The following is a 115,343-nucleotide window of genomic DNA, read 5'->3' on the forward strand; positions in this document are numbered from 1 at the left end:
CTGCATAAAAGTCCAATATTGAAAAACTATGTGGTAATAAAAATGCAACGAAATGATGTAACAGCAACCGCCCTACCTAGGCGGTTGCTGTTACATATCGTGAACCATGCGAATGATAATCCTATGCTGCTGTCTTTTGATCGTTTCTACTCTCGTCTTCTTCAGCTTGCTTGCGAAGCTTGTTTACGATCGTCCGGCGCACGTCAAGGCGGCTTAAGATGCCGAGTAAGTGGCCGCCCTGCATAACGAGCAGGCGCCGGTCATCCTTGGCGTCGAGCTTTGATAATGCTTCGGACAGCTCCATATCCGGCGTGGCGACGATATCGGTCGAAATTGGAATCATAACGTCGCGCACCAGTTTTCTGCCCCAACTTCTGGGCGGCAAACCCTTGATATTGCTTATTGTAATAATGCCCTTGACCGAATTATTCTCGACAACCGGGTATGCAACCCAGTTGTGCTGCATAAAGTGCTCTTTGACCATCGACTCGATGTTGATATCGGGGGCGACCGTTTCCGGGTTTTGCGTCATTGCGTGGGCGACTTTGAGCCCCTCCATCGCTTCTTCGATAATAACCTGTTGGTAGCCGGTTTCGGCAGCGCGCAGCAAGTACCATCCGATCAGTAGGAACCACGTCAAGTTGTAGTTAAGCGTCGCAATACCGAACACACCAACCAAGATCATCAAGTACGATAATCCCTTACCGAAGTTCGAGGCAATGCTGGTTGCCCGCTTCAGGTTCCCTGTAAAGTGCCAGATAGCCGAGCGCAGCACACGCCCGCCATCGAGCGGGAAGCCCGGCAGCAGATTGAATACGCCGAGCAGTAAGTTGATGTAACCGAGCCAAAACGTCGGCACCAAAAACATGACTGCAAGGTGCATCTGCCTGCCAATAAAGAACAATCCCATAAATATGCCACCTAAGATTATGCTGGTCAATGGGCCTGCGAGTGCCATCTTAAATTCTACGCCCGCCGAATGCGGCTCGTCGCTGAGCTGCGAGACGCCGCCAAAGATCATGAGCCGAATTCCTTCGATCTTCATCCCATAGCGCTTTGCCACCAGAGAGTGCATGATCTCGTGCAGCAGCACCGATGCAAAAAACAGCACCGAGGTGATAAGCCCCAGTATAACGTAGGTCGTCGAATTCAAATCCGGTGCAAGCTGTGGGAACAACGCGAATGCGAGCCCGAATGTAATGAGCGCAAATATTACGAACCAGCTATAATCCAAGCTGATATCTATACCAAGAATCTTTCCTATCCGTATCCCGCTTTCCATTTTGAACCCTCCAATCTGTAGGAATTCAAATCTAGTTTACCCACGGTCCTGGATGTGAAACGCAAAGAACGGCTTATGGTACATTTGAGAAACCGGTATACAGTTGTGCGTGCAGCTTAATCAGTTGACATGGCGCCTTACGCAGCATAAACTGTTTTAGTCTGGTACTACATGAAGCGCAATATGAGCAAAGGTCACGGTTTATTAGGCATATCAAGCGGCTTGAGCTTCATGTAAAGTTTCAAAATATTTGAAGGAAATTCGACCTTGATTGCGGAGGAAATTGAATGAGACACCCTGTTGTAGACCGTGAAGAGTGCATCGGCTGCGGCCAATGCGAACAGATTTGCCCGGAAGCATTTGAACTCGGCGAGGATGGGCTCGCACAAGTCATTAATAAAGAGCCGGGCGCGGAACTTGAAGCGCGTATCGACGAAGCAATTGAAGATTGCCCGACCGCGGCGATTAGCTGGGAAGACTAACTGGCGATTTGTAGGCCAGCTTGCTTTGCTTTTAGCATGAAATCGTGGGCGTTGTTTGACATGGCAACCGCATCTTCAAGCGCTACCAACCCTTGCATAACAAGCGTGAGCAAACTCTGATCAAAACTTTGCATCCCGTAATATTCACCTTGCTCGATTGCATCTTTAATCTTCGATGTCTGATCGTCGTTAACGATATAATCTTTAATGGTGCCGGTCGAAATCATTACCTCGACCGCCGGTATGCGCCCTCCCCCAACTTTCGGCAGCAAGCGCAGCGATACAATTCCCTTAAGCGTCGAGGTGAGCATTAAACGGATTTGGCGTTGCTGGTACGGTGGAAAGAAATCTATAATGCGGTTGATCGTTTCAGCCGCATCGATTGTATGCAGCGAACTTAATACCAGGTTGCCCATTTCCGCTGCGCTGATGGCTGCCTTCGCGGTTTCCATGTCGCGCATCTCACCAATCATAATAACGTCGGGATCTTGGCGGACAACGTGTTTGAGCGCGTCTGCGTACGTCTCGGTATCGATACCGATCTCGCGTTGATTTATAATGCTTTGCTTGTCCTCGTGGAGCATCTCGATTGGGTCTTCGATGGTTACGATATTGCAGCGTCGCATGCGGTTGATGTGATCGACGAGCGCGCCCAGTGTAGTCGACTTTCCGCTTCCCGCAGTACCGGTTACAAGTACGAGCCCGCGTCTTTCCTCGGCAAGTTTTTCTAAAACCGGCGGAAGGTTAAGGCTTGCGATGCTTAAATCACCGCTGCGAATGCGGCGAAGAACCGCGCCGACATGGCCCCGCTCCCAAAAAACGTTGACGCGAAACCGCCCCACACCGGGCATGCTGTAGGCGAAATCGACTTCCTTTTTGGCGGCCAGCAGTGCTTTCTGGCGTTCGGTCATGATGGCTGAGACAAATCGCTCTGCGGCATCGGGATCGAGCGGCGGCATATCGATCGGCAATAGCGTCCCGTCGATACGGATGTATGGAGCGTTGTTTGCTTTTATGTGGGCGTCCGAGCCGTCTTTGTCGGCCAAAAGCCGTAATATATCGTGCATTTCCATAATAGATACTTCGGATGCAGCGGGGCAAAACTTTACAGCTAGCGTCCGATAACCTTGACGATAACCGTGCGATGGCTCCTGGGCCCATCGAGCTCAACGAGAAAAATGTTTTGCCAGGTTCCGCGCTCAAGCTGCCCGCTGGTGACGGGCATGGTCAGGCTGCACCCGAGAAGCGCGCTCGCGAGGTGCGCTGCGGCGTTGTTGTCGATGCGGTCATGCCGGTATGAGCCGGTGCGTGGGACAAGGGTTTTCACCATCTCGGTCATATCGGTGATAAGGCCGGCTTCATGCTCGTTAATTAAGATGGCCGCTGTGGCGTGCGGCACGTAGATGAGCGCAAGCCCATCGGTAACACCACTAGATTGCACTTGCCGACTAACCTGCTTCGTAATATCTATCAGCTCTACCTCAGCCGATGTTGAAATTGAAAAGCTCATACGCGCCCCCTATGAAACCGTGCCGGCTGTAAACACCCGGCGACTTGCCGTTGTTTGATATCGTATATTCCCTTTTTCATCATACAACAGGGTTGAAGCGCATGTGTAGGCATGAACAAGCCACGAGAGATTTCTCAAGGTATGGTGACTATCGCGGGCAACAATGTATTTGAGATGAACGGATTAATTGACGAGATCGTGGCCCCGGTAGCCCTTTTTTGAGTCAAGACGGAACGTGTAAGGCTGAAACGGGGTATCGGATGCTCGTACGGAATTCGATTGCTCAAAGAAGCTGATGAGCTCGAAAAGCTCCCCGGCCCCTTCGAAATCGCTTTCGTTGAGCTTGGCGTTAAAAGACCTAACGAGGTTTTTATAATGTTTGTTCCATGATGCTGCCATGATTATCATCCTTGCTACAACTTGAGTGCGTTTAGTGCTTCTAATGTCTCTTTCGGTTAATTCCGTGCACGCCTCAAGCAAATTATCTGAAAAGCCTCAAGTATTGTATAACATGCCCTAATACCACACAATGGGTTTCAAGCATTACGCAAAATTATTATATGAAAAATCGCCTCAAGAGCGGTTTTCATGCAAAATTAAGGCGGACGAAGCTGTCCGCCTTGTTGAGACTCTTCAGTAAGGTTATAGTTTGCTGCTTACGGGCGCACCGCGCCAACATAACCGCCGTGATTGGCAATATTGCTGACCTTCACGACGTCACCGGTTTGCGGCGCGTGAATGAAATTGCCGCCGCCAACGTAAATACCAACGTGTGAAATAGAGCCGCCGTGTGAGAAGAACACTAGATCACCCGCTTGTAGCTGGTCCATACTGACGTGCTGACCGCACCCGTACTGGGCCCTGCTTGAGTGCGGCAAAGAAACGCCAAGCTGTCCATAGACATACCGCGTGAGGCCCGAACAATCATACGAACTTGGACCTTCGGCCCCCCAGACATATGGTTTGCCTAGCTCATTCATAGCAACGCTCACAACACCGCGGTTTGCGCCTCGCGAAACAGTTGAGTGGCGGGGATCGCTCCCCACTTTAATCACGCGGGCGACCATATTACCATAACGTTGTTTCAGGCTTCGCTGCAGACACGCCTGCCGCAAAGCTTCCGCCTTAGCATACTGCGCAAGCTCGCCTTTCACTTTCGAAAGCAGTGTATTTCGCTGCTTAAGCTGGGAAGCAATCGTGCCTTTCTTGGTCGCGACCTGAGCGAGAAGCGCTTCTTGCTTTTGCTCTTTTGCAACCAACAGGGCGCTATCTTTCTCTATTTCTATTTTACTTGCTTTATATTGTGCGATTATTCGTGCATCTTGTTCGGATTGCCGTTGAATGAGTTCCAAATAATAGAGGAACTGGTCGAGGCTCTTGGTATTGAGCAGTATCTCAAGATATGAGTAACTGCCCTGGCGATATACAAAACGGAAGCGTTTGTTAATCGCCGTCTGCCGGACCTCCATATTATATTGTGCTTCTTGGAGCTGCTCGGTTGTTTCCTGAAGTTCTCTGCGGGTTTTTTGCAGATTCAGCGCTGATTCATTGTATTGCTCGACTACCACATCGAGCTCATTGTCGATACGGCTAACTTGCTGCTGTATCCGGTTAAACTCGGCTTGCTTGCTAGCTTTTGATGGGTTTGCCAATGCGGTTGGCGCTATAACGCCCGTGAGTAGGGCTGCTAAGGATACTACTGAAATTGATCTAATTATGCTGCTTAGAATGTTGCTACGTAAAATACTGAATCTCCTCCTATTTTCAGCGCTAACCTAGGTTTCGGCAGATACTTTTAAAAACTTTAACTATAGAAGTGATCAGCCAAAAATAATGAGGCTTCGTTAGTTTAGCATAACCTAACATTTAAGGGCAAACGGAGCGAGCAATAGAAAATTTAGGAAAACTGCAGGTAGTTCTTTATGCCGTCGAATACCGCAACAGCGATTTTTTGCCGGTTTACTTCTTCGTTGAGCAGGTTTTTCTCGGCGGGATTGGTAATAAAAAAAGGTTTTACGAAAATTGCGGGCACCAATATTCCGTCTATCGTGACATCGGTAGGTTGTATCCCTAGGTTCCGCGAGCCGAACGAGCGCACGATCTCCTCTTGAACGGCGAGCGCTAAACGCCGGCACTCCGGCTCTTCACCATCAGTGCCGATGCAGTAGAGCACAATACTGCCTCTTTCCTCGATATCTTCCGAGGCGTTCAGGCGGAAGCCTATATAGAGTTCTACATCGCTAAGATCGTCACTTCTATTTTCGCCGGTATAGATAACATTAGCCCCGAGAAGCTCAAGGAGATTGCCGAGGCGCATACCGAGATCTTGGGCTACATCTATTTCACTGTCGAGTTCGCTCTCGTACGTGTATAAGCCGACTTCATCGTAGAGCGTTCCGAGATCAATCACGATTCTGCGGTTGCTGAACACTGAGATCGCCGAATGCTGGTTGCGATACGGGTCGGGAAAAATCTGGCTTGCTTTGCTGGAGAGCAAGTGTTTTAGATTGCGGATTGCCGTAAGTGAAGACGGGCCGAAGATCCCGTCGCTGGGGAGGCCGAAATTGAGTTGAAAATCACGCACCGCGCGCTCGGTCGTTTCACCGAAGATCCCGTCTACTATGCCGGTATTAAACCCAAGCGTATTTAACGATAATTGCAACTCGCGTACGTCATCACCCCGAAAGAACGGGGAGCGCAGGTACAAAAGCCTGCCGCCGAACTTATATGTCGCTTCAACCAGCGCGCGCCAGGTCGCTTCATCGACTATGCCGGTCGACTTCAAGTGCCGGCTGCGTTGAAACTCGACAACCGCTTCTTCAGTTGTATCACCAAAGCTACCATCCGCCCCATCGGAGCCCAGCGTGTACCCAAGAGCCGATAGCTTTACTTGTATATCAACGACCTCGTCGCCGTGATTGCCCTTCGCAAAAGATTGCATGCATCCCTCATTCGTGTATGAAACCTTACACCACCAAAGGTTTTGCTAAATATATACTATAAACGGTTGAGGTTAATTTTCAAACGTAAGTTTGCTCAAATACGGCGGCTCTTAAAGCTGTAGTTATGACGATTGGGGCGGGGTCTAAAGCATAGACCTACGATAATGCCGCTACGCCGATTAGTTGATATACAACTAAGAGTGCCAAAAAAATATTAGTTCCTAAAACAAGCGAACGCATACTTGCAACCTGATCTTTAAGGCGCATAACGATCGTAATAAAAACGACTGAGACCAGAACCTTAAACAAAAGAGCCCACACAAAGTTAACCGTTAAGAGATAATTGATTATAGGGTTTAGCTCTACCGCTCCCCTGCTTGTTAGATGCCTGGTCAGCACGATGTCGGTCATATTCAGCGCGAATAGAAGCTTAAGGGAATTATCCATACATTACACCAGTTGTATGGTTCCCGTAACACACTGTGCTTTAAACGCCCTGGCAGAGGCGTTGCTTGGAGAGAGAGCTTGCAATAACTGATTTCTGACAACGAAAAAGGCTCAGGAGGTTTATGTCCAACCCCTTTAGGGGGCCTCTATGGAGTCAATCTACATAAAGTAGTAACTCCTCAATGTTGACAAAACCCGACGTCGTGGCATGACCCTGAGCCCTAAACTAATCAAAGTTCCTAAGTTCATAATACAACAACGGCTGGCAAATTACCAACCGTTGTTTCGTCTAATTATTAAATTTTTCCAGAGGCGCCACGCCTTTGTATGGCTTTTGACTGTTCGTTTTCTACCCTTTTATGGGAAGCGCCGTAACTTTTTCATGTGTTTCCGCCGGGCGAAGCGCCAGGTCGAGTACCTCGTCCATATGGCTGACGAAGAAGAACTTCAGCTCTTCTTTTACCTCTTTGGCAACGAGTTCGAGATCTTTCTCGTTTTCTTCCGGCAGGATTATCTCTTTAACGCCGGCCCGGTGAGCGGCCAGTACCTTCTCTTTTACTCCGCCGATCGGAAGCACACGGCCCCGCAGCGTTATCTCACCGGTCATCGCGAGCTCGCGCTTTACCGGGCGCTTCGTCAGCTCCGATGCGAGCGCGGTTGCCATCGTGATACCGGCAGACGGCCCATCTTTCGGAATGCCGCCCGACGGCACGTGGATGTGAATATCGAACTTGCTGTAGAAATCAACATCGATATCGAGCGCTGCGGCACGCGAGCGGATATAGCTGACCGCCGCCTGCGCGCTCTCCTGCATAACGTCTCCCAGGCTCCCGGTTAAGATAAGATTGCCTTTGCCGGGTAACGTTGTCGCCTCTACCGAGAGGACGTCGCCGCCGACTTCCGTCCAGGCAAGCCCGGTCGAGACACCGATCTCATCGGCCTCTTCGGCAAGCCCATAGTGGAATTGGCTCGGCCCTAGGTAATCGTGCAGGTTTTTCTCGCCGACCTTAAGCTGCTTCTTTTCGCCTTCGACAACTTTTCGCGCAACCTGGCGGCACACACCCGCGATCTTGCGCTCGAGATTTCGCACACCGGCTTCCCGGGTATATTCGCGAATGATCATACGAAGCGCTGTTTCTTCGAGTTTGATCTGCTTTGATGTTAAGCCGTTTGCTTCGATCTGCTTCGGGATGAGGTATTTGGTTGCAATCTGCACCTTCTCATCCTCGGTATAACCGGCGTAAGGGATGACCTCCATGCGGTCGCGCAGCGCCGGCGGAATGGTCTCTAACATGTTCGCTGTGGCAATAAAGACCACATCGGATAGATTAAACGGAACCTCCAGGTAGTGGTCGGAAAATGCAAAGTTCTGCTCCGGATCGAGTACCTCGAGCAGCGCTGCCGTCGGGTCGCCGCGGAAGTCTGCGCCGACTTTATCGATTTCATCGAGCATAAAGACCGGGTTTCTCGTACCCGCCTGGTTGATCGCCTGCATAATACGGCCCGGAAGCGCGCCGACGTAGGTGCGGCGGTGCCCGCGGATTTCCGCCTCATCGTGAACGCCGCCTAAGGATATGCGCACGAATTTTCTTCCCAGTGCTCGCGCGATTGACTTTCCTATCGAGGTCTTACCGGTTCCCGGAGGGCCGGCGAAGCATAGGATCGGGCCTTTTACTTGTTCGGTTAACTGGTGCACCGCCAAATACTCGAGCACGCGCTTTTTCACGTGTTCAAGACCGTAATGGTCGTCATCGAGTATCTGCTCGGCATCTTTTATATCAAGCGATTGCTTGCTCTTCTTCTGCCATGGAAGGCCGATAAGCCAATCGAGATAGGTGCGAATAACACTCGCTTCAGCGGCCGACGACGGCATCTTCGAGAGCCTGTCGAGCTCTTTTGATGCCTTCTCGTTGACTTCCTTCGGCATCTTCGCCGCTCTGATTTTACCTTTGAGCTCCTCGATTTCAGCCGTTTGTTCGTCGACTTGCCCGAGCTCCTGCTGGATGGCTTTTAACTGCTCGCGCAGAAAGTATTCCTTCTGCGTCTTGGTGAGCTGGTCTTTGACCCGCGACTGTATTTTGCTGCCGATCTCAAGAATCTCAAGCTCGCGATTTAAAAAGATGCTGACCTTTTCAAGCCTATCGCGTGCGGCGGTCGCCTCGATGATCTGCTGTTTTTCGTCAATCTTGAGATTCAAGTGGAATGCGATAAAATCGGCCAGACGGCCGGGCTCATCGATATTCGCCGTGGCAAGCAGTACCTCTTGCGGGATCGGCTTGCCTAAGCCGGCCGAGCGCTCAAATTGCGAGACGAGATTGCGCATGAGCGCCTCGATCTCGATGTTTTTATCTTCCTCTTCCGGGAGAACTCTGACGCGCGCCTTAAAGTAGGGCTCGGTCTGAGTAAACTCGATGATCTCGATACGCGAGAGCCCTTCAACCAGAGCTTTTGCCGTACCATCCGGAATCTTAAGCTCTTGCATAATCACTGCGGCAGAACCGATTTGATAGAGGTCTCCGGGCTCGGGATCTTGCAGCTCGGCCACCTTCTGAGTTACGAGAGCAACGATATGGCTCTCCTTCATAGCGGCCTCAAGCGCCGAAATAGAGCGCTCTCTGCCGACAAATAGCGGCACTACCAAGTTCGGAAAAATAATTATATCTCTAAGCGGAATCAGCGGTATTTCATCCGGTATTATGATTTCTTCTCTATCTAATTCGTGCATATACTTCTCCTTCTAAGCTCGTTCGCTGCTTCAGTCATTGTCACTTCTTGGTTACTATATCTTAGCCGGGAATGCGTGAGAAACACAATTTAAAAGACGTAAGAATTATCGGATAACAATGCCGCCCCCTTAACACTCACGCGACAATTCGTAGGATCTTCAAGACATAATTTGACCGAGCGCGGTATTGTTGTTATAGTTAACCCCCGGCTGACCCGGTACCGGGTCATTAATGCAGTATATATGGTACTATCTGCGATATATGTGGGTTTTGTGAATTTGCTACCAGTTGCACCGCAGAGCGTTTATAATAAGGGATATAATGTCATCTAAAATAAATAAGAAACGGCCCATCTACATATTGGATACGAATGTGCTCTTGTATAACCCGAGGGCCGTGTACGCGTTTCCGAACGCGGACGTCGTTATCCCTGATATCGTACTTGGTGAGCTTGATAAAATCAAGACATCACGGGCCGATCGCGAACTGCGCTACCGAAGCCGCGAGATATCGAGAATCCTCTTTGGGCTATCTGAGAACGGCAAACTTATCGATGGTGTTCCCTTTGGCAAAAACTCGGTCATGCGCGTAATGAGCTTCGACCCGTCCAAAGGCAAACCGGCCGATCTCTTTGGCACCAAGAATTCCGACGACCGTATCCTTTCCGTTGTATACCAGATAAACCAAGAGAGTAACGGCCGCCCGGTCACAATCGTAACAAACGACCTTAACATGCTTCTGAAGGCACAGACGCTCGGCATCAAGGTCGAGCATCCCGGCGAGGAGTTTGCCTACAGCGGCGTTAAACGCGCGCTCTTTAAAGTAAAAGCGCAGCGAAAGACCATCTGGACCACGCTCGGCATTGCCGCCGTTATTGCACTCGTTATCTTCCAATCCAACATAAAATCATATTTTGGCATCAATGCAACTCAGGAAATACAGGGGCCGCCGACGCTCGTCAACGAGCTTAAACAGAGCCAGGCCAAGATGAACGCCATTAAGGCACAACAAGACACCTACCAGGGAATTATCAAGAATAACCCGAAGGATGTCCAGGCGCTGGTCGGTATGGGAAACAGTTATTTTGATATGGCGTCGATAACCGAAAATCCGGACGACTACCGCAAAGCTGTTGATTTCTACAGGAAAGCGTTAGACATCGACCCGAATAAGCCGAGCGTGCGCACCGATATGGCTGCAGCGTATGATTTCTTAGGTGCAACCGATATGGCTAAGCAAGAACTCAATAAGGTTATCAAGGATAACCCGGAGTTCTACCAGGCTTACTTTAATATGGGCGTCATTATATTTAAGACCGAAGGTAATTTACCAAGCGCTAAAACGTATTTCGAGAAGACCGTCGAATTGGCGCCACCATCAAGCGGTTTTGCGACAACGGCGAAGACCTATCTCGACCAGATAAACAATGCGCAGCTGAAAACGCCGGCGCAAGATCCAGCACAAGTGAAAGGTGGATAAGTATACGTGGCGAACGAGTACGATGTAGTAATTATCGGCGGTGGTCCGGCGGGGCTTTCAGCCGGTATCTATGCAGCCCGCTCGATGCTTCGAGTGAAGCTGTTTGAAAAGGAAGTCGTTGGCGGACAAGCATCCATAACAGACATTATTGAGAATTACCCTGGTTTTACCGAGGGTATTTCGGGGTTAGAGCTCACCGATATGATGCGCGAACAAGCGCAAAAATTCGGTCTTGAAATCGGCTTAGCCGATGTGACATCGGTCGATTTCAGTAATCCGGAGAAAAAAATAACAACAACCGATGGCGAGCACAGCGCCAAGGCGATCATCGTTGCGAGCGGGCTTCGCCCCAGCAAGCTTGATGTGCCCGGTGCAGCCGAGTTGACCGGCCGCGGCATCTCATACTGCGCAACATGTGACGGCCCGTTTTTCCGGAACAAGCGTGTTATCGTAATCGGCGGCGGAAATTCCGCCGTTGAGGAAGCGCTCTATCTTACAAAGTTTACAAGTAAGGTGACCATAGTTCACCGGCGCGACCAGCTTCGGGCTGACAAAATCGTGCAAGACCGCGCGTTTAAGAACGAAAAGGTAGATTTCCTATGGGATTCGATAATCAGCGCAGTCCACGGGGATAACGTTGTAACCGGAGTAACGGTGAAAAACGTAAAAACAGGTCAAGAATCCGAGGTCGAGACCGATGGTATATTTGTATTCGTCGGTAACCTCCCCAATACGGAAATCGTCGACGGCCACATTGATCTTGACGAAAAAGGATACATACTTACTGATGATTTACTGACGACATCGAACCCGGGCGTTTTTGCTGCGGGCGACGTCAGACATAACCAACTTAAGCAAGTTGTATGGGCAGCAGCGGAAGGCGCCCTGGCCGCCGTATCCGCGGAAAAATACCTAGAAGGCCAGCAATAGAAAGGAGTGCTGTCATATGGCAGGTAACGTACTAGAAGTAAGTGAACAGTCGTGGGGCACAGAGGTTATCAACGCAGGCAAACCCGTTCTGGTAGATTTTTGGGCAGCCTGGTGTGGACCGTGCCGCATGGTAGCGCCTGTTATCGAAGAGCTGGCGAGCGAATACGCTGACAAGATCAAAGTCGTTAAGCTTAATGTCGATGACAATCAAGCTATTTCAACCCAGTATCAAGTAATGAGCATACCAACGTTTGCCGTGTTTCAAAACGGTGCGCTTAAGAAGCGCTTTGTGGGCGCGATGCCGAAGGAAGGCTTCGTCAAAGAACTCGCAGAGTGGCTCTAGCTTAAGCATATGAAAGTACTTGTTGTTGACGGCGCCGGCGGGAGTATCGGTCAGCAAATCATCGCTCGCCTGCGAGAAAGTCTTCCTGACAGCATAGAGATATTGGCGCTCGGAACGAACGCGATTGCGGCAAGTAACATGATGCGCGCCGGGGCGAACCGCGGTGCGAGCGGCGAGAACGCCTTCCGTGTTACCGCGCCGGAAGCCGATGTCATTGTCGGTCCCATCTCAATCCTTATTCCTAATGCGTTTATGGGTGAGCTGACACCGGCCATGGCGGAATACCTCTCGTTATCGAAAGCGAGAAAAGTGCTGCTACCCCTGGCGCAAAACATCGATCTCGTGGGCACAAGCAACCTGCCGCTCCCCCATCTCATGGACGAAACAATACGCCTGGTAAGGGCGGCGCTTGGGAGCACGAAAAGCGCAGGGTAGCGCAAAAAGCGCTTGGGAGCGCAAAATCAAACCACAAAGCGGAGGTGCAAGATAATGTGTGAGACTAACGTTTTCGTTGAAAAAGACGGCAAGCAAGAAGTGCTTATGAAAGATGTCGTTTCGATCACACCGGTCGGCGATAAACTAGTGCTTGTCGATCTCTTTGGCGAGCAAAAGCAAATAAAAGCCGCGTTCAAAGAGCTTAAGCTGCTCGATCACATGGTCGTTCTGACGCCGCTGGAGTAAATTTTTTAGGCTCAATCTGATAAAATCTGATATAATATTGTAGTAACTGAATATATACTAACCAGGCCACGAAGGTCATGCGGAGCGAACTCCGCCCTGTTCGTGGTTTTCTTTTTCACTGGAGGTGGAGTTGTATGTGTCAAAACGGCTTTAACAGCGCCGATTATAAACTGGCGATCCATCAACTAACGGAACAAACAAAGGTCATAAAGACGAGTAGCGAGCAGTGGGCTCGTCTCTCCGGAAGCGTGCATCAAGACGAGCTGTCGGCAAAGCTCGGCGAGGCCGGCGCAAAGCTGGCGGAAGCAATCGCTATGCTCGATGCGGCTATGGATGCGGCGCACGACCACGGCCACGATCACGTTCATATTTCGTAAAATCGTCGCTCCGTGGGCGCTTTGTTTGGCGCCCCATCTTAGCCTCTGGCGCGTGAGCGAAAACACGCTTCGAGGTTCCGTTAGTTTGTTGGTTCGAACCCTCAAACTAACGTTAGCCGGAATGCCTAGGATATATCTTCTAGCCGGACACCGAAGTGTCTAAGAAGTGTAAATGCTTTTTAGCGAAAGGAATTGTAATGCATATTCCAGACGGTTTCTTAGACACAAAAACGTTGGTAACCGCTGCTGCCGCCTCGGGTGCGACGATTGCCTACGCGGTGCGCAAGGCAAACAAAGAATTTGAAGAAAAAGACGCGCCTCTGATGGGCGTACTTGCGGCGTTTATCTTTGCCGCCCAGATGCTCAACTTCCCCGTCGCAGGCGGGACAAGCGGCCATTTTGTCGGCGGCGCACTCGCGGCAATTCTTCTTGGCCCCTGGAAAGCGATTCTTGTCATGCTGTCGGTTATAAGCGTACAGGCGCTTCTCTTCGGAGACGGCGGTATCAGCGCGCTCGGGGCTAATATTTTAAATATGGCGATCCTCTCCCCGCTTGCGGGTTATTGGGTCTACCGGTTAATCTCGCGCAAGAGTGTGACGGGCGGCGCATTTACCGCGGGCCTCGTTTCAACAATAGTTGCTGCCCTGGCATGCGCCCTTGAGCTCACGGCATCGGGTACCGCGCCGTTTGCAATCGTTGTGCCGCTGATGACGGGCTGGCACGTCTTGATCGGGCTCGGCGAAGGAGCCATAACCATGGCTACGATTACCTACCTGTTGAAAGTACGCCCTGACCTGGTTAATCGTACCGCGACACCTGATAAAGCGAGCCTGGTTGCATTCGGGGGTGTGGCTGCATTTCTCGCGCTCGTGATCTCGCCGTTCGCATCTTCATTCCCAGACGGGCTCGAGCACATAGCCGAAACGACCGGTTTTATCAACAAAGGCACCAGTCTTTTTTCAGCCTTCATCCCGGGCTACACGATGCCGGGCCTCGGTGAAGGCGGTCTTGCAACCGGTGTCGCCGGGCTTGTCGGTGTTCTTATTACCATCGGAATCGGCTATGTAATAGCGAAAGCTGTGCGCCGCCGTTCGTCGGTGAGGAGTTAATTCTTGCGCGAAGAGCATGATGCCTTAGACAACAACGATCAACATATGGAGCATGAGACAAACGCTGCAGAGCATGCCGCTCATGAGAACCATGATGCCGGTATTCACCTGCACGAGCACCAACACGATGGCATCACGCATAAACACGTGCATTACCACCCGGCGCCGCACGAGCCGCAGGAGCCGGAAACGGTTCACGGGCACACGCATACCTATGCGTTCGAGCTCTATGCGTATGCGGATTCGATATTGCACCGCCTGGACGCACGCACAAAAATGATCGCTTTCATCGTGTTTATCTTGGCAATCGTCATGACACCGATGGCTTCTACGTGGCGGTTCGGGCTGTTCTTGACCTTTATTATCGTCTTATACCGGCTTTCCCGGGTGCCGTTTATCAAATTTGGTTTGAAACGCTCGCTTGTGGTCGAGCCGGTCGTAATCATAGCCACGCTGTTTCTGGCGTTTATGCCGAATAAACCGCACCCGGCTGCATACGACTTAGGTTTTACAACGCTGGCGATCTCAAACGGCGGCTTCTATATCTTTGTAAATGCCATCATAAAATCATGGCTATCAGTGCTGGTTGCGATACTCCTGTACTCGACAACGCCTTTCCCGAAGTTCATCAAAGGGCTTGAGCTGATGCGCATGCCTCAGATCCTTACCATGCTCTTTTCGTTTCTCTACCGTTTCATGTGGGTGTTAACCGATGAGATCAAACGGATGATGCGTGCCCGCGATGCGCGCGCTTTTGGCGGCGGGCGGCTCTGGCATGTGCACATTATCGGGCAGATGGTCGGCAGCCTCTTTATCCGAAGTTACGAGCGGGCCGAGCGCATTTATGCAGCGATGGCCGCCCGCGGCTACGATGGGACGATTAAGAGCTTTGATACCCCGGCTCTCACCGTTCGCGACGCTGCGTTTTCGCTCTTCTTTTTTACGGCGCTCTTCGCTATTCTTATCTGGAGGTTTTGAGTGACAGCAGTAATTGATGCGAAACAAATTGCATACACCTACCCCGACGGCACGACCGCGCTCAAGGGCATCGATATCACCATTGGATCGGGTGCGCGCGTCGCCTTGCTGGGGCCAAACGGTGCCGGTAAATCAACGTTTCTCATGCACTTAAACGGGACCCTTCGCGGCGAAGGCACGCTTCTAATCGACGGCCTCGAGTCGACCAAGGCAAACTTGAAGAAAATTCGCTCGGCACTGGGTTTGGTTTTTCAAGATCCGGACGACCAGCTATTTCTCACAACTGTTTTTGATGACGTCGCTTTCGGGCCGATCAATCAGGGATTATCACAGAACGAAGTGCTCAAACATGTCGAGGATGCTCTGACATCGGTAGACATGCTGTGGGCGATCAATAAGAGCGCGCACCACTTAAGCTTTGGGCAGAAAAAACGCGTGGCACTCGCCACGGTGCTCGCAATGCATCCGAAGGTATTAGTGCTCGATGAGCCGACCAGCAACCTCGACCCGAGAACACGAAAACGCCTGGAAGAGCTGCTCCTAAATCTACAGCACACCATGCTGGTTGCAACGCATAACCTCGATTTCGCCTGGCGGGTATGTGAGCGGGCGCTTATTCTCTCGGGCGGCAGAATTGTGGCCGACGGGCCGACCCGCGAGCTTCTAACCGACGGGCCGCTTTTAGAAGAGCACGGGCTCGAGCTGCCGATGAGCGCAATGCTGTATGGTAGCAGGGTTGATATGTAGCCAGCGAATAGCCATGCACGTTCAAATCCAGTACAATAACGCGTATTATATTGATTAACCTTATGTTTATTCAGGTGTTTTATAATGCAACCTAAATATACAATCATAATTGTCGGCGCAGGCAAAGTCGGTACCGCTATCGGCACTTTGCTCCACCAAAAAGACCACCGGATCGTGGCTGCTGCAGCCGCGCATCAAGCATCGCTTGAAACGACCGGGCGCTACCTGCCGGCAGCATATTTATCGGTTGATCTTCGCGAGATCGCCCGTTACGGTGCGAAAGCGGATATCATCCTGCTCACGACGCAAGACGACCAGATCCAGCCGACCTGCGAAACGCTTGCCGCCTACGGTACGTTTACGCCGCGGCACACCGTCATGCACATGAGCGGTGCGAGCACGCTCGACGTGCTTGCTTCGGCATGTGTTGCGGGGGCCGGTGTTGCGAGTATTCATCCAATTCAATCCTTTGCTTCAGCCGAACTGGCGATTGAGAAGATACCCGGCTCATATTTCGGGGTAACCGCCGATGACGGGGCGCGCGACGTTGCGCTGGCCGTTGTACGCGATCTGGGTGGTGTTCCCATCGACATACAAGACGAAGACAAGGCAATGTACCACGCGGCGGCCTGCATTACATCGAATTATCTCGTGACGCTACTTCACATGGCGGAAAAGGTATATAATGCCGCAGGACTACGGGCGGATATCGCGCTTGACGCAATGATGACGCTAATTTCCGGTACGCTCTCAAATATTGAAAAAGTCGGTACAATCGAGGCGCTTACTGGCCCGATTGCCCGGGGCGATGTTACAATCATTAAACAGCATTTGCAGAGCTTGCGACGCCTCGATGCCAATATCGAGCGTGCTTACCGGGTGCTTGGCTTACAAACAGTAGATGTTGCGGTTAAGAAAGGTACGCTAAGTGCAGAGAACGCGGCGGAGCTGATCGCTGTTTTAGAGGATAGGAGCTGTTGATAATGGATAGAGTCACTGTTCAATCACTGAGAGACATGAAGAAAACCGGCACAAGAATTGCCATGCTTACCTGCTATGATTATTCGTTCGCGCGGATTCTCGATGATGCGGGTGTCGACGTTCTCCTCGTCGGTGACTCACTCGGGATGGTAACGCTTGGCCTCGACGATACGTTGCCGGTCACCGTTGAAGACATGGCGCACCACACCAAGGCGGTCGTTCGCGGGACAAGACGTGCAATGGTAGTTACCGATATGCCGTTTATGTCATACCAGATATCCGACGAGAAAGCGCTGGAAAATGCGGCCTACATTATGAAGACAACCGGCACGCACGCGCTTAAGCTCGAAGGCGGAAAACGTATCGCCTCACTGGTTAAAAAGATGACCGACGCCGGGATTCCGGTAATGGGCCACTTAGGCCTGACACCCCAGTCGGTCCTGCAATTCAGCGGCTACGGATTACAAGCGAGCGGTGTTGACGACGCTAAAGAACTCCTCGAAGATTCAATTGCGCTGCAGGAGGCGGGCGCGTTTGCCATCGTCCTCGAGAAAATCCCTGCCGAGCTTGCCGAGCTCGTCACCGCCGGGCTCTCGATACCCACAATCGGTATCGGCGCCGGGCCGGCGTGCGACGGTCAAGTGCTGGTCACTAATGACATGCTGGGTATGTATGACAAATTCCTGCCAAAGTTTGTTAAGAAGTTTGCCAACCTTAAGGCGACTATCGATGAGGCGGTTAAGGACTATATTACTGAGGTTCGCGCTGATGCCTTCCCGGCAAGCGAGCATTCATATCATATGGATCAGAACACTCTCAACCGGTTTATGGATGAGATCGACCGGAATTTAAAAGAAGTATAAGACAATAAGGCACTTAATATGAGTACTGAAGTTTAGCTTTAGGTGGTAGATACAAATAATATGCTTACGATAACGACGGTGCGAGAAGTGTGCGAGGCAATCAACGCTGAACGGGCACGCGGGAAAACAATCGGGTTGGTGCCGACAATGGGATACTTGCATGAAGGGCACCTGACCTTGATGCGTGAGGCAAAACGGCAGGCTGATATTGTGGTGGCCAGTATTTTTGTAAACCCAACGCAATTCGGCCCGACTGAGGACCTTGATGCCTACCCACGAGACCTTGCCCGAGACGGTACGCTTGCTCAAGACGCCGGTGTCGATGTGCTGTTTGTGCCGGCGGTGCGAGAGATGTATCCGACGGGCTACTCGACCTATGTCGATGTTGAGGACATAACCGTTGTCTTATGCGGACAGAGCCGGCCCGGGCACTTTCGCGGCGTTGCAACCGTTGTCACCAAGCTCTTAAATATTGTAGCGCCGGATATCGCCTTTTTCGGCGAGAAAGACTGGCAGCAGCTCGCCGTCATCAAACGGATGGTGGCTGATCTTAACATGAGCACTGAGATTGTCGGTGTGCCGATAGTGCGCGAACCCGATGGGCTTGCGATGTCGTCCCGCAATACTTATCTCTCGCCCGGCGAGAGACGTGCCGCCCTTGCGCTCTCCAAATCGCTTGAGCTTGCGCGGGTTTTGGTTGCGGATGGTGTGCGCGATACGGAAATAATCGTAGATAAGATGCGTGCGATGCTTGCTAATGAATCGCTCACCAACATCGAGTATGTGGAAATTGTAGATCCGGACCGGCTCTCCTCGATCGAGATACTCAGCGGACCGGCTCTCGTTGCGCTGGCCGTGCGTGTGGGCACAACCAGGTTGATCGATAATGCTCTCATCGGTCAGGACCTTGAAAAAACAGGCGATTTCGTTTAAATTGTGAATAGGTGAAATCTATGCAACGCTTTATGCTAAAAAGCAAAATACACAGAGCAACCATAACCGAGGCCAATGTCGATTACATCGGCTCTGTTACTATCGATGCCGAACTTATGGCGCTCGCAAATATGCTGGAGTATGAGAAAGTTCACGTGGTCAACGTGGATAATGGCGTGCGCCTGGAGACCTACGTAATTGAGGGCGAGCCCGGCTCGGGGGTTATCTGTTTGAACGGCGCGGCGGCGCGGCTCATGAACCCGGGTGAGCTTATCATCATTCTCTCCTACGCAAATGTCGATGAAGGCGAGCTTAGCGGCTGGGAGCCGAAGGTGGTCTTCGTCGATGAGAACAACCACCCCTTCCCGTCAGCGGAAGCACTCAAGATTGAATCACCAGACCACGCCTAATCTGGGCTTTCCTGCTAGGCGATGTTATGCGACACTGCTTTTAACTGTAAGATCAACGATTAACGTGCGAGGTGCTTTGGCTCGTAGCGAACACGTGAGACCTGTGGTCGAACAGCTCGCGCAAGCACGATATCACGCGAAACTATCAATATACCTATCGCTACAAGAATATCGCCGAGGCTAATACCGGTTGCCCCCGGGTAAGCTTGAGGGAGCGAGAACACATCCCCGAGGAACCATAGCGGTGCCAGGGTTTGAGAACTTGTCGGAGTCCCCGCAAATGCAACCGCCGCCGGCGTAGACCCGTCTGTGATAAGCGCGATCAGATTGAGCAATAAGCCCGTAGCTATAAGCCCCATAAAACGAATCTGACGGTTTAGCAGCATAAAACCGATAACCATAAGATACGAAACAGCCTGCGCGACATTGTTTACTGTTGCCGGCAAGTTGAAAGTAAACCCGATTGCACACAAAACAATCTGAATACAACACGCTATAACGACCAGGAATCCAAATTTGATATAGAGAAGGGAGAATGAATTGCTATTGCCCCCTTGAATGTAGCCGATGATAACGCCGAGCACTGCGCATACTAATACCAACATGCTGCTTCCCTCCTTGGTAATTCTCGATTTGTCCCCTTAATTTTTATTTCGACATAATACGTACCAGGTTTAGTAAAAGACAGTGTTAATTTCAAATATTTGTTCTTTTTAATGCCGATGCCGGTGTGGCCCCAATATCCACAGCGCTCACCAAGACTTTTTAAGTCGTGCGCTCATGCAAATATGCGGTAGAATTATAACCGTTACCCCCGACGCCGTAGCACATATGCTAGGCGTGTCAGGAATCCGGGAATATACCGGTACTTCGAAATTTTAGGAGCAGGATGAGCGGCTATGTCAGAATCGCGATTGCGGCCGTAATTTGGGGATCGATTGGGGTTATCGCCCGCACGATTAACTTACCGGTCCCGATTCTCACCCTGTACAGGGTGTTTTTTGCGGCGGTTGCAATCTTTATTTATATAATAGCAAAGCGCAAGCTCGGTACTCTAGCGGTCGGTAAAAATATCTACCGTATTGTTTTCATGGGGGCCCTACTTGCTGTTAACTGGCTGGCGTTTTTCTACAGCATCAAACTTACATCAGTCGCAAATACGGTTCTCTTAACGTATACGGCACCGATTTATGTCGCGATTTTGGCACCGCTCTTCCTGAAAGAGCGGTTGGAAAGGATCACGATTATTACGCTTATCATCTCGCTGATCGGCGCGGTCTGTATCGCATCGCCATCGTTGTTTCATTTCGGCGTCAGCGATATCCCCGGTATCATGTGGGCATTCATCTCTTCAATTACCTATGCGGTCCTCGTTATCTTAGCAAAACCGCTTACAGAGCGTCTCAGCGTTCTCCCGATACTGTTTTACGAAGAATTAACATGCACTGTTGTGCTGACACCATCGCTTTTTCTCTATCACGACTACACGATAAGCGGGGCCACCTTGGCGCTGCTTGCTCTCCTCGGCGTCGTTCATACAGCGCTTGCGGCAGCCTTCTATTTGACCGGATTGCGCGACGTAAAAGCGCAGCACGTAGGCATCTTTACGTATCTTGATCCGGTAAGCGCCGTTATTTTCGCTGCGGCTTTTCTCGGTGAGATTCCGCCAATAACAACATTAATCGGTGGGGCTCTCATTATTATCTCGGGTGTACTGCTGATATGGGTGACCAGCCAGCGCATTAATGCTGAGATTGTTGCAGAATAAGCAAAAAGGCTGATCCGCATCCGGCAATCTGTGATATTTTACGGCCGCTGTAAGCCTGACCGTTGTCGCCTGCGGCAATAAAAATGAGGGCTCATGATAGAGCCCTCATTTATTTAAACACCGCATAGCTATTGCTATGGCTGGTGTGGCGCTTGCGCCATATTATCTAAAGTGACTTAATCTTGTTTGCAAGCTCGGCGGCTTTCGCCTTATCCATCACAAGACCGGCCGATATCTCAACCCACTTCGCAAGCTCGGGGAGATGAGCTGGCGTAATATTATCGATAGCTAAACCATTCATGTGTGAACTTGTCTGGCGCTCGATAAAACGGCGTGCTGCCGGGCCCATGTATCTGCTTGCAACAGCGACTACTTTTTCTCCAATGTCTGACATTGTGTGACCATCCTCCAAGCTTTGCTTAAGCTGATTTATCGACGTCTTCTGAAGACATCAGGAACTTGATACTAATGACCATGCGATCGAACGCTTTTGCGAGAACGCCGATCTCGTCGTTCGAATCGACATCAACTGTGACGTTTGTATCGCCCATGCTGATTTTTTCAGCAACTTCGGTTAAGTGCTTTACCGGTTTTGTGATCTGTGAGCTTATCCACAGCGCGGCGACCGTTACGATAACGATACTGATGAGAACGAGCATCCAGAAGTTATTGTACAGGCTGGCAACCGATGAACTTATACCGGTGCTTACCGTGTTAGCCGATTGCATAATCTCGGCCGTCGGCAAAGCGGAAACGACATACCACTCTTGACCCGGAACCGGCACCTTTGTGTACGCCGCAGTCCACTCCTGGCCGCGATCGTTAAAGGTGACAAAACCGTGATCACCGGTAAGCTGATTATCAGGGATAACCGTACCCGGATGTTTCTCGTCGCACACCATGTATTTTGGATGGTAGAGATAGACGCCTTTAGGAAGAACCGTTCCGTCTGTCTCCTGGTATTTTTTATCAATCATAAAGGCATAGCCCGACTTACCGAACTTGGTATCGGCAACAACTTTGGTGATTGCGTTGCCCATGAAATTGATCTGTGTCAATCCAACACGCTGGCCGTTAATTGTTACCGGCATGCTATAACGAATCTCAGCCTCACCGGTCGAGCCGCTGATATTAAGCGCTGAGATGTAGATCGAGTTGTCCGGGACTAATTTTGCGTTCATTGGGGTCATAAACCAAACGGTGTCACCCTTAAACGTGTTGCCTTCTTGGCTGGCTTTGCCGCCCTCAATCTTTGTGATGTTAAAGCCGTCTTTGTAGAAGAACCTTACCATGCTCATGTCGGGGCGCCAGAACTTCTCGAAGTATTTCTCGGCGGTTGTCTTTGCAGGCGATGTCTTCCAGTTGCCGCCTGCCATCCTTGCTGCAAATACGGCTTCTTTGCCCGGGAAGTTGTTCAGAGTACTGATGTCGTTCTTGTACTGCTCGTGAAGCAACTTTACCTGGTCGGTTGTGTTTTTCGATTCGCTAAGCAGCTGAGATTTTGCCTGTGTGGCAACCTCATTGGAAACCTGTTTCGAGACCTGGTTTCCCATGCCCTTAACGTTCGCTGTGCCGGTAAGACCAAGGATTGCGAGTGGTACGAGCGATAGAACAATAGATGCGATCAAGAGCTTAGTTCTGATACTGTAAGTGCGTTTTTCTTTCATTTCTTCTCCTCCGTTTTGTATACACCGGGTGTATTGTCGAGGGCACTTCTCTGATTAGTGGCTAACCGCAGCATCATAATTTCCTCGCAAGTCCTAAAAGCTACTAATCCTTTGTTGTCATTTCTATCGTCATTTGCAAATAAGACTTAATATCCCTCGGGGGCATTTATAAAAGAATTTTAAACGAGGAGGTCGTACCGGCCGTAAAAGCGCCGGTGAGTTATTCGAAAGCGCTTTTACGGCCTGTTGTTAATAGGATTATTCTATGTTATAGACAATATATTTGCTTGCTATATGTCTACAATATTTATCGCTAGACATCTTAGTATTGTGGCCTACGCCCGTTCAAGCAGCACCGCCGCTACCTTTAGTTCAGGAATCTTAGCGATTGGATCGAGCGCGGTATTGGTAAGCTCGTTCGCCGCCGATTCCGCGTAGTGAAATGGCATAAAGACAACACCGCGTTTAATGCCTTCGGTAACGACCGCGGTTGTTTCAACCCGTCCCCGACGGCTTGCTACCGTTACCTTATCACCGCTGGTTACGCCAAGCTCATTGGCATCAGCCGGGTTGATCTCAACCCAACTCTGTGGCGCGAGCGTCTCCAGTGCACTTGAGCGCCGCGTCATTGTGCCGGTATGGTACTGCCACAAGCTGCGGCCTGTAGTAAGAATAAGCGGGTACTCGCCGTCCGTCTCTTCGGCGGCGGCTTTAAACTCGACCGGACTAAAGAGCCCTTTGCCGCTGGCAAAGCCCTGGGTATGAAGAATCGGCGTACCCGGGTGATCTTCCTTCGGGCACGGCCATTGCAGGCCCCGTTCTTCGAGGCGCGCGTAGGTGATACCGGCATAACTTGGGGTTAAGCGCCGGATCTCCGCCCAAACATCCTCAACTTTACCGTACTTCATCGGGTAACGAAGCGTTTGCGCGATGTCTGCGATAATCTGCCAATCCGCTTTAGCCTTACCCGGAGCTTGGCTGGCTTGTCGAACGCGCTGTACCCGCCGCTCGGTGTTGGTAAACGTGCCGTCTTTTTCCGCAAAAGCGGCGCCGGGAAGCACAACATCGGCAAGCCGTGCGGTCTCGGTTAGGAAGATATCCTGTACCACAAGAAAGTCGAGCTTGCCCAGTGCATCTTTGACGTGGCCGGTATTGGGGTCGGAGACGATCGGGTTCTCACCCATAATATACAGCGCGTGGATGGTACCGTCCCCGGCACCGTCCATTATCTCCGAGAGCGTCAGGCCGACTTTACTTGAGAGATCGACCCCCCACTCGGTCTCGAACTTAGCGCGAGTCGATGCGTCGTCAACCCGTTGATAGCCGGTATAGACGTTCGGCAGGCCGCCCATATCGCAAGCGCCCTGCACATTATTCTGCCCTCTCAGCGGATTCACGCCGGCACCGCGCTTGCCGATATTGCCGGTCATCATTGCCAGGTTGGCGATTGCAAGCACGTTATCGGTGCCTGTCGTGTGCTGCGTGATACCCATTGTATAGCAAATTGCCGCGCGCTCCGCTTTCGCGTAGAGGCACGCCGCTTCTGTTAGCTCGGCTGCCGGCACGCCGGTAATCTTCTCGACCACTTCGGGCGTGTACTTCTGCACGATTTTCTCGAGCGCGTTAAACCCTTCGGTGCGCTCGGCGATAAAGGCACGATCGACCAACCCCTCAGAGATGATCACATTCATAAGCCCGTTTAAGAGCGCTACGTTCGTGCCCGGCGTCAAGTTCAGCCAGACGTCGGCGTAATCGACCAAGCGAATCCGGCGCGGGTCGGCGACGATAAGTTTGGCACCGTTTTCACGTACCGCCTTTTTCATCTGGTAGCCGATGATCGGATGCGCTTCGGTCGTATTCGAGCCGAGAACGAGAATTACCTCGGCTTCAGCAAGATCGTCGATAGAATTGGTCATCGCACCGCTTCCAAACGCTGTGGCCAGACCGGCCACCGTGGAAGCGTGTCACAACCGGGCGCAGTGATCGACGTTGTTCGTGCCGATGACCGCACGCAGGAGCTTTTGGAACAAGTAGTTTTCTTCGTTGGTGCACCGCGCGGACGTGAGGCCGGCAATTGCACTCGCCCCATGCGCCCCTTTTATGTCATAGAGCTTGGTGGCTACCAGGCCGACCGCCTCGTCCCAGCTCGCTTCAACAAAGCTACCGTTTTTCTTAATCAGCGGTACGGTCAAGCGGTCGGGACTGCTAATGAAGGTGTAGCCGAAGCGCCCTTTGCCGCAAAGGTTGCCCTTATTAACGGATGTACCGTTCTCCCCTTCGATCTTTTGCGTGACTCTAAAAACTTCGCCAGCATGGTCGGTATTAAGCTCGAGCGAGCATCCCACACCGCAGTAGCCGCACGTCGTTGGGGTAACCTTTGGCGGCCATAAAAACTCGCGAGCGAATTTCGGCCGGTTCTCAACGAGCGCCGCTGTCGGGCACGCACTGATACACTGGCCGCACGCCTCACACGTGGTTTCCAAGAGCGCAACATTACCGGTTGGAACAATATCGTTTTCTGTCGCGCGATACTCGAATGCCGATATGCCGACTACGGAATCGCAGATAGCGACGCATTTCCGGCATCGAATACATTTATTCTGGTTGCGCAGCACCGCCGGATGACTCTTATCTATACTATAGTGGCGCATCGCAGCGTAATTATCATTCGGTTCAATTTTGTGTTCGATTGCAGCGTCTCTCAGGTTGCAATCGTTCTGTTTGATACAGCCGCATTCCAGACAGCGCTGCACCTCAGCAGCTGCGTCCTCGTCGGTATAGCCGAGTTCAACTTCGTTAAAGTTGCCTTTACCTAAGCGCTCCCTATTGTCGTGTAGCGCCGGCATGGGCACGCGCGGGGCCTCAGCTACACCCAAATTTTCTTTGGTAACCCCGCCGCGGATAGCGGAAAACGGCTTTGCAAGGCCGAGATCGATTTCCTGCCCGTTTAGGTACTGGTGAATCGCAAACGCAGCATCGCGCCCACCGGCGACCGCCTGGATCGCCGCGTTCGGGCCGGTTACGGCGTCCCCTGCGGCAAACACGCCGGGTATGGCAGTTTGCATCGTTTGAGGGTCGGCTTTCATATATCTGCCGTCCATCGCGCCTTCCAGGCCGCTGCCGTCGATGGCTTGGCCGATAGCGGCGATAAGGTTATCGATTTCTAGAATAAATTCGGAACCCGGCTGCGGCTCGGGGCGACGGCGCCCCGATGCATCGGGCTCACCGAGCGCCATGCGGATACACTCAACGCCTTCGACCTGTTCGGTATCGACGACCCGGGTCGGGTTGGCCAACAGCACCAATTCCACGCCTTCATGCTCGGCCTCTTCAATCTCGATATCGTGCGCCGGCATCTCGGCGCGGCCGCGACGATAGATTATATATACTTTCTCGGCGCCGAGCCTGAGCGCGCTTCTCGCGCAATCGATAGCGACGTTTCCGCCGCCCACAACGGCAACTCGTTTGCCGATAGCAAGCGGCTTATCTAAACCGATCGAGCGCAGAAAATCAACGCCGCTCATGACTCCGGGGGTCTCTTCCCCGTCGCAGCCGAGGCGTGTACCTTTTTGCGCACCGATGCCTAGAAAAACCGCGTCGTAGTCGCGCTGTAACTCTTCCAGGGTAAAATCGGTGCCGAGCCGCTTGTTGGTGTATATCTTGGCGCCAAGCGCTTTGATCTCATCGGCTTCGTCATCGATGATGTCTTTTGGCAGGCGATATGCCGGGATACCGTAGCGAAGCATGCCGCCAACGGCGGGCATCGCCTCAAATATTACCGGTTTGTGGCCTTCTACGGCAAGGTAATAGGCGCACGAGAGACCGGCGGGGCCGGCGCCTACGATAGCGATCTTTTTACCGGTCGGCGCTTTAGTGGTCGGCCTGAAACGCCCGCGCGTGGCCGCATCTTTATCATACGCATAGCGCTTGAGAAAACAGATGCCCACTCGCTCATCGACGATGTTGCGGCGGCAGGAATCCTCACATGGGCGTGTACAAACGCGCCCGATAATCCCCGGAAAAGGGTTGGTCTGTTTGATCAGCTCGACCGCATCGCGATACCGCTTTTGCGCGATCAGACCGATATAGCCTTGCGCATCGGTGCCAGCCGGGCACGCCAGACGGCACGGCGCAATGCAGTCCGCCCAGTGATCGGCAAACATCTCGTTGAGGCGCTCTTTTCGTGCGGTAATAAGAGCATCGGTATGCGTGTGAACGACCATGCCGTCGTTAACCGGCGTCTCGCACGCTTTAACCGTGCCGGTACCCTCCACTTCGACGACGCACATAGCGCACTGCGCGTTGGGCATGAGCCGCGAGTCGTGGCATAAACGCGGGATATCTATGTCGTTCGCCAGCGCAACATCAAGTATTGTCTGCCCCGATAGGGCTGTTAGTGCTATGTCGTTAATCTCAATATCAAGTTCCCTTTGGACTAGCACGTCTGCCATATTTCCTCCTAGGATCGAACAACCCGATCCGTTTATGCTTCAGCTTTCGCTCCGAGGATATCATCAAGGTAAGAAGCAGCATAGAGCATTTCATTTTTCAAAACCTCTACGGTCTTAACTGCCGCCATAAGATCTTTATCTAATGAATCCGCAATCGCATGGGTAAGGCCTGCGGCCGCGAGCATCGTCATATAGGTGTAGCCGAAACGCGCATGCAACTCTTTTGGCGTACCGTTGTAGATATTGGATAGACCGACGACCGATTTCATCGGCGGGTCGTTAAGCTGCTGGAACTGGCGAATCGTCTCGACAACTTCCATCGCGTCCTGCTGAGCGACGCCGATTGGCAGAACGAGCGGGTCGAGAATGATTCTCTCCATACCGACGCCGTGCTCCATGGCTTTTCCCATGATGTTGGCCGCGTTCATGAGGCGCTCGTTGGCATCGCGCGGAATCCCGGCGGATGTCATCGCGAGTGCAATAATATCGGCATCGAATTTGGCCGCCATCGGCATGTACGCATCGAGCTTGTCATCGTCGGCGTTCGTGGAGTTGATCATCGGTTTGTGTTTACTGACAACCTGCAAACCGGCCTCCATCGCCTCGATGTTTTTCGTATCGAGGCAGAGTTGGATCGAATCGTCTACAGCTTCCTCAACTGTTTTAACCAACCACTGCATCATGGCCGGGCCGTCTTTTGTTGCCGGGCCAAGGTTGAGATCGAGACATTTTGCGCCGCCCTCAACCTGTGCGACCGCCAAGTCCTGGATCGGCTTGGCTTCGCGCCCGCGCATCGCCGGGCCGATTGTCTTTGACATGATGTTGATCTTCTCGGCAATAATTATCATGCTGCTTCTCCTTCCGTCTGTAGAATCCTCGTTTACAAAACTTCTATTTAAGCAAGAGCTTTAGCATTTATGCATATTTCAATGTATGTGTTCGCTTTGCTCTTACGCTGACTTCGACTTTCCTGCAGCTGCCTTTCTTACATTCAGCTCTTAGCTAAAGTAAGAGTCTTACTGCTTATCCGAAGCTCCTTACGTAAACCAGAGCTTTACTATTTGAAGTTTCAACCTATGCAAGAGCTTTGCGCTCTTTCGGTTTACACCGCTGGCATATTTAAATCTCGAGCGGCTCACCGATTTCGGTTTGCAGGTGCTCTTTTATCCTCGCAATATCGGCAACGTATGCCACGTCTACGTCAAACGGTGATTTGCCTTCAAGATCTGCTTTGCGAATCGACTCGCGCTCGAGCACGGTTCCTATTACCGGCAAGTCCGGCAGATATGTGCGAAGAGTATCCTCTTCTTCACGGTCGTGTACCTTGTTGAGCACTAAAAATATGCGAGGGATATGCAAGTCCTTGGCAAGCTTTTCGATTTGGCGGGCGGTTTGTATGCTTCGCTGACCGGGTTCGATAACGACGAGCATCGCGTCGACCGATTCGCTGGTACCGCGCCCCAGATGTTCGATGCCCGCTTCCATATCCATAATGACCGCTTCGTTGCGGCGAACGATTATGTGCTTGAGAAGCGCCTTGAGCATTGTCGACTCAGGACAAATACAGCCCGAACCACCGGTCTCAACAGTGCCGAGCACGAGCAGTTTGACGCCGTTCGCTGTTACGCTTAGGCCGTCCGGGATATCGTCGACTTTAGGATTGAGCTTAAAAAAGCCGCCCATTGTCCCTGGGGTACCGCCGGTGCGCTCGGCAATCAAATCTTTCATCTTCGCGATCGGCACGATGTTTGCCGCATCATCCTGGTCGATACCGAGGGCTGCAGCCAGATTCGCATCCGGGTCGGCATCGATGGCGATCACGTTATAGCCGTCTCGCGCAAGAAGACGCGCAAGACCAGCTGCAACCGTAGTTTTACCCACACCGCCTTTGCCGGTTATCGCTATTTTCAACAAATATCATCCTGTTCCATACAAATTCAGCTTCACCACACCAAGAGATTGTATTGTTTCTCAGTGCGTGAGCTGACCAACTACAATTCTAGTGCTCCGCATGCACCGCGTCTGCGGCGTGCAAGGGCTTAGATTTACAGCCCGGCCGCCCCTAAAATCTCGGGCACGCGGTCTTCGGCACCGATCGCCATAACATGCACGCCGGCACAGATATCTTTCAGCTGAGCGATTTGCCTACCGGCGATCTCTATGCCCTTCTTGAGCGCATCTTCGCCTTTAAGCGGCGCCAGTTCGTCGATGAGTTCCTGCGGCACCGACACACCCGCGACAAATTTATTTAAATACTTGGCCATACCGGCGCTCTTAAGTAATAAAATGCCGGCCAGAATCGGCACGTTGAATTGTTTTGCATAATCCACGAAGTTTAAGAACTTCGGCATGTCGTAAATCGCCTGCGTCTGAAAAAACTTCGCTCCCGCTTTGACCTTCTTCTCAAACTTGGCAAGCTGCGGCTCTACCGGATTCGCCTCCGGTGTAACAATCGCTCCGGCAAAGAAATCGGTTTTACCCTGGAGTTCGAGCCCGGCCATATCAAAGCCATTATTAAGACCATTGATTACCTCGAGTAGCTGTACGCTCTCGATATCGAAAACCGGTTTGGCCTCTTTGTGGTCGCCAAGCACCGGGTGATCACCGGTTAAGGCGAGCACGTTGGTAATCCCCATAATCGAGGCGCCGAGTAAGTCCGACTGCAACCCTAAGCGATTGCGGTCACGACAAGTCATCTGGTATATAGGCTCGACACCTAAATCCATTATTTCTTTGGCGATTGCCAGCGTACAGATTCGCATGACCGCGCTCTGGTTATCAGTCACATTAAGCGCGGTGACCTTACCCTTTAGCCCGGCGATGTGATGCTTCATCTCAGCTATATCGGTGCCTTTCGGAGGGCCGACTTCAGCGGTGACGACAAACTGTCCTTGCGCTAGATCTTCTTTAAATCCCACTTGAATCTCCCCTCCTACTTTCTCAAATCCATATACCGAAGGTTATTTGCCTTCTGGTAATTCTTCGGGCCGTTATACGCCAAGAATTTCTCGCGCTCGCCCGTATCGTTCATCTTATTATAGATAAGGACCCAACCGCAGTCGCGGGTCGAGTCGATCTCACACTTGCCGTTGTTCGTGCCGCCGCATGGGCCGTTGAGCAAGCTTTTCGCACAACGCGCAACCGGGCAGATGCCGCCGGTTTTATCCAGCACGCATTCCCCGCAGCCTTTGCACATCTCGGTGTAGTAGCCGTACTCCTCGTTAAAGCCCATAAACGTCGTATTCACGCCGGGCAGCACCGGTATATTGGGGAATTTTCGCGCCATGCCCTGAATCCCGACACCGCAGGCCAGCGATATTATCGCTTGGTACTTGTCGGCATCGCGAATTTGATCGAGGTATTCGAAATCACATTGGCGAATAACTGTTTGCTCGCCAATCTCGATATCACGACCTTCGACTTTGCGCGACAGGCGCAGGGCGGTTGCCGTTATATTGACCGCGCGCTCACCGCCGGTTAGACACACCTCAACACACGTACCGCACCCGGCCATCAGTACCCGGTCGTACCCATCAACCATCGCTTTTATCTCGTCTAAGCTTTTCGGCTCCGCAACAATCATTTTTTTCACTCCTTATTCTCACTGGAGCTCTCAGGCTAGCGCCCCTTCGGGGGCCTCCAGCGCCGGCTGCAATCGCTGTTGCCGGCGCTAGCTCCTCAATAGCCTCCGAAACTTTATCTAAAAGCAGCACCCGCTAATTCACCAACAGCCTACTAACAATTCGCTAGTCTGCTAATTGCATGTTAGTAGTCTACCGGCAATCTACTAATCTACCAACAAACTGCTAATCAACAGCGAGCACTTTTGCAATTGGATTTGGCCCGAGTTCGGCTAGTTTCTCTTTGAACTCGCCGAGCGCCCGGCCCAACGCCTCCGTGCTTTCAGGCGCTCCCATAAATACGAGACGGTCGGCACCGATGCCGGCCGCCTCGAGAATTATTTTGACCTCGTTGACGCGCATCTGCGCCCAGTTAACGCCACGGCGATGACGGCACTCCTCGTCCGGGCAGGCCAAGACAGCAATACCATCTGTGCCGTTTTCAATCGCACGCAATAGGTGGCGCGTATCGAGGCGGCTGGTACACATTAGTTTAACAAAGTTCAGGCCGTCCGGCTGCGGTGTTGCCAGCGATGACGGATTCTGGACCGACGGCACCGCGTATTGGCAGCCGATAACAGTGATCCCGCTGGTACCGGCATCAATCTGCTCGTTGATCCTGGTATCGGTGTTGTAGGCGACATCAATCGCCAGGCCGGGGCATACCGCCGCACAAATTCCACACGCCTGGCAGCTCTCCCATGAAAAATTCGCGACGCGGGCGGCGGTAATGTAGGGCGCGCCGTACGGGCATACCCGCACACAGCTCAGGCAGGCGGCACAGTCTTCTGTGCAGGTAAGCGTGGCGCCGCGGCTGCAGTTCATGCAGCGCTGCGCTTCATATATTCCGGTTTCCGTATCGAAGCCGGGCTCGGCCTCGATAAAGCTCTTCACTCGCACGCCCGGTTCAAGCATCGGTACGGCGTTCTTCTCGCGGTGTGGCGTGGCATCGATTGCCGCCTGCGGCATCCGCTCTATCGGCGCCGGTTTGATTACTAATACCGACTCAACTTTGCCGGTGGTGAGATAGGTCTCGATGGCGGTCGCTGCGTCGTGCGCGTTTCGCATGGCCGCAACAGCGGCGCCGGGACCGGTTACGACTTCGCCGCACGCAAAGACATTTGTAAGATTTGTCTGGAACGTGGCCGGGCTCCACTTGATCCTGCCCCGCTCATCGACTTCGAGGCTGGTATCGGTAAAGCCGGTCATGTCCGCCCCCTGGCCGATGGCGAATATTACGTTATCCGCTTCAATTTCTAAAAGCTCGCACTCATTGTATTGCGGGCTGAACATACGGTTCTCATCAAAAACACGGGTACAGCGCTTAAATGCCATACCTGCTACTTTGCCGTCTTTAACGGTGATCTGTTTCGGACCCCAGGACGGATTAATCTTTATGCCTTCCTCGGCCGCCTCGTCGAGCTCCCAACTAAACGCCGGGATTTCATCGGTACACTCGAGGCAGCACAGGTTGATTTCCTCCGCACCGAGCCGCTTGGCCGAGCGCGCCACATCAAAAGCGACGTTACCGCCGCCGATGACGACGACTTTTTTGCCCACCGTGGCGTTATCATTGAAATTCGCTTCCTGTAAGAACGGCAGTGCCAGGAGTACGCCGTTCGCATCGTGCCCCGGGATCGGGATACCGCGGCTCAGCGTCAGACCGATTGCGATTAGAACCGCATCGTACTGCTTAGTAAGATCATCAAAAGCAATATCGCGCCCAACCGTGGTGTTTCGCTTGATAGTGACGCCCAGCGATTCGATTGCGGCAACGTCCCAGGCGACGATGTCTTTTGGTAGGCGGTATTTCGGAACGCCGGTATAGATGGCGCCGCCGCACTCGTCGTTTTTCTCGTAAATCGTTACGTCAAAACCGTCTTTTGCCAGATCGTAGGCCGCGGTTAAGCCGGCCGGGCCGCCGCCGATAATTGCGACCGTTTTCCCTTTGGTTTTCGGAACCGGTTGATAATGCGGCTCATCCTTGCACACATCGGCCGCAAAGCGCTTAACGGCACGGATGTTGACCGCACCCTCGACGTCGTTTCGGCGGCACTCGCTTTCGCACGGGTGATGGCAGATGCGCCCCAAGCTGCCGGGTAGAGTACAACGCTCGCGTACTGCATCCAGCGATTCGCGAAAACGCCCCTGCGCGACCAGGGTAACGAACTTTTGCACGTCCGCGTTGACGGGGCACGCGCTCGTACATGGGGGCTTAACCGGGTCGCCGGTCACCCACGTATTAAAGGCATCGGTATGTGAGTAATTCGGTGTTACATTATTGCTCATAGTAGCAACCTTTCCTCTTTGTACTACTATTACTGTTTAAGCCCATGGCTTGTAGCTCATAGGTAATGTCCATAATATCTGTGCATAAACTATCAGTTATTAGCCATGAGCTTTCTTGGCTGTAATGGGCTAGATGTAGCGTAAACGGGTACTATAGATAGGTATTCGGGGCGGACCGGTCAGTCCGCCCTCCCCTTTTACCCTTTATGCCATTACCGGCTGAAAGCTCTTTAGGAAAGCCGGGATGTCCGCCGCTTCACGCGGGCCGACTACGATCTTCCAACCCGGAAGCTCTTCTTCAAGCTCGCCGCTAATTTGCGCGACGTAGCCCGGTATAACGATTGTTTTGTGTTTGACCTTGCCGGTAATATCGCTCTTGCCGATAAAGCCGGCGATACGCTCCGGTACGAATTTACCGGCCGCCCACGCAGTCAGCGTCGAAAGACCATCGGTATCGACGATACCGAGCCAGACCGGCATCTTGCTGCCCTCGATCTCGCTTGAGACGATAAAGTATGTGAGCGAGAAGTTGGTGGTAATAAGGATCGGTGAATCCTCGGTTGCGCCGTTGATCGAGTAAAATCCCTGATCGACCTGCATCGGCCGCTGCGGGTCGGTGTAGATGTTCTGGCGCAGAACGAAGAGCGCATATGCCTTCTCGGGGCTGAGGTCGCGAAGGACCATGACGCCGCCGTATTTAATGGTGTACACGGCCGCATGAACGGTCTCCATCATATCATCGACCGTCTCCTCCGCAGGGAAGGTGATCGTCGGATACCCGAACGGACGCTGTTTTTTCTTCAGCGCGGCACGACGGGTAAAGATCAGGTTTTGGAACGTCTCTTTAAGCGTTCTCGAACCCATATCGATGACCAGGTCTTTTATGCCCATGCCGTCGAGTTTGGCGGTTAAATCGCCAAGCTCATCAAGCGAAGCCGGCTTTACCGCAAGCGGCGCACCGTACTTCTTCGCCAGACCGGCCATCGCATCCACGTTAGCAGCGGTTGCCGCGTAGAGAAGCGGCTTCTTAATCCCGGCTTCTTCCATAGCCGCTTCGATTGCCGCGGGCTCCGCCATCAAAACGAGCGGATAGGCAATCGCGCTCGATACGCGCTTTACCATATCGGCGAACTTCGCATCATCGCCGGATGTGTTCTTGACCGCAACGAGGTTGGCGCGAAGCGTCTGGCCGACGCGCTCATACACCGTATCTTTTAGCTGTGCGACTTTTGCATCCACTTCCGCTGCGTCTTCGGTATCCTCAATAAGCAGCGCGAAGCCCGGTGCGTTGAAGAAGGTCTTCTCATGCCGGTGCATGACCAGTTCTTCGCCTACTTTAAGAGCATATTCGCCTTCGCCGATGGTAACGCCGCGCATCGGCGGAGCCGACGCCTCGGAGAGTAGCGCCTTCGCCTCGTCGCTTACACTGGGACACGACTCAAGCGATGTAGCGCCCGCGGCGAGCTTCATAGCAAACGCCAGGCAGGTTGGAACACCGCACTGGCCGCAGTTCGTCTTCGGTAGTTGTTTAAAGATATCCATACCGGTTAAAGCCACATTCACTCACCTCCATAAAGGTTACAAAATATTAAAATACGAACCAGGGGCGGGCGCTTTTCTAGGTGTAGCCGGAGCGCCCGCCCACTGGATTACTGTTTCTTACATACCCAATGGGTCCATCCCCGTGACCGGATGGCCCACTGACTTAACATATTCCCCAAGGCCTTCCATCGAGACCGTATCGGTCTCATCGGCGATCTTGTCGAGCAGATCGGGCATACCGAGCCGGTCAGTTTGCGCCTGCAGGATCCCTGAGAGTTGTTCTTTAAGCTCTTTTGGCATCCAGACGACACGGGCAAAACCGCCATCGGCGGCCAGGAACTTCGGGCTGCCGAGAAAGTACTTTCCGACACCGGCCATACCGGGGTTCTGCATACCGCCGCCGACCAAGCCCGCCATTGTCGAGAAGGTCATGCCGAACGGCGTCTCGCCTGCATAGTCGCGGTTAACGACCATGAAGCCTGAGTAGATCATGCCGCTTTCCTCATCTATAAGCGGGATGTGGGCGACGATGGCCTCGAAGCAACCGCATGATGTCATCGGGTTTTCCATCATCGAGTAAGCGAAGAGCCTGTCGATAGCACCGTTTGATGCTTTGGCGAGGTACTCGTTGATTCCGCTCCACTCGCCCCGCTCGGCATCAAGGGTCATGCCTTTGAGAATCGGCTGGTTAGGGCCGGTCGGGTTGATCTCGTACGATGCTTTACCGTCGAGCCAGTTATATGCGCCGCACAGACCGAGGCGCTGCGGAGTAATTATACAGATGTGGGTCGGGGCAAACGACTGGCACAGCGTGCAGCTGTAGAAGGTATCGACGTTCTCGTCGGTGAGACCGCTGACGCGCTCGTCGCGCTCGTGATACTCTTTGCGGGCAACATCGAGAAGTTCGTGTACTTGCTCCGGCTCGGTAATAATGGTCACCTGAACTTTATCAACGATTGCCGGGAACTCGTTTAACAACTTGGTGTGCAGGATGCGGCCGATATCGGTAAGGCTGAAGCCCTTCTCAACGGCTTTCTTGCCGGCACGGATCCACATAACGTCACGCTGGGACACGTGCATGATACCCTCGGCGCCGTTGATCAGGTGATGAACCTGGCGCTCGAGAATCGGCTCGAAATCTTTCTGCATCTTGCGACCGGCGACATCGATGAGAATCGCCATCGGATAGGCTTTCTTCTCTTCCATATCTTTGAGGTCGATACCGACGAGCTCGATCTTGTTGTCCTCGACCTCGTCCATATCTTTCATGCGCAAGAGCTCGAACGCTTCGCTCTTTGCACCACCGAACTCAGCGAACAGATCATCTTTACGAATGCGCTCGCCCTCAAACGCGGCGCCGTATGCGACCGGGATCGGCACTTTGTCGATCTTGATCTTCAGGCCGCGAACCTCGATTGAGCGGTTGATGATATTGTCGACCGGGATGTTCGAGACGACGTGCTCGTAGGTGCAGACACCGGTCGGCAGAATCTGCGGGATGTCGGTATCGGCGATTGCCGGGAAGCCGTAGCTGATCGCGCCGGCCGCCGCAGCGTATTTAACCGGGTCGACTTCGCCCAGCGCAACAACGAAGGCGAAGACGCGGTTCTTGTTATAGCGAAGAATTCTCTCATAATCGCCCGGCTGCACGCCGCCGAACGCCATGGCGGCGCGAGTGGCGAAACCGACCGAGTAGATCTGTCCGTATACATGCGAGTCAAACGGAACGAGTCGGGTATCCCAACCGAGTTCGACACCGGCTTCATTGAGCTGGTCGGCAATGCAAACGCCGTCAGTCGAGCCGGCGAGGAAGGCATAGAGGCCTTTCTCCTGGCACTCGCGGGCAATTGCGACGGCTTGCTCGGTGGTCGGGGCGGCGCCGACGATTGCGGCAAAGCCCGGCGCGCTGCCGTCGACGAACTCGACGCCGCGGGCACGCATGATAACATCATCGGCCGCCCCGACATAGAGGTCGGTTACCGGGGCATCACCGATGCCGATGTAGCGAAGCGCCATAATCATCTCGGCGCCGAACAGCATGGCGATACCGGCATCGAGCGTATTACCCAGATACGGAAGCCACAAATCTTTGGTCGGCTCCTCGGGGAGCAGGTCTTTTGCGATTTTTAGGACACGCTCCATGTCGGAGAGCTTCTCGATTTTCTCGCCGCTCAAACCGTAGATAACCGGGAGATAATAGCCGGTATTCGGGAATGCGACTTCATGATTCGGCCCTTTGGCGTCGATGGCCTCTTTAATCCGTGCTTCCGCCAGATTGATGGTTTCATGAGCGCCCCTAATTGCTGAGGTAGCAATAATCTTAGACATTCAATTCCCTCCTCATTTCCATGTCGAAGAGGACACGTTCTTTTTGTGAATCTATGCCAAGCTTTTTCCGTTGTGCTTGGATATGATTGAGCGACGCCTCGAGAATCTCTTCCTTAGTCGGGAAGAAGTCGAAGCGCGCACCGAATTTCTCTTCAAAGCCCTTGGTGGTGAGCTCGTTCATAACATCGCTGCCGCGATACGGTGCCTGGACACCGCCAAAGACGACGTACGCGCCGGATGCGACGCAGTAGAGCGCAATCTCGAGCGCCTTCTCCGAGTACCACTCGGGTGCGATGCCGACGGCCGGCAGGTCGCTGATATCCTCGCCGAGGCCGCCTTCGTTGACGATGTCGGTGAGAAGGGTCAGGATACGCGTGTTATCAACACACGAGCCCATGTGCAGAACCGGCGGAATGCCGACGGTTTCTGCGATCTCTTTGAGGCCCGGGCCCGCAATCTCGAGCGCCGCTTCCGGCGTCATATAGCCGTACTTGGCTGCGCCGATTGCCTGGCAGCCGGTCATAACGACGATGATATCGCGTTTAACGAATTCCTCAACGAGGTAGCGAGTCGACTCATCATGGCCGGTACGCGGGTTGTTGCAACCAACGATTGCCACCGCGCCCTGGATGCGACCGCTGATAATCGCATCGTTAAGCGGACGAAGACCTGCGCGCATCTTACCGCCGAGTATATAGCGGATGTATTCATGACTGAAACCGCCGACCATCGGGCTCTTGTGATCAGGAATGAACACATCGCCCTTGCGGTTTGCGTAATTATCGATAGCTTCTTTAACAATGACCTTGGCGGTTGCCTCTGCGTTGTGTTCATCGAACTGGATGTGCTCGGCACCGGTGATCTGCGCGCGCTCGTTAGTCGTGATGATCTTGGTGTGATATTCTTTTGCGGCTTCAACGATACCCTGGAAGACGCACTGTACGTCAACGATCATGGCGTCGACAACGCCGGTGGCAATTGCGAGCTCTTGCTGCAGCGAGTTGCCGGCCGGACCGACACCGCGGCGCATGAGCACCTCGTTCCCGGTACAGCAGATACCGCCGAGCGTAATGCCCGCGGCGCCTTTGCTCTTGGCGTATTCGACCATCTCATCGCTGGTCGCCACGTCGACGATCTTCTCCGAAAGGAGCGGTTCGTGGCCGTGGAGCACGATATTAACATTTTCTTTCTTCAAAATACCGAGGTTGGCCTCGGAGCGAACCGCCTTCGGCGTACCGAAGAGGATATCTGAGAGATGGGTGGCGAGCATTGAGCCGCCCCAACCCGACGCCAACGAGAGGCGAACGGTCTGGTGCAGGATATGCGCGGCATCCTGGTCGGTTCCTGCGTGCGTCTGGTGAAGCAGCTGCACGACCTCACGGTCGAAAGCGCGCGGGAAGATATCGAGTTTTTTCCAGAGTTCCTGGCGTTTCTTGGTGGCTTGTTTGGTAAGCACCATCGGCTCGCTGTCTTGCTTACCGAACTGCCTGAGCGCGGCCTCGCCAACGGCGATCGCAATCTCTTGAGTCGTCTTACCCTCGGTTGGAACCTCGAGGTATTTTGCGACGTTCATTAGTTTTTCAACATCTTTAATTTCGTAGCCGGGGGCTTCACCCTTGGCGGCAGCAAGGAACGTAAGTGCGATGCTGCGTCCGTGGTCGGAGTGGGCGGATGCACCGGCGGCGACAGACCGCGCGAAATTGCGGGCGGCAACGGTGGATAGCGTCGCACCGCACACGCCGGTTTTCGGCTTGCCGTCTTTTGTGGTTCCGTGCAGGTTGCACGGCCCCATGCCGCAGACTCGGCAGCAGCTGCCCTCAGAGCCAAACCTGCAGGCTTTGGACTCCTCAGCTCGGCTGAACATGGTAGACATGTCGCCGACTTTTTCCAGCATCTCTAAGGTCGCTGGATCTACGCTTCTGATTCTGTCGGACATACTCTCTCCTTCAATCGATCTAGTGATCTCACAGCGCCGGTTTCGACTGCGCTGTTTTTGCCCTATCTATACTTAAACCCCGAACTCAGCAATTGTCTGCTTAATGAGTCTGACGGACTCGGGGTGTCTCATGATAAGGATGTCTGAGCCGGCGAGCATGACGGCCACAGCGGTAATGGTCTCCCAAATAATTCCACGCTTCTTCTGATCGCCCCACTGTGGTGCTTCCTCTTGGGTAATCTTGGCTTCTTTTGCCTTCCAGACCTCGCGGCCGAGGTTGGAAATCGCCGGGCTCTGCAGCATGTTGTCGTTTTGCGACAACGCCGCGAGTTTAATGCGCTCGTTAACCGAGAAACAGTACTCGAGGCCGTAGCCAAGCGCACCGGTTGATGGGTCGATGAGCAGGTTGTCTAAGGACACGCCAAGATTGCTCATAAGGATGTTAAGCTGTTTAGCCATATTAACGTCGATCGGGGTTTCACCGGCGACTTTGGTGCCAAAGCCCATGGCTGCCGCGGCAACACTCTTGTAGTTGTCTTCAACGGCCGGGCCAATGACAACGTTTTTGCCCTGGGTTGCCTCGGCGACCGCTTTGAGCACCTCGGCATCTTTGTCGACGTTACCCGAGCCGTAGACGATGATTGGAATGCTGACGGCGCCGGACACGGCATTTACGATTGCAACCGCATCTTCAACGCTCTTGTTGAGACCGTTCGGGTCGGTGCTGGCAAGCTGCAGGCAAATCATGTCGGCGCCGAATTCGCTCTCGCATTTGCGTGCCCACGCTACCGGGTCGCCCCACACGTCACCTAAAACACTGTTGAGCTCGTCCGCCCAACCGACCGGTTTGCTGTCGAATACCTCCATCGCGATCTTCGGCCCGTTTGGCATACTACCCTCAAACGTATAAAACGGCAGCGTATTTTCGCCGCCCACTTTTACTTTGGTAGCTGAGCCCAGTTCAAGTTCCCTAATCTTACCGCTGTATGATTCAGTCGGTGCCTGAAAGGCCATACATTCTCCCCCTTTTCTCAAGCTTTCCAGCTCTATGCTCTATCTACATTGACATAACTTTACACACCGTACTTGGCAAGTATCGAATCTATAGCCTGAACAACCCGCGAATCCTCCGGCAGATTGATCATCGGGATATGGTTGATTGCATAATCGAATACCGTATCATCGAGCGGTATCGTGCCCGCGATCTCGAGCCCATGGCTCTGCACCTCTTCGGCAAGGCGTGCAGGCAACTCGCCGTTAACGCGGTTTATGATTAACCCGGTTTGCTTAACCGATACCCCCATCTCTTTGGCAAGCTCGTTGATCCGGGCGGCGGTCATAACGCCGACCGGGCTCGGCTCGGATACGAGCAGCAAAAGATCGATATTCATGGTGGTACGGCGGCTCAAGTGCTCCATACCGGCTTCGTTGTCGATTACGATATATGGATAATTCTTCGAAAGTACTTCGATATAGCGGCGCAGCATATTGTTTGCTGCGCAATAGCAACCGGGGCCCTCGGGGCGGCCCATGACCAACAGATCAAAGCCTGTGGCCTCAACGAGCGTATCCTGCAGCAGATATTCCATATACATATCCTTGGACATGCCCGCCGGAATCTCGTTCGCGCCGATTTTATTCTTGAGTTCTTCTCGCATGCCGCCGATCGTCGAGTCGACATCAACACCGAGTTGCTCGTTCAGATTAATATTCGCGTCGGCGTCGACCGCAAACACCGGGGTTTTGCCGGTGCGCAGGAAATGCCCGATAACTAAACTTGAAAGCGTTGTTTTGCCGGTACCGCCTTTACCGGCGACCGCTATTGTATAACTCAATTACCTGCACCTTCCATGAGCCGGGGTCCCAGCGTTCCCTCAGCCAAATTACCTTATGTTGTTTTTCTTATTTAATGTAGCTTGTAAGTATTGCAACGTACTTCCCGACTTATCTTTGAGATTACGCCCTTTACGAGCAAACCTCAATATTTTCAATATAATTACACAGCAAATTTATGTACGGCTTCGTTCGTTGACACGTTCTAGTACGCTCGGGAAAGCAGCCAGATCCGTATGGGGCAAGAAAAGCGCCGACACGTAGTTATCCATGTAGCCGGGATGCGTCGAAAGCTCCAAATACGTCATTTTTTGTGCGACCTCAGTCGCTGACCTGTGTGCTGCTTGGGAGAGCAATACGAGATGCGCCCCCATTAGCGAGCCATTGCCCACATATTTTACAATTTCTTCAGGAAACTCCGGTAAAAGGCCGATCGTAATCGCCTGATCGAGTTCAAGATAACGACCGAATCCGCCTGCAATTAAAACCTGCTCTATCGCCTCGACCGGCATTTGCATCGAATCGAGAAGCGTCTTGATGCCGGCATAAATTGCACCTTTGGTACGAATAAGGTTATCGATATCGGCTTCAGTTATAGCGATATCTTCTTGTGTCGCCGACTCATCCGCCCATACCAGCACGTACTCAGCCTGCCCGCCATTCTCGCGAATGCGCGGGTGGTTAAGCACAAGATTATACTTACCCTTCTCGTTAATCGTTCCCGTCAAGAACAGCTCGGCAAGCGCATCGATAAGGCCGCTTCCGCAAATACCTTTCGGTTTGGTCTGCCCGATCGTGAGAATCATCGGCTCTAGCGTATCGGGATTGATGCGAACGGTCTCAATCGCGCCTTTAACCGCACGCATGCCGTGCTTCACCGAGCCGCCTTCAAAAGCCGGACCGGCCGAGCACGCGCACGAGAGCAGCCACTCGGAATTGCCGAGCGCCATCTCACCGTTTGTGCCGACATCTATGTAGAGTGTGAGTTTATCTGTTTTATATACCCCCGACGCTAACAGCCCCGATGTAATGTCGCCGCCGACGTAACTGGCGCGCCCCGGCAAACAGTATACGCGAGCGCCGCCGGCAATGTTAATGCCGAGCTCAGCAGCGGCAACAGTTGGAACAAAGTTAGCCGTTGGAATGTACGGTTCTTCGCGAATATAGCGGGGATTAATTCCATAGAAGAGATGAACCATAGTGGTGTTACCGGCCGCAACCATTGAGACGATATCGTCATGTTCGACGCCGGTACGCTCGATAAGCCGTGCAATCAAGCTGTTTATCGTATCGGTGACCAGGCCTTGCAGCCTGGTTAAGCCGTCCTTTTTCAGAGAATAGACGATGCGGGAGATGATGTCCTCGCCCGCACTGACTTGAGCGTTGTATTCGGATACCCTGCCGAGCACCTGGCGAGTATTGAGATCGATAAGCTCGGCGTAGATGCTGGTTGTACCGATGTCGACAGCCAGCCCGTAGTGCGTGTTCGAGCGGTCGCCGCCATCGAGGCGGATTAGGCGCGGGCACTCGCCGCTGCTGCCTTCCATTATGGTAATGGTAACCTTCCAATCCGCGTCGCGAAGTTTACTCGCCATATTCTTTAAACACGTCAGGTCGACGGTAAAATCGCTGAGATTATTAGCACGGGCAAGCTCACGCTTAATACGCTCAAGGTCGCTTACGTTATCCTCAAGGTTTGGCGGTGGCATCTCTATATATATCCGGCGGGTTGCCGGTGAGAGTTCAAAATCACCGAATAATTCGCTTAAGTCTTTTGTGGTAAGCATCGAGCCGTGGCTGACCGCGCGGTGGTCCCGCTCGAGCGCCGCCCTGGAATCACCCATCTGTGATTCAATCGGTACGCGCACTTCAATATCACCATTGACGCTCGTCTTACACGCCAGCACATATCCTTTGGCGACCTCGTCATCAGAAAGCTTCTGCGTGCGCTCGGTAGTAACGCCTCCCTGCTCATCGACGACAACGCGGCACTTGCCGCACGTGCCGCTGCCCCCACACGAGGCGTTGACATGCACCCCGGCAAGCATGGCTGCTCGCAAGAGGTTTTCCCCCGCCTCTACCTCTACTTCCCGATTATCCGGATAAAAGCGAACTTTGGGCATGCACAATCCCAGCTTTCTTGCAAAATATTATAAAACTATTCTATTAAGCAGAACCTTAAACTTATAGAGCAAAATTTTAAATGTTGCTCAAGTTTATGTAATTTCACATAATCATAGGTGGACGGGCTACGGCCCGTCCACCACTTTATACCCCTAGAACAATCCGCTTACTTCACCGGTGTTAACATCGATATCAACACGGCGGTATGCGGGGTCGGACGCGGTGCCCGGCATCAAGCTGATATCGCCCGCCATCGGGCAGAGGAATTTAGCACCGCTATAAACGAGAACATCGCGAATCGGCAGCTGCCACCCCTTCGGCACACCCTTGAGCGTTGGGTCGTGCGTAAGCGACAGATGCGTCTTGACCATCATCGTCTGAAAATCGGCAAACCGCGGATCGGATTCGAAGCGTTTCGCCTTGGCCTCGGCAACCGGCGACCACTGTACGCCGTCCGCGCCGTATACTTCTTTTGCAATCATTTCAACGCGCTGGCGGAGCGGCATCTCCAGCGGATAGAGCGGTTTGTAGTTGCTCGGTTCGTTGGCCGCATCCATAACGGTATCGGCCAAATCGGCCGCGCCTTCGCCGCCGTACATCCAGTGCTCCGACACGGCTGCACGAACGCCCATCTCATCGCAGAGCTTCTTGACCAGATCGTGCTCGGCCTTGGTGTCGGTATAGAACGCGTTGATCGCGACAACCGGCACGATACCCGATTTCTTAACGACGTCCACCATGTGGCGCAGGTTTTCGAAACCCTTCTCGACCAATGCGAGATTTTCCTTGGTGTATTCTTCCGGAAGCGGGCGCCCCGGCGCAACAGCAGGACCGCCACCGTGCATCTTAAGCGCACGGATGGTGGCGACGATAACCGACACGTTCGGCACGTTGCCGGAGAGGCGGCACTTAACGTTCCAGAACTTCTCAAAGCCGATATCGGCGGCAAAGCCCGATTCGGTAACGGTGTAATCAAATAGTTTGAGTGCGAGACGGTCGGAAATAATCGAGTTCTGACCGATCGCGATATTGGCAAACGGACCGGCGTGGATAAGAACCGGCTGGCCCTCGACCGAGTAGCACAGTGTCGGGTTAATGGTGTTTCGCATCCAGGCGGCCATTGCACCGTCCACATCGAGATCGCTCGTGGTAATCGGCTTGCCGGTACGGTCATATGCTACCGTAATGTTGCCGAGACGCTCGCGCAGGTCGGCAAGGTCGCGTGATACCGCCAAAATCGCCATGAGCTCGCTTCCGACGGCGATACCGAAGCGCGATTGCATCGGGTAGCCGTCCTTCTTGCCGCCCATGCCGATCATGATATTGCGAAGCGACTGGGCGCAGAAATCGATGACCCAGCCCATCTCGACGTTCTTCGGGTCGATGTCGAGGCGTTTTAGTCCTCGTTTGGTGAGTTCTTCATCGGTATAGTTGCACTCATGCTGGTAGCGGCTGGTCAAAGCCACCATAGCGAGGTTGTGCGCGTTCATAATGTCGTTGATGTCGCCGGTTAGGCCCAGCGAAAACTCGGTCATCGGGATGAGAAGCGCATTGCCACCGCCGGCAGCGGTGCCTTTAACGTTCATGGTCGGCCCGCCGGATGGTTGGCGCAACGCTCCGCCGACGCTTTCGCCCTTATAGCCAAGGCCTTGGATAAGCCCCATAGACACGGTAGTTTTGCCTTCGCCGAGAGGTGTCGGTGTAATCGCGGTTACTTCGATGTATTTGCCGTCCGGTTTATCCTTGAGACGGTCCATAATCTTGAGGAAATCGAGTTTCGGGGTCTTCCCGTATGGGATCATCTCGTCTTTTTGGATGCCGAGTTTATCAACCCACTCTTCCGGGGTCGGCAAGTATTTCATTGCCTCCTGAGCGATCTGCCAATCCTTATATTTGGTTGGGTCCATCGATCGTGGATTATAGGTCGCTTCCTTTGTTCCCATAGAACCTCCTTAATACCTGTGCAATCTATCACTTAAGACAAAATCGCAAACCCTCATGGGCTTAAACGCAAGATAGCTATAGACAGATACAAATCCACGTGGTGCTGAACGGATTCGTTTCCGGTACGAAAATGCGACGACGTATCGATGTTATGTAATAATGTCTTGCTTGCTTCCGGTAGAGCCGCTCGCCAGTTACTTAAGTATGTAACATAAGTTGCAAGCTTTAGTTTATAATACTGAATAAAAAATGACCTTGTCAAGACAATCACTTGCGTTATTTTTCTAGCGGGTACTAACAAAGAAACCGGTAGTAGCGCTGGGACAGCAAGCGGCACGGACTATATTAATACATACTACACTAATTCTTGTGGGCTTGGAACTACTCCTGTGCTATGGGGTACCTGGTTAATTACATGCCAAGCATTGCTTTAAGTTTCTGCCCGCGGCGCCGGCTAACCGGTATCTCGTTGTTTTGATTTGCACGGACTTTGAGGATATAGCTTCGCCCGTACATGGGTACGATCTCGATAACATGGCGCAGATTAACGATGTAACCGCGATGTACCCGCAAAAACGATTTGTTTTCCAGGCGCTCTTCGAGCGTCTTTAAGGTGAACCGCGTAATAAAGGTGCTGTCAACCGTGTGAACGAATACGATATCGTTACGGCTGGAAATGTACACGATCTCTTTTGTCGGCAGAAGGAGTGTTTTGCCCTTACTCTCAACCGGTATCCTGTCGATATCGATGACCGATTTTTCAGCGGGCTGTTCTGCTTTCCGGGTGGGGGCCTGCACGACTTGCGTTGTATCGACGCGTTTCTTCACTTTCGCAATAGTCTGGATAAGACGTTCCTCATCGATGGGCTTTACCAGATAGTCGACTGCATCAAGCTCAAATGCCTTGACCGCATACTCGCTGAACGCGGTCACGAAGACCACGGCCGGCACGTGCGGCACGTCTTTGAGCGCAGCAACGACGTCGAGCCCCGAGAGACCCGGCATCTGGATATCGATCAACACCAGATCGTACTTGAGTGCTTTAATAAGCTCAAGCGCTTCTGTTGAGTTGGTCGCCTCACCGATAACCTGAACATCCGCATTTCTCTCGAGCAGATAGCGCAGTTCTGAGCGTGCCGGCGCTTCGTCGTCAACGATTAACGTCTTTATCTTCATTCTGCCCTCTTACTTCTGGAGATCGGGATATTAAGATGCACATTCGTGCCGCAGTCAACCTTGCTGTCGATTTTAACCTGGTAATCTTCACCGTAAATGCTCTTCAACCGCTCGTTGACATTGCTAAGACCTATTCCACTGCCTTTACCATAACCAAATTTTAGTACCTGGTCTAGTTCTTTTTCACAAATTCCCTTGCCGTTGTCAGCCACGGTGACATAAAGGTCCTCGTCGCCGAGCTTCACGATAACGCTCACTTCCAGCTGCCCCTCGGCACAGAATCCGTGCTTGACCGCATTTTCGACCAGCGGTTGGATTGAAAGGGCAGGCAAAATACAGTTTTGCGCATCCGGATCGATATCGAAATCGATTACAAGGCGTTCGCTGAAGCGCGCCTTTTCAAGGACCAGATAGTTTGCAATATAATCGAGCTCCTGGGCAAGCGTAATAAAGCCGCCCTTCCACTCGAGTGATTTTCTAAAGAAATCGGAGAACTGGATGAGTAGTTTCCGCGCTTTGTTCGGGTCGGTTCGCACAAACGACGTGATGGTGTTTAGCGTATTAAAGAGAAAGTGCGGGTTGATTTGGGCTTGTAGTGCGCGCAGCTCGGCATCGTAGGCAAGCTCTTTTTGCCGGTTAAGCTCGGACAGCTCTATCTGCGTCGACAGCAACTGTGCCAAACCCTCGGCTACTGCAATACGGCTTTCGGTAAGATGAGCCGGATTATCATAATAGAATTTCAGCACGCCGGCCGGTTTTCCTACCTGTTCAAGCGGCACGACAATAGCTGCCTTAAGCTTGCAAGTCGCCATCGGGCAGCCGATCTCGGCTTTCGAGGTAAGAATGCGCGTCGTATTTGTCTCAATCGATTCCTTGGTCGCCCGCGTCAGGATCGGCTTTCCGATCAAGTGATGGTCGTCGCCTACGCCGCAAAAACCGAGGATGGTATTTGCATCGGTAATTGAAACCGCCATGGCGTCCATGTGGTCGTGGATGATTTTACTTACACCTTGCGCCGATTCATAATTCAATCCTTTGCGCAGGTAAGGCAGTGTTTTACTGGTAATATCCAGGATTTTATGCGATTCTCGCGCTTTATTATGCTCCTCCTGTGCGCGCAGGCGAAACAGTGTGACCGAGGCGAATCCCATCGCCGTCGATGGAATGGCGATAATAAAGAAAGCGACCGTACTGCTCGAGGCTTTAAAGAAGTGCGTGCTCAGGTAATACACGGCAATCGCAACCAGGCTGCCGAGCACCAGACTCTCAGCCAGGTAATACAGCATATTAGACCGGTATTCGTCCTGCTTCCTCATGGTCATCTTGCACGACCCCTCAAGCTAATAAAAGCATCGGGCAACTTTTGTAAATGCGTTTCATTACTCTTATAAAAAAGGACCGCGCCACAGCTGTGCCCGCCGTCCCTGTTCTACCTCGATTATACTAGATTGCTGACGAATTGCCACGTCTACCTGCTCTCAAAAAGATACACATTAATGGGATACATTTGCTTGGCAGTAAATATGTGCCGGTAGGCAACAGTATAGCCGGATGAAAGCGCCCTGCGCGGCGCGTCGAGGTTTTGCGGCATGCCAAGAAAGACAAACCAGATACGCCCGTGCCCTTTCAGCTGCGGCAGCACACTGCAAAGCGCCGTGTCATCAACCGTAATAGCATCTTGCGGAAACGAGATATTGGTAATATCCGTGCGTTTGGCGTAGTAGTCAAAGCAATTAAAGCGGCATGCACCTATATTAAACACCACGACATCCCCGGGCTGCGCCTGGGATTCAACCGCCTGCACCGCATCGCGCCAGGGCTCCTTAACCGTGTCGCCGTAGTAACCCCATAAAACAACAACCGAAATAACTACGACGATGGCGATGGCTGCCGCTTTTGCATAGCGATTCTCGAGCGCGGCCACCCCTCGCGCGGCGATCATAAAGAGTGCCGGCACCGCTCCGATCATATATTTTGCCGCAAACATGGGCACCGCTACGAGTGAGACAAAAAATGCAATAACAACCGTCACGAGCAGCCACAACAACACAAAAAGAAGCGAGCGCCGGCTATCGTGAAAATTCTTATCGGCGGTGGCGATAACGTGATGTACCTTGTCCCCCATTGTTTTATCCGCCCGGGCATCCGCACTTTTATTCTCGAAGATATCAACGATGGCAACGATTGAGAGACCAACCAGAATGAGCGCCGCAAACGCACCCCCGGAAAATGAACTCACCATGTCGACCAGCGACATCAACGTGGGTTTTTGTATCGACCACGCGCCGAGCCCCACCTTGTTAGCCGCAAGAAGCGAGAGCCGGCTATAGAGCACCCACAGCCACGGTACGTATAGAATGAGTAGGGCTGCTTGCGTTAGCAACCAGATTTTTAGTGAGCGCTCGTTGAGACCCCTGGCAGCCGGTTTTACTAAAAAGCGCACGCTGATGTAATAGAGGCTCTGCGCGATAACGAGAAATATCCCAAAGAGATGCACGTAGAGTAATAGAACGCTGGCTACCGTGTAGCCGGCAATAACGCCGCGTGTGGGTTTTTCCAGAAGCCGTAGAAAGAAGTAAAACGAAAGCAGCGTCAGCAGAACCAGAAGACTATAGCCCCGCGCTTCCTGTGAGTAATAGACCATAAACGGCGAGAGCGCCAGAAACGAGGCCGAGAGCAAGCCAACGGCTCGCTTAAACAGCCTGGTAGCTACCAGGTAGATTGCAATAATTGCGCCCGCGCCAAAAAGTGCCGAGAGCAGCCGTACCACAACTTCGGATTGGCCGAAGAGCATCATCCAGTAATGAAGCAAGATAATATGAAGCGGCGGGTTAAGATCAATCTGGGGAAGCTGCCCCGCGATGTCCGCCAGCGAAAGCCCTGCGTAATGGATCGAAAAGCCCTCGTCTTGCCAGATACTTTCCACCCCCAGATGGTAGAGGCGAAGCACCAGGCCGAGCAGTACAATGAGCGAAAGCACCTGCACGTGCCGGTCTTTTACACAATCTTCAACACGGTCAATGATGTGGTTTTTGGCGTTGTTATTTGCGGCATGCATTATAGCTTCGGGACGTCGTTTGCTCTTCACAATAATCCTACAATCAGTACGGTTTAAGACAGCTTAATAGTACCATGCCGCCAGCGCCGATTGTAGGTGCTGTACTGCTGATTATCGTAACGGAACGTAGCCACCACGTGGCTACGCAAACAGCTGCCTGATCTCGGCTATGCCAAAATAAAGAGCAATAACCAATAGCAGGAACCCGAACATGCGCCGCAGTGTCGCTTCCGGCAGCCCGATGGCGATGCGCGAGCCGAGCGCCGCCCCCGGTATAATGCCAATGGAGAGAAGCAGCACTAGAAGCGGTTGGATATGCCCGAGCAAGAAATGCACGATAGTGCCGGGAATCGCGTAAGCGATAATAACGACGAGCGACGTGCCGAACGCCGTTTTTATATCCTTACCGAAGATTATGGTAAGCGCCGGAACGAGTAAAAACCCGCCGCCGAGGCCTAAGAACCCCGAGTAAAAACCTACGAACATACCAATAAGCGCAGAGGTAATCACGGCATGGCTGCGCGCAGCGGTGAACCGCTCCCAAATAACAGCGCTTTCTCCCCGGCCGGTAATATAGTTAAGCGCTATGAATATAAAAACTGCCGCGGTTATCAGAAGAATGATGTCACCGTTAACGAATCGGGTGGTATAAGCGCCGAGCGCCGCTCCGATCATCCCGGTTATGGCGAGGTCTCGCGCCAAGCGCAGATCGACGTAGCCGTTCCGGTAATAAGTAGCGGCGCCGGTAACCGCCGAGACGATAATAACCGGCACCGGCGTGCCGACAGCGACCAAGGCCGGCGTGCCGAGAATCAGGCGAAGCGCGGGCGTCATTAGAACTCCGCCCCCTACCCCAAACTGCCCGGATAGATAGCCGGCAAAAAACCCGATAAGAATAGGCCCGATAATATCAATAAAGCTCATATGTGCATCTTACGTAATAACGCCCATAAAACGAAGCGCATATCACGCAATCCGGCTCCCCAGCATATCGCGCGCTTTTACAGCGATATCGCGCTCGCTTTTATAGGTAAGTTTTTCAATCGCTTCGTCAATCGGAAACCAACGCACTTCTTCGGATTCGAAATCATGCTCGGATATGTCTCCACCGGTGCAACGAACCAGATAAAAGTAGACGAACTTATGGTAGCGCGAGCCGCTCTGACGCCAGACGAACCAGTAATCGATATGACCGAGCTCCGCGATTGGCTCACCAATTAAGCCGGTTTCCTCACGGATTTCCCTGAGCGCAGCCTCCCTCAGGCTTTCACCTTTCTCGACCAGCCCTTTCGGTAGCTTCCAAATCGTGCCATTATTCAGGGCGATTAATGCCACCTCGAAACGACGCTTATTCTCACAATAGATAACGCCGCCCGCCGAGGTGACGGTCTCTGTCTTCACTGCCGCTCCTCCTACCCTGAAATATGCGTTCCATCACGTTGAAAGCTTCCCAAAACACGCTAGGTTCAACATGCTGATACTATAATAACTGTAAGTATGCTAGGGTAGAAAGCGCATTTGCGCCAGTAATGAAATGAACGGGTAACGGTCGCAGCTATTTGGTAGTTTGTGCAGCTTGATCGCTGTCGATGACCTCGCCGCTCAGGGCGACCGTACAATTGCGCCCGGCTTCTTTTGCCTTGTAGAGCGCTTCGTCGGCCTTCTGGACTAACGCCAGTGGATCACCCATCGACGGGGTGAACGCGCTCACGCCGATACTAATAGTCGTCGAGACTACGATATCGGGCTCAAGAGAAATCGGGCTTGCTTCTACCCTTCCGCGCAGTTTCTCCCCTACCTTTGCGGCTTTCTCCAGGCTGGTTTCGGGCAGGATGAGCGCAAACTCATCGCCGCCGTAGCGGGCTGCGAGATCGGACTGGCGCAAGTTTCCTTTGAGCGTGGCGGCGATCGCCTTGAGCACTGAATCGCCGGTGACGTGCCCGTAGGTATCATTAATGTCTTTGAACGTATCCACGTCGATCATCACCAGTGACAGTTCCGAGCCGTAGCGCTGGGCACGGTTAAACTCGACCGAGAGGCGCTCGAGGAAGCTCTTGTGGTTGGCAAGGTTGGTTAAACCATCGGTTACCGCCGTCTCTTTAAGCTGGCTGATGATCCGGTTATATACTTTACGTTGAAACGGAAAACACATCTTCCAATCGGCAATACCCTGGTAGATAGCAGCTGCCTGCTCGCGGCATGTTTTATAGCCGCATGCACCGCAATTAAGCTCATCCTCCGGGTCGAACTTCTCGCCTTCGGCAAGGATATCGTGAATCGCCATCTCGCTCGGGAGCGTCTCGACAACACGGCGCTCGGCAAACGCTTTTGCTGTTCCAATCTCCGGTAAATACGGCTCAAGCTGATCGAATGTGAGCTGCTGCGATGCTTTGGTCAGTCGCCTCTCATAGATACTTTCGATAATGTGTTTACGCAGGTAAATGTTACTGTCGGAATCAATCCCCGGCCCTCCGACACAACCATCGCATACCAGAAGATCGATAAACTTTGCCCGCAGCGCACCGGAGCGCACCGCCTCAGCAAGGCCGTCCAAACTGGTCACATTTCGCATAACCATTAACGCCGGATCGAGCAGGTTATACTGGGCGATTGTCGGGCGCGGGAAGCCTCCGGCAACCGAGTAGCGCCGTTTAACTTCGGGTTTTGCGGCGGCTTCAAGAAGTGTGTTGTCCTGTCCGGCAACAAAACGCATCCTGAGCAGCTGTTTGAATTCCTTGAACGTAAGCACGGCATCGATCAGCCCCGATGCGCTCGCCTCAGCTTTGGCCGCAATGCACGGCGTGGCGTAAACGATGGCGACATCACCGCCGTAGATACTCTTGATAAGCCGCGCCTGTGCCTCCATCGGCGTGATAATCGGCGCCAGGCAGGCAACGAGTTCAGGGTGATACTTCTCAATCCATGCATTTGCAGACGGGCATGTCGAGCGGATCACCGGCGTATCCAGCTCCGACGCAAAATAGCGCAGGTATTGGCGCGCAACGATTTCTTCACCGAGGATGGTATCTTCGTGCGTGTAAAAACCGGCGTTCTCTATAAGAAACGCCAGCTCTTCGGTTGCCATGGGATAAAACGACGCCGGGTACTCCGGCGCAAGCATCGCCACGGTTTTCCTAGTGGACGATAACAGATTGAAGGCGCGCTCGAGATCCCCGCCCGTATGTATCCCGTTCTGGCTGCACGTCAGCGTGCAGCGTCCGCAATACACGCAGCGCTCATCGAGGACCTCCGTCTGTCCGTCCACTATCTTTATCGCTTTTACCGGACATGCACGCACGCATGCATAGCATTCGTTGCACAGTCCTTTTTCTACGAATAATATGCTCATGAGTAAGATCAAATCGAGGGGTGGGAAATCAAGATTTTTGCTGCGGCGCCCCAACCCGCTTATATGGAAGTTATATTTGTAGACAATCGAAAAAGCGCCATAACGTCGCTTTTTCTTAATGTCATTTTTTGGCTTTTCATTAATAATATATGATGAGCCTATCGCCGACAAGGCCGGTACATACATCGTGAAGATTAATTTAAGAAATATGAATAATGGTATCGTACGTAGTTGTTACAATTATGGCAGGTCTCGCCTAAACGCGTCCGTCATCTGCGATATCGCAGATACGGGCGTTACCGGCGGCTACAAGATCGTTAGGGCATATTTTGAGAACGGTGTTGCTTTGTCCGCCACATGTGTAGACGACGGGCTCGGTAAGCAACCGCTGGTCTACATAGAGTGGCAGCATTTTGTCATGTGCGAGCGGTGGCGTGCTTCCCCGCACGTAGCCGGTTATCGCAACCATATCCCCGGGATCGGCAAACCGGACATCGCTCACACCGGTTATCTTTTTAAGTTTTCGGATATCGAGACGGCGGTTCCCGGGCAGAACAACGACTACCGGGACACCATCCGCTTCAACGATAAGCGTCTTGGCGATCTCAGATGTTTCAAGACCTAAGTATAAAGACGCCATCGACACGGTTGTGGCCGATATTTCGACGAGGTTTATCTCGTGCGGAATATCGAGCGATTGTAGAAAATTGTGTAAATCGATACTCGTCCTCATATCTGACCTCGGGTATAAGTCGCCAACCGCCGCAATAATACCACCTCGACCGGTAATAGACCAGTAAATTTATGGCAGGCTATTATTGGGATTGCCCAAAGTGTCTGCGCCTGGCTAGCGCGAGCGTTCAAAAGCTGATCCGCGAGCAAAAAAGCGACGAGCAAAAAAATACGGGTTTGCCCGTTTAGAGCAAACCCGCCTATATATCGGCTGCATATACAATGATCGATGCCGGCTTATACGTAACGATTTGCGTTTCGTTATGCAAGCGCCAGGTTGTGCTGCATCTCGCAGGCCATCACCGTATGCTTGCAGAGCACGGCGGTTGTAACAGAACCGACACCGCCCGGCACCGGCGTGATCTTCTCGACGATGGGCTCGACCTCGTTATAATCGACGTCGCCGACATATTTTCCGGGGTTATCCGGATCTTCGTTAATGCCGACATCGATAACTACCTGGCCGGGTCGAACGTAATTGGCCTTGACCATCTTGGCGCGACCGACCGCTGCGACGAGAATATCCCCTTCCCGGCATACTTCCGGCAGGTTTTCGGTGCGCGAGTGACAGATCGTTACTGTTGCATGCTCACGCAAGAGCAGCATTGCCGCCGGTTTGCCGACGACGAGCGAACGGCCGAGAACAACCGCGCGTTTACCCTTCAGCGGGATACCGTAGAACTTAAGGATCTCCATACATGCGGTCGGCGTACATGGGGCAAAACCGGTCGGATCATCGGCAAACACCTTGGCGGCGCTGGCCAAATTCATCGAATCGACGTCTTTTTCCACCGGTATAAGCGAGCGGATCTTGCGCTCATCAAGGTTTTTTGGTAGCGGCGCAAACATCAAGATGCCGTGGATATCAGGATTAGCGCCGGCAGACAGGATCGCCTGCTCAAAACTCTCCTGATCTATATCAATGGGATACTCAAAGACTTCGTAAGCCATACCTACGGCATCGCACGTCTTTTTTGCCCCGCCTTCGTAAAAGAGATCATCCGGGCGCACACCAACGCGCACGATTCCAAGCTTCGGGGTAATGCCCTTAGCCTTCAGTTCTTCGACCTTTTTCGTGAGGTCTTCTTTAATCGCATCGGCGACTGCTTTTCCGGCAAGTCTTTCCGCCATGAGGTCTCCTCCTTATTCGCTAAGCTTATCGAGAACAAGTTGCAGGGTTTCATCCGCGAGCTTTGACCCTTCGCTTAAGAGCCGGTTCATCTCGTCGCGGTTGGTTTTAACAAACTCCTGGTCCTTGATGCCGTTAAGATTAATAACAACATTGAGCATGCCGCCCTGCAAAGCGCCTTTTAGAAAGACGACGCCGCAGCCGACATCCGATATCGCCAGCATGCTGCCGATTTGGCCCATCCGATTGTGTATCTTAATGCCCTCATATGATTTACGCATAATCTCCATAGGAACCGAACACGCTTCTTTCGAGAATTTCTCGAGAGCCTCTTCTTTCGCTGCGATCTGCTCGGGAGTATCTTTCGGCATACCGTAAGCCTTTGAGAGGGGGGCAAACACCTCGGCATCTTTGTCGACCAGCATTTCCAGCTCGGCGATAATCTGCTCACCCTTGGCGAGGAGCTCTTTCACCTCGTCCTCTACCTCTGCGTACTTCTTCTTGCCAACGGTAAGATTGCCCACCATGTTCGAGAGCGCCATACCGATCGCTCCACCCATCGCGGCAGCTCCTCCGCCTCCGGGCACCGGCGCTTTCGATGCTAACTCGTCGATAAATTCCCTGCAGCTTTTATCTACCATAGCCATACACATGCCTCCCTTGATTGGTTTGTCTATAAAATCAGGGGCAAAAATCCGAATCACCAATGCCCCTGATGCGTTACTATTGTTACATATTTAGAACCTATTTTATGGTACGTTACGACCTTGGGCTCGTCAATACCTACGCTGTATTTACTCCCCAAACCAACCAACCGCCTGGCTATAGCCGGCCGATATTGATTTGCTTACAATTTTCTTACATTATTAATAATACCATTACGTAAAGACGCCTGCTAAGAATGCCGATATTCTTCATGTTCTCATATCTGCTATTCTGGCTTCGCCTAAGCGGATGATACCCGGTACCATGTAGCATGAGGAGCGCTATGATTACATTTATGTGGAGACGAGTCCGGCAAGTATTCCGGCTTATATTCATAATCTTTACCCGTTTCGAGGTCGAGGGATTAGAGCACGTTGCGAGCATGGATACTCCGGTCATCCTCATTGCAAACCATACGAGTTATCTCGATCCGTTAGCGCTCGCGGCATCTTTGCCGTCTTCCTCGCAGCTCATACCCGTGCGATTTCTGGCCAAAAAAGAAATCTACGACGCCGGCTTATCACCGTTTCTTAGCCTGACCGGCACAATTTTTCTTGATACAAACAAACCGCTCAAAGCACTAAAAACGGCTCTTGCAGTACTGAAGGAAGGTAACTCCATAGGCATTTTTCCAGAGGGCACACGCTCGATTACCGGCGAGCTCCTTCCCTTTAAAGAGGGCGTCGATTTTTTAGCAAAAAAGAGCGGGGCTCCGGTACTGCCGGCCGTCATTCTCGGAACGTTTAAGCACGGCGAAGGGTATGTAAACGGTTTGAAAAAGATTCTCTTGTTCCTGAGCTTCCGGTATCGGATCAAAGTGGTCTTTGCCAAGCCTATCACCGGTGAAATCGAATCGGAGTTTACGAAGCTCTACTGCGCCGTCCTGGCTGTGCACGAAAACAATAAGCACAACGCCGGCACAAAAATCGGCCCCCGGGCAAGTTAAGGCAGCCACCAAGCGCTTTACCGTGTAATTATTCCCTGTCTTGGTATATACTAAATATATTGATCTTGTGATCTAACGCCTGTTAGCCCTGCACGGCAAGGATACAACAATGCAACACGTGCCTATAAAAAACATAATAGTCTGCCTCTTCTTGCTTTTGCTTTCGCTGGCCGTGCTATCCTGCGCGTCGAATCTGAAAAACGTCGCTACCAGTTCTAAGTCTAAAGGTAGAACCACATCTGCTACCGTGAAAGATCAGCAAACCGCTAAACAGCGCGCAGAAACCATAAAGAAGCGTAATGCAATTAAATCTCAACAAAAAGCGCTTCAACAAGCTTTAGAAAAAAACCCGCGCGATGTGAGCGCGCTGATCGGCATGGGAGATAGTTACTTCGACCTTGTTAACTTGGAAAACAATAAAGGGCATTACAACAAGGCAATCGTATACTATAAACAGGCTTTGGTGATCGATCCGACAAACGCTAATGTGCGAACCGATATGGCGGTCTCATATTTCAAATTGGGGCAAAACGGTGTCGCCAAAGAAGAACTGGCAAAGGTTATCCACATGGATAACAGAAATTATCGCGCCTACTATAACCTGGGGCTCATGCTCTCTCAAGAAGGTAATATTGGGTCAACTGTACAGTGCTTCCAAAAAGTAGTCGAACTCGCGCCCAAAGAAAGTCGCTTTACGATCCATGCGAAAGCATATTTAAAGAAAGTCGATGAATGGCTGAAATCTCATACGGACCAGAAAAAGCGGCAAGCTGTGCCGTCGTTCCCCGTATCGTAATTACGATTTCTTCAAAATCTCTTTTAGAATCCGAATCGATTCCCGTTTATTGAGCGGTTCGTTCCAGTTACCGCATTTCGGCGACTGGATACATGAAGGGCAGCCGTTGCCCGCTTCGCATTTACACTGGATAATCGCTTCGAGCGTTCGCTTCAGATGCTCCTCGGCCACCGTAAAACCGCGCTTGGCGATACCGATACCGCCCTCAAAGCCGTCGTAGATAAAGATGGTTGCCTGGTCGGTATAGTAGTGGTACGGGGTGGAAACACCGCCGATATCCCAGCGGTCGCACATCGCAAACATCGGCAAGAGAGCTATCGCCGCATGCTCGACCGCATGGATGCCGCCAGCGAGATCAGCATCGTCCATATCCAGCCCGTTGACGATATCATCGGACACGGTAAACCACAGCGCCTCGGTTTGAAACTTTTGCGGCGGCAGCTTTAATTCTTCCATACCGAGAACCTCGCCGGTCAGCGCCTTTTTCTGGTACGCAATAACATGGCTCGTGACCTCAACGGTGCCAAAGCTAATTTCGGCGCGCCCCGATGGGCCAATCGGACGGCTCTCAAGCTCACAGAGAACAGCAACCTCCGTATCTTCCCGCGGTTCAGTATAATAGTCGCCGCTCGCTTTGGTGACAAAGGCCATTTTCTCTTCCAAATCGAGCGCGCGAACCGCATAGGATTCGCCCTGGTGCAGATAGACCGCACCGGGATGAATCTCGTGAAATGCCCGCGCGGCCTCGGTCGTTCCGAGCAGCTGGCCAGTGCCCTCGTCGACGATCTCATACATCGATTGCGATGCCGAGCGTATATTTACGTCGCGTGCCGGGAAGCCGATCCGGCCGACATAGAATGAGCCTTTCCGCTCTTTGAGATCGCCGGATGCGATCAGCCCGTACACCACCACCTCGAAACTCTCGCCGAAGTAGTGCCGATCGGCAACGGTAAGCGGCAGCTCGTACGCCGCACAGCGCAGGTGTTTGCCCATGATTTTGGTATTGTCGAGATCGATAACCGCTTCTTCAAAAGTCCGCCCGAAAAAATATTCCGGATGGTTGATATAGTATTGATCGAGCGGGTCGTCTCCGGCGATGAGAACAGCGAGCGACTCGCCGACAGTTCTACCCGCCCGTCCCGCCTGCTGCCACGCCGAGGATATTGTACCGGGAAAGCCGTTCATGATGGCGGCATCGAGCGCACCAACATCGATGCCGAGCTCCAGCGCGTTGGTCGTGGAGACGCCGAGCAGCTCGCCGGAGAACAGGCGCTCTTCGATTGCCCGGCGCTGCCCCGGCAGATAGCCAGCGCGATACGAGGCAACCCGCTGCGCGATATCGGGACGGCCGAGGAGATTGCGCCGGGTGTAGTTGAGCACCAGTTCGGCCACTTTTCTCGATTTGCTAAATGCGATCGTTCGGAAATATTCTTTCGAAAGTTCGCTTAAAAGCCAGGTCGCCTCCCAGTTGCCGCTTTTCCGTTTGGCATGGCTGTCATCGATATACGGTGGGTTCCAAAAAACCCAATTCTTCTGCCCGCGCGGCGCCCCGTCGTCGGCCACGACGCGAACATCGAGGCCGGTCAGGCGCTCGGCATGCTCTTGCGGATTGGCTATCGTCGCCGATGCCATAATAAATTGCGGATGGCTGCCGTAGTGGTGGCAAATCCGGCGAAGCCGGCGGATGACTTGCGCCACGTTTGAGCCAAAAATGCCCCGAAGCACGTGGACTTCATCGATTACTACGAATCGCAAGTTGAGAAAAAACGTTGCCCACTGCTTATGATACGGCAAGATACCGATATGCAGCATGTCGGGGTTGCTTAAAACGACCGAGGCGTTGCGCTTGATGTCGCTTCGCGCCTCGCGCGGCGTGTCGCCGTCATATGTTGCGATCATGCCCGGAAATTCAAGCTCGCCGAGCGCGCGCAATTGGTCTTGCGCGAGCGCTTTTGTGGGGTATAAATACAGCGCCCTCGCCTTCTTATCGGTAAGCATCGCTTCGAGCACTGGCAGGTTATAGCATAAACTTTTCCCGCTTGCCGTGCCGCTTACCGCGAGCACGTTATTCCCGTCCTTCACCAGGTCATAAGCGCGTGCCTGGTGGGAGTAGAGCGCGTCGATGCCGATGGCTTGCAGGCGCTCACGCATTTCTGGTGACAGCTGGTTCTCGGGCTCGGCATGGTTCGCAGGCACCGGTGCAAGTATGCGCTGGTGCGTGATCTGCCCGTCATATTCCGATTTATGCTCTATATAATGTAGAAAATTAGTAATTTCATCCATACATTTTAAGGATACAGGAGATGCTGCGCGGAATACAGAAGCAAGCAACCGGCCGCCGTGATATCACAGCGGCCGGTATTAAACTCTAAACGATCTTTTCAATCATATACCAAATGCAGCTACTATTGCTCCATCGGCATTTTCGGATCTCCGCTCCACTCGTAGATGGAACCTTCATAATTTCTTACTTTCTCAAAGCCAACTGCTCTGAGGATCATGGATGTATACCCGGATCGAATGCCCATCGTTCAGTAGACGGTGAAATCAGTTTCAGGCGTGACGTTGTATTTCGCCATAATCGCTTTGATCTCATCCGGGGTCTTCGGCGTACCGTTCTTGTTCAACAAGTCGAGCCATAGTATGTTGATTGCACCCTTGATGTGGCCGCCTCTCGGCTCTCCCGCGTTCTGTGAACCGGCGAATTCCTTTGGCGTTCTGGCGTCGATCAAAACCTGTTTGCCGAGGTTTTTGAAGACATAGTCTTTGTTGGCGGAATAGCTCGGGTCGTAATCCTGCAGGGTGACCTCGTTCGTGGTCGCTTTAGCCTGTGCCGGCTCAGCCGTTACTTCATTGCCGAGCTCTTTCCAGTACGAGAGACCTCCGACAAGCATCTTGACATTGGTCATGCCTGCCTGTTTTAACTGCCAAACCGCCCTACCATCGGCGCCTGGCCCCTGGAACGCATCAGAGTAGAAAACAACGGTTTTGTCATTATCAATACCGAATGATTGCAGCGTTCTTGCTAAATCCGCTTTTTTCTTGATGGTTCCCCATCCTGGATCTCCAGGTTTTCCAACTTTGTCGGAGAATGCGGCGATACCTATGCTGACAGCGCCTGAGATGTGCTCTTTTGCATAGACATCAGGTTTGTTGCAATCGAGCAGAACTAGGTTATCGCTTCCCAACTGCGCTTTGAGCTCCTCCGGTGTAATGAAAAAATCATTATTCTTATACACCGAAGTATCAAAGGCAGACGACACGTTCGTATCAGCTGTGGCCGATTTGGCTGTCGTCTCGGTTGTGCTGCTGTCTGAGGACGAATTCGTTGCCGTTTGTTGCGAGCATCCGATCACCCCAAGGACCAGCACAAAGCATGCAAGCAATACAATTGCATGCTTTAACTTAAACTTCTTGCCCAACACTTTTTACCTCCCCTTTTTTCTTGTCGGTCCATACTTTCTTAAGCATTATGGTTAACGCGCTTACGGCAAATAGCACGAGTAGCGCGGTAACTACCGTTTTCGTGGTGCCTGTTAGCATCCCGCCGATATACGAGTAAACAATCGTCGCAGGCAGCTGGCCTATACCGGTTGCGATGAAGAACGACCAGAACCCCATGCCGGTTAAACCGGCGGCGTAGCTGACGATATCGAACGATATGAATGGAAGTAGGCGTGCGATAAGAATCGCGTACTTGCCGTAATCTTCGAAGAACTTGTCGACGGCGTCGAGGGCTGTTCGCGACGTGAGCTTCTCAACGGTGTTCCTGCCGAAATACCTGGCGATGTAGAAACATACGGCAGCTCCAACCATCGCACTTGACCAAGATAATATTGCGCCATAAATCCACCCGAACAGCGCAGCGTTAGCAAAGGTGATAAGAAACGCCGGAAGCGGTGCCATCACCGACTGAAACACCATGAGTAGGAACGACGCAATCGGCGCCCAAATGCCGAAGCCAAGAATGTAGCCCTTGACCATCTCGACGTCGAACTGGCTCATTATGAATATGGCCTGGCTAATATTAATTCTTACGATCGGTATGAAGTATAAAAGTATAACAGCTAGTAATACGATCAATTTGCCTTTATAGCTTTTGAATATGCCTTTGATAACCATCACCCTTCCACAATCTTCTTTTGTGAATTACCAAGCACATGGCATTTAGCATTGCTCCAGGTCATTATATCACCGGTCGTGACAGAATTCACTATAATTATATAAAAAAGTTATAATAATTATAAGCGGAATAAGCTTTCCTAATATACGGTATCAAATATACTTATACCCTATAATACCTATGCTTATGAAAGTGCTACTGCTGTGATGTAACCAAGCGCTCTTCTCCTCCTGTTTTTAACTCATTCATTTCAGCCAATAAACTATATAAGAGGTATTTTATGGGGGCTGAACGCAACAGAGGATTTATCGCCAGATTCAACACGTTTCTGCTACGGCACTTCGTGCCGAACTACCAGAACGTAAAAAACCCCGAGGTGCGTGCGCGCTACGGCTACGTCGAAGGTGTGCTCGGCACGGTCTCCGAGATATTCCTGTTTACATCAAAGCTTATCATCGGCGTCGCAAGCGGCAGTATCGCGTTAATCGCGGAGGCGTTCCACAGTCTCTCAGATATTTTGTCGTCGCTTATTGTCATCGTTGGCTTTCGTATCGCCGGGCAGCCGGCCGATCCCGAGCACCCGTACGGTCATGGTCGCTTTGAAGCCATAGCAACGCTGATTATCGCGGTTATCCTGGTTGCGCTCAGCATCGAGCTTGTAGCAACTTCGATTGAGCGTCTCATCAATCCAATACCGGTTCGCGTCAGCATCTACGCGATTGCCATCTTGGTGTTTACGATTGTTCTTAAGGAATTCTTGGCGCGGGTCGCCATTGATTTAGGCCGGCGCATCGACGCGCGTATGCTGGTGGCCGATTCAGCCAACCAGCGGGTCGATAGCCTCTCGGCCATCGTCGTCCTCATCGGATTAGCGGGCGTCTACTTTGGGTTTAACCGGTTTGACGCTATCGCCGGCCTTGCCGTCGTTGGGTTTATCCTCTACACGGCGTACACCATCGCGCTCGATGCATCGAGTTTTCTGTTGGGTCAAGCGCCGAGCGAGGATACGGTAGAACTCATACGCCTCATCACCCATTCGGTTAAAGGTATTAAGGGCGTGCACGCGATCTACGTGCACGATTACGGATCTCGTAAGGTGGTAACGCTGCACATCCTGGTCGATGGCAACCTAACAGTCGAGCAGTCGCATGCGATTGCGGATGAGGTCGAGCGCCGCATCAGCGAGACGATCCCCGGTGCGACGGCCGATGTTCACATTGGGCCGGCGCGCGAGCTTAAAATCGGACATTTCTGAAGCCTAGCGGTGACGGTGTGCTTTTGGAAGCGGCGGTATGTCTCCCCCATAGAGCGGCAGTTCATTAATCGTCGGTGCGGAATGCCGGCCGCGCGCGAGGCGGATACTCGGGAGCTTTATCATACGGTCTGTATTGCAGCGTGTGATAGCGCACGAAGCCCGCTGCAACAGAATAGCAAAACCGGTAACGCCCGCCAGGTAGAGGGCGAGCCCCAGCCACTTGTCGCTAACCAGCGACAGCAAGCTGTACCTATCGAGCAGCATCCATTCGAAGAGGTACAGCTCGTATGAGATATACCCTATAGTTACCAGTAACGTTGAACGGTAGCCAAGCGTGCGAATTGCGGCTGTACATGCAATCGCTCCAAGTGAAAACATAATATTGGAAAATGCGTAGATGTCGAGATTGGCAAGGCTCCCGGCTACGCTTCGGCCAAACAATATAAGGCAGGTACACGCAAGGATAGCGAAAACGCCCACCTGCGTACCTGGTTTAGCCAAACGATCCGCACTCCGGTACGAAAGCCCTAGCGCAACACCCAGCACAAATGGATATGCGTGAAGGCCCCACTGCCACGCCGTACGGCTCGGTAAGAAATCGGGTGCGAAGTGACGAATTGCGAATGCAAATATAAGCAGAACGATCGCTTTTGCCCAATCACGCATAGGAAGCGAAAAGATGGCAAAGAAGATCAGGTACCATGCGATAATAAAGGTCACGAACCACATCGTCGGGTCGATAGCACTGGTGTAATCCAGACCGAGCAGCCCGAGCACAATCGTCAGTATGGAATACGATGCCTTCTTAAATACCACGTCGAGCACAAGCCATACCGCGGTAACCAGCATATATGGAACAATGACTTTTTTGAAACGCTTGGGGATGAAACCGATTTGCAGACCTTTAGCAACATACGATTGCGTAAGGCCAAAACCGGAGAGCAGTAAGAACATGGCGACACCCCATGCACCGGCAAACGCGCAACTTGCAGGTAAGCTTATGAAGCGCACCACGTTAAGGTGGGACACGATCACTAAAAGAATCGCAAGGCCCTTAAGCTGAGTCGTGGCTTTTATATCGAGTATCGATGCGCCTTCAGCTTCGCTGCTCTTTCGAAATGAAAGCGCGATAATCGCTATGAGAATACACAAACCATACATCGTTGTTATCAAGAAAGCTCACTCCATCACGACATTACGTTTCTGGTAAAACCAGCCGATAGTTTTAATATCGGTTTCATATTCATGAGGTTTAGCAAGCTTCCGATTAAGGATATAGATATTATCGAGATATTGATCGAAGAGCCCTTATATTATGGGGTCGGATTGTACATCAAGCAGGTACTGAGTTATGATGGTAGATGCTTATGGTCTTGGCGAGGGAGCGATAGAGTTTGTCAGAAAGCTGCGACGCGACGAGCCGCACAAACATAACCGAAATCAAACACGTGCGACGAGCTTCCGTACTGCTTGTCCTCCTGTCGGTGCTTCTCATCATTATCAACATTTCGTTTAGTTCCTCTTCAGCATACGCGATAGCTGCCGGCACAGCCAAACCTACGGCGGGAGTAAACCAAGCAACGCCGCCGGTGTATTATACCAATGGGTTTGTAATTCTTAACTACCATAGTATCGCCGAGGATGAGAGCACGTATACGATAAGCCCTGAGCATTTTACCGAACAGCTTACAACGCTTAAAAAGCTGGGATATAATTTCGTCTCCCTCGATACGGCTGCCCAGTTCATGGAGGGTAAACGGGCGCTACCAGCCAACGCGCTCGTTATCACATTCGATGATGGAGTCGACAGTTTCTACCGGTGTGCGTACCCAATTTTAAAGAGTAACGATATTCCGGCCACTATATTTGCTATCGTTTCATATGTCGGGAAAGGCAGCGAAATATCGCAGTACCTAAGCTGGGACAACATGCGCGAAATGCAGCGAACCGGCTATTTTACATTTTACTCGCACACATACAGCAACCATCGCTATGTAACGGTTGATGATAAAGGCACGACTTTGCCGGCGCTCATGGCCCGTATCTACCGCGGGAACGGTGAGCGAGAGACGCTCGGCCAGTACGAGAAAAGAATTTTTAGCGATCTGTTGAAATCACGCGTTGTAATCGAGAATCAGTTGAAGCACCCGGTACGCTACCTCGCGCTTCCCTATGGGGCATCAAACTGGGTCTCAACCAATGCCGCGGTTGCGGCGGGGTTTAAATATATTCTCTCAATGCGACCGGGCCTCAATACCCGCTCTACACCATCGACAAAGCTCTGCCGTTTCGATGCGGGCAACGTGCAGAAAAGCGGTCCGGCCGTGCACAATGAGGTTACAACCTGGATTAAGAGAAACAGCCCCCAGAATATCCCGATGACAAGTCCGCTTAGGCAACCGGTTGCAAAGTAAGCCTGTTACAGAACTAACGATTGAAGGATAGAACCTCATGATGTGTGAATAGACGCTATTCCTAGCAGGCAGACGATGCGCTTCTTTGTTCAAAACACGGGATACACAGCGTCGTGCCCCGGTATTGCCTGGTTTTTGTCTCCATTGTCGACTCGCCGCATGAATCACAAATAAGCGATTGCACGATTTCAGCCTTAGGCGGCAGCTCGGATTCTATTTCGCGAGCGTCAAAGAGGTCATCCGCCGGCATGACCAACAGCCTTTTGATCGTTTCTTCGCGGGTCTCGCCTTCCCTGCCCCAACGCCCCTTCGGCCTTACCGAAACACGAAGCGCTTTACCGGTAATTCTATCGGCGATGGTATAGACGTGTTTACCGTAGTCCTTGAAGAAGAGATTGCCTTTGCCGGCCGTTGTCCCAAGAACGCACTGTAAGGCATCGATCCCGCACGCACGGTTCTCAACAATTGCAATGGTTTGTTCATCATCGGCGCGGGTGGCTTGGAGCCAGTCGAGTGCCAGCAACGCGGCACGATACCCAAGCGCGAGACCCGGGCACATGTGTCCGTGAAAAGCTGCGACCTCCTCGATTGTCGGGGCGCCTTGTTTAGAATTGCTCACTTCTGTGCTATCCCTCAATGAGTTTCTCGGCGATTTGCACCGCATTGAGAGCGGCGCCCTTTTTAATCTGATCGCCGACAACCCAGAAGTTAAGGCCGTTTTCGCATGAGATATCTTCGCGTATGCGGCCGACAAAACAATCGTCCTTACCGGCAGCGATAAGCGGCATCGGGTATTGCTTGTTCGCAGGATCATCTATAACTTTAAGGCCCGGTGCGGCGGCAAAAAGCTCGCGCGCCTTATCCGGGGCGATTTTCTCCTCAGTCTCAACGGAAATCGCTTCCGAGTGAGCGCGCATAACGGGAACGCGCACGCAAGTCGGGCAGACCTTAATGTCTGCGTCGTGCAGCATCTTGCGGGTCTCGTTGACCATTTTCATTTCTTCTTTGGTGTAGCCGTTGTCCTCAAAGACATCGATGTGCGGGATCAGGTTAAAGAGCAACTGATGTGCGAAAAACTCCACCTGAATCGGATCGCCGGTGGCAAACGCCTTGGTCTGGCGCAACAGTTCATCCATGCCCTTTGCGCCGGCTCCGGATGCCGATTGGTATGACGAAACGACCACCCGTTTAATCCGGCTGTAATCGTAGAGCGGCTTCAGCGCAACCAGCATGATAATGGTCGTGCAATTCGGGTTAGCGATTATCCCGCTATGCTTCTTGATATCCTCTGGATTTACTTCGGGCACAACGAGCGGTACATCCTCAACCATGCGGAAAGCACTCGAGTTATCGACAACAATAGCGCCTGCTTCAACAGCGGCGGGAGCAAACTCTTTACTTATGGAACCGCCGGCGGAAAAGAGCGCGATATCGATACCATCAAACGAATCCTTGGTGAGTTCTTCAACCGCGTTCTCCTCGCCCATAAATGAGAACGTCTTCCCAACAGAGCGAGATGATGCGAGCAGCTTAAGATTCGCCACTGGAAAGTTGCGGCTCTCAAGCGTCTGGCGCATTTCCTCACCAACCGCACCGGTTGCTCCGACAACGGCAACGTTATAGAGCTTCACTGGTAACGGCCTCCTCGCTCAGCTGAAAGTGCTCGTGCAACGCACGAACGGCAGTCTCGATCTTGCTGCCTTCAACCACACACGAGATCCTAATCGGTGAGGTGCTGATCATTTGTATATTAATGCCGTTATCGGCCAATACATCAAACATCTCGGCCGCAACGCCTGGATGAGTTTTCATACCGGCGCCGACGATGGAGACCTTGGCGATATTCTTGTCGTTGCTATGGCCTTTTGCTCCGAGCACCTTAACGATATCATCGATAACGCTTTCAGCGCGCGGCAGATCATCCAAAGGTATGGTAAACGAAATATCGGTCAAGCCCTCGGAGCTTACATTTTGCACGATCATATCGATATTGAAATTGGCGGCCGCAAGCGGTTTAAATACTTTTGCTGCAATGCCGGGCTGATCCGACACACCAAATATCGTTACTTTCCCCTCGCTTGTATCGTGGGTTACTCCACTAATAATGGGCTTCTCCATAACCTCGCTCTCCTCCTTGACAACCGTTCCGGCACCGCCGGTGAAGCTGCTGCGCACGTTGATGATTACACCGTGGTTTCGGCCAAACTCAACCGAGCGCAGCTGCAAAACCTTCGCACCGGTCGCAGCCATCTCAAGCATTTCTTCATATGTGATCTCCGGGACGAGTGAGGCCTCCGGGACGATCCTGGGATCGGCGGTAAAAACTCCCTCGACATCGGTATATATCTCGCACTTCTCCGCGCCCAAACCGGCGGCTAGGGCAACGGCGGTGGTATCCGAGCCACCACGACCAAGTGTCGTGATGGTGTTATCGAGCGTCACACCCTGGAACCCGGCGACGATAACAATTTTGCCGTTCTCAAGTTCGCATTGAATGCGTTCGCTGCGCACATCTTCGATGCGCGCTTTGGTATGACAATCATCGGTTACAATACCCACTTGATACCCGGTAAATGATATTGCATCGTGACCAAGCTCATGTATCGCCATCGCCAGCAGGGCGACCGATATCTGCTCACCGGTCGAAAGCAACATATCCATCTCACGCTCAGGCGGTTTGGTCGAGATTTGACGCGCCAGTTCGACAAGCTCGTCTGTAGTATCGCCGAGCGCAGAAACGACGACAACAACCGATTTACCCTCGGTTTTTGTTGCCACGACACGCCGGGCAACATTTTTTATCTTCTCGACATCGGCTACCGAGCTACCGCCGAATTTCTGTACTACAACACCCAAAGCGCTTCCTCCAAAGACGTGTGACCATTTCATGTGAGCTTGTGAGTTAACTTATTGTACCAGCCAAAACAGTTCACTTCAACCGCACGACCACGGTATGTCTATGATAGTATAAAGATTCACGCGTTTCTGCAACCTACGCGGCTGAGATGTACTCTCAGGGGTGCCCCTATACTAGTCACCTAACTACCGCTTGGCGTATGGCCTTACCATAGGATTGCATCTCAATCCATATTATGTCTCGATTGTGGAACACCGCTTTACAACTAAGCAGTGTTATTAGTTTTCTTGATGATACTTCGCGGTATAATATATTTGCATAAATTCTTGAATAAAAAGCGCAGGGCGTTAATCCCGATTACGTGGCAAATAATATGGTAAAATTAAGACGTATTGTCATCATTGTTAGCACATTTATTTTCTTCCTCATTATGGGCGGGCTACTTACGACTGCGCACCAAAAAGACCCCGCTCGGCCACGCGCAACCCTCTACGATCACACAACGTATAAAAAGCCTATCGCCCTAACATTTGACGACGGTCCTGATGTTCGCTATACACCCCAAGTGCTGCGCATATTAAAAAAGGAACACGTACCGGCAACTTTTTTTGTAGTCGGTAATGAAGTCGACGCTCACCCGGATTTGGCACGACAGATAGTTGCGGACGGCAACCTTATTGAGAACCACACGTACACGCACCCTAACTTGCGCTATGATTCTCCGAAAGACATCCAGCGCGAGCTCAGTTTATGCGCCGAAGCAATTAAGCATGCAACCGGCATGCAGCCAATATATTTCAGGCCGCCGCGTGGGATTTTTGACAACCGCACGCTTGCGATAGCAGAGAAAGATAACTATGACGTTCTACTCTGGAGTATAGCTGTTGAACACAAAGCCTCACGCACACCGGCCGACGAAGCCAGGCGTATCTTACACTACACAACGCCTGGCAGCATTCTTCTTGCCCATGATGGCCGGCTCAACCGTGAGAAGACCGTAAAAGCCCTTCCCATGATTATTCATGGGCTCAAGGCTAGAGGCTATACATTTGTCGATGCTACATATTTCGACTACCATCCGCATGCACCGTTTAGGCCTGAGTTTCAGAGGATACATGACCCATAAAATGTGCGCTGCGCGAGATTTATGTGCGCACGTCTCTTTAAAAACAGTCCCGTAAACCGTATAATCATTGAATATGTCATATTGTCCAAAATGCGGAACTAAATACGAATCTGGATTCAAGTGCGCTAATTGCGGCACGTTGCTGAAGTATGGCGGTTCCCCTGAGCGCAAAGGTCCGTCGCTATGGCAGCGGATCATGCAATATAAGAGCTATATTGTACTTGTTGCGCTTGCAATCGTCATCGCAGCAACCCGCGCCACGTTCGCTGTTACCTCGATTTACTGGATTCTTATCATCGGTCTTGTCATCGCAGTTATAGTGTTATGGCTGCGCGGCAGAAACCGTGCGCGTCAATACAATCAGTACAACAGACCGCGCAGCGCGCCCCCGCAGGGGCGGTATCCAAACCAGGGTCCGCAGGCGGCGCCGCACAAGAAACACGCGAACGTTATCCCGTTTCGGAAAAAACGCGACGGTAAATCGAAAGCGAAACCGGATCGGTAAAGCTGAAAGGCAACACATACCGGTTAGCAAAAAATACCAATTACAGATTATGAACAACAAAACCCCTTTGAGAACTTCAAAGGGGTTTCTTTTGATCTTGAATTTTTGTTGCGTCAATTTAGCTAGCTCGTCTTTGCGTAATTTTCAAAGCGCGTGCAATGTTCGTTAAAGTAGAGATTGATAACACCGGTCGGGCCGTTACGGTGCTTAGCGACAATAACTTCAGCCGAAGCACGTTCCTCAGCCGCGCTAATATCATCGTAGTTGCCGTACATGTTGCGGTGAATAAACATAACGATGTCTGCATCTTGTTCAATGGCTCCAGACTCACGCAGGTCAGAGAGTTGCGGTTTCTTATCGCTTCTCTGCTCGACCGCACGCGAGAGCTGCGATAGCGCGATAACCGGTACCTCAAGCTCTTTTGCAAGGATTTTTAAACCTCGTGATATCTCGGCGATCTCTTGCTGCCTATTCTCAACACGGCGATACGATTGCATCAGCTGCAGGTAGTCAACGATGATAACGCCCGGCGAATGCCGTGCGAACAACCGGCGGGCTTTTGCGCGCACTTCAAGGATGCCGATACTCGGCGTGTCATCGATAAAGATCGGAGTTTCGGCGAGTTTGCCGACGGCGCGCGCGAGCTTTGCCCAATCGTCATCACCTAAGTGACCGGTACGCAAGCGATAGCTGTCGATACGCGCTTCGGCGCACATCAAACGCTGTGCAAGCTGCTGGCGGCTCATCTCCAAGCTGAACACCGCAACCGGGATGTTGGCAAGCGCCATATTTGTCGCCAAATTAAGTGCGAGTGCGGTCTTTCCCATCGCGGGGCGAGCCGCTAAAACAACCAGGTCCCCGGGGTGAAACCCGGTAAGGAGCTTATCCATGTCGTGGTAGCCGGTCGGTACACCGGTGATTTGCTCCTTCTTTTCGTAGAGGCTTTCAACCAGCTCAAAACCCTCTTTGAGCAAGTCTTTAATATGGATGAACTTCTCGCTCATGCGCTTGTGGGCGATCTGGAAGATGAGGCCCTCCGCCCGGTCGATTAAGCCTTCGACGTCCTCGGGCGCGTTGTAGCCCATCGACGCGATTTCAGTTGAAACGCTGATGAGCGAGCGAAGCGTGGCGTTGCGCTCGATAATCTTCGCGTAATACTTTGCGTTGGCGGCGCTCGGTACCGAGCCTACAAGAGTGTGGATATACGACCTGCCGCCGCACGTCTCGAGGTAGCCTCGTGCCGAGAGCGCCTCAGAGAGCGTAATCGGATCGGCGGGCTCCCCTTTGGCGTACAGATCTACAATCGTCTCGTAAATACGGCGATGCGCCTCGGTATAAAATGCCTCTGGCGCGAGCATCTCTAGAATCTCAGAAACCGCTTCCTGAGAGATCAGCATCGCGCCAAGCAACGACTGCTCCGCCTCTATATTATGCGGCGGAACTTTATCAAAGTTTACATACTGCTGCGATCCGTCAGCAGTCCTCATTTACTCCTCTTTGCTCTCGACTACGTTAACCTTTACCGTGGTCTCAACACCCGGATAAATCTTAATGGTTACCGGGTGCTCACCGAGCTCTTTAATATGTTCGCTTTCGATTTTCTTGCGATCGACTTCAACCTTAAGCTGGGCCAAAACCGCCTCGGCGATCTCTTTTGAGGTAACAGAACCGTAGAGTTTGCCTTCCTCGCCCGCACGGGCCGGAATGGTAACTTCTTTATCGCGAAGCAGGTTTGCAATCTCTTCTGCTTCCGTTCTCTCTTGTGCCTCGCGCCTGATAATTAGATGCTTCTTCTGATCCCAATCGCGCAGGGCGCCTTTGGTTGCCATCTCTGCCAGGCCTTTTGGCATAAGGAAGTTTCTGGCGTAACCGTCAGCAACGGCTACAACATCTCCCATTTTTCCAAGGCCAGCTACCGGCTCTTTAAGGATAACCTTCATCATTCTCCTCCAACAGATATTAATCTTGGGCTTTTTATCTTAGCACACAAAGCCCTCTTCGTCGATTTGCCGCTGTGCCAAACGCCTAAAAGCCCTGCTTCCCTAGCAGGGCTTTTGCAACGACTAGTGCAACGATTCTTATCTCATCGTGTACGGGATGAGCGCCATCTCACGAGCCCGCTTAATTGCGATTGAGAGATCACGCTGGTGCTGTGCACACGTACCGGTTACGCGGCGCGGCCTAATCTTGCCACGGTCGCTCATGAACCGGCGCAGCATTTGTGTGTCTTTGTAATCGATATAATCGATGTGGTCCTTGCAGAACGCACAATATTTCCGACGCGGCTTACGAACATAATCCGCCACTTAAATCAACTCCTTAAAATGGTACATCGTCGATGTCGACATCCCCCAGAGCTTGCAGGTCAGCATCGGCGCTTTGTTCCATCAAATCTTCAGGTCGTGCTCCACCCTTATCGAGGCCTTGTATTCTGTTTGCTACAACCTCGACAGCGGAACGCTTTTGGCCCTCAGGCGTTTCCCATGAACGGCTTTGCAAACGACCCTCAACAAGAATCTGATTGCCCTTGCGCAGGTATTCGTTAACGAATTCCGCCTGCTTGCTCCAGGCAACTACATTGAAAAAGCTCGCTTCTTCAACCCACTCGCCGTCGTTTCCTTTATACCGGCGGTTAACTGCAATTCCGATATTTGCAACCGCAGCGCCGCTGGGGGTAAATCTAAGTTCCGGGTCTCTGGTTAATCTTCCGATTAATAACACCTGATTTAAACTGGCCATTGTCTTCTCCTAGCTCTCGAGACGAACGATCATGTGCCGAATAACGCCATCGGTAATCTTCAGAACGCGATCGAGCTCGTCAATCGTTTGATTTTCACCTTGGAACGTCATGATTGTGTAGTAGCCTTCGTTGTTTTGACCGATTTGATAGGCGAGGCGTCGTCGCCCCCACTTGTTAATGTTTTCGAGCTTCCCACCGTTGTTGTTTACCAAATCGGAAAACCGGGTGATCAGTGCGTCGATCGCCTCAGCTTCCAAAGTGGGCTCGAGAATGATCATGCATTCGTAGTTCCTCACTTTTTCACCTCCCTCGGACTATTGGCTTCAGTTGAGCTGAAGCAGGAGTATAGGACCTAATGATTATACCAGGCAAAGTGGATGTCAACAAGATGCGATTGACGTAGTAATCGCATTTGTACCAATATCTTGTGCACTTCGCACAAAGCGAGCTGCCCCCATGGCACCAATCACCAGCACAGCCAACAACGCTATAGCATTCGGCAGCCAAGGTGAGCTGCATGTCTTCTCTAGCCATGCAAGAGCTGGCTTTTTCGCCGCTAAGCCTGACGTGTGTAGCGGGTTGCGTGCACTAAATGGGTTTGCCTGTATACCTATTGGAACTATATTGTGTTTCGCAATTACCTCCTTACTAAGACTAATGTCTAACTCCCCAGGCCGATGCCCCGGTCGTAATGTTGTGCTTTTTTCAGTGTCTATTTGTTGGTCATAGCGTGGCTCCACGGATGTAGCCTGGGCCTGACCGAGAACTGTATTATTCGGTGTACCTGTTACGGATATTTGAGCAACGCCATTTTTGCTTGCTGCTACTGCGGTGACCCGGGGCGTAACCCGGGCTTCATCAGACGGTATAATGTTAGTGGCCACGTTCGGCCTTACGGTGCTGGCTAGCTCCGCTGCTTTTGGATCTTCTACAATGATTTTGTCTTCGGCCTGGGCTGGAGCCTGTATACTTGTCCCTATTTGATTGATTGATGTGTTCTCGGTATTCTGCCCTAAAGTACCGATGCCAATCTGCTCGTTTAGCGACGCACCACGAGCATCAGATATATCTGCACGCGTATTTTGCATAGCTAATGATGGTAGTACCGGTTCGCCTGGTAGTATCTCACTACCTTCTTCCACAGCCGGAACTTCAGCTTTGATATCATTATTACTTGTGTGCATCGCTGAAAGGTCCGGTAGATAATTTGCTGGGTCCACATATAATTTGTTATCACGGGTTGCCGTATCGTACATACCGAAATGAAGGTGCGGTCCCTCCGTCGATGGATCTATCTCTGATGACAGTACTCCGATCAAATCTCCCGCCTTTATAACGGTTCCCTTTTCAACCAGAGCACCGACCGGTAGATATGTACTAGTGACACCATCGTGATGCTCTATTGTTAAGCAGGGTTCACCGCGCGGGGTTTTACCGATCCAGTTTATTACCCCATCCTGTGCTGCTACGATTTCCGCTCCAACGCTAGCTGTGATATCAATGCCCCTATGCGCACCCGGATCAAAATTTGCCACGATGTCGCCGGGAACAGGCCATGTAAAATCACTCTGTGCCAAGGCAAGCGGTATGGACAAAATAGAGCAGCAACAAACAATCAAAAATATCAGCAACAATTTTCGCATACTTACACCACCCTTAGTTGAATATGTGCTTTTATGCATCTGTGCTATTAATATACGCTAGCTTGGTCCACCCGTCAACTATTTTATTTAATCCCGATCAACTTTGACCTGAGCGCTTATTGCCCTAGTATTACCAGCTAAATCGGTTATATAAAGTTTCAGCATATAGATACCATCTGCAATTTTTTGACCCCGATTGTCCGTGCCATTCCAGGACACTAGCTGCTCTTCACCTTCACCGGTTCTTAGCCCATAAACCGGATTTGCCATATCGATGCGACCGCTCTTGACCGGATAAACTACCAAGCAAAACGACGATGGTTCATTTGATAGCACCGCAACTGCTACCTTGGGTTTATTTAGCGTAATGGTATTATTTTTGACCTTGTAGCAAGGCTTAGGCGGAATTGTGTCAACGGTAAACATCCAATGACATTGTGCGGTACTCCCCGCCCTATCACTTACGGCAACAGTTGCATAATGTAAACCCTCCTGCAGCTTAGTTAGCGGCGACCCGGTAAGAGTATTCGACATCAACGTATGTCGACAGGGATTATCATCGATCGAAATTGATAGTGTGCTTGAATCAATGCCGGAACCATCGAGCCCATCAGCCATATCAACATTTATTATAGGCAGCGCCGTATTGATAAAGGCTCCATCGAGTGGATAACGGATATTGATTCGGGGCGGTGCGATATCGGCGAGCACATCTGGTTCGGCTATACCATCAACGAGGAGCCTCTTCCAGAATGGCAAAATGCTAAATCCCGGATCAGTCATATTAACCTCATTGCACGCTGATGCTTTAACGCTTTCCCATAGCGCATGCTCATCTAAAATCCGCATATTAACAGAGTACAGGCCGTCCGGCGTGTCGGTTTCCTCAACCACAACTTGTTCATTGTTGCAAGCGCCATCTATTATGCCTTGCCAAAAATTCGAGTCTTGTGCTTCGACAGCTATGCTTTTTTCTTGCGCTGTATACTGGTCAAAACCGGATGCCCTCCTATCCTCCGACCCTAATGCTCTTGCCTGCGTAGCTGCTTGTTGTGATGTAGACAAAAGCTTCTCTTTATAGAATGGGGCTACTTGTTCACTGTAATCCGGTATCATCCCTCTTGGTGTTGGGTTATTAATCCATGCATAGACGGCCATCTCTGAGAGTGCGCGGTTGCTCTCTACTCCCTTTCGCTTCATGCTATCGAGAAATAGCGACCGCCTGACCGGGTCCCATGAACCAATACTTTTTCCATATGCAAATTGCATGATAGCCAGTTTTGTTGCCCAACTTTTGATCCTGTCACGGATGCATGATCTTGAAAGTGTTGTCGATAATGCTCGCTGCTTCAGTTCCTCATCAGATATAATCTTATGCTTCATGACGGCGCTGTCATGAAGCATAATCAGTCTGTAATTGAGTAGGGCTTGATATAGATTTTTGTCATCAAATGAGATCGATTTGTCATCCGCAGCATCAAGCGGACCTTGGGTCAAAAACGAATATGCTTCACAAAGAGATTCGCCTATAAAGTGTTTAATGGAACCTCCTGTGCCATCGGGGCATATCGGAAACAAATTTTTGTTATGTGCCACCCAATCCGCGGCAATATGACCGCCCCATCCCAGGGCTTGAGCTTGGGCAAATTCCGTGATGGCCCCATTATTATTAGCTACGGCTAGCATTAAATAGCCGAAGTTAGGCATATCGGCAAACGGTCGCTGCTCGTTTTCTATTCTTGGATCAGGAGAATGGAAATAGTCCGCCCAACTCTGATTTTTGTTGTTCTCATCTAAAACTGGTGGATAATCGCCTATGACTTGTACGCTCATATCAGGCCCCGTACCGCTTACTCCAAAAACAGGAGTGAACTCTACTCCTGATAGACGGTTGATATGGTAATGACTAATAGCATTCCAGGCTAGAGCGTTACTACCAGTGCCAACGATAAGAAAGGCTAGTAACAACACGACTATCTTCCGAACCACTTACTGCTCCTCTCTATAACCGATATCCGAAAGAGGTATCTTATTCCAACCTTGCATTTTGATATATTTAACCAAGCTTCCTGCATGCCGTGGCGGCTGAAACCAACCGAGGTAAGCAGAATAGCTGTCTTGAGGAACATAATCTAGAGGCAATATTGATGGTTTCTCTGCCCTGACCTTATAATCGAGCGCATAGCCCAGCGCCCTAGCGCCCTGGAATTTAGCGTAAATATAGCTATCACATAGATAACCATTTCTATAGTCAGCTAATTTGCGTGGTACCAATCGTGGGTTCAAGGGGAAACGCGGGCCCATTGAGTCTTGTGAGTACGGCTCTTCGAAACCAAACGCACCGTCTAAGCCGTAACCTCGTTGATCTATAACCGGGATATAAACCTTAAGCAAGCTTCCGTGCTTGGTTTTAATTAAACCCAACTCTGCATCGGGATAATCCATAGCCCGGTATTTCGCATAATCCCTCTTCAACCCTCTATAAATCCCCCAGATTGGTTTGCCATTGCTCGCTGGAAATGGCAGGTATACCGTGACATTACGCAATACTTCGCCTTTCGGGGGCGAGATCGCAAAGTTATAGGTAAAACTCACGTATTGCTTTCTGCCGCAGCCGCTAAGTGGAAAAAGAAGTAGCAGTACAATAAGCGCTAAGGTCAACCGTACCCATCGATGCATCGGTTGTTCTCCAAGTCGTGATCTATACATCTCCCTTGACCTCCACATCAGCGCTTCCCGTTAATGTTGGCATGCCGTTTTCTATCGCAGTAACAACAATCCTATAGCTGCCGTCCGGCGCAACGCGAATGCATCTATCGCCGAACTCAGCTGCAAGCTCCGGGTCAACCATCTCCGGAAAATCTTTAAGTCCACACCACGTCATGTGATGCTCACCTGCCGGCAAAGACGCCTCCTGGGCTAGCTGCCTAACCACCGTGCCTTGGTAATCCATAACATCAACGGTAACAGTAGCTGGATTCGCAAGCGTAAAGCTGATAGTTGCACTGCCATTTTTTAGATCATACGGGTTGAAGCGTGGTGCATTCACAGAAACACCCAAGTTTGAGCTTCGTTGCGGGGTTGAAAAGCAGCACATTTGCGATCTGCTAAGATTCAAAATAACCGAGCCATCCGCAATAGCTGGAGAAGGGTCTATCAGATACCAGTCAGAATATCGGCCACCGGCTTCATAGCGCCAGGCAAGCTCTCCGGTGTTCTGATCTAGCACATAGAGCCTGCCATCGGATGAATCAACGACAGCATCGGTAAACGGACGTGTTGAACCTATGAAAACATAGCCATTTGCAAGCGCTACCGATGCACCACGGTATTTGTTGCGCACATCAAATGTCCATTTAACTTCGCCAGTGCCTATATCATAAGCGGTTACCGTACCTGCATATAACGTATTGCGCCCTACTGATAACGATTCAGATGCTCCATTTACATCTGCAGTAGTCCTCGACCATTTTATCGCACCGGTATCGGCATCAAGGCAATACATGCCCAAGTTGCCTGCCGTAAAGACCGATGAGCCGGATACAACCGGCATAGAATGCCCTTTCCAGCTATTGAACGACCATTTTATGTGTCCGTCAGCTGCATCAAGTGCAAGCAGCTCACCGCCGCCGACAAACACCGAGTTATTGGTAAGCGTCGGCGCGGTAAGATATGTTGGGCGCGTGACGACCCAACGAACTTCGCCAGTCATCGCATCAAGGGAGTATACCTTGCTAGCCGATGTGCTGAGAACGAGCATATTGCCTAGAACTACTGGTGTTGCCGGCATACCGGCAACAGATGTGCGCCATAGTATGCTTCCATCTACAGCGTTAAGCGCATAAACCGATCCATCCGTCGTACCAACATACACATGTCTGTTTGCAAACACCGGCGTACCTGAAAACGGCAGGTTCTTAGCCGTCCAAACAGCCTTGCCGCTCGCAAGAGAGATTGCCTGAAGCTGGCATTCCGTTTTTATAAGGATACCCCACGCGTAGACGCTCCAGACTTCTCCAACATACACGATGCCATCAGCAATAACCGGTCGGGTTCTGCTCTCATCGTACGCGCATTCACCTGGATGCAGCCAGGCAAAATCAAGCGGTGGGGTGATTTTCGTTTCTGCGGAATTATTACCGGTGTGCCATGAATCGCACTGCGCCATCGGCCAGTTTGAACCGTACGCTGGTTGCACAACACTTATTGCGGTGATGATAACCAAAATATTTAACGCTTTAAGTAGCCTGCTGAAAATGAGCGACATATCGACACCCTAACAATAGCAGCACATTTACACTTTTGTGCTATTATACATAAGGCAAGCGGAGTCTGCAAGACCGAATATTTATTAAGCTAAAGAGGGTGCGTCAAGGATGTGCGCATAAAACAAAAAGCGGCCGAATCGGCCGCCCGTTAAAGTCTTTTATATATTTGCATTAATTACTTATGCGCTAAGGCTTTCACTGAATTCGCTGACTGTCTTTTCGAGGTCTTCCGACATATCCGAGAGGACCTTGATGTATTCGGTGATTTTTTGCTCGGATTGTATCTGCACATCGGTCAGCTCAGAAGCTCTATTTGCCGACTCGGTGTTCTTCTTTGAGGTAGCTGCGAGCTGATCAATCGTGTTGACCGCCTGGGTTGTCGATGCGGCCACTTCTTCTGTCGCCGCTCCGTTTTCCTCGCTGATCATTGCGATCTCATCGATGGTAGCGTGTACCAAGTTGCTGGCGTCCGCCATCTTGCCTGCGTTTTCCGAAACGGAGGAGATATGATCGACAATCTTGTTGATGGCCGATGTCATCTCTTCGATAGCGGCTCCGGCATTAACCGCAAGCTCGCTTCCCGATTCAACTTCGGAGGTTCCCTTCTCCATCGCGTCGACGGCAGCCAGGGTTTCATCCTGGATGCCTTTGATGAGCCCGGTAATCTCTTTCGTCGCTTTAGCAGACCTCTCGGCGAGCTTTCGCACCTCATCAGCGACAACGGCAAATCCCTTGCCGTGCTCGCCCGCCCGGGCCGCTTCGATAGCGGCGTTGAGTGCCAGCAGGTTTGTCTGATCTGCAATATCGGTGATAACTTCCACGATATCGCCGATCTGTTTACTCTTTTCACCGAGTATTTGGATCTTCTGAGCGGAGTCGAGAACCGTTTCTTTGATTCTCTGCATGCCGGATACGGTGTCGTCAACAGCGCCTTTACCTTTTACTGCGATTGATGAAGCCGAGTCAACGACCTCCGCAACCACGTTGGCGCTTTCGCTGACCATCTCAATCGACAACGTCAGGTCGTTGATGCCGTTGGCCGTCTCGGCGATACTTCCCGCCTGTATCTGCGCGCCGTCGGCAACTTGGCCGGTAATCTCGGCGATGCTGACAACGAGAGCGCCTAAGTCGTTCGCACCGCTGCACTGCATCGATGAACCGGAGACAACGTCTCCGACCATGCCCGAAATCTGCTCGGCAAGCTGGACGGTTTCATTATGCGCCGCCGCAAGCTCTTGGCTTGACGCTGAGAGGCGCTTCGCCGTCTCTGATGCGTGCAAAAGCGACGTTTTGAGTGGCTTTATCACGATGCGCTGAATGACAACAACAACGCCCGCTACAGCTAACCCCTCTATGATGAGGAGCAGCGTGATGATAAAGATAAGACTTCGTTGGATCGTGTCGATATGCGAGCCTGCTGCTTTTTGGGCGGTAGCCCCACTTGCTTCAAGCGGCTGCAGTGTCGCAAGACTAGCACTAAGTGCCGTATCGACCTGTTGCAATTGCGCTGCAGCAAATTCTTCGTTATTGAAATGCTTAAAGAGCGAATCTGCTTGCGTTAGATATGCCGACCAACTCTGCTCGGTAGCGGTGATAAGGCTGGGGTCAACGCCGCGTGTTTTCATCGCTGCTAGTAGAGCCGTAACCTTGTCAGTAATGCCGGAGGCTGCGTTAGCCTGCGCAGTATCTTGGTGTACTGTTGCCTGGTAAGCGCTTCCGCGATGTTCCTGCATTAATGCGCTTAGTGTTTGCGCATCATGCATCGTGACAGCGCTTTTTTGCATCGCGCTCTTCTCTGAAGCAACCGTGCTTAGACTCGAAATGGTGCAATAACACATGATAAGAAGCGGTATGATGATAACAGCTACCGCCCCGATGATAACGTTTAGTACTTTTGTCCTTCGCATCCAGCCCATTCGCTCTCTCCTCTGGTTGTACAGGGCAAGTCTATTTGCATAACAACAATTAAATGGTTTGTGACAGATACCACTATATTCAGTTTCGGCTTTGGAAGCGATAACTTAATAGTAAAATCGTTAATTTACACTATATTAACAAAAAAATAACGACGAATTACTTTCGTCGTTATTAAACCGCCTTTTGAATACCCGCATGGGTATACAATACCTATGTTTTCCGGCATGTTTAGCTTTGTTACTGATGCTACTTTGTTAAGTTTTTATCATCATTTTCAGAGTTGGTTTTGGGACCGCAGCGCTTAATAAAGCCCCGGAATCTACGATCGAAGTCGTAGCGCATGAGACGCATTTTGCGCCCGCATCCTACACACGTAAGCCCGATGTCCATTCCAAGCTTCGTTACTTCCCACTCATTAACTCCGCAGGGGTGAGGTTTTTTCAGTTTAACAATATCGCCGATGCAAATAGGCACCACGTCTACCATGAATATCACCATATCCATCATACAACGCCGCCGAGCTGTTGCAAGCATCAGCGGCAAAGTTGATACCGTTCTATATATGTATGAGCCCTCTTTTACTGACCGGCTTTTATGCCACAATCAGCGCAGAACTTGGCGTTGGGCAATGCACGGCATTTTAAACACCCTTATCTACCTTGTAATTTATCGCCCGGTATGGGATAATCCTACGTTATTATACGAGTTTTTACGCAGCCGCAACCTACGCCCCAGGCAACACCGCTGCTGCGCTTCCCTCTATGGAAAACAAGGAGGCACCATGAAAAGCAGAGCAATACTAACGGTCCTCGGGCAGGATCGCGTCGGCATTGTCGCCGGTGTGAGCCGCGTCTTGGCCGAAAACGGTGTAAATATCGAGGATATTAGCCAGACAATCATGCAAGATTTCTTCACGATGATAATGTTGGTAACCGTCGATGAGGAAGAAAACTCGTTTATGGGTTTGCAAAATAAGCTCGACGAGATCGCGGTGCAACTCGGTGTAAAAATCACCGTACAAAAAGAAGACATCTTCCGCTATATGCACAGGCTTTAGGGGGTTAGCACGTGTTAATTAACCCAAACGAGATACGGGAAACCATAGAGATGATTCAGGAGCAGCGGCTCGATATCCGCACGGTAACCATGGGGATATCCTTGCGCGATTGTTCCGATAAAGACGGCAAAAGACTTGCGGATAATATCTACAACAAAGTAGTGACATCGGCGGGGCGCCTGGTTGCCGCAGCCCAGGAGCTGCAGGCCAGGTACGGCATCCCTATCGTCAACAAGCGAGTCGCCGTTTCCCCCATCGCGGCGATTGCCGAGTCGAGCAATCTAAGTAATTATACCCTGGTAGCGAAAGCGCTCGACCGGGCGGCGCAAGAAATTGGCATCGATTTTATCGGCGGCTTCTCCGCCCTGGTGCAAAAAGGCGCCACGCCGGGCGATATGCGCCTCATCGATTCCATTCCCGAAGCGCTCTCAACAACCGCGAAGGTCTGCTCGTCGATTAATGTGGCGTCGAGCAAAGCCGGCATAAATATGGATGCGGTTCTAAAGATGGCTCGCATCATTAAAGAAACCGCCGAACGCACAGCCGAGCGTGACGGTATCGGGTGCGCTAAGCTCGTTGTTTTTGCCAATATCCCAGAGGACAACCCCTTTATGGCCGGAGCATACCACGGCTTTGGCGAGCCGGATACCGTAATCAACGTGGGGATATCCGGCCCCGGGGTCGTTCGGGCTGCGCTTGAGGGGTATCCAGATGCCGACTTCACCAAGGTTGCCGAGATTATTAAGAAGACCGCTTTTAAGATTACGCGCATGGGCGAGCTCATCGGTCGTGAGTCCGCTGCTATGCTTGGTGTAACGCCGGGTATCATCGATCTCTCGCTGGCGCCGACCCCCACGCCGGGCGATTCGGTCGCACAGATTATCGAAGCGATGGGTATTGAGCGCTGTGGCGCGCCCGGAACAACTGCGGCGCTTGCACTGCTTAACGACGCCGTTAAAAAAGGAGGCGCGATGGCCACCAGCTCAACCGGCGGACTCTCAGGAGCGTTTATCCCGGTCAGCGAAGATTTAGGGATGATCGAGGCGGCGAAATTGGGAGCGCTCACTATAGAGAAACTCGAGGCTATGACGGCCGTATGCTCGGTCGGCCTCGATATGATCGTAATTCCCGGCGATACCACCGCGGAAACGATTGCCGGCATCATTGCCGATCAGATGGCAATCGCGGTCATCAATAAGAAAGCTGCCGGTGTTCGCCTGATTCCGGCCCCCGGCAAAGGCAAGGGTGACGAGGTTGAATTTGGTGATCTTCTGGGGTTTGCGCCGGTCATGGGGGTCAACACCTACTCATGCGCGCACTTCGTACAGCGGGGCGGCCGAATCCCGGCGCCGCTAACGAGTCTCAATAACTAGCAGCGAGAGGTTAAACCTTGGCACAACATAAGGCTGCGGTGTAATCCAGCCACAGCCTTATGTAATAATATCGCAGGCTATTACGAAGCGATCTCCTCGGCTTGCTCTCGCATTTCTTCAGCGTCTCGGCGCATCATTTTACGCGCACCCGACATCGTACTCAATGCCTGGTTACTGATCCTGCTTCTGGTTTCATAGCCGCTTGATGGAGCGATCAGAAGTCCCGTTAACAATCCTGCTGCAAAGCCTGACACCGCAATCAGGGCATACAATGTATAATTTCTGTTCTGCGCTTCTCTGTAAAGCTGTGAAGCCCGGTTTGCTATGTCTTCACCGGCTGATTTAACGCGCTCGGAACTCATCGCATCGCTTATTAAACTTAAGGGTGATGCCATTTTGACGTCTCCTTTCTCTTTTATATCCATATATTCTCATTCCCCACGAATGTACTGGATAAACTGTCCTCATCGGGATAGTTTTATGCAGATGTGGGCTACCAAACCATCAGAGCAATAAAAAGCCCGTCAACCGGTTTAAAAGTCGACGGGCTTCTCTCCAAACTCTCCTGCAAGCAGGCAGATGATTTGTTAGTTAACGTTTTGTCGCCATTCTGTTAAGACAGCGCTTTTGCCTGTTTTTATTGCGGTACTTTGGCCATCAAGTATTCATGAATGGCGTCAGCGGCTTTGCGGCCCGCACCGGCGGCTAAAATTACGGTTGCCGCTCCGGTGACAATGTCGCCACCGGCAAACACGCCGGGTTTGCTGGTTGCGCCGTTCTCGCCGGCCACGATATAGCCGCGCTTGTTAAGCTCAAGACCGGGTGTCGACGCTGGAATAATCGGGTTTGACCCGGTACCGATCGACATGATGACAGTATCCACATCGAGCACGAACTCCGACCCCGGAACTTCGACCGGGCGGCGCCTCCCCGAAGCATCCGGCTCGCCGAGCTCCATCTGGATGCACTTCATGCCTTTAACCCAACCCTCGGCGCCCAGAATCTCAACCGGGTTATTGAGCAGCAAGAATTCCACGCCTTCTTCGATCGCGTGGTGGACTTCTTCTTTACGCGCCGGAAGTTCTTCCATCGAACGGCGATATACCAGGTAGACCTTCTTGGCGCCGAGGCGAAGCGCGGTACGCGCCGAATCCATCGCCACGTTTCCGCCGCCGACAACCGCGACATAATCGCCCTTTTTAATCGGCGTATCGTACTCCGGGAAGAGATACGCTTTCATTAGATTTGTCCTGGTTAGAAACTCGTTTGCCGAGTATACGCCATTTAAATTCTCGCCGGGGATATTCATAAACATCGGTAACCCCGCACCACTGCCGATAAAGACCGCGTCATAACCGGCGCCTAAGAGCTCATCAACAGTGTAGAGCTTGCCGACGACCGAGTTAACCTCGATCTCGACACCGAGCTTCTTAATGCCGTCGACCTCGTGCTGCACGATGGCCTTGGGAAGCCTGAATTCCGGGATGCCGTAGATCAAAACGCCGCCCGCTTTATGCAGCGCTTCAAAGATTTTTACTTTGTGACCCTTTTTGGCCAAATCGGATGCAACCGTCAAACCGGCCGGGCCGCTGCCGATAACCGCAACCTTATAACCGGTCGGCTCTACGTGAGGTGTTTCACCGTTGCCCGCGCCCACGGTGCGTTCCCAGTCCGCTACGTAGCGCTCGAGGCGCCCGATGGCAACCGGCTCGTTTTTCTTGCCGAGCGTACAGAACTTCTCGCACTGGCTCTCTTGCGGGCACACGCGTCCGCAGATCGCCGGAACGCTCGATTTTTCTTTAATTTTCTTGATTGCCCCGGCAAAGTCTCCCTCTTTTACCTTGGCTATAAATTCAGGGATAGGAATTTCAACCGGGCAGCCCTCGACACACGGCCGGTTTTTACACTCCATGCAGCGTGCTGCCTCACGAAATGCGTCCTCCTCAGAGTAGCCGACCGTAACCTCTTTAAAGTTTCTCCCGCGCTCAACCGGATTTTGCTCGGGCATAGGCGTGCGGGTTTTTCGCATCTCTTTTAACTCTTCTTTTGAGTATTCTTTCTTCTCTGCCATATCTCTCCCACCTTTACCCTAGCTATGGTGAACGCAGTTGCACTCATGGCGTTCCATTGCCTCTTTTTCCTCAGTTAAGTATGTGCGCTGGCGCGACATTAAAAGATCCCAGTCGACCAAATGGCCGTCAAAGTCCGGCCCGTCGGTGCAGCCGAACTTGGTTTGCCCACCGACGGAAACACGACAGGCGCCGCACATGCCGGTGCCGTCGACCATAATCGGGTTTAAGCTGACAAACGTTTTCACGTTATAGGGTTTCGTGGTAAGCGCGACGAACTTCATCATGATTGCCGGCCCGATCGCCATTATAAAATCGGCGCCATTGGTCTCGATTTCTTGCTTGAGGACCTCAGTAACCAGGCCTTTGTGCCCCTTACTGCCGTCATCGGTGGAAACGAGAACCTGATCGCTAAACTCAGCGAGTTCATCCTCATAAATTAGAAGATCGGCGGAACGTGCGCCGATAACTGAAGTTACTGTATTGCCCGCCTCTTTGAGCGCCTTGCCGATCGGATACATCGGAGCGGCACCAAAACCGCCGCCGACCAGCACAACGCGCCCGTAGTTTTCGATAGGTGTCTGGTGGCCCATCGGGCCGGCGATGTCCGAGAGGCTATCGCCCTCGTTGAGCTCTGAGAACTTTGTCGAGGTTACGCCGACCGTCTGAACGACTAAACCAAGCGTCCCCTCTTCGGGATTAATGCGGGCCAACGAGAGCGGAATGCGCTCGCCCTCTTCATCGACGCGAACAACTACGAATTGCCCAGCCTTGGCTTTTTTGGCAATCTCCGGAGCCGCGACCGTGAAGAAAAACAAATCAGACCGCAGCGCCTGTTTCTTTAAAATCTTATTCGCCACTACTGCACTCCTCTCCCTTGTAACACCTAAAATCGCACCATAACAATGTAATTATTGATACAATGTCTATTACCTTTTTAGATTAGCCACCACACCAGTTGTTGTCAAGGATTTCTCAAGGTGTAAGCCACTACCTATATAGGATTTAGGCATACACCCCTCATAATGTAAAGAGCGGATAAATGGGATAGCAGGCTACACTCCGGCGCCCTGCAAAAGCGATTCGGCCTCTTCGGGGGTTTGAACGTCCCACTTGCCGCAGCGGCCGCCCCAACAGGCAATCGCTTTGCCTGCTACCTGGATTTTTACGATCTCACAGTTGTTCTCGCACCCTTTGCAATGAAAACTTCGCGTCTGGTAATCGATATCGGCGACCTCAAAGCCTTTGAAGTTGGTGGCTTTATCCCGTACCGATGCCCGTGCCAAGAGGGCGGCGCCGAGCGCGCCCATAACATGATAATGCTTGGGTATTGTGACCTCTGCCTGAAGCGCGTCCTCGAACGCCTTCTTCATGCCGGCATTTGCCGCGACGCCGCCTTGAAATACGATCGGCGCCAGCAGGTCCTTCCCCTTCGCCAGGTTGTTGAGGTAGTTGCGCACCAAGGCCTGGCAGAGGCCGTAAATTATATCTTCCATACGGTAGCCCATTTGCTGTTTGTGAATCATGTCCGACTCGGCAAACACCGAGCAGCGCCCGGCAATCTGGCACGACGCAGACGATTTAAGAGCATAATCGCCAAACTCCTCGATTGGGATACCGAGGCGGGCTGCCTGGTGATCGAGAAACGAACCGGTTCCGGCAGCGCAGACGGTGTTCATTGCAAAATCGACGACAATACCGTCGCGCAACAAAATGATCTTCGAATCCTGTCCGCCGATCTCGAGCACCGTTCGCACCTGCGGTACCACGTGGCTTGCCGCCACCGCGTGCGCCGTGATTTCATTCTTGACGATATCGGCACCGACCATCACTCCGCTCAGATACCGGGCGCTTCCCGTCGTGCCGACACCGGCTAGCTCGACATCATCGGAGATTTCCAAGGCGAGCTGCCGCATACCGTCTTTTACCGCCACGATCGGCTGGCCTTTCGTTCGGATATAGATATAGTTGACGATGTCACCGCGCTCGTCCGTTACCACCAGATTCGTGCTGACCGAACCGACATCGATCCCCAAGAAACCCCTCATGCGTGCTTTCCTCCTATATCAACAACAGCGTACACATTAGTTATTAGTTACGCTTACTCGATAAGCTTAAATATATCCGCACCCGCAATTGCCCGCGGGTGTGTTCTCTGCCAACTACTTGCTCAGCGCAAACTCGGCGGTTGCACCTGTTCTTTTGTGCGTTTTCTTGCTATTGAGCAGATCTAGAAATGCTTCGAGACGCGTCAGCGTTCCGGCGCGACCGGTTTGCTCGTCGATGACAAAGGATATCGATGGGATGTCAAAATCCCTGCTGACCTGCGGCAGTATCGACTTGGCGATAGTGTCCGGCATGCAGGTAAACGGGAAGAGATGCAAAATGCCGTCAAACCCCTCGCACCCGTAAATCACCGAATGGCCAACACTGGGCAAACCTTCGCCGCCGACAAAGTGATTCAGATACGGTTTTGCCGCCTGTGCGATTTCCTCGTCGGAGATTCCCATAATCGGGTTCTTCGTCGAGGGGCTGATCCAATCGGTGACGTAAACCGAGCGATCAAGAGATACGCCCATATTGCCAAGCCACTCCTCGACATCGAAATTAATAAACGGCTCGAGCAGGATAAAAAATTCGCCGATTATACCCATCTTTAAGACGTCGCGCTCCATGTCTTTCTCAACACCTTCGAGTACAGCGAACGCTTCTTCACACACCGCATCGATCTCGGCTTCACTATATGCGGCATCGATTATAGCGAGCGCCTTTTTATACGCCCGCGTGCTGTCGCCTTGGTGAAGCTCGTAGCAGCGATATTTAAGCGTGTATTTCTCGAGCTCATCCATCATGCGCGCCTTTTTAAAGCTGACCCGGACCAGCCGCCAAATCTGGTACACTGATTTTCCCGGTGCAAGTAGCTTCAGCGTATCGACAAAGAGCTTCCACCCGGCGGCCGGCGGTTCGAGTACGATCATGTCGAATTTATAACCGGCGTCTTCGAGTACGCATCGCTGTATCTCAGCGTAATAACCGAAGCGGCACGGCCCGACGCCGCCCGCCATAAGCAGTGTATCTGCCCCCTGTTCGAGCGCCTCGATAAAGTTTCCGATCGTGATTTTTAGCGGCAGGCATGCGAACTCAGGAGAGTAACGCAATCCGAGCTGTAGCGTCTTTGCGCTGGTTTGCGGGGGCACAATGTAATCGATGCCACTGCGATTAAAGAGATCTGAGAGCACCATATCGAGCTTTCCCATGCGAGGAAATGTAATCTTCACTACATCGACCTCCATTTAAGCATATCGATAAACGCTTCAACTCGCGTGATGAGACCCGCTTCACCGCTGTGCTCGTCGACGACGAGCGACATCAGCGGCGTGCCGCCGTGCTTTTTCGCCTCGGATTCAAGAAGCACCTGGATAAGCGAGTCCGGTCCGCAGGCAAATGAGAGCACGTAGATGATACCATCGACGTTCTTCTTATGAATCCAGTGAAGCGCCCCGCCGACCACTTCCTTTTCGTAAGACCAGAACAGGCGCTTCGGCAAGCGATCCGCCTCGTGCTCGAGAGTTTTCGGCAGGATCATCTCGGTCGTGGTAACGTCGGCACCCCAGCCGCGAAGCTTCTTGATCAGATTCAAACTCGTATACGAGTCGTAAACGTTATACGGATGCCCGACGACCCCTATTTTTAGCCCCCCTCGAGCGGGTTGCGGCTCGACGCCGGCGATTGCTTCAACCGGGGTAAGCCCCGCTTCGAGTTTCTTTTGGAACGCCTTTTGCGCGGTGACCCCGTCCATCCAGGCGCGGATTGTCTGGGATTTCTTATTCGTAAAGAACTTGCCGAAATCCAATATTGCTTGGTAGAACTTACGGGTGCCCAAGCGCGCATTGAATTCCGGCTCTAGTATCAGTGGTAGCGCCGTGTCCGCGGTTTTCGCAAGGTCGGGCAAGCCCAAAAACTTCGGGCACGTATACGCACCGCTCTCAACACTTATAACCCGTGGGATAAACAGCGCGTCAACGCAATCTTTTACATCGAGGACGTGTCCGAAAAACACCTTAACCGGCAAGCAAAGCTCATTTTCGGCGGCGGCGGTTCCCAAATTAATCGTCTTCTTCGTCGTCGGATTGGACACGGCTATCTCGGCTCCTAAGCCGTGCAAAAACGATTCCCATAAGGGATAGTACTTGTAATACAACAACGCTTGTGGAACACCTACGGTCACACTCACCCTTACGAAACACCCCCATATACTAAAGGCATGATGCAGCAGGCTCCCCCCCTGAAGAGAAAGCCGCTTCATGCCCGGCTTAGCGATTTTGCAAGCAAACGCCTATTGGGTGATTTGTCCTGAACATACCCGCTCTCGATACTTTTAAAACTCGCGTACTATATTTTAAATAGCAACACAACGTATTATCTGGTTATAACCGCTTACCCGGCATTTGAGCGTACTTGGCTGAGATCAATGCAGTTGAAATAAGCGCTGAAGCGGCATGCGAAGGTAAGCATGTAATGCAAACTAATGCGTCTATCGTAAAAAAAGAGGGAGCGTTAACTCCCTGTATTAGATTAGCCGGGCCAGGTGAAATACCGTCGCCATGAGTGCAAAGAACACCAGTACGTATAGAATGCTTATGAGTGCGTTCGAGAAGGCAACGATCCCCAGAAGCTGTACTACAACCAGCATGGTGGCAATGGCAAGAACCGCATAAACCAAGCTCCACAACGGGGCACGCTGCATTCTAGCGGCCATTATCGCCACCTCCTTACACAGTATATATACCCACTATTTGCCAACCTCAGCCAATACGAGTGCTCATGCTCTGGCACATGGGTCTATCATACTATTGATGTTTCACCTAGACATTAATATTTGCATCCGCATCTCTAATTACGGCGTTCTAGTGCTCTTATTGTGAAATTTGTTTCGCTGGTCCTAATATCGTTCTGGATAAAACAGATTTCGAACTTCAAATCTTCCCTGGACTAAAAGGGCAAGATCATACATCGCCATATCTTGATCTATTAGCGGTCGTAATGCACGAAGCCTAACATAAAGACTCGGATGGCACTTGCTGATCAGCTTTCTTGAACCGCAAAGGCACGGCGTATCTGCTTTAATCGCATCACTCGTTGCGAGAAACTTAACGCTACTAATGATCAATGAGTTATCCTCGACTTGAAGTTCTTCACGATAGAATTGCATTGTGCCAATAAATCCATGGCCATACTCACCAGCAGGCCACTTACCGGTTTTTTCGAAATAGCTCTGCTCGTAAAAAAACCATATTATGAGTTCGTTTAGTAGCGTTTCTATTGTTGTGTTCCTATTACAATAACGCTTTTTTGCTGCTGCATAGCAAAGGCAGGCCTTGCCTTCACGAAAGTAATGCAGGTTCGCGCTATTGTTTAGTTTCCAGATTTGCATAACTTTCTCTTTGCGACCCCCGACCTCATAAACTCCTGGGAGAGCGTAAGGATAATCGTCCGGGAATTCAATTCTTACTCTATACGAATCCTGTATATATAGCCCCTCGACTGTGCCATCAAGGGGCAGAACGCCGACTAACACTACTCTACCTTGCTCTTCTTGGCAGTAAAGTGTTGGAAATTTTCCCTCGACAAGCGTTCGTTCTGCACGATAGAATTCTTCCTCACGTTTATACCAGGGTTCCATCTTCAGCTTCATGGTATTTATTACCTACTCTTAAAACCCAAAATTAGCAAGGCCCCACCAAGTAGTGACAATAGTAAGCCCCACGGCTTTGGTCTGCTTGTACCAGCAACAGGGTATGTAATTCTATTAGACTTCTTATCACCTGGCACTACGAATCTACTGCCGAACACCTTATTCCATCCCTTGTATGCTTCAGTGGAATTATCTTGTGTGAGCGCATCATCAGCACGCTCAATAAGCTTTTCGAGCTTTTCTTTGAAGCTCTTCATTTGCGCCTCAGCGATCCTATCGCTCAAACGCTCTGTCGAGTCTACAGGATTGTAGATTATCTCCGAGAACCGCAGCTGGTTATAGATCGCCTTGACAGTACTCACAAACGAGACATCATCCCTTGTGGAACTCGAAAAATGATTAGCTGCCAGAACGGTGAGTATTAGACCGGATGGCATTTTGCAGGACTGATCATCAGCCCATGCTTTTAGGTACCGCACGACTTTCCGTAGCTGATCAGTCTTCGTTTTTACTTCGTCCAGGAACCAATTAGTCAAGGCTCTTGGATCACTCGCTATCCAACCGACACCTTTGACTGCCAGATATGGAATATCGGCGCACATACAGTAAATTGGCAGATCAACATGATAGTCGCCCTTATAGACAACACGGACGCATTTCTTCTTATCAACTGGTTTCTCGCTGGTGTGATTCTCAATCGCTTTATAAACCCAGCCATGGACCGTCTCGGACGTTGGCCATTCATTCTGATTATCGGCGAAATGTTGCAGGTAGACGCCGTCATCAATATCAAACTCACTATCAATAGGATTAACGATTGTTGACATAGCGTATGATCCCTGGCCATGAAACTTTGGCACTTTTACTTCTAATGAGTCTTTAAAGTGTTTCTTAATTTTCTCACGGACTCCTTTACGACCGCTCTTTAGGTAATCTTTTTTAGTTGACGAGAGTGTAATTGCATTGTAAAAATCTTGAAACTCTGAGTGACAATTAGCCATGATGCATTTCTCCTTCCGTTATTCTGGCATCGCACGTTTTATATGAAGACGTTCAGCTTTATTAACGCTTACCATGTTCTTAGCATTTTTTTCCTGGCCACTCTTCTGTAGCGGGGTTACCCATAACATGAGTAAGATGACCATCGTGATGACGGTAATCCAAACGTAAAGCGACCCAAAATGCGAGCGAAAATAAATCGAGACTCTCTCGAGCCTCGTTTTCTCTTTCTGATGATGTTCTTTAAAGTGTGCATACTCTTCGGGGTATAGCGCCTTATCGCAATAGAGACCATATTCATAACAACCGAGAATTGTTTCGAGCTGTGACATCACCCTTCGATTCTTATGAAACCCGACTTCTATTGAACGCAAAAAGAAACCGGCCAATACTGCAATAAGCACGGCAAATATCGTAAGAATAATACGCTGTGCTATAATCAGGCCTTTTCCGTTGAGTAAGATCCATGTTACTGAGACACCAAAACCGAGAATCCATATCGCAAAAGCTTGGCTACGCTCACGCATTTTATGAGATGCGTTATACCGCTCATTTAGCAAATTCAACAGGATGGTCGTCTTATCTTTCTCATCAACCATGTACATTTGTTCTCACCTCGATTCGTTGATGCATAGAAAATAGCGCTTTTATTATGTGTATAATTCACTATCGAAACATAGTTCATTAAGACAGAGCGAGCGGAAAATCAAATATTGGGGTGTTCTAGCAGCTCTATTAGCAATCATAACATGAGAGTGCTAATTTGTAAATAGGTTACTTTATACTGCTAGGGGATATTTACAGTACGTAATATCCCCTAGCCTGCTTACTCATATAACAGCTATAACTATGCGCGTGTTCGCTAATGTCAATTCGGCCTTATTGTATTACACGGCTACCCGTTGCGCCTCAAACCCGATTTTGCCGTCGCGCACGTCGACCACAACCGTATCGCCTTCTTTGATGCGACCTTCGAGAATCTTCATCGCCAGACCATCCTGGATTTGCCGTTGGATAACCCGTTTAAGCGGGCGCGCCCCGAAGACCGGGTCGAACCCTTCGTTGGCGATAAGCTCTTTTGCCGCATCGCTCAACTCCAGCTTGATGCCGTGCTCCGCCACGCGCTTTGCTAATTGCTCGATTTGGATATCGACGATCTTCTTGATGTCGGCCAGCGCAAGGCGATTAAAGATGACGACCTCGTCAACGCGGTTTAAGAACTCAGGCCTAAAGTTGGCCTTCATTACTTCCTCAACCTTAGCTTTAAGCTCCTCTCGGTCGGTAACTTCCTGAATGTAGGAACTGCCGATGTTCGACGTCATAATCACGATCGTGTTCTTAAAATCGACCGTTCTTCCCTTGCCGTCGGTTAAGCGACCGTCGTCAAGAATTTGCAGGAGCACGTTAAAGACATCGTGGTGCGCTTTTTCGATCTCATCGAGGAGCACCACCGCATACGGGCGGCGGCGGACCGCTTCGGTTAATTGGCCGCCCTCCTCGTAGCCGACGTAGCCGGGAGGCGCACCGATCAACCGCGAGACGGTGTGTTTTTCCATGTACTCGCTCATATCGATGCGGATCATCGCCCGCTCGTCATCGAAGAGAAACTCGGCCAATGCCTTAGCGAGTTCGGTCTTGCCGACACCGGTCGGCCCGAGGAAGATAAAACTTCCCAAAGGCCGGTTCGGGTCTTGCAGGCCGGCGCGGGCCCGGCGAATCGCGTTCGCCACTGCCGCAAGCGCCTCATCCTGGCCGACAATGCGAAGCCTCAAGCGGTTCTCCATCATCACCAGCTTGGCGATCTCGCCCTCCAGCATGCGCGACACCGGCACACCGGTCCACTTGGAGACGACTTCGGCGATGTCCTCCTCATCGACTTCTTCTTTGAGCATCTTCGTATCTTTTTGCAGCTCGAGAAGCCGTTTGTTTCGCTCGTCGACGTCTTTTTCAAAGGTCAGTATGTCGCCGTAGCGCAGTTTTGCGGCCAGGGCGAGATCACCGGTGCGTTCGGCGTTTGTAGCGTCGACCTTGGCCTGCTCGATGCGCTCCTTGAGCGCGCGAATCTCCTGGATAACGCTTTTCTCGTTTTCCCAGTGCGCCCGCATGTGAAAGACCTTTTCCTTCAAATCGGCGAGATCTTTTTCAATGCTGGCATGGCGGGCAAGCGCGGCTTTACTCTTGTCGTTTTTAAACGCCTGCCGCTCGATCTCGAGCTGCTTAATCTTACGCTCGATCTCGTCGATTTCAGTCGGAAGCGAGTCAATTTCAATGCGCAACATCGAGGCCGCCTCATCAATCAAATCAATTGCCTTATCAGGCAAGAACCTATCGGTAATATACCGGTTTGAGAGCACTGCGGCGGAAACCAGCGCTGAATCGGTGATGCGCACGCCGTGGTGTATCTCGTAGCGTTCTTTTAAGCCGCGAAGAATCGCGATCGTATCCTCCACGCTCGGCTCACCCACAACAACCGGCTGGAACCTGCGCTCAAGCGCGGCGTCTTTTTCAATATATTTGCGGTACTCATCGATGGTCGTCGCCCCGACCGCGCGCAGCTCCCCGCGCGCCAGCGCAGGCTTCAGCAAGTTCGCCGCATCGACTGCGCCTTCGGCGGCGCCGGCCCCGACTAGGGTATGGAGCTCATCGATAAACAGGATGATCTCCCCGCCTGCGCTCGTAATCTCTTTCAGCAGCGCTTTTAAGCGATCTTCAAACTCGCCGCGGTACTTCGCCCCGGCGATGAGCGCGCCCAAATCGAGCGCGACCACCCGTTTATTTTTCAAACCTTCCGGCACGTCGCCGGCGATGATGCGCTGGGCAAGCCCTTCCGCGATCGCGGTTTTGCCCACACCGGGATCACCGATTAACACCGGGTTGTTTTTCGTGCGCCGGGACAGTACCTGGATGATACGGCGTATCTCGTCGTCGCGCCCGATAACCGGGTCGAGTTTACCAATCCTTGCAAGCCTGGTTAAGTCACGGCTGTATTTCTCAAGCGCCTGGTATTTCTCTTCCGGGTTCTGGTCAGCTGCGCGTTGGTTGCCGCGCACATCGACCAATATTTTCAGCACCATATCTTTGGTAACGCCAAACGAGTGCAGGATTTTGCCCGCGATGCCGTCGCCTGCCGCAATTGCAATGAGCAAATGCTCGGTGCTCACATATTCATCTTTAAGATTTTCCGCCTCGACGAAAGCGGTATCTACAACACTTTTCAGCTCTGGTGAAACGTAAGCCGCGGCGCTCGCGCCGGCTACTTTCGGCCTGCGCCCGAGTTCTTTCTCGATGGCCGTTACTACCGCATCCGGGCTCACGGCAAGCTTTTGCAGGATCGGCACGACCACGCCGTCCGGCTGCCCGATCATTGCAAAGAGCAAGTGCTCCGGCTCGACCTGGGCGTGCCCGGCCGCTTCCGCAAGATGCTGAGCTTCGCCCAGCGCTTCCTGAGATTTTATCGTGAATTTATCTAATCTCACCTTATCCACCTTCTTTTACCAGTCAAATAAGGCTGGTGGAATATCTGCTAAAGGTTTCTAATACTATCGATTTTATGGTATTAAAAGTCTACTAAGTCTATTGACTTTATAGACATTTTGCCTGACGTGCATGATTAGCGGATTTAGCGTTGTCTCCTCGCTCTGCGCAGCACAATATGACCGTGCGGCATCGGGACAAGCGCGTTCTGCTGGATCTTGCTTACCTCGTCCTCGAGCGCGCACTGCAAACCATCGAGTTTTGATTCAAGCTGGCCGATAAGCCCCTGAAGGCCCTCGATCTCGTCTTGTAGCTCGAAGATTTTGATAACGCCGGCAAGGTTTACCCCCAGCTCCTGGGTGAGCACCTGTATAAGTTTCAAACGATCGACATCGCGTTGAGAGTACAGGCGCGTGCTACCCGGGGTGCGTTTCGGGTGGATTAATTTTTTGCGCTCATAAATGCGCAAGGTTTGCGGGTGCATCCCTGCAAGCTTTGCTGCAACGCTGATCATATAGACCGGCTCGTCGTACATCATTCTCACTCCACCTATACCTGGCACCGGTGCGGCCGCCGCACGGACGATGCCTTACTTCTTAAAGATTCGTCGTGGATCGTCTTGCCTGCTATGCGCGAATCTTACCAGCATCTCTTTTTCGTCGTTGGAGAGCTCTTTTGGCACATCGACTCGCACCGTTACGAGCATATCGCCCTTACTCTCGGTTTTAAGTTTCGGGGCGCCTTTACCCCGCAACCTGAACGTCTGCCTGTTTTGCGTTCCCGGCGGAATTTTGAGCGATACCATTCCGTCTACCGTCGGCACTTCGATACTCGCCCCAAGAGCTGCTTCTGTAAAGGTAACCGGCACCTCGAGAAGCACATCGCTTCCCTTACGCTTAAAGAACGGATGCGGCGCGACTTTGGTGATGATATAGAGGTCGCCTTTCGGGCCGCCGTTAACCCCGGCCTGACCCCGGCCTTTAAACTTCAACTTACCGCCGTCAGCTGCGCCCGCCGGAATTTTGATCGTCTCGGTCGCCTTTCGCAAAACCCGGCCGCTGCCCGAGCATACGTTACATGGCTTGTCGATAACCGTTCCCGTACCGGCGCACGTCGGACAGGTACGGGTAATTCCAAAGAAACCCTGGTTGTCGGAGATTATCCCGTTACCACCGCATGTGCGGCACACCGTACGCGACCCGCCGGGGGCGGCTCCGGTGCCTTTACATGTCGAGCATGCCTCTTCACGAGTAATGTGAAACTGCACGGTCTTTCCATGCAGGGCTTCGTCAAACGCTAAATGCACGTTATATGTAATGTCGGCGCCTTTCGCTCTCGCGTTCGCGCTCCTCGTTCCCGAGGATGCCCCTCCGAAGAGATCGAACAGATCGCCGAATCCCCCGGCGGAGAAACCGTTCGCACCGGAAAATCCTCCGAAATTACCGTCAAATGTCGAGTAATCGAACCCACCGGCGCCCGGGTTAAACCCCGCACCCTGACCGCCAACGAAGCGACCTACCTCATCGTACTGCTTGCGCTTTTCAGTATCTTTAAGCACATCATAGGCTTCGCTTATCTCTTTGAACTTCTCTTCGGTTTCTTTATCGCCGCTGTTGACGTCGGGATGATACTTGCGCGCAAGCTTCCGATACGCCGCTTTAATTTCTTTCTGCGTCGCATTTCGACCTATCCCGAGGACTTCATAAAAATCCCTGCGTGCTCTACTGGTATCCATAGTAACCACCGTGTTTATATAAAAAGGCCAAGTGTCGCACGCGACCTTGGCCTTTCACTATTTTGCAACTTTCACCATCGCCGGGCGAAGCAGTTTACCGTTTAGCTCATAACCCTTCTGCAATACCTCTGCCACAACGTTTTCGCCGTACTCACTGCTCTCGACCTGCATAACGGCCTGGTGTGCTTGCGGATCGAATTCCACGCCGCCCGGGTCTATAACCGAGACGCCTTGCTTCCCGAGAATCGTCATGAGCTGCGAATAAATCAGCTCGACGCCGCCCGCAAGCGTTTCACGCTCAGCGCCGGCACGCGCCGAATCGAGCGCTCGCTCCAAATTATCGATAAGCGGCAGAAGCTCGGTTACGATACCCTCAGCCGCACACTCAATCACCCGTTCATGCTCTTTCATCATCCGCTTGCGGAAATTATCCATCTCCGCTTGGGTACGCCTGAGCATATCGAGATACTCGGTGGCTTCGGCTTCCGATTTGGCGAGGCGCTCGTTGAGTTCCTCTAGAGTCTCGGTTCCCGTGTCAGGTGCTTCGGCCGCCATATCACTGCCAGCTTCTGGTGTATCGCCGTGGTGTGCGCTTACGTGGTCGTTCGTAGTTTCATCTTTCGGCACCATTAATCACCTCAACCTACTTCTCTTCGCCGTCTTCGCTTACAACCTCATAATCGGCGTCAACGACATTGTCGCCCTGGCTTTCGGCCTGCTGGCCATTACCCGCTGCGGCTTCGCCTGCAGCCTGCTGCCCATAGACAGCTTGACCGATCTTCATCGACTGTTCAAGAAGCGTCTCGTGGGCTTTCTTGATACGCTCAACGTCTGAGCCTTTCAGCGCATCTTTAGTCTCTTCAATCGCCTTTTCGACCGCTTCCTTATCGGCCGCCGGGATCTTATCGCCCATATCTTTGAGCGTACGCTCTGTCGCATATGCGAGGCTATCGGCATTGTTTCGAACCTCGGCTTCCTCGTGGCGCTTGTGGTCCTCATCAGCGTGAGCCTGCGATTCCTTAACCATCCGGTCGATCTCGTCTTTATTAAGTGCGGTCGCACCGGTGACGGTTATGCGCTGCTCTTTGCCGGTCGCCCTGTCCTTCGCGTGTACGTTAACGATACCGTTGGCATCGATATCGAAGGCAACTTCGATTTGCGGTATACCGCGAGGCGCCGGCGGAAGATCGACCAAGTGAAAACGGCCCAGCGTCTTATTATACGCCGCCATCTCGCGCTCGCCCTGAAGGACGTGAATCTCTACGCTGGTCTGGCCGTCGGCCGCTGTCGTAAAGATCTCGCTCTTTTTCGTCGGGATCGTAGTGTTGCGCTCGATCATCTTGGTGAAGATGCCGCCCATGGTTTCGATACCCAAGGTGAGCGGGGTGACGTCGAGGAGCAGGATGTCCTTAACCTCGCCCATCAGCACGCCCGCTTGGATCGCGGCGCCGACCGCCACAACCTCATCAGGATTAACGCCTTTATGCGGGTCTTTTCCGGTAAGCTCTTTTACCATATCTACAACCGCCGGCATTCTGGTCGAACCGCCGACGAGGATGATGTGGTCGATATCACCAAGACCCACACCCGCATCCTTCATCGCTTGCTCGACTGGTTTACGGCAGCGGTCCAGCAAGTCACCCGTCATTTTCTGAAACTCGGCGCGCGTGAGCGTCATGTCGAGGTGTTTCGGGCCATTGGCATCCGCCGTTATGAACGGCAGGTTGATGCTTGTGGTCATCGTCGTCGAAAGCTCCATTTTTGCTTTCTCCGCGGCCTCTTTCAAACGCTGTAACGCCATTTTATCGTTGCGAAGGTCGATACCGTTTTTCGCTTTAAAATCGTCGGCCATCCAATCGAGGATAATGCGGTCCCAGTCGTCGCCGCCGAGGTGGTTGTCCCCTGCGGTTGCCCGTACCTCAAACACGCCATCGCCGATATCCAAAATTGAGACGTCAAACGTGCCGCCGCCTAAATCGAAGATCAGAATGGTCTGGTCGTGCTCCTTGTCGAGGCCGTAGGCCAGTGCGGCCGCAGTCGGCTCGTTGATAATACGAAGCACTTCAAGACCGGCGATTTTACCGGCGTCTTTGGTTGCCTGGCGCTGCGCGTCCTCAAAATATGCCGGCACGGTGATAACCGCTTGTGTTATCGGTTCACCTAGATACGCCTCAGCATCTCGTTTCAGCTTTTGCAAGATAAATGCCGAGATTTGCTGCGGCGTGTAGTCTTTACCGTCTATATCGATCTTCCAGTTTGTGCCCATGTGACGCTTTACGCTTGCAATCGTGCGATCCGGGTTTGTGATCGCCTGCCTCTTTGCGACATCGCCCATCAGAACTTCGCCGGTCTTAGAAAATGCAACGACCGACGGGGTAACCCTGCCGCCTTCGGCATTAGCGATAACCTTAGGCTCGCCGACTTCGAGAATCGCCATACATGAATTGGTTGTTCCCAGGTCAATGCCTAGTGCTTTAGCCATTGTGCAACACTCCTTACGCTTTTAGTTAAGTATAACTATATAATCTAAGTGTGATATTGTCAAGTTTTTTAGCATATCGGTTGATATATACCGTAACTTTATAGCTTTTTTTTTGCCTAAAAGGCAGGTGCGGTTAGGAGTAATTGTAAGAACTGTAGGTCGAAGACGGCTTCTTAAGTAAAAGAAGCCGTCTTAAAAAGCTTATACTATAAACCTTGTTGATTCTAATAATCCATTATTTGTTAAGACCTTCGCGTAAAATTCTTTACAATCGCCAACGAGTCTTGTATAAGAGGATTAGTGCAATTCGATGCCGATTCTAAGGAGGAGTTTTTTATGCCTAGACCAGTAGTTAATGCTGATGAGTGCTCAGGGTGCGGAACCTGTGTGGATAGTTGCCCGAACGGCGTACTTGAGCTCGTCAATGACATTGCGAAAGCTGTTAACGAGGACGATTGCTCGGCGTGCGGCTCCTGTGCCGAAGAGTGCCCGATGGAAGCTATCGAGGTTGACGAAGATTAATTGAAGTAGAAGATAATAACAGCGGCGCCGGCTTTTGCTGGCGCTTTTTTTGCCTACCCGCTACTGCATTTATACAACCCGGCCCCGGTCTGCAATTTGCATCGCTTTACATGTACGCAATGCACTTTAGCGCGAGAGATACACTTTGCTCTTGTGCGTTGTATCATGTACACTATATGATATCCCTGTTTATACCAGGTATAGTTTTTATTGTACCGTACGATGCTGCACGCAGATACTCATGCGGCCCGGAAAGCTGACTGGTATCGACAGAAGTTGCATCTCAATGCATTGGAGATGGGGGCTAGAGTGAGAAAGATATCAAGTGGAATTCCAGGACTAGACGTGCTGCTCGACGGTGGTCTTTACGAGCGCAGCTCAACCGTCATCGCCGGCCCGCCCGGCACTGGAAAAACGACCTTCGGCGCGCAGTTCATCTATAATGGCGCCGTGCAGTTTAATGAGCCGGGCATTTTTGTCACATTCGAAGAATTTCCTGAGACTATCTACCGTGACATGCACAACCTTGGCTGGGATCTTAAGAAGTACGAGGCGGAAGGTAAAATCAAGGTTATCTTTACTTCGCCTGCCGTACTAAAAAGCGAGCTTGAGAAAGAAAGCGGTTTTATCGACCGTATTGTTGCCGACACCGATGCCAAACGCATAGTTATCGATTCGGTAACATTAATGGAACAGCTCACGAACGACCAGCAAGAATTGCGTCAAGTATTTAACAGCCTTGTCAACGGCTTAAAACGCTTGGGGTTAACAACGATCCTGACGAGTGAGATGCCGCTTCTCTTTGGGCATGCAAGCTCACTCGAATCAAGTATCGGTTTTGTTGTTGATAATATCGTCATCCTGCGCTATGTCGAGATCGAGAGCGAGCTTGATACGGCGCTTACTATCCTTAAGGCACGCGGTAGTAAACATGCTAAAGATATCAGGCAGTATGAGATAGCAAAGGGTGGTATTAATATTGAAACAAAATTTGCCGGCCACCAGGGCATTTTGACGGGATTTCCGTCCCGCGCGGTAAGCGGGAGGACACTTCTTGAAGAAGGGCTAATCCGTAAAAAGAGGTAATGCAAGGTAAACAACATGTATTTTGTGGCGTTTGTAGAGTTGATTAATTTCTTGCTGGCGGCGGCCGCGGCGGCCGTGTCGTTTGGTATTTTGCGAAAAGTAGCAAGCAATCTTGCGGCGAGTTGGAAATACTCATTCGTCGCTTTTCTAATACTGGCGCTGGCTATGCTCTTTACGGCTATAAGTGAGCTTGGGCTGCCCGTACTCGGCGGCTTTGATATGGCGCTACTTGCAAACATTGCCCACTTTATCTTTGTAGCAGTTGCATTCCTGGGTTTGCTCCGATACTACCAAATTTTGAAAGGGCTCTGTAAGCGAGGGACCTAGATGTTATCATCAGTAGATGTAATTGCATTGATTATAGCGGTTATTGGTATTGCGACTGCTGCCGTCGCACGAAAAACCTGGCTTTTAGTCGAGGGAGACCTCGCGGAGAGCTGGCGATGGTTGTTGCCGAGCGTACCGGTCTACGCCGTATCGTTTGTCGTTTTGATCGTACACAACTTTTTGGAGCGATATAGTGTTGATAAACCGGTTTTGTCAACGACATTTAACTTTGATATGCTCGCGCAGCGGCTCGTATTTAATATGCAAGTTTGGAAGCCGATAGTATTGGTACTGAAAAATATTCAAGTATTGGGTGAACTGGCGTTTCTCATACTTGTACTTATCGGGCTAGTTAGACAATATCGTCTATTCGAGGAACTGTACAACAAACAGAATTAATAGCGGTGGATTATTGATGAACAGGAAACTGGCTAAACTCGTAAAAAATCTAAATGATGATACAAGGGCGCTCATTATCGACGTGCTGGATTCGCCGATCAAATGGGATCTGATCCACTTCTATCAGGCAAACCCATTTTCAATACATACGGCGCGCGGCCTCTCAAACATTATCGGCCGGCGTTCAGAACAGGTATTTCAGGAAGCCGAACAGCTCGCCGAGAACGGCGTTTTGAAGAAGGTTTGTGAGAATGGTGATAGCTCCTCAATCTATGCCTACGAACCGGATACGGAGCGCGAAACAATTCTCAGAACGCTTGCGGAATTGAGCGAAGAAGATACGAGTCTTTTAGACGAGCTACACAAGCTGCTTAAAGGTGAAACTGCATTAGCTTAACCTATCTATGCTCCTTCTCTCTTGGCAATCCTAATAATTGCCAGTAAACTAGAGGAAATGGCAAATTTATTTACCCAACAAGTATAGGAGGTCCGCCTTGGACGAGCGAGATTTTGCCGAATTGATTTCCGTCTTTTTAAAGGGTGCCGGGCCCGACAACACACCGGACTCTAATGAACCGGGCGCACATGCGACCGATAATCCGCAGCAAGCACCCAGCGACGCCGAGCTCAGAAAAAACATTATCGAGGCGCTTGCGGAGAAGATCAAGGAATCCCAAGAGGTCGAGGAGGTCGCCCTGCAGGAGACTCCCGACGATGAGGCGCTGCAAGAAACCGTAATGTTTGACGACACCCGAGCGAATGCGGACGAAGAAGCGCTGCCAGTAGTTGATATCGATGAACAGCTGGTAACAAAAGAAGAGGTCGACAAACTTCTCAATAAAGACGAGCCCGCCAACATTATGCCGCTTCAGCAAATCTTACACCGCTTCCTTGATTTGGATGGGGTCATTGCCGCAATGCTCATTACGCGTGACGGCTTTACCGTCGATTATGCATCAAACATAGAATTCGAGTTTGATATGGTAAGTGCAGTAGCCGCGACGGGTTTTGCCGTGTTTGGAAAAATTGGCGATGAGCTCGGTAAAGGCGTGCTCGATATCGCCATGCTCGAGTACGATGCCGGGCCGGTTATTATCTCGCCGGTAGTTCACGATGTAGCGCTCGTGGTCGTCGCGTCGCAATGGGCAACGCTCGGGCGAATTCGCTGGGAGATCAAGAAGCAAGCCAACGATTTGATCACACACCTCTAAAACGTATGTGCCGGGGTCGCGCTTGCGGCACAGGTATCAATAAGTATATAAAAAGGTCAGGCTTAAGCCCGGCTTTTTTATCGAACTATTGGCTGCTTAGACGTTATCTCGCGTCATCTTGGGTTTTATGCGAAGCGCCATGCGGTACACGACAAAGCCAAGGCCGGCCAGAATAGCAAAGGGCGTCAGGAAACCGATCAATGCCAATTAGACGGTCCGTTGCATATGGTGATTCCCCCATAGCATATAGCTGTTTAGTGATATTAATCTGTGCTATGCTGGTTGGCGGATATATCTTTTACCGTGGAAGAAGAAATGGTAGATACGAATCGCGATATTGATAGGGCACTTGTTCGACGATACGCTTCCGGTGATACCAGCTCCTTTACCGATCTCGTCGAGCGTTATGAGCGCAGCATCTACAATTTAGCATATCGCACGACTGCAAACAGTGCAGATGCTGCCGACCTCACACAAGAAATCTTTCTAACCCTGCATCGAAAAATCAGCCAATATCGCGGTGATGCGGCTTTCTTTACCTGGTTTTACCGTCTTGCCGTAAATTGCGGCAACGACTGGTTGAGGAAAGAAGCACGCCGTACGCAAAGCATCACAATCGAAGAGGTTATGCTGCCGGATGGCGGTATGGGGCCGAGTCAGGTTGCCGAGCAAAAAGAGGTTCAGCAGCTCGTGCAAGCGGCAATCTTCTGTCTGCCCGAAGACCAACGCCTCGTCGTCATCCTGCATGATTTGCAGAGCTACAATTACCAGGAAATTGCCGATATTTTAGGTGTTCCGGTCGGAACCGTAAAGTCGCGGCTGGCGCGCGCACGGTGCAAATTGGCTGAAAAGCTTGCGCCACATGGAAACATTACGCAAGAATGAACGTCTAATTAGATGGATGAGATACTATGAATTGTAACGAGGTAAAAAAACTACTCAGCGCGTATATTGATAATGAGCTATCGGGCGGCGAATCCCGTGAGGTAGAAACGCACCTTGCGGCGTGTACGAGCTGCCGACATGAGCTTGCAACCCTGAAGGCCGCGGTATCCTTGGTGCAGGGTCTCGATGAGCTCGATGTGCCAACCGATGTTAGGCGTGCGCTTCGAACTATAGAGGATGAGCAAGGTGGGCAAAGAGTGGGCCGGGCCGAACACCACGCAGCGCGACGCCACCAGAAGCGCGGTTCAATACTGCCGCCGCTTCGGTATCTCGTCGGTGTTGGTGCAGTGGCGGCCATTGCCCTCGTCGTTCTGTTATCACAACTTACTAATACTCCAAACGCTCCTGTTGCGACACAAAGCTTGAAAGACACGACGACGTACGGCAGTAGGCAACTTCAGCCGGAAAGTGCACAGAAGCATGATATTAATTCGGTAAATGCAACGAAGGATCAAGAAAACGCCACCGTAGGTGGTAGTGCTGCAACCCTCAGCGCTAAAAGCTCAGAAGAAAGCGTGCAAAGCAACGCTAAACAGGCGTCACCAAGTGGGTCACAAGATGCAACGGCAGTTCAACCGCCGTTTACAAGCAAGCAAACCGCTATGGCAAAGCAGTTGCCGATCGTTAAAGCTACAAAGAATAATTACAGTGACGCATCAGCCAGCAAGCTGCTCATAGATATTCAGAAGCAGACCGAGGGTATCTATACCGTTAAGGATGCCCGTACCAAGCGTGCGGCAATGGTCAATGCAATGCTCAACGAAATCAGCCGCCAGGGGGGCGAAGGCACGCTCGTTAGGGCGCCGATCAATGCACTTCTCGACCAGACAAAGCGCGACGCCTTGCCGGTCTATATTGAAAAGGCGCAGTACAAAAACAAAAATTGCCTGGTAATTATAATCCGCTGGGGCTTCGGCAACGAGCAAACCAGCCTCTACAAGGCAAGCGTGTATATTACCGATCTCAGCGGCTGGGATATCCTGCGTTACGAATCACGCTAAAATATCCCTATTTCAGAGCGCGCAACGCCACGGTACTTTCCCCGAAGCCCGAGAAGCGCGCATCGCGTTACCGCTTTATCCCCATACTTATTTTTCAATGCGTCAATCGTTGCTACAAGATTCGATTCTCTGCCGTTTAAAACATCAAATATTGATTCCTGCCAGCCCGCATCTTCTCTGATGAGATTGGTTGCACTCATACCGACCTTGGTAACCGGGTACATCTCAAGGAGCGTGTGTTCCTTGAAGAGTTCTATAAGCAAATTGCGCGCCGCACTATACACCCTGCCGGGCAGATTGGTATGCTCCCCTAAACTTATCCGGCGGCTTGCGCCAAAGAGACGCCCAAAACACATATATAGAGTGACCGTTTTGCCAACGTAGCCATCTTTTCGCATACGCCTCGTGGCACCATCACAAAGCCCGAGCAAGACATCGCATAGATATTCGACTTCTGTGCTGCCGCTACCGAGCGACATGCTCTGACCGAAAGACTTTACCTCCATCCCCTTATACGTCGGGACTACCGGGCTATCATCAATGCCATGAGCCGCCCGGTGCAAGATTTCACCGATAATACCGAATTTTGTTCGCAGCAGCTTAACCGGTAAATCCGCCAGATGGCCTATAGTTATAACACCGGTCGCATTGAGGTGCTTGCGCATGCACCTGCCGACACCGGGGATACTGTCGACCGGCATCGGGGCGAGAAGCTCGGGCAGATCGTCCGGTCTGATCACCGTTAGCCCACCGGGCTTTCTAAGCTCGGATGCCATCTTTGCCATAAGCTTGTTTGGAGCAACGCCGACAGAGCAGCTAAGACGCAGCTTGTGATGTATGTCGTTTTGCAGCCGCATGGCGATATCGCGCGCCGAGCCGAAGAAGCGAGCGGTTTGCGTAATATCTAAGAATGCCTCATCAATGGAGTAGACTTCCAGCGCATCCGAGTACCCCTCGCAGATATTAATGAGCCGCCGGGTATTGTAGAGGTATTTATCGTAATTGCCCGAGATGTAGGCTGCGTTTGGTAAGCGCAACTTGGCTTCAAGCACAGACATACCCGACTTAACACCAAATTCTCTAGCCTCATACGATGACGCCGCAACAACGCCCCGGTATGACGAGAGATCGTCCGAATGGCATACGACAAGCGGCTTGCCACGGTAGATGGGAGCATCGCGCTGTTCGATTGAGGCAAAGTAGGCATCCATATCCACATGAATAATCGTGCGCTCCATACCTACCCCTTCCCATGCACCTTCTCGATGCGCCATATCATATCTCCGATATTAAGTGAGAGCTCATAAAAGTCGACGTCACAGCGCACCGTATAGCCATAGCACTTTGCCGATCCGGTTAGATACCGGTAAACGCCGGTAATTTCATCTATCTTGTAGTACCTGCGTTTCCATGCGAATGAGACCGGCTTAAGTCGACCACGAGCAAAGATGGCCGACACCTCGATTACTTCATGTACGTCAAGCACCGTACGCTCCTTTATATCGAACGTGTGTTCGATATAAAGCTACTACCTGTGCCCCTTTTTGTCAAGAGCACGGTCGGTAAAACCCACAAGCGATATCGAGTGCTTAAAAATAAGCTGGAGAACCCCTTATTACAGGTTCTCCAGCTCCATTAGCGCATCACTGCATTGCTGATGATCTACAATCTATTATTTTGATTGCTATATTGTCGCTACCCTTGTATTTCTTTTTCCATCATACCTACACGGTGAAAGAGCGATTTTATGTCGCACGGGATTCTGATCTGGGTAACTTGCGTCCCCTCTGGTGCGCTAATCACCACAGACGGGGTAAGTACCAGGACACCTTTTACCCCTGCTTCAGCCAATAAGTTAATGCTATGCTGGACCCAGCTTGGGTGAGTCGCCACTACCGCAACCTTTATGCCCAATGACTTAAGCTCCGGCGAGATACCTTCAATGGGCCGGACTTCCTTACCGTTAACCACAACGCCACGGTCATTTGGATCTTCCGAGAAAAACGCGGTCGACACAAAGCCGTACTTTTCGACAAGGAAAAAGCTGAATAGCGCGTTGATTGCCTTTGCCGACCCTATAAAAGCAATCGGCGCAAGTGTGGGCAGCGACAAGAAGTCGCTTAGGATATGTCGTAGCCCCTCGATGCTGTAACCGACACCCCGCTTGCTCGGCTTATTATCGATAAACGAGAGATCGTTGCGTACCGTTACTTCATTCAGCCCCAGTGCTCCGGCTATTTCCTTCGAAGTTATGGTACCCTTCTTCCCTGCCACCAGCCATTCGGTTAGAAGGCAATGGTATAAGGCTAAGCGGTTTAGTACGGCCGCCGGTGTTGGTTTCGTATTTGACGAGATATCCATAGAGCTACACCTCATTTGTAGTTAATTTCACAATATTTAGATAATTTTATGTTATCACCGATAGAATCTATCAGCAATAGGTGCGCTTCTAAACATGATAACCTCGCTGAGCTGCGCTATATTCGAGTTTATACGAGTTGGTTGCGGCAATAAAAAATGTAAACAAATTAATAACGCTAATTTATTGACAATTACTATCGCTTGGCTTACTATTTTGTTAAGATATTAACTAACGATTTTGTACGTAAGTTAATTACAAAATTTACGGGGGCACACCAGCCACAAGCTTTTAAATCGAAACCTCCCAAAGTTTCGGCTGTCAGGAATAGCTTTGTGGCTGGTTTTTTTTACCAATAAACGCAGTTTTCCCTCTTCAGCTATACCTTAGGTTTGCGCAACAAGAGGACTTTTACTTTGACACCGCGTTCACAATCTGCTAAAAATAAAGGAGCAATGAATAGTTTGGCCTTTATATAAGCAATCATAACTTGGATCCAGCAAACTTATGGCCACGGATTTGTATAGGCGTGATATGGTGAACGAAAAAGCAACTCAACCGGTAGTATTATTTGACAATGTGATCCGCTGGACATTGATCACAGCAGTCGCACTCTTACCTCTCCTGATGTCCCCTGTAAATGTCGATGCTTACGATCTGCCAAAAGCAACGCTTCTGTATGCGCTTGCGTTGATTGCGGGGGCAAGTTATATCAGTCGATCGTTGTTGGCTGGTAAGTTTGTTGTTAAGAGAAGCCCTCTTAACAAGCCGTTATTTGCATTTGCCGTTATGGCAACTATTGCGACAATCGTCGCACCGGTGCCGCTTATGAGCATCGTCGGCCAATATACGCGTTACGAAAATCTTCCAACCATCTACAGCCTCGTGCTATTGAGCTTTTTTGCAACCCAGTATCTATCTGAAAAACAATGGTTTAACCGTACGGTTTCATATTCTTTTATAGCATTTGGAGTAATTAGTATTTACGGGGTCCTGCAAAGTCTGGGCTTTGACATCGTAAACTCGGTGCTGAGCGAAAAAACGCTAGCCGCTTTCGGAACCCGGGTTACCTCAACCTTGGGTAACCCCGTTTTCTTTGGTGGCTATCTGGCAATTATGCTGCCGATTCTTTTCAATTACCTCATCGATGACGAGAACCTTCCGTTTATGCCAAAATCAGTTATAGGCACGTTGATGGTTCTCGGGATAACAGGTCTAGCCATCTCTGGAACACGAGGCGCTTGGGCCGCAGCAATTATTGGCATAATCGTTATTACCATACTACGGCGCGATCAGTTGGCCAAAGCGGCCGGCACAGCATTTGCAATGCTCGTTTTCGGTATTGCTTTTATGCTGCTTGTGTTATCGCTCGCCGGTCCAAATATTGCTCAGAATCAGCTGGCTTCAATCAAGGATAGGTTGGTAACTTCGGCAGATTTATCGCAGGGCTCGGCAGTAAGCCGGCTAGAAAACTGGAAGTTGGCGGTTAATATGATTTCAATCCGCCCGCTCGGAGGTTATGGTCCCGATCAGATGCAGCTTTGGTCGGGCGCGTTCATGTCATTAAAGCAAGCGCAACTTGAGCCGAATACGGTACCCGATAGGGCGCATAATATATTTTTACAGGCGGCAGTGAATGGTGGCGCTGTTAACCTAATCGTATACCTATGGATCTTTGCCATCATTATCATTTCCCTTGCACGTGCGCTAAAACGCCGGAATGGTTCACGCGGCTATGTGCTCGGCATCTCAGGCGCGTTTGCAGCGTATATCATACAGGGTTTTAGCGGAATTGATATTATCGGCATTACTCCAATGGTATGGATAATGGCTGGGGCCGTCGTAGGCATCGCTGCATATGATGCGCCGGAGCGTGTTCTCGTAACGTGGCCGTTTAAACGTTATGTGGAAGCTATCGCGGTTACCTTCCTGGTAGCATCAGCGCTCATTGTCTTAGCTGCACGACCGGTAATCGCCGATTCTTACTATTATGATGGTGTGCTCAGCCGCTACTATGGGCATACGGACCGAACAATCGCATCATTTACAAATGCGATCAATCTGAACCCATACCGAGGGCAATATCGTGCAGACCTCTCTGCCGTCCTTATGGCTCAAGGCAATACGCTCAACAATCCGGCCATTATGGACAAAGCATTAGTACTAGCGGACGAAGGCTTGCGCTATAATCATGAGGACGCCACACTGATGCTCGCAGCGGCCAGCATATATCGGTTATATGCATCGATGGTAAAAGACGAGGCGATGATAGGGCAAGCGGAGAGCTTTTACAGCTCCGCAATGAACAAGGCACCGTATGATATCAATCCAAGAAGAGGTTTGCTTGGTCTACGCATGCTTTTGGAAGCCTATACGGATGCAATAGAGCAAGCAAATACAATTCTTCAAATCGATCCTAACGATTCGGACGTCAAATTCCGCCTGGCCCAGGCTTATGAAAAGACAGGTAAAGTCGGGCGCGCTAAACTTATATACCAAGATCTGTTGCAAAAGAATCCTAACCAGCAGGATGTTAAAGACGCCCTCAACAACATCGGCAAAAACCAGTAGGACCAACCAATTAACAATGCGATGCGATAGCATATCAAGAACGCCAAGCTTGAGGTTCAGCCTAACATGCATCATAATTGGCTTGGAATAAATATATTAAGGGTTTAAATGGTTAGAGCGAAAACCAAAAGCCATTTTTTTTCAGATATCAGGGGCCAGGTCACAGCAATAATCGTTCTTGCAATCTCGTTTTTTTTGTTTGCAGGTATTTCAATCCAATTCTTTGCTGAACGGGGCACCCCTTGCACTGCATGCCATGCGACCCGACAAGAAACGGCAACATGGAAAACATCTCCGCACCGTAATATCTCGTGTCTTTCCTGTCACCAAGACCCCGGATACTTAGCATTGGTGCAACTTGAGCTTAAAACGACACAAAACTTCACTTCCTGGCTGTTTAACGCATATCAGGACCCGATCGTCGCCCAGGTAAAAGACCAGAACTGTTTGAAATGCCATGACCGGGAAATCCAAGATACAATTATCAGCAAAGGCATCCGCATGAGCCATAAAGAGGTCGCAATATATAAATGCACTTCTTGCCACGCGAGTGTTGCACATGAGATGTCAAACCGCGTGCGCAACTACCCCGATATGGACAGCTGTGCCAGCTGTCATAACTTCAACCAAGGTGATGTTGCTTGCGAGAAGTGCCATCCGCAGAAAACACAGGCGGAAGAACTTTATAATAAAGGGCCGTGGAAGGTAACACACGGTCCGGATTGGCAAACCGCACACGGCATGGGCGATCCCAAAACCTGCCAAACATGCCATGATACAAAATTCTGTATGAGTTGCCATAAAAGTGAAGTACCGCATACCGAGCCCTGGTCGTATTTGCATGGGCAGGCCGCAAAGGTCAATGTAGATGGTTGCTATCAGTGTCACAGAAAGAGTCTGTGCACGGATTGTCACCGTCTCGATATGCCGCATCCCGCAAATTTTCTGCAAAAACACGAGTTTGTCGTTAAAGACCACGGCTACGAACTCTGCTGGCGCTGTCACAATCAGCAAGATTGTGTAACGTGCCACTTCAGTGCAGCTCATCCAAATACTCCTGGAAGCAGATTTGCGCCTAAAGACTTTAAAGGATACGGCGGCATTGGATCGAGTGGACTATAGGCATGAAAGGTTGCGGTTGATTACGTAAATGTTAATGGGTCAGTTACAGCTTCTAGCGACAAATCTATATGTTACATATATCGCTGCGGTGTCTGACGATTCGCTCTTTTCGCGCTTGTTTGGCGATTTAACTAATTGGCGTCGCAACAAGAAACTGTTGGCTACCGCCCTCGAAAATACTAAAACTTATTTTTCTAATCCACGACGCTACTCGCGCGAAGTTGTCACCATCATCGCTGCAATAATTTTAAGCCTGTTAGTTGTTGCGCTGCTTGTTATGGTTTTCCTATCAATAAAGAGACAGTATGCCATACGTAGGGCAGCGAAACGAGTGCGCAGGAAGCTGTCGAAAGAAGAGATCACGCGTCGAACCGTAACAACCTGTAGTATCTTGGGCATCATTCTCATTTTGCTTACGGTCGGCACAGCGCAACCTAGTTTATGCGCGCGCTGCCACGAAACCCAGAAAAGCGTATCGGAGTGGGAGACCTCCTCTCACAAGACTGTCGGCTGTCTCAGCTGTCATTATGAGCCTGGACTTATTGGTTATGCTTTGGGCACCACAAACGGAGTGAGCAATATGCTTACGCATTTCATAGATGCCAACCCTCCGGTGCAAGGAGCGGTAACAAACAGCTCTTGCCTGCGATGTCATGACGATATTTTCAACCGCATCGTTGTCGACGAGCGTGAAATTCGTGTACGTCACAAGGATCTAATTACAGGAGGACTAGCCTGTACGAGCTGCCATGCGCAAGTTGCGCATAAAACAGAAACCGGCGATACCTTTGCCATGAACATCTGCGTCGGCTGCCATACTAATACCAGCAAGACCGCAAGCTCAAAATGCTCTACTTGTCATCAACAAGATATTGCCTATAAGCCCGGACGCACACTCGATGACTGGCCGAAACAAAAAGGTCTGGGTGTAACTTGTACGGGTTGCCATAAGCAAGCAACAACAGCAAGCTGTGTTCGCTGCCATGGGCTTGAACTTCCGCACTCGGCCGAATTTCGGAAGAAACATGCGATGCGCGCTGCAGAAACCAAAGGCGAGCTTTGCTTCAAATGTCACTGGAATAGCAAAATGAGCCAAAGAAGAATGTGCGGGTGTCATGACGCCCAAGGCGAAATCCACCCCGCACCTGAAATCTGGTATTACCAGCACCAATCTGAAGCTAGGATTAACGGCATATCCTGTAACTGCCACGCTACAACCTTCTGCGCAAGATGTCATGACGATGCAAAGGCCGTCTATCCGAAGGGTAGCACGGGTGATGACCAGATGCACGGCGGCTGGCAAACCGGCTTCTAACTTATACTTTGAATTGACCTTAGGGGTGAATAGCAATAATACATGAGTAAAAATGCAAGAAACGCCGGGCGACGAGAATCGGTTTCCAACCCACTATTGCTACCGCTTGCAATAACTCTGGCGCTGCTGCCGGTCATCATGTTTCCCTACATGGCGGACACGTATGCGCTTCCAAAGGCTACGTTCCTGTATGTTGCCACCCTTACCTTGTTCTCTTTATACGTCATACAAGCGTTTCGAGCAGGTGAATTTGTGATTTACCGGTCACCGCTAGATCTCCCGGTTGTTCTCTTCCTTCTTGTGACATTTTTAGCCGTGCTATTTTCAGGCGCCCCTGTCCTAAGCATACTTGGCAAATACAGAAGATATGAGGGCTTACTCTCGCTGTTATGCTACGGCGCCCTGTATTTTTTCGCCGTGCAATCGGTACGCACTAAGCAGCATTTTGAGAAACTTGTCTCGGTGCTGGCCATTGGCATGGCACCGGTTGTGTTGTACGGCACGGCCCAGGCTATCGGTATCGATTTCCCTTCGGTAGTAAGATTTGAGTCGCGTGTCCACTCCAGCCTGGGCAATCCGATTCTGCTGGGTTCGTACCTCGTAATAATGCTTCCCTTGCTTATCTCATTTATCCGCAATGTCGAACAAGAGAAATGGAAAGTATTTGCCGGGGCCCTGGTGCTTCTCGGTACCATCAACCTCATTTATACCGAATCACGCGGTGCTTGGCTTGGCGTTGTCGCAGCGCTTGCAGGTGCGTTTGCAATCCGTGCGATTCAAAACTTTAGAAGCACCAAGCAACGCCGCAAACGGCAAAAAAACGTAGAGACAAAAAATAAAACCCTTATCATTGGTGTTATTGGCGTCATCGCCCTAGCGTTTATAATCTCGCTTGTGTTAACCCCAGCCAACCACTTCAGCCAGCGGCTGACATCAACGTTTGTCGTCACCGAAGGCTCCGCGGCAACCCGAATAGAGACGTGGAAAGCGGCCACCAGGATGATCGCCGACCGACCGGTCCTCGGCTACGGGCCAGAGCAAATCGGGTACTGGTTCCCAACATACAAAACAGCTCGCCATGTGATGCTTGACCCAAACGGCATGGCGGATAGAGCCCATAATGAGTTCTTACAAATTGCCGTTGATGCCGGCTTACCAGGCCTCTTCTTATACATCTGGTTATTTGCGGTTGCCCTTTGGATAGCAATAAAACGAGGCGCCTCGAAACAGAAACCATATCTCATGGGAATCTCTGCGGCGCTTATAGGGTATATCGTACAGGCACAAACGGGCATATCCGCTCTATTTATTGCGCCGCTCGTATGGTCGCTACTCGCAATATCGATCAACTTGAGCGCGCCGCACAATACGCTCAAGAAACTGGCCATACCGATCCCAAAATGGGTCAAAGCTCAGGTTGTTATTCCGGTTGTATTGCTTGCGAGTTTCGCGCTGGCGGCAATCTCCATTTTGCCGGTTGCCGCCGACCTTGATTCTTATAAAGGCCAACGGCTTGCCCACACAGGCGCTATAGATGACGCGTCGAAGAAGTTCGAAATGGCAATCAAGCTTTTCCCTTATCAGGCACAGTACGAGAAGGACGCTACCGAATTCTACCTTGATTATGCGTCGTACACACAAAATAGTATTTTTGCACGCCGGGCTGCTCTTATTGCCCAGCAAGGTCTCGCCTATAACGCCCGAAATTTTGAGCTGCTCTATTATGTTGGCGAAACCAATTTGCTTGCCTACCGGCTTACGAGTGATGATATGGCGCTCTCGGATGCCGAGCGTTATTACAATCAAGTGGAAAATATCTGGCCGGGGCAAACTCTGGTCAAACGTAAACTCTTTGATATAGCGCTACTGAGAGACAATCAGAAACGCGCGGAAGAATTGGCGCGGAAGATCGCCGATATGGGTCAAGCCGATCCGAATCTTTATTACTCGCTCGCAACATACGCGCAAAAACACGGCGATAGCAAAACTGCTAGCCGGTATTTCCAGAAAGTCCAGCAACTTGACCCTGAATTCTTGTTAAAAATGCGGAGTAATTAGCGCTTATCCACAGGTCTCTTCATAGCAACACACTAAGTTTTTACCGCGCTGCTTGCTGACGTAAAGGGCTGTGCTAACCGCGTTCATGAGTTCATCTACGTTTTCGCCGAGGCTTGGAAACTCGGCAATGCCAATGCTGACGGAAAGCTGCATTTCCTTGTCGTCTTTTTCGATAATGGAATCGTTAACGGCACGACGAATCCGGTTGGCCAAAACGGATGCCTGCGTGCAACTGGTGCTTGGCAAGATCAAGACAAACTCATCGCCGCCGTACCGCGCTTTGTAATCGGTCAGACGCGAACATGCGGTAATAGTGGTAGCCACCCTTTTGATCGCCCTATCCCCTTCTACGTGACCGAACCAATCGTTGATACTGTTGAGATTGTCGATGTCCATCAGAACTACGGCGAAATAACCGCCGTACCGCTGCGCCCTGTTTACCTCTAACTCGAGTGCCGAGAAGAAGTGCTTGATATTAAATAGACCTGTCAGTGGATCGGTTATGGAAAGTTCTTCATTCTTCTCGATAAGAAGCGCTTTTTGAAGCGCAAGCGTAGCTTGGCTGGAAAATACAGTGAAGCGGTCGATCTCTGCCACAGTAAAATGACGCGGTTTAAAATCGCCGACAAAGAGAAGCCCGATCACTTCACCGCCCTCACGCAAAGTCGCCGCTAAAACCGATATCGTTCCCTCGTTCATTACGGGGTTATCAAAGAGCGGCTCGTCATTGATATCAAGGATATGTAGCGGCGCATCATTATCTAGTAGCTGTTCGGTGATCCCGCCCGGTTGAAGCTCCCAGACAGTCTCTTCGATTTCCTTCGAATAGCCGATCGCCTCTGCAAGCCTGCATGTTTCGGTCCGTTCGTTGAATATAATGAGGCTACCGGCGGCGCAATGGGTCACCGCAAGTGCACTATCAACGATGGCATGGTAAATGTCCGCGCTTTTCTTATGCGTTGAGAATTCGCGGCCGACCGATGCGATGTCGATCGTATTCGCCGCGGCGCTGGCTAAATCATCCGCAAGCGCCCTGATTGTATCCGCGCAAGCATCTCGAATCACGGTGACGTTCTCCAGCCCCGGGATACCGGAAATGCCGGCGGCGACTTCGGTAAGATCAACGATAACATCCACATCACCTATTGATGGCAGCTGCTCGATTCGATCAAATACAGGCACGTTAAGGTCCCGGACGCACTCGGATTCTACTCCATTGCGCTGGGGGTCGCATAAACCAACGATGGTGCTTGATGAGCACACATTAAGTGTTGATGCGAGCTTGACGGCATCACTACCAGTGCCAATTACAGCGATGCGAAGCGAGTTTTTGCCTTTCATAGTATGTACCCCCACTGGTTTCCGTAATATCTGCCTTAAGGAAAAGTATCGTCTTTTTCTATAGAAATATTTAGCACTACTATACCAATCCTATACCATGAACACCAGGAGAAGTGGTCAAAGGGCAAGCACCGGTATTTATATGACGGTTACCGCTTACTGGGGGGCCGTCTTATTCATCGTGTGAGCTTGCAACCCGCACATCCGCCGCTGCAGAGCTTCGCCGCAGGCAGGCTTCGTGCACATCGAGGACACATGGTTATAAATATATTATTAGTGGTAAAGCCGCATGTTTCACATGCGCGCAGCTCGTTCTTTTTACTGTCGCATTTCATTTACATCAGCCTCGCTAGAACCTGGGCAAGCGCGCCGCCTAAACCAAACGCAAGCACCCAGCTCCCGAACCAGATAGGAACCGCCTGTTTGGCACCGCGCTCCTTAAAGAGAATCATCAGCGACGCGATACACGGTACAAAAAGCGTAATGGTAACCAGCGCAACCACGGTCTGCACCGCACTTAAACGCATTGTATACAGCCCGGCAGCCCCGAAATCCCTGCGAACGAGACCCATAACGAAGGCGGTTGCCGTCTCCCGCGGCAATTCTAGCCAACCGGTTGTTATGGGTGCCCATAGCGTTTCCCAAATTTTTAAGAATCCTGAAACCTGCATGACTGAGACTATAAGCGCGCCGGCAAAAAACCAGGGCGTGGCTTCTTTCATAAAGGCATAAGAGCGCAAA

The 115,343-nt window shown here is 51.4% G+C and carries 106 protein-coding genes (1 of these 106 running past the window's edge); 35 read left to right on the forward strand and 71 right to left on the reverse strand.

Annotated features, from left to right (window positions below; all coding sequences use genetic code 11):
- Positions 1-121: 121 nt before the first annotated feature.
- Positions 122-1,282: a site-2 protease family protein gene (locus tag VGK02_08875; protein ID HEY3375159.1), complete on the reverse strand. Its 1,161-nt coding sequence runs from the start codon at positions 1,280-1,282 to the stop codon at positions 122-124.
- Positions 1,283-1,569: 287 nt separating this feature from the next.
- On the opposite strand from VGK02_08875, the gene VGK02_08880 reads away from it, so the two are divergent.
- Entirely contained in the window at positions 1,570-1,764 is a 195-nt protein-coding gene (locus VGK02_08880) for a ferredoxin (GenBank protein ID HEY3375160.1), read from the forward strand.
- Here VGK02_08880 and VGK02_08885 read toward each other — a convergent pair.
- The 7 genes from VGK02_08885 to lon form a co-directional block, all read right to left on the reverse strand.
- Positions 1,761-2,837, reverse strand: a complete 1,077-nt coding sequence (locus VGK02_08885) for a PilT/PilU family type 4a pilus ATPase (GenBank protein HEY3375161.1) — start codon at positions 2,835-2,837, stop codon at positions 1,761-1,763. The genes VGK02_08880 and VGK02_08885 overlap by 4 nt on opposite strands.
- 38 nt (positions 2,838-2,875) lie before the next feature.
- Positions 2,876-3,274, reverse strand: coding sequence for a secondary thiamine-phosphate synthase enzyme YjbQ (locus tag VGK02_08890; protein ID HEY3375162.1), 399 nt, complete (start codon positions 3,272-3,274; stop codon positions 2,876-2,878).
- A gap of 183 nt (positions 3,275-3,457) precedes the next feature.
- Entirely contained in the window at positions 3,458-3,673 is a 216-nt protein-coding gene (locus tag VGK02_08895) for a hypothetical protein (GenBank protein HEY3375163.1), read from the reverse strand.
- A gap of 257 nt (positions 3,674-3,930) precedes the next feature.
- The gene (locus VGK02_08900; GenBank protein HEY3375164.1) at positions 3,931-4,926 is read right to left on the reverse strand and encodes an NlpC/P60 family protein; all 996 of its coding nucleotides are present in this window, start codon (positions 4,924-4,926) and stop codon (positions 3,931-3,933) included.
- A gap of 245 nt (positions 4,927-5,171) precedes the next feature.
- A complete protein-coding gene (locus VGK02_08905) occupies positions 5,172-6,215 on the reverse strand; it encodes a peptidoglycan-binding protein (GenBank protein HEY3375165.1) in 1,044 nt (347 codons plus the stop codon).
- Between the two features lie 157 nt (positions 6,216-6,372).
- Entirely contained in the window at positions 6,373-6,663 is a 291-nt protein-coding gene (locus tag VGK02_08910; protein HEY3375166.1) for a DUF5658 family protein, read from the reverse strand.
- A 349-nt stretch (positions 6,664-7,012) separates the two neighbouring features.
- Entirely contained in the window at positions 7,013-9,388 is a 2,376-nt protein-coding gene (gene lon / locus VGK02_08915; GenBank protein HEY3375167.1) for an endopeptidase La, read from the reverse strand.
- Positions 9,389-9,710: 322 nt separating this feature from the next.
- On the opposite strand from lon, the gene VGK02_08920 reads away from it, so the two are divergent.
- From VGK02_08920 to panD, 13 genes are all read left to right on the forward strand, one after another.
- Complete coding sequence (locus tag VGK02_08920; protein ID HEY3375168.1) at positions 9,711-10,868, forward strand: PIN domain-containing protein; 1,158 nt, start codon at positions 9,711-9,713, stop codon at positions 10,866-10,868.
- 6 nt (positions 10,869-10,874) lie between these two features.
- The gene (gene trxB / locus VGK02_08925) at positions 10,875-11,798 is read left to right on the forward strand and encodes a thioredoxin-disulfide reductase (protein HEY3375169.1); all 924 of its coding nucleotides are present in this window, start codon (positions 10,875-10,877) and stop codon (positions 11,796-11,798) included.
- Between the two features lie 16 nt (positions 11,799-11,814).
- Positions 11,815-12,141, forward strand: a complete 327-nt coding sequence (gene trxA, locus VGK02_08930) for a thioredoxin (protein ID HEY3375170.1) — start codon at positions 11,815-11,817, stop codon at positions 12,139-12,141.
- A gap of 9 nt (positions 12,142-12,150) precedes the next feature.
- A complete protein-coding gene (locus tag VGK02_08935; protein ID HEY3375171.1) occupies positions 12,151-12,576 on the forward strand; it encodes a DUF3842 family protein in 426 nt (141 codons plus the stop codon).
- Positions 12,577-12,630: 54 nt separating this feature from the next.
- Positions 12,631-12,822, forward strand: a complete 192-nt coding sequence (locus VGK02_08940; GenBank protein HEY3375172.1) for a CooT family nickel-binding protein — start codon at positions 12,631-12,633, stop codon at positions 12,820-12,822.
- Positions 12,823-12,956: 134 nt separating this feature from the next.
- Entirely contained in the window at positions 12,957-13,199 is a 243-nt protein-coding gene (locus VGK02_08945; protein ID HEY3375173.1) for a hypothetical protein, read from the forward strand.
- Between the two features lie 197 nt (positions 13,200-13,396).
- Positions 13,397-14,308 (forward strand): energy-coupling factor ABC transporter permease, encoded by a 912-nt coding sequence (locus tag VGK02_08950; protein ID HEY3375174.1) that lies wholly within the window; start codon positions 13,397-13,399, stop codon positions 14,306-14,308.
- 3 nt (positions 14,309-14,311) lie between these two features.
- Positions 14,312-15,286, forward strand: coding sequence for a cobalt ECF transporter T component CbiQ (cbiQ, locus tag VGK02_08955; GenBank protein ID HEY3375175.1), 975 nt, complete (start codon positions 14,312-14,314; stop codon positions 15,284-15,286).
- Positions 15,287-16,033 (forward strand): ATP-binding cassette domain-containing protein, encoded by a 747-nt coding sequence (locus VGK02_08960; protein HEY3375176.1) that lies wholly within the window; start codon positions 15,287-15,289, stop codon positions 16,031-16,033.
- Positions 16,034-16,117: 84 nt separating this feature from the next.
- Positions 16,118-17,014 carry a Rossmann-like and DUF2520 domain-containing protein gene (locus VGK02_08965; GenBank protein ID HEY3375177.1) on the forward strand — a complete coding sequence of 299 codons (897 nt, stop codon included), beginning with the start codon at positions 16,118-16,120 and terminating at the stop codon, positions 17,012-17,014.
- A 2-nt stretch (positions 17,015-17,016) separates the two neighbouring features.
- Positions 17,017-17,877, forward strand: a complete 861-nt coding sequence (gene panB / locus VGK02_08970; protein ID HEY3375178.1) for a 3-methyl-2-oxobutanoate hydroxymethyltransferase — start codon at positions 17,017-17,019, stop codon at positions 17,875-17,877.
- A gap of 60 nt (positions 17,878-17,937) precedes the next feature.
- Positions 17,938-18,810: a pantoate--beta-alanine ligase gene (gene panC / locus VGK02_08975; GenBank protein ID HEY3375179.1), complete on the forward strand. Its 873-nt coding sequence runs from the start codon at positions 17,938-17,940 to the stop codon at positions 18,808-18,810.
- A gap of 20 nt (positions 18,811-18,830) precedes the next feature.
- Complete coding sequence (panD, locus tag VGK02_08980) at positions 18,831-19,220, forward strand: aspartate 1-decarboxylase (protein ID HEY3375180.1); 390 nt, start codon at positions 18,831-18,833, stop codon at positions 19,218-19,220.
- Positions 19,221-19,279: 59 nt separating this feature from the next.
- Here panD and VGK02_08985 read toward each other — a convergent pair whose 3' ends face one another.
- A complete protein-coding gene (locus VGK02_08985; protein HEY3375181.1) occupies positions 19,280-19,825 on the reverse strand; it encodes a DUF5317 family protein in 546 nt (181 codons plus the stop codon).
- Between the two features lie 284 nt (positions 19,826-20,109).
- Between VGK02_08985 and VGK02_08990 the strand changes: the two genes are divergently transcribed.
- Positions 20,110-20,988 carry an EamA family transporter gene (locus tag VGK02_08990; GenBank protein HEY3375182.1) on the forward strand — a complete coding sequence of 293 codons (879 nt, stop codon included), beginning with the start codon at positions 20,110-20,112 and terminating at the stop codon, positions 20,986-20,988.
- Between the two features lie 166 nt (positions 20,989-21,154).
- Here VGK02_08990 and VGK02_08995 read toward each other — a convergent pair whose 3' ends face one another.
- From VGK02_08995 to VGK02_09110, 24 genes are all read right to left on the reverse strand, one after another.
- Positions 21,155-21,382 (reverse strand): hypothetical protein, encoded by a 228-nt coding sequence (locus VGK02_08995; GenBank protein ID HEY3375183.1) that lies wholly within the window; start codon positions 21,380-21,382, stop codon positions 21,155-21,157.
- 25 nt (positions 21,383-21,407) lie between these two features.
- Entirely contained in the window at positions 21,408-22,655 is a 1,248-nt protein-coding gene (locus VGK02_09000) for a HAMP domain-containing protein (protein ID HEY3375184.1), read from the reverse strand.
- A 335-nt stretch (positions 22,656-22,990) separates the two neighbouring features.
- Positions 22,991-27,106, reverse strand: a complete 4,116-nt coding sequence (gene fdhF / locus VGK02_09005; GenBank protein ID HEY3375185.1) for a formate dehydrogenase subunit alpha — start codon at positions 27,104-27,106, stop codon at positions 22,991-22,993.
- A gap of 32 nt (positions 27,107-27,138) precedes the next feature.
- Complete coding sequence (locus VGK02_09010) at positions 27,139-27,954, reverse strand: dihydropteroate synthase (GenBank protein ID HEY3375186.1); 816 nt, start codon at positions 27,952-27,954, stop codon at positions 27,139-27,141.
- A 271-nt stretch (positions 27,955-28,225) separates the two neighbouring features.
- A complete protein-coding gene (locus VGK02_09015; GenBank protein ID HEY3375187.1) occupies positions 28,226-29,017 on the reverse strand; it encodes a carbon monoxide dehydrogenase accessory protein CooC in 792 nt (263 codons plus the stop codon).
- Between the two features lie 134 nt (positions 29,018-29,151).
- Positions 29,152-30,024 (reverse strand): methylenetetrahydrofolate reductase, encoded by an 873-nt coding sequence (locus VGK02_09020; GenBank protein HEY3375188.1) that lies wholly within the window; start codon positions 30,022-30,024, stop codon positions 29,152-29,154.
- 14 nt (positions 30,025-30,038) lie between these two features.
- A complete protein-coding gene (locus VGK02_09025; GenBank protein HEY3375189.1) occupies positions 30,039-30,689 on the reverse strand; it encodes a methylenetetrahydrofolate reductase C-terminal domain-containing protein in 651 nt (216 codons plus the stop codon).
- A 223-nt stretch (positions 30,690-30,912) separates the two neighbouring features.
- A complete protein-coding gene (locus VGK02_09030; protein HEY3375190.1) occupies positions 30,913-33,015 on the reverse strand; it encodes an FAD-dependent oxidoreductase in 2,103 nt (700 codons plus the stop codon).
- Positions 33,016-33,219: 204 nt separating this feature from the next.
- Entirely contained in the window at positions 33,220-34,578 is a 1,359-nt protein-coding gene (acsC, locus tag VGK02_09035) for an acetyl-CoA decarbonylase/synthase complex subunit gamma (GenBank protein HEY3375191.1), read from the reverse strand.
- A gap of 96 nt (positions 34,579-34,674) precedes the next feature.
- Positions 34,675-36,885 (reverse strand): acetyl-CoA decarbonylase/synthase complex subunit alpha/beta, encoded by a 2,211-nt coding sequence (acsB, locus tag VGK02_09040; protein HEY3375192.1) that lies wholly within the window; start codon positions 36,883-36,885, stop codon positions 34,675-34,677.
- Complete coding sequence (cooS, locus tag VGK02_09045) at positions 36,878-38,821, reverse strand: anaerobic carbon-monoxide dehydrogenase catalytic subunit (GenBank protein ID HEY3375193.1); 1,944 nt, start codon at positions 38,819-38,821, stop codon at positions 36,878-36,880. The genes acsB and cooS overlap by 8 nt, the downstream gene beginning before the upstream one ends.
- 72 nt (positions 38,822-38,893) lie before the next feature.
- A complete protein-coding gene (locus tag VGK02_09050; GenBank protein HEY3375194.1) occupies positions 38,894-39,835 on the reverse strand; it encodes an acetyl-CoA decarbonylase/synthase complex subunit delta in 942 nt (313 codons plus the stop codon).
- A gap of 59 nt (positions 39,836-39,894) precedes the next feature.
- The gene (locus tag VGK02_09055) at positions 39,895-40,656 is read right to left on the reverse strand and encodes an AAA family ATPase (GenBank protein ID HEY3375195.1); all 762 of its coding nucleotides are present in this window, start codon (positions 40,654-40,656) and stop codon (positions 39,895-39,897) included.
- A 174-nt stretch (positions 40,657-40,830) separates the two neighbouring features.
- Entirely contained in the window at positions 40,831-42,777 is a 1,947-nt protein-coding gene (locus VGK02_09060) for an ASKHA domain-containing protein (protein ID HEY3375196.1), read from the reverse strand.
- Positions 42,778-42,930: 153 nt separating this feature from the next.
- Positions 42,931-44,721, reverse strand: a complete 1,791-nt coding sequence (locus VGK02_09065; protein HEY3375197.1) for a formate--tetrahydrofolate ligase — start codon at positions 44,719-44,721, stop codon at positions 42,931-42,933.
- Between the two features lie 412 nt (positions 44,722-45,133).
- Positions 45,134-45,898, reverse strand: coding sequence for a response regulator (locus tag VGK02_09070; GenBank protein HEY3375198.1), 765 nt, complete (start codon positions 45,896-45,898; stop codon positions 45,134-45,136).
- A complete protein-coding gene (locus tag VGK02_09075) occupies positions 45,895-47,220 on the reverse strand; it encodes a histidine kinase (protein ID HEY3375199.1) in 1,326 nt (441 codons plus the stop codon). The genes VGK02_09070 and VGK02_09075 overlap by 4 nt, the downstream gene beginning before the upstream one ends.
- 146 nt (positions 47,221-47,366) lie before the next feature.
- On the reverse strand, positions 47,367-48,986 hold the full coding sequence (locus VGK02_09080) for a glycosyltransferase family 39 protein (GenBank protein HEY3375200.1): 1,620 nt from the start codon (positions 48,984-48,986) through the stop codon (positions 47,367-47,369).
- 111 nt (positions 48,987-49,097) lie between these two features.
- Positions 49,098-49,880, reverse strand: a complete 783-nt coding sequence (locus VGK02_09085; GenBank protein HEY3375201.1) for a sulfite exporter TauE/SafE family protein — start codon at positions 49,878-49,880, stop codon at positions 49,098-49,100.
- Between the two features lie 42 nt (positions 49,881-49,922).
- Entirely contained in the window at positions 49,923-50,357 is a 435-nt protein-coding gene (locus VGK02_09090; protein ID HEY3375202.1) for an NUDIX hydrolase, read from the reverse strand.
- A 154-nt stretch (positions 50,358-50,511) separates the two neighbouring features.
- Positions 50,512-52,491, reverse strand: a complete 1,980-nt coding sequence (locus VGK02_09095; protein ID HEY3375203.1) for a diguanylate cyclase — start codon at positions 52,489-52,491, stop codon at positions 50,512-50,514.
- Between the two features lie 70 nt (positions 52,492-52,561).
- On the reverse strand, positions 52,562-53,038 hold the full coding sequence (locus VGK02_09100) for a YbaK/EbsC family protein (GenBank protein ID HEY3375204.1): 477 nt from the start codon (positions 53,036-53,038) through the stop codon (positions 52,562-52,564).
- 260 nt (positions 53,039-53,298) lie between these two features.
- On the reverse strand, positions 53,299-54,168 hold the full coding sequence (locus VGK02_09105; GenBank protein ID HEY3375205.1) for a bifunctional 5,10-methylenetetrahydrofolate dehydrogenase/5,10-methenyltetrahydrofolate cyclohydrolase: 870 nt from the start codon (positions 54,166-54,168) through the stop codon (positions 53,299-53,301).
- A 12-nt stretch (positions 54,169-54,180) separates the two neighbouring features.
- Positions 54,181-54,813, reverse strand: a complete 633-nt coding sequence (locus VGK02_09110; protein HEY3375206.1) for a cyclodeaminase/cyclohydrolase family protein — start codon at positions 54,811-54,813, stop codon at positions 54,181-54,183.
- A gap of 341 nt (positions 54,814-55,154) precedes the next feature.
- On the opposite strand from VGK02_09110, the gene VGK02_09115 reads away from it, so the two are divergent.
- Together VGK02_09115 and VGK02_09120 are read left to right on the forward strand one after the other, a co-directional pair.
- Positions 55,155-55,817, forward strand: a complete 663-nt coding sequence (locus tag VGK02_09115; protein ID HEY3375207.1) for a lysophospholipid acyltransferase family protein — start codon at positions 55,155-55,157, stop codon at positions 55,815-55,817.
- Positions 55,818-55,926: 109 nt separating this feature from the next.
- Positions 55,927-56,613, forward strand: a complete 687-nt coding sequence (locus VGK02_09120; GenBank protein HEY3375208.1) for a tetratricopeptide repeat protein — start codon at positions 55,927-55,929, stop codon at positions 56,611-56,613.
- Here VGK02_09120 and VGK02_09125 read toward each other — a convergent pair whose 3' ends face one another.
- From VGK02_09125 to VGK02_09135, 3 genes are all read right to left on the reverse strand, one after another.
- Positions 56,614-58,896: a DEAD/DEAH box helicase gene (locus tag VGK02_09125; GenBank protein ID HEY3375209.1), complete on the reverse strand. Its 2,283-nt coding sequence runs from the start codon at positions 58,894-58,896 to the stop codon at positions 56,614-56,616.
- A gap of 248 nt (positions 58,897-59,144) precedes the next feature.
- Positions 59,145-60,038 carry a rhodanese-like domain-containing protein gene (locus VGK02_09130; GenBank protein HEY3375210.1) on the reverse strand — a complete coding sequence of 298 codons (894 nt, stop codon included), beginning with the start codon at positions 60,036-60,038 and terminating at the stop codon, positions 59,145-59,147.
- The gene (locus VGK02_09135) at positions 60,019-60,735 is read right to left on the reverse strand and encodes a TVP38/TMEM64 family protein (protein ID HEY3375211.1); all 717 of its coding nucleotides are present in this window, start codon (positions 60,733-60,735) and stop codon (positions 60,019-60,021) included. Before VGK02_09135 ends, VGK02_09130 begins: the two co-directional genes overlap by 20 nt.
- Positions 60,736-61,016: 281 nt before the next feature.
- On the opposite strand from VGK02_09135, the gene VGK02_09140 reads away from it, so the two are divergent.
- A complete protein-coding gene (locus VGK02_09140) occupies positions 61,017-61,991 on the forward strand; it encodes a cation diffusion facilitator family transporter (GenBank protein HEY3375212.1) in 975 nt (324 codons plus the stop codon).
- Between the two features lie 3 nt (positions 61,992-61,994).
- Here the strand turns inward: VGK02_09140 and VGK02_09145 are convergent, their stop codons facing one another.
- Positions 61,995-63,164, reverse strand: coding sequence for an acyltransferase family protein (locus tag VGK02_09145; protein HEY3375213.1), 1,170 nt, complete (start codon positions 63,162-63,164; stop codon positions 61,995-61,997).
- A 221-nt stretch (positions 63,165-63,385) separates the two neighbouring features.
- Here VGK02_09145 and VGK02_09150 point away from each other — a divergent pair, with 221 nt between their 5' ends.
- Positions 63,386-64,405, forward strand: a complete 1,020-nt coding sequence (locus tag VGK02_09150) for a polysaccharide deacetylase family protein (protein ID HEY3375214.1) — start codon at positions 63,386-63,388, stop codon at positions 64,403-64,405.
- 61 nt (positions 64,406-64,466) lie between these two features.
- Here the strand turns inward: VGK02_09150 and VGK02_09155 are convergent, their stop codons facing one another.
- The 3 genes from VGK02_09155 to VGK02_09165 are packed head-to-tail and all read right to left on the reverse strand — an operon-like array spanning position 64,467 to position 67,261.
- Positions 64,467-65,024, reverse strand: a complete 558-nt coding sequence (locus VGK02_09155) for an FmdE family protein (protein HEY3375215.1) — start codon at positions 65,022-65,024, stop codon at positions 64,467-64,469.
- A gap of 7 nt (positions 65,025-65,031) precedes the next feature.
- Positions 65,032-66,036, reverse strand: a complete 1,005-nt coding sequence (locus VGK02_09160) for an aspartate-semialdehyde dehydrogenase (protein ID HEY3375216.1) — start codon at positions 66,034-66,036, stop codon at positions 65,032-65,034.
- Complete coding sequence (locus tag VGK02_09165) at positions 66,023-67,261, reverse strand: aspartate kinase (protein HEY3375217.1); 1,239 nt, start codon at positions 67,259-67,261, stop codon at positions 66,023-66,025. Before VGK02_09165 ends, VGK02_09160 begins: the two co-directional genes overlap by 14 nt.
- Positions 67,262-67,635: 374 nt before the next feature.
- Between VGK02_09165 and VGK02_09170 the strand changes: the two genes are divergently transcribed.
- Both VGK02_09170 and VGK02_09175 read left to right on the forward strand, forming a co-directional pair.
- Positions 67,636-68,388: a polysaccharide deacetylase family protein gene (locus tag VGK02_09170; GenBank protein ID HEY3375218.1), complete on the forward strand. Its 753-nt coding sequence runs from the start codon at positions 67,636-67,638 to the stop codon at positions 68,386-68,388.
- Between the two features lie 196 nt (positions 68,389-68,584).
- Positions 68,585-68,893 (forward strand): hypothetical protein, encoded by a 309-nt coding sequence (locus VGK02_09175; GenBank protein ID HEY3375219.1) that lies wholly within the window; start codon positions 68,585-68,587, stop codon positions 68,891-68,893.
- A 122-nt stretch (positions 68,894-69,015) separates the two neighbouring features.
- Here the strand turns inward: VGK02_09175 and dnaB are convergent, their stop codons facing one another.
- From dnaB to VGK02_09230, 11 genes are all read right to left on the reverse strand, one after another.
- Entirely contained in the window at positions 69,016-70,380 is a 1,365-nt protein-coding gene (gene dnaB, locus VGK02_09180; protein ID HEY3375220.1) for a replicative DNA helicase, read from the reverse strand.
- A complete protein-coding gene (gene rplI / locus VGK02_09185) occupies positions 70,381-70,836 on the reverse strand; it encodes a 50S ribosomal protein L9 (protein HEY3375221.1) in 456 nt (151 codons plus the stop codon).
- A gap of 135 nt (positions 70,837-70,971) precedes the next feature.
- The gene (gene rpsR, locus VGK02_09190) at positions 70,972-71,199 is read right to left on the reverse strand and encodes a 30S ribosomal protein S18 (GenBank protein ID HEY3375222.1); all 228 of its coding nucleotides are present in this window, start codon (positions 71,197-71,199) and stop codon (positions 70,972-70,974) included.
- 13 nt (positions 71,200-71,212) lie between these two features.
- Positions 71,213-71,632, reverse strand: a complete 420-nt coding sequence (locus VGK02_09195) for a single-stranded DNA-binding protein (GenBank protein HEY3375223.1) — start codon at positions 71,630-71,632, stop codon at positions 71,213-71,215.
- A gap of 9 nt (positions 71,633-71,641) precedes the next feature.
- On the reverse strand, positions 71,642-71,929 hold the full coding sequence (rpsF, locus tag VGK02_09200) for a 30S ribosomal protein S6 (protein HEY3375224.1): 288 nt from the start codon (positions 71,927-71,929) through the stop codon (positions 71,642-71,644).
- Between the two features lie 84 nt (positions 71,930-72,013).
- Complete coding sequence (locus VGK02_09205) at positions 72,014-73,276, reverse strand: M23 family metallopeptidase (protein ID HEY3375225.1); 1,263 nt, start codon at positions 73,274-73,276, stop codon at positions 72,014-72,016.
- An 87-nt stretch (positions 73,277-73,363) separates the two neighbouring features.
- Positions 73,364-75,265, reverse strand: a complete 1,902-nt coding sequence (locus tag VGK02_09210) for a hypothetical protein (GenBank protein HEY3375226.1) — start codon at positions 75,263-75,265, stop codon at positions 73,364-73,366.
- The gene (locus tag VGK02_09215) at positions 75,266-75,985 is read right to left on the reverse strand and encodes a hypothetical protein (protein ID HEY3375227.1); all 720 of its coding nucleotides are present in this window, start codon (positions 75,983-75,985) and stop codon (positions 75,266-75,268) included.
- A complete protein-coding gene (locus tag VGK02_09220) occupies positions 75,978-77,543 on the reverse strand; it encodes a PQQ-binding-like beta-propeller repeat protein (GenBank protein ID HEY3375228.1) in 1,566 nt (521 codons plus the stop codon). The genes VGK02_09215 and VGK02_09220 overlap by 8 nt, the downstream gene beginning before the upstream one ends.
- A 180-nt stretch (positions 77,544-77,723) precedes the next feature.
- On the reverse strand, positions 77,724-79,460 hold the full coding sequence (locus VGK02_09225) for a methyl-accepting chemotaxis protein (GenBank protein ID HEY3375229.1): 1,737 nt from the start codon (positions 79,458-79,460) through the stop codon (positions 77,724-77,726).
- Positions 79,461-79,707: 247 nt separating this feature from the next.
- Complete coding sequence (locus VGK02_09230; protein ID HEY3375230.1) at positions 79,708-79,968, reverse strand: DUF951 domain-containing protein; 261 nt, start codon at positions 79,966-79,968, stop codon at positions 79,708-79,710.
- A 274-nt stretch (positions 79,969-80,242) separates the two neighbouring features.
- Between VGK02_09230 and VGK02_09235 the strand changes: the two genes are divergently transcribed.
- Both VGK02_09235 and VGK02_09240 read left to right on the forward strand, forming a co-directional pair.
- On the forward strand, positions 80,243-80,518 hold the full coding sequence (locus tag VGK02_09235; protein ID HEY3375231.1) for an ACT domain-containing protein: 276 nt from the start codon (positions 80,243-80,245) through the stop codon (positions 80,516-80,518).
- Between the two features lie 11 nt (positions 80,519-80,529).
- Positions 80,530-81,891 carry a PFL family protein gene (locus VGK02_09240; GenBank protein HEY3375232.1) on the forward strand — a complete coding sequence of 454 codons (1,362 nt, stop codon included), beginning with the start codon at positions 80,530-80,532 and terminating at the stop codon, positions 81,889-81,891.
- A gap of 80 nt (positions 81,892-81,971) precedes the next feature.
- On the opposite strand, the gene VGK02_09245 is transcribed toward VGK02_09240, so the two are convergent.
- The 15 genes from VGK02_09245 to dnaK all read right to left on the reverse strand — a co-directional run bounded on the left by VGK02_09245 (position 81,972) and on the right by dnaK (position 98,345).
- The gene (locus VGK02_09245; GenBank protein ID HEY3375233.1) at positions 81,972-82,286 is read right to left on the reverse strand and encodes a YtxH domain-containing protein; all 315 of its coding nucleotides are present in this window, start codon (positions 82,284-82,286) and stop codon (positions 81,972-81,974) included.
- A gap of 242 nt (positions 82,287-82,528) precedes the next feature.
- Positions 82,529-83,962 (reverse strand): NADPH-dependent glutamate synthase, encoded by a 1,434-nt coding sequence (gltA, locus tag VGK02_09250; GenBank protein ID HEY3375234.1) that lies wholly within the window; start codon positions 83,960-83,962, stop codon positions 82,529-82,531.
- 18 nt (positions 83,963-83,980) lie between these two features.
- Entirely contained in the window at positions 83,981-84,820 is an 840-nt protein-coding gene (locus VGK02_09255) for a sulfide/dihydroorotate dehydrogenase-like FAD/NAD-binding protein (GenBank protein HEY3375235.1), read from the reverse strand.
- A gap of 195 nt (positions 84,821-85,015) precedes the next feature.
- A complete protein-coding gene (locus tag VGK02_09260) occupies positions 85,016-86,008 on the reverse strand; it encodes an acyl-CoA dehydratase activase (protein ID HEY3375236.1) in 993 nt (330 codons plus the stop codon).
- Between the two features lie 114 nt (positions 86,009-86,122).
- A complete protein-coding gene (locus VGK02_09265) occupies positions 86,123-87,238 on the reverse strand; it encodes a hypothetical protein (GenBank protein HEY3375237.1) in 1,116 nt (371 codons plus the stop codon).
- Entirely contained in the window at positions 87,238-88,188 is a 951-nt protein-coding gene (locus VGK02_09270; protein HEY3375238.1) for an acyl-CoA dehydratase activase-related protein, read from the reverse strand. The genes VGK02_09265 and VGK02_09270 overlap by 1 nt, the downstream gene beginning before the upstream one ends.
- Positions 88,189-88,530: 342 nt before the next feature.
- The gene (locus VGK02_09275; GenBank protein HEY3375239.1) at positions 88,531-88,719 is read right to left on the reverse strand and encodes a hypothetical protein; all 189 of its coding nucleotides are present in this window, start codon (positions 88,717-88,719) and stop codon (positions 88,531-88,533) included.
- A 183-nt stretch (positions 88,720-88,902) separates the two neighbouring features.
- Positions 88,903-89,655: a hypothetical protein gene (locus VGK02_09280; protein ID HEY3375240.1), complete on the reverse strand. Its 753-nt coding sequence runs from the start codon at positions 89,653-89,655 to the stop codon at positions 88,903-88,905.
- An 8-nt stretch (positions 89,656-89,663) separates the two neighbouring features.
- Complete coding sequence (locus tag VGK02_09285; GenBank protein HEY3375241.1) at positions 89,664-90,656, reverse strand: hypothetical protein; 993 nt, start codon at positions 90,654-90,656, stop codon at positions 89,664-89,666.
- Between the two features lie 18 nt (positions 90,657-90,674).
- Positions 90,675-91,259 (reverse strand): hypothetical protein, encoded by a 585-nt coding sequence (locus VGK02_09290; GenBank protein HEY3375242.1) that lies wholly within the window; start codon positions 91,257-91,259, stop codon positions 90,675-90,677.
- 282 nt (positions 91,260-91,541) lie between these two features.
- A complete protein-coding gene (gene clpB / locus VGK02_09295; GenBank protein HEY3375243.1) occupies positions 91,542-94,130 on the reverse strand; it encodes an ATP-dependent chaperone ClpB in 2,589 nt (862 codons plus the stop codon).
- A gap of 143 nt (positions 94,131-94,273) precedes the next feature.
- On the reverse strand, positions 94,274-94,666 hold the full coding sequence (locus VGK02_09300) for a helix-turn-helix transcriptional regulator (GenBank protein ID HEY3375244.1): 393 nt from the start codon (positions 94,664-94,666) through the stop codon (positions 94,274-94,276).
- Between the two features lie 51 nt (positions 94,667-94,717).
- Positions 94,718-95,863 carry a molecular chaperone DnaJ gene (gene dnaJ / locus VGK02_09305; GenBank protein ID HEY3375245.1) on the reverse strand — a complete coding sequence of 382 codons (1,146 nt, stop codon included), beginning with the start codon at positions 95,861-95,863 and terminating at the stop codon, positions 94,718-94,720.
- A 57-nt stretch (positions 95,864-95,920) separates the two neighbouring features.
- Positions 95,921-96,493 carry a nucleotide exchange factor GrpE gene (grpE, locus tag VGK02_09310; protein HEY3375246.1) on the reverse strand — a complete coding sequence of 191 codons (573 nt, stop codon included), beginning with the start codon at positions 96,491-96,493 and terminating at the stop codon, positions 95,921-95,923.
- Between the two features lie 13 nt (positions 96,494-96,506).
- Positions 96,507-98,345 (reverse strand): molecular chaperone DnaK, encoded by a 1,839-nt coding sequence (dnaK, locus tag VGK02_09315; protein HEY3375247.1) that lies wholly within the window; start codon positions 98,343-98,345, stop codon positions 96,507-96,509.
- A gap of 336 nt (positions 98,346-98,681) precedes the next feature.
- On the opposite strand from dnaK, the gene VGK02_09320 reads away from it, so the two are divergent.
- From VGK02_09320 to VGK02_09355, 8 genes are all read left to right on the forward strand, one after another.
- A complete protein-coding gene (locus VGK02_09320) occupies positions 98,682-98,867 on the forward strand; it encodes a 4Fe-4S binding protein (protein HEY3375248.1) in 186 nt (61 codons plus the stop codon).
- A 309-nt stretch (positions 98,868-99,176) separates the two neighbouring features.
- A complete protein-coding gene (locus VGK02_09325; protein ID HEY3375249.1) occupies positions 99,177-99,953 on the forward strand; it encodes an ATPase domain-containing protein in 777 nt (258 codons plus the stop codon).
- A gap of 15 nt (positions 99,954-99,968) precedes the next feature.
- On the forward strand, positions 99,969-100,280 hold the full coding sequence (locus tag VGK02_09330; GenBank protein ID HEY3375250.1) for a hypothetical protein: 312 nt from the start codon (positions 99,969-99,971) through the stop codon (positions 100,278-100,280).
- The gene (locus tag VGK02_09335) at positions 100,281-100,679 is read left to right on the forward strand and encodes a hypothetical protein (protein HEY3375251.1); all 399 of its coding nucleotides are present in this window, start codon (positions 100,281-100,283) and stop codon (positions 100,677-100,679) included.
- Positions 100,680-100,695: 16 nt separating this feature from the next.
- A complete protein-coding gene (locus VGK02_09340) occupies positions 100,696-101,076 on the forward strand; it encodes a hypothetical protein (protein ID HEY3375252.1) in 381 nt (126 codons plus the stop codon).
- A gap of 97 nt (positions 101,077-101,173) precedes the next feature.
- Positions 101,174-101,890, forward strand: a complete 717-nt coding sequence (locus tag VGK02_09345) for a roadblock/LC7 domain-containing protein (protein ID HEY3375253.1) — start codon at positions 101,174-101,176, stop codon at positions 101,888-101,890.
- A gap of 315 nt (positions 101,891-102,205) precedes the next feature.
- Positions 102,206-102,775 carry a sigma-70 family RNA polymerase sigma factor gene (locus VGK02_09350; protein ID HEY3375254.1) on the forward strand — a complete coding sequence of 190 codons (570 nt, stop codon included), beginning with the start codon at positions 102,206-102,208 and terminating at the stop codon, positions 102,773-102,775.
- Positions 102,776-102,801: 26 nt separating this feature from the next.
- A complete protein-coding gene (locus VGK02_09355) occupies positions 102,802-103,836 on the forward strand; it encodes a zf-HC2 domain-containing protein (protein HEY3375255.1) in 1,035 nt (344 codons plus the stop codon).
- Here the strand turns inward: VGK02_09355 and dinB are convergent.
- The 3 genes from dinB to VGK02_09370 form a co-directional block, all read right to left on the reverse strand.
- A complete protein-coding gene (gene dinB / locus VGK02_09360) occupies positions 103,833-105,110 on the reverse strand; it encodes a DNA polymerase IV (GenBank protein ID HEY3375256.1) in 1,278 nt (425 codons plus the stop codon). The two genes, VGK02_09355 and dinB, sit on opposite strands and share 4 nt — an antisense overlap.
- Positions 105,077-105,322, reverse strand: a complete 246-nt coding sequence (locus VGK02_09365; GenBank protein HEY3375257.1) for a hypothetical protein — start codon at positions 105,320-105,322, stop codon at positions 105,077-105,079. The genes dinB and VGK02_09365 overlap by 34 nt, the downstream gene beginning before the upstream one ends.
- Positions 105,323-105,531: 209 nt before the next feature.
- A complete protein-coding gene (locus tag VGK02_09370; GenBank protein ID HEY3375258.1) occupies positions 105,532-106,197 on the reverse strand; it encodes a winged-helix domain-containing protein in 666 nt (221 codons plus the stop codon).
- 532 nt (positions 106,198-106,729) lie between these two features.
- Here VGK02_09370 and VGK02_09375 point away from each other — a divergent pair.
- The 4 genes from VGK02_09375 (at position 106,730) to VGK02_09390 (ending at position 113,261) form a co-directional block, all read left to right on the forward strand.
- The gene (locus tag VGK02_09375; protein HEY3375259.1) at positions 106,730-108,766 is read left to right on the forward strand and encodes an O-antigen ligase family protein; all 2,037 of its coding nucleotides are present in this window, start codon (positions 106,730-106,732) and stop codon (positions 108,764-108,766) included.
- 108 nt (positions 108,767-108,874) lie between these two features.
- A complete protein-coding gene (locus VGK02_09380; protein ID HEY3375260.1) occupies positions 108,875-109,888 on the forward strand; it encodes a hypothetical protein in 1,014 nt (337 codons plus the stop codon).
- A 28-nt stretch (positions 109,889-109,916) separates the two neighbouring features.
- On the forward strand, positions 109,917-111,203 hold the full coding sequence (locus VGK02_09385) for a cytochrome c3 family protein (protein HEY3375261.1): 1,287 nt from the start codon (positions 109,917-109,919) through the stop codon (positions 111,201-111,203).
- A gap of 42 nt (positions 111,204-111,245) precedes the next feature.
- Positions 111,246-113,261, forward strand: coding sequence for an O-antigen ligase family protein (locus VGK02_09390; protein ID HEY3375262.1), 2,016 nt, complete (start codon positions 111,246-111,248; stop codon positions 113,259-113,261).
- Positions 113,262-113,264: 3 nt separating this feature from the next.
- On the opposite strand, the gene VGK02_09395 is transcribed toward VGK02_09390, so the two are convergent.
- The gene (locus tag VGK02_09395; GenBank protein ID HEY3375263.1) at positions 113,265-114,602 is read right to left on the reverse strand and encodes a diguanylate cyclase; all 1,338 of its coding nucleotides are present in this window, start codon (positions 114,600-114,602) and stop codon (positions 113,265-113,267) included.
- Between the two features lie 335 nt (positions 114,603-114,937).
- Positions 114,938-115,343, reverse strand: partial view of a ferrous iron transport protein B gene (feoB, locus tag VGK02_09400; protein HEY3375264.1) — the 3' end only. It continues 1,484 nt past the right edge of the window; 406 of the gene's 1,890 nt are visible here — the last part of the coding sequence; its start codon lies beyond the right edge, outside the window; its stop codon occupies positions 114,938-114,940.

This window comes from Candidatus Aquicultor sp. (assembly GCA_036504445.1).
In the GTDB taxonomy this organism is placed as follows: Bacteria; Actinomycetota; Aquicultoria; order Aquicultorales; family Aquicultoraceae; genus DASXVE01.

Bases quoted from the DNA above. Each gene is read 5' to 3' on its own strand.
- VGK02_08875 (HEY3375159.1), bottom strand. From the start codon at position 1,282: ATGGAAAGCGGGATACGGATAGGAAAGATTCTTGGTATAGATATCAGC.
- VGK02_08880 (HEY3375160.1), top strand. From the start codon at position 1,570: ATGAGACACCCTGTTGTAGACCGTGAAGAGTGCATCGGCTGCGGCCAA.
- VGK02_08885 (HEY3375161.1), bottom strand. From the start codon at position 2,837: ATGGAAATGCACGATATATTACGGCTTTTGGCCGACAAAGACGGCTCG.
- VGK02_08890 (HEY3375162.1), bottom strand. From the start codon at position 3,274: ATGAGCTTTTCAATTTCAACATCGGCTGAGGTAGAGCTGATAGATATT.
- VGK02_08895 (HEY3375163.1), bottom strand. From the start codon at position 3,673: ATGGCAGCATCATGGAACAAACATTATAAAAACCTCGTTAGGTCTTTT.
- VGK02_08905 (HEY3375165.1), bottom strand. From the start codon at position 6,215: ATGCAATCTTTTGCGAAGGGCAATCACGGCGACGAGGTCGTTGATATA.
- VGK02_08910 (HEY3375166.1), bottom strand. From the start codon at position 6,663: ATGGATAATTCCCTTAAGCTTCTATTCGCGCTGAATATGACCGACATC.
- lon (HEY3375167.1), bottom strand. From the start codon at position 9,388: ATGCACGAATTAGATAGAGAAGAAATCATAATACCGGATGAAATACCG.
- VGK02_08920 (HEY3375168.1), top strand. From the start codon at position 9,711: ATGTCATCTAAAATAAATAAGAAACGGCCCATCTACATATTGGATACG.
- trxA (HEY3375170.1), top strand. From the start codon at position 11,815: ATGGCAGGTAACGTACTAGAAGTAAGTGAACAGTCGTGGGGCACAGAG.
- VGK02_08935 (HEY3375171.1), top strand. From the start codon at position 12,151: ATGAAAGTACTTGTTGTTGACGGCGCCGGCGGGAGTATCGGTCAGCAA.
- VGK02_08940 (HEY3375172.1), top strand. From the start codon at position 12,631: ATGTGTGAGACTAACGTTTTCGTTGAAAAAGACGGCAAGCAAGAAGTG.
- VGK02_08945 (HEY3375173.1), top strand. From the start codon at position 12,957: ATGTGTCAAAACGGCTTTAACAGCGCCGATTATAAACTGGCGATCCAT.
- VGK02_08950 (HEY3375174.1), top strand. From the start codon at position 13,397: ATGCATATTCCAGACGGTTTCTTAGACACAAAAACGTTGGTAACCGCT.
- VGK02_08965 (HEY3375177.1), top strand. From the start codon at position 16,118: ATGCAACCTAAATATACAATCATAATTGTCGGCGCAGGCAAAGTCGGT.
- panB (HEY3375178.1), top strand. From the start codon at position 17,017: ATGGATAGAGTCACTGTTCAATCACTGAGAGACATGAAGAAAACCGGC.
- panC (HEY3375179.1), top strand. From the start codon at position 17,938: ATGCTTACGATAACGACGGTGCGAGAAGTGTGCGAGGCAATCAACGCT.
- panD (HEY3375180.1), top strand. From the start codon at position 18,831: ATGCAACGCTTTATGCTAAAAAGCAAAATACACAGAGCAACCATAACC.
- VGK02_08985 (HEY3375181.1), bottom strand. From the start codon at position 19,825: ATGTTGGTATTAGTATGCGCAGTGCTCGGCGTTATCATCGGCTACATT.
- VGK02_08990 (HEY3375182.1), top strand. From the start codon at position 20,110: ATGAGCGGCTATGTCAGAATCGCGATTGCGGCCGTAATTTGGGGATCG.
- VGK02_08995 (HEY3375183.1), bottom strand. From the start codon at position 21,382: ATGTCAGACATTGGAGAAAAAGTAGTCGCTGTTGCAAGCAGATACATG.
- VGK02_09000 (HEY3375184.1), bottom strand. From the start codon at position 22,655: ATGAAAGAAAAACGCACTTACAGTATCAGAACTAAGCTCTTGATCGCA.
- VGK02_09010 (HEY3375186.1), bottom strand. From the start codon at position 27,954: ATGATAATTATTGCCGAGAAGATCAACATCATGTCAAAGACAATCGGC.
- VGK02_09025 (HEY3375189.1), bottom strand. From the start codon at position 30,689: ATGATTGTTGCGGAGCCGAAAAGCTTAGACGAGATAAAAGCGATGGTT.
- VGK02_09030 (HEY3375190.1), bottom strand. From the start codon at position 33,015: ATGAGCAATAATGTAACACCGAATTACTCACATACCGATGCCTTTAAT.
- acsB (HEY3375192.1), bottom strand. From the start codon at position 36,885: ATGTCTAAGATTATTGCTACCTCAGCAATTAGGGGCGCTCATGAAACC.
- cooS (HEY3375193.1), bottom strand. From the start codon at position 38,821: ATGTCCGACAGAATCAGAAGCGTAGATCCAGCGACCTTAGAGATGCTG.
- VGK02_09050 (HEY3375194.1), bottom strand. From the start codon at position 39,835: ATGGCCTTTCAGGCACCGACTGAATCATACAGCGGTAAGATTAGGGAA.
- VGK02_09060 (HEY3375196.1), bottom strand. From the start codon at position 42,777: ATGCCCAAAGTTCGCTTTTATCCGGATAATCGGGAAGTAGAGGTAGAG.
- VGK02_09065 (HEY3375197.1), bottom strand. From the start codon at position 44,721: ATGGGAACAAAGGAAGCGACCTATAATCCACGATCGATGGACCCAACC.
- VGK02_09070 (HEY3375198.1), bottom strand. From the start codon at position 45,898: ATGAAGATAAAGACGTTAATCGTTGACGACGAAGCGCCGGCACGCTCA.
- VGK02_09075 (HEY3375199.1), bottom strand. From the start codon at position 47,220: ATGACCATGAGGAAGCAGGACGAATACCGGTCTAATATGCTGTATTAC.
- VGK02_09085 (HEY3375201.1), bottom strand. From the start codon at position 49,880: ATGAGCTTTATTGATATTATCGGGCCTATTCTTATCGGGTTTTTTGCC.
- VGK02_09095 (HEY3375203.1), bottom strand. From the start codon at position 52,491: ATGTATGTACCGGCCTTGTCGGCGATAGGCTCATCATATATTATTAAT.
- VGK02_09100 (HEY3375204.1), bottom strand. From the start codon at position 53,038: ATGAGGACGAGTATCGATTTACACAATTTTCTACAATCGCTCGATATT.
- VGK02_09105 (HEY3375205.1), bottom strand. From the start codon at position 54,168: ATGGCGGAAAGACTTGCCGGAAAAGCAGTCGCCGATGCGATTAAAGAA.
- VGK02_09110 (HEY3375206.1), bottom strand. From the start codon at position 54,813: ATGGCTATGGTAGATAAAAGCTGCAGGGAATTTATCGACGAGTTAGCA.
- VGK02_09115 (HEY3375207.1), top strand. From the start codon at position 55,155: ATGATTACATTTATGTGGAGACGAGTCCGGCAAGTATTCCGGCTTATA.
- VGK02_09120 (HEY3375208.1), top strand. From the start codon at position 55,927: ATGCAACACGTGCCTATAAAAAACATAATAGTCTGCCTCTTCTTGCTT.
- VGK02_09125 (HEY3375209.1), bottom strand. From the start codon at position 58,896: ATGGATGAAATTACTAATTTTCTACATTATATAGAGCATAAATCGGAA.
- VGK02_09135 (HEY3375211.1), bottom strand. From the start codon at position 60,735: ATGGTTATCAAAGGCATATTCAAAAGCTATAAAGGCAAATTGATCGTA.
- VGK02_09140 (HEY3375212.1), top strand. From the start codon at position 61,017: ATGGGGGCTGAACGCAACAGAGGATTTATCGCCAGATTCAACACGTTT.
- VGK02_09170 (HEY3375218.1), top strand. From the start codon at position 67,636: ATGGTAAAATTAAGACGTATTGTCATCATTGTTAGCACATTTATTTTC.
- VGK02_09175 (HEY3375219.1), top strand. From the start codon at position 68,585: ATGCAATATAAGAGCTATATTGTACTTGTTGCGCTTGCAATCGTCATC.
- dnaB (HEY3375220.1), bottom strand. From the start codon at position 70,380: ATGAGGACTGCTGACGGATCGCAGCAGTATGTAAACTTTGATAAAGTT.
- rplI (HEY3375221.1), bottom strand. From the start codon at position 70,836: ATGATGAAGGTTATCCTTAAAGAGCCGGTAGCTGGCCTTGGAAAAATG.
- VGK02_09195 (HEY3375223.1), bottom strand. From the start codon at position 71,632: ATGGCCAGTTTAAATCAGGTGTTATTAATCGGAAGATTAACCAGAGAC.
- VGK02_09205 (HEY3375225.1), bottom strand. From the start codon at position 73,276: ATGCGAAAATTGTTGCTGATATTTTTGATTGTTTGTTGCTGCTCTATT.
- VGK02_09215 (HEY3375227.1), bottom strand. From the start codon at position 75,985: ATGTATAGATCACGACTTGGAGAACAACCGATGCATCGATGGGTACGG.
- VGK02_09220 (HEY3375228.1), bottom strand. From the start codon at position 77,543: ATGTCGCTCATTTTCAGCAGGCTACTTAAAGCGTTAAATATTTTGGTT.
- VGK02_09225 (HEY3375229.1), bottom strand. From the start codon at position 79,460: ATGGGCTGGATGCGAAGGACAAAAGTACTAAACGTTATCATCGGGGCG.
- VGK02_09230 (HEY3375230.1), bottom strand. From the start codon at position 79,968: ATGATGGATATGGTGATATTCATGGTAGACGTGGTGCCTATTTGCATC.
- VGK02_09235 (HEY3375231.1), top strand. From the start codon at position 80,243: ATGAAAAGCAGAGCAATACTAACGGTCCTCGGGCAGGATCGCGTCGGC.
- VGK02_09245 (HEY3375233.1), bottom strand. From the start codon at position 82,286: ATGGCATCACCCTTAAGTTTAATAAGCGATGCGATGAGTTCCGAGCGC.
- gltA (HEY3375234.1), bottom strand. From the start codon at position 83,962: ATGGCAGAGAAGAAAGAATACTCAAAAGAAGAGTTAAAAGAGATGCGA.
- VGK02_09260 (HEY3375236.1), bottom strand. From the start codon at position 86,008: ATGAGGGGTTTCTTGGGGATCGATGTCGGTTCGGTCAGCACGAATCTG.
- VGK02_09275 (HEY3375239.1), bottom strand. From the start codon at position 88,719: ATGGCCGCTAGAATGCAGCGTGCCCCGTTGTGGAGCTTGGTTTATGCG.
- VGK02_09280 (HEY3375240.1), bottom strand. From the start codon at position 89,655: ATGAAGCTGAAGATGGAACCCTGGTATAAACGTGAGGAAGAATTCTAT.
- VGK02_09285 (HEY3375241.1), bottom strand. From the start codon at position 90,656: ATGGCTAATTGTCACTCAGAGTTTCAAGATTTTTACAATGCAATTACA.
- VGK02_09290 (HEY3375242.1), bottom strand. From the start codon at position 91,259: ATGTACATGGTTGATGAGAAAGATAAGACGACCATCCTGTTGAATTTG.
- VGK02_09300 (HEY3375244.1), bottom strand. From the start codon at position 94,666: ATGATGTACGACGAGCCGGTCTATATGATCAGCGTTGCAGCAAAGCTT.
- dnaJ (HEY3375245.1), bottom strand. From the start codon at position 95,863: ATGGATACCAGTAGAGCACGCAGGGATTTTTATGAAGTCCTCGGGATA.
- grpE (HEY3375246.1), bottom strand. From the start codon at position 96,493: ATGGTGCCGAAAGATGAAACTACGAACGACCACGTAAGCGCACACCAC.
- dnaK (HEY3375247.1), bottom strand. From the start codon at position 98,345: ATGGCTAAAGCACTAGGCATTGACCTGGGAACAACCAATTCATGTATG.
- VGK02_09320 (HEY3375248.1), top strand. From the start codon at position 98,682: ATGCCTAGACCAGTAGTTAATGCTGATGAGTGCTCAGGGTGCGGAACC.
- VGK02_09330 (HEY3375250.1), top strand. From the start codon at position 99,969: ATGTATTTTGTGGCGTTTGTAGAGTTGATTAATTTCTTGCTGGCGGCG.
- VGK02_09335 (HEY3375251.1), top strand. From the start codon at position 100,281: ATGTTATCATCAGTAGATGTAATTGCATTGATTATAGCGGTTATTGGT.
- VGK02_09340 (HEY3375252.1), top strand. From the start codon at position 100,696: ATGAACAGGAAACTGGCTAAACTCGTAAAAAATCTAAATGATGATACA.
- VGK02_09350 (HEY3375254.1), top strand. From the start codon at position 102,206: ATGGTAGATACGAATCGCGATATTGATAGGGCACTTGTTCGACGATAC.
- VGK02_09355 (HEY3375255.1), top strand. From the start codon at position 102,802: ATGAATTGTAACGAGGTAAAAAAACTACTCAGCGCGTATATTGATAAT.
- dinB (HEY3375256.1), bottom strand. From the start codon at position 105,110: ATGGCGCATCGAGAAGGTGCATGGGAAGGGGTAGGTATGGAGCGCACG.
- VGK02_09370 (HEY3375258.1), bottom strand. From the start codon at position 106,197: ATGGATATCTCGTCAAATACGAAACCAACACCGGCGGCCGTACTAAAC.
- VGK02_09375 (HEY3375259.1), top strand. From the start codon at position 106,730: ATGGTGAACGAAAAAGCAACTCAACCGGTAGTATTATTTGACAATGTG.
- VGK02_09380 (HEY3375260.1), top strand. From the start codon at position 108,875: ATGGTTAGAGCGAAAACCAAAAGCCATTTTTTTTCAGATATCAGGGGC.
- VGK02_09385 (HEY3375261.1), top strand. From the start codon at position 109,917: ATGTTAATGGGTCAGTTACAGCTTCTAGCGACAAATCTATATGTTACA.
- VGK02_09390 (HEY3375262.1), top strand. From the start codon at position 111,246: ATGAGTAAAAATGCAAGAAACGCCGGGCGACGAGAATCGGTTTCCAAC.
- VGK02_09395 (HEY3375263.1), bottom strand. From the start codon at position 114,602: ATGAAAGGCAAAAACTCGCTTCGCATCGCTGTAATTGGCACTGGTAGT.